A 114,070-nucleotide genomic window follows, 5' to 3' on the forward strand; every position below is an offset into this window, starting at 1 on the left:
GGCACGCCCGACGTCTCCATCGTGGACTGGCGGGCGAAGTGCATCCAGAGGTGATCCTTCGCCTTCTGCTGCAGGTCGGCGCTGTCGTAGCCGGTGGCTCCGAGGCTCGTCGGCGTGTCGAGGGTGGTCATCTCTGTCCTCCTAGGGGGAGCGCCCGCTCAGCGGGTGCCCCAGTTGTAGAACTGCTTCTGCAGCTTCAGGTAGACGAACGTCTCAGTGCTCTGCACCCCCGGGAGGTTGCGGATGCGGGAGTTCAGGAGCGTGATGAGCTCCTCGTCGTTCTCGCACACGACCTCGGCCAGCAGGTCGAAGCTCCCCGCCGTGAGCACGACGTAGTCGAGCTCCGGGATCTCGGCGAGTCGCTCCGCGAGCTCCCGCGTGTCGCCGCCGGCGCGGATGCCGATCATCGCCTGGCGGGTGAAGCCGAGCTGCATCGGATCGGTGACCGCGACGATCTGCATGACCCCCGACTCGGTGAGCCGCTGCACCCGCTGGCGTACCGCCGCCTCCGAGAGGCCGACGGCCTTGCCGATGTCGGCATAGGAACGCCGGCCGTCGGCCTGGAGCTGCTCGATGATCGCCTTCGAGACGTCGTCGAGGTGCACCGGCCGTGGCGAGGCGGAGCGAGCAGCGTTCGTCATGCGTCGATTGTGTCAGTGGCGGATGCCGCGAGCAAGCGATTCCGTCGATTCACACCCGAAACACAACTGATTCCAAATCAATTGCTCGCACTCCGCGACCGAGCGCCACTACCATGGGCGTTCGGCGCCGCCCCTGGCGCCGTGGCGCGAGAGCGTCGTGCGGACGAGTCTGAGGATCGACACCCATGCGCAGTGGAACACTGACCGGCACCCTCCGGAACTTCATCGGCGGCGAGTACGTCGAGGCCCGCGCCGAGGCGGTACTCGACCTCGTCGACCCGGCAACCGAGGAGGTCTACGGCACTTCGCCCGTCTCGACGGCTGCGGACATCGATGCCGCGTACCGTGCGGCATCCGACGCCTTCGAGACCTGGGGCGAGTCGACCCCGGCCGAGCGCCAGCTGGCCCTCTTCCGCATCGCCGACGCGATGGAGGCGCGCGCGGAGGAGTTCGCCGACCTCGAGTCGCAGGACACCGGGAAGCCCAGAGCCACGCTCGTGGCCGACGAGATCCTGCAGTCGGTCGACCAGCTGCGGTTCTTCGCGGGAGCCGCCCGCAATCTCGAGGGCCGCTCCGCCGCCGAGTACCTGGCCGGCCACACCTCGTTCGTGCGCCGCGAGCCGATCGGCGTCATCGGCCAGGTGACGCCGTGGAACTACCCGCTGAACATGGCCGTGTGGAAGGTCGCGCCGGCGATCGCCGCGGGCAACACCGTCGTCCTGAAGCCCTCGGACACGACGCCGCTCTCGACGCTCAAGCTCGCGGAGGTCGCTGCCGAGTTCCTGCCCGCCGGCGTGCTCAACGTCGTGACCGGCGACCGGGCCACGGGCGCGGCACTGCTCGAGCACCCTGCACCGCAGATGGTCGCGATCACCGGCTCCGTGCGAGCGGGCATGGAGGTCGCGAAGGCGGCGGCATCCGACCTCAAGCGCGTGCACCTGGAGCTCGGCGGCAAGGCGCCCGCGATCGTGTTCCCCGACACCGACCTGCAGCGGGCGGCCGCGGGCGTCGTCGTCGCCGCCTACTTCAATGCGGGCCAGGACTGCACCGCCGCCACTCGGGTGATCGTGCACGAGTCGGTGCACGACGAGTTCGTGAACGCCCTCGTCGTGGAGACGAGGGCGAGCGCCCGCACCGGTGGCCCTCGAGAGGAGGGCGTCCTCTACGGACCGCTCAACAACCGGAGCCAGCTCGCCCACGTGTCGGGATTCATCGATCGCCTGCCGAGCCACGCCGAGATCGCCGTCGGCGGGCGCCGTCAGGGCGACCGCGGGTACTTCTGGGAGGCCACCGTGGTCACCGGGCTGCACCAGGACGACGAAGCCGTGCAGCGTGAGATCTTCGGCCCGGTGCTCACCGTGCAGTCGTTCCGCGACGACGCCGAGGCGCTGTCGATGGCCAACGGCGTCGAGTACGCGCTCGCGGCATCCGTGTGGACGAGCGACCACGGACGTGCGATGCGGTTCGCCAAGCACCTCGACTTCGGCTGCGTCTGGATCAACACGCACATCCCGTTCGTCTCGGACATGCCGCACGGCGGATTCAAGCACTCGGGCTACGGCAAGGACCTCTCGAACTACGGATTCGAGGACTACACGCGCATCAAGCACGTGATGAGCCACCTCGGCTGACGAGTGCGGCCGGCGGTGCCAGACTGGTCGGCATGGTCGCGGGATCCGTCATGAGCGCCGCGGCGCCCGGCGCGCCCGCCTGGGACGTGGTGATCGGCGACCGCTTCATCGCCGCGATCGCGGCGCCCGCGCCCGACGCCTGCACATCGGCGCTCGCGGCAGCCGCCGGCGACGAGGGGGTGAGCGTCGAGTCCCTCGTGGGACGGGTCCCGCTCGGCGGCGCCGATGCCGTCGATTCCTTCGCGATCGTGTGGTGGCCGGGCCCCGACACGTCCGAGGTCACGGCGGTGGTGCGCGGCGACGCCGTGGTCGACCTGACGTCGCCCGGCGGCACCCGGCGGTTCGACGCACGCGGCATCCGACCGTGGCACCTCGCCGAGTTCGGCGCCGTGATCTCGCTGCGAGTGACGGGCGCGGGTACCCCGCTCGATCGCCTCGGCGAGGCCGTCGACCACCTGGTGCACGCTCGTGCGAGCCTGCGCGTGTCGGCGCTCGAGTGGTCCGCGGTCGCGCCGCAACCGAGACGGCCGGATGCCTCCGTCGCCGATGCCGACACGATCCTCGTGCCGCGCGGCCGCATGGGCGGACCCCCACCGCCGAGCGCCGCGACGGCACCGGTCGTCATCGCGCCTCCGCCCGTTCCCGGCGACGATGCCGCAGTCGACCTGGTCCGCGCGCCGCGACGGGCGTCCGAGCGGCGAGAGGCCGGCCGACCGGGTCCCCGCCGGGGCCGGCCGTCGACGCCCGCGCCCGACCGGGAGCTCGCCGGACGCACGCCGCACGTGATCGGGGCCGCGCTGCGCGGGCTCGCGGCATCCGCCGACGTCGAAGCGCCGCCGCACCCGCCCGCCGCCCGGGGCGGCTCCACGACCGTCCCCGCGCCGACCGGATCCCAGGCGACCGCGCGACCCGACGTCCCCTCGTTCCGCATCGGCGACGGTGCGCCGCATCCGGTCACGGGCCCGGTGCTCATCGGGCGGCGCCCGCTCGCACCGCGCATCCCGGACCCGGCCGGTGGCGTCCCCGAGCTCGTCGCGGTCGCCTCGCCGCGCGCGGTCGTGTCGGGCACCCACCTCGAGCTGCGCGTGGAGGGGACCCGTCTCGTCGCGACCGACCTGAGGTCCACGAACGGCACCATCGTGCGCAGTGCGTCGGGCTCGCGGCGCATGCGCGCGGGCGAGTCGATCGTGGTGGCCCCGGGCACCAGTCTCGACCTCGGAGACGATACGATCATCGAGATCCTCCCCGCCCCGCAGCACCCCTCGAACCCCCCACTCGAGACCCCCGAAAGACAGCAGGCAGCCCCGTGACCCAGATCGGCAACGGCATCGCCCGGCATCGCGTCACGCTGCCGGACGGCTCCGAGATCACGATCGCGTGGGCTGCGCTGACCGACACCGGCCTGCGCCGCGAGGTCAATGAGGACAGCTTCGTCGCGCAGGCGCCGATCTTCGCCGTCGCCGACGGCATGGGCGGCCATGCCGCCGGCGACTTCGCGAGCGCCGCCGTCGTCACCCGCCTCGCCGAGCACGGCGGCAAGCCGATGATGGGAACGCCCGAGATCGACGCGGCCCTCCGGCTCGCCGTCCAGGACATGGGTCGGGGCGCCGGCGTCACCGACGAGGGGAGCGGCACCACCGTCACCGGCGCCGCGCTCGGCGCGATCTCCGACGAACCCGCGTGGATCGTGTTCAACATCGGCGATTCCAGGGTGTACCGGCTCGTCGGCGGGGTGCTCGAGCAGCTCACCGTCGACCACTCGATCGTGCAGGAGCTCGTCGACGCAGGGCAGATCACGCGCGAGGAGGCCGACACCCACCCGCACTCCAACGTGATCACGCGCGCGGTCGGATTCCACGAGGCGCCGATCCCCGATTACCGGGCGATCGCGGTCGAATCCGGCATGCGCCTGCTCATCTGCTCCGACGGCCTCACCAAGGAGCTCACGTCGTACGGGATCCGGCACTTCCTCGTCGCGAACCCCAAGCCCGACGCGGCCGCCAGGCAGCTCGTGGAGGCGGCGCTCGGCAACGGCGGACGCGACAACATCACGGTCGTCGTCGTCGACGTGCTGAAGGTCGTGCGTCCCGCCCATGTCAGCGGTCGCCGGAGCGCGGACAGCGACATCGACTGACGGACGCCACGGGGGTGCGGGTCCGCTCTGCGCACAGCGCTTCGCGGCGGCATCCGCGGCCAATCTACAATGGTGGGCACCGGCCGCCGCCGGGCTACCGAGCGGCACCGGGGACCCGAGCGCTGGGAGGAACGTGACGAGGCGTCTGCCGTCCACCCCGCCGAACCTGCCCGGGTTCGCGTTCATCCGCGTGCTCGGCTCTGGCGGGTTCGCCGACGTGTTCCTGTACGAGCAGAACATGCCGCGTCGCCTCGTCGCGGTGAAGGTCCTCCTCGCCGAGGTCGTGAACGACGAGCTGCGGCAGATGTTCCAGGCGGAGGCCAACCTCATGGCCCAGCTCTCGTCGCACCCGTCGATCCTCACCGTGTACCAGGCGAGCGTCGCGGCCGACGGCCGGCCGTACCTCGTGATGGAGTACTGCTCCTCGTCGCTCGGCCAGCGCTATCGCGCCGTGCAACTGCCCCTCGGAGAGGTGCTCTCGATCGGCGTGCGCATCGCGAGCGCCGTCGAGACCGCGCACCGGCAGGGCGTGCTGCACCGCGACATCAAGCCGTCGAACATCCTCACCACCGCGTACGGACATCCCGTGCTCTCCGACTTCGGCATCGCCGCGACGCTCGGCGAGGCGGAGACGAGCGAGGCGGTGGGCCTGTCGATCCCGTGGTCGGCTCCCGAAGTGCTGCACGATGAGGTCTCCGGCACCGTGGCGAGCGAGGTGTGGTCGCTCGGGGCCACCGTGTACTCGCTGATCGCCGGGCGCAGTCCCTTCGAGGTCCCCGGGGGCGACAACGCCTCGGTGACCCTCATGTCGCGTATCGAGAAGGCGAAGCCAGCGCCCACCGGGCGCGTCGACGTGCCGCTGAGCCTCGAGCGGGTGCTCGCACGTGCCATGTCCAAGCGCCCGCAGGACCGCCAGTCCAGCGCGCTCGAGTTCATCCGCGACCTGCAGTCGGTCGAGGAGGAGCTCGGCCTGCCGCAGACGCCACTCGAGGTGGCCATGGACGACTGGGCGCTCGCCACCGCGGTCGACCTCGACGAGCGCACCCGCGTGAGCGGCCAGCACGGGCTGGCCGACCCCCGCGGCGGCCGTCGCCGCGCACGCGGCACGTCTGCGCGGAGCGCGGGCTCGGCGGTCGGGGCGGACTCGCGGTCGCACGAGGGCACCTCCGGACGCGTCCGCACGGCGCCGCCGACCACGAGGCGGCTCGTGTGGGGCATCTCGGTCGCGGCGGCCCTCATCGTCGCCCTCGTCAGCGCCGGCGTGGTCGCGGTCGTGCAGGGCGCCCAGTCCATCCCCGTGGTGGCGAACGTGCAGGGCAGCGCCGACGGCATCGCGGTGACGTTCACCTGGGACGACCCGGGCATCGGGAGCGGCGACGCGTACATCGTCACCGTCGACGGCGAGCCCTCGCCGATGCAGCGCGCGGCCCGCTTCGACGTGAGCGCGGAGGACGGCGACCGCGTGTGCGCGACCGTCACCGTGACGCGTGACGGGAAGTCCGGCGCGCCGAGCGCGGAGCGCTGCGTCGACGTCGCGGCGGGGGTGGGCTGATGCGACTCCCGAAGCTCTCCGGCCACCGGTCGGCGCTCGCGACCGCGGGCGCGGTCACGGCCGTCGTCGCGGTGGTCGCGGGCGTGGCCGTGGCGTCCGGCGGGTACGCGGCGCAGCGCGTCGACCTCGGCGATGCGGCGGTGTGGGTCGTCAGCGACCGCCTGCAGGCCGTGGGGCGGGCGAACACCGCGGTCCTCGAGTTGAACTCGGTCGTCGAGACCGGCGGCTCGAGCTCCGAGGTCGTGCAACAGGGCTCGACCGTGCTCGTGCTCGACCACGACCGCGCGAGCGTCGGCATCGTCGATGCGACCACGTCGACGGTCACCGACACGGTGGCCGTGCCGCCGGAGGGCACGTCGCTCGAGCTCGCCGGGGAACGCGTCGTGGTCGCCGCCGGCGGCGACGTGTGGTCCGTGCCGATCAGCGAGTTCGCCGAGTTCGACAGCGACGCTGAGCCCGTGCTCACCTTCGGGTCTGGCGCGGTGACCTCCGTCGACCCGGCGGGCGTGCTCTTCGCCTACACGCCGTCGACAGGAGAGGTGAGGCGGGTCGACGCGGCCGACGAGGAGACCGTGGCCGCCAGGTGGCAGCTGGCACCCGCCGACGGCGACCCCGAGGTGCAGATCACCTCGGTCGACGAGCACTGGGCCGTGCTCGACGCGACCGCCCGCACGCTCCGGCTCGACGGGCACGAGGTCGACCTCTCCGGCGTGCTGGAGCCCACCGACGACCCGGTGCTGCAGGCGCCGTCGCTGACCGGTGAGTCCGTCGCGATCGCGTACCGTCGGGGCCTGCTCACCGTCGGCCTCGACGGCGGCGAGCCACGCGTCGTCGTCGACGACGTCTCCGGCGCCCCAGCGCCGCCTCAGGTGCACGACGGATGCCTCCACGCCGCATGGGCGCGAGGCGAGGCGTGGCGCTCGTGCCCCGGCGAGGGCGAACGGCGGGCCGAGCTCGACGACGCGACGGGAGCCGGCGACTTCGCATTCGTCTCGAACGGCGAGGCGCTCGTGGTCAACGACCGCCGCAGCGGCAAGGCGTGGGCTGCATCGGACGACTACGGGCTCATCGACAACTGGGACGAGTTGCTCGCGAACGAGCGCGACGAGGAGACGATCGAGCAGAACGATCCCGATACGCCGCCCACGATCGAGAAGAGCCAGGTGCCGCCCGTGGCGGCCGACGACGACTTCGGCGCGCGGCCCGGCCGGACCACCCTCCTGCCCGTGCTGCTCAACGACTACGACGCGAACGGCGACGTCCTCGTCGTCGACGCGGTCGACGGCGAGCTGCCGCCCGGCGCGCGCCTCGACCTCGTGTCGGACAACCAGCAGTTGCAACTCACGCTCGACGACGCGGCATCCGGGTCCGTCTCGTTCGGGTACGTCGTGGGCGACGGCCGCGGCGCGGCGGCGCAGGCGCGGGTCACCGTGACGGTCCGCGACCCAGACGAGAACGGCGCCCCCGTGCAGCAGCGCGAGAGCCGGGCCTCCGTCGAGAGCGGGGGCCGGGTGACGACGCCCGTGCTCGGCGACTGGGTCGACCCCGACGGGGATCCGTTCTTCCTGCGGTCCGCGTCGGTGGATGCCCCCGACGCCCTGTCCTCGACCGCTGAGGGCATCGTCGTGTTCGACGAGGCGGGCGGCGAGGGGTCGACCCGCACGGCGTCGCTCATCGTCTCCGACGGCCGCGACGAGGCGGCGGGGGCACTCACCATCGCGGTACGGGCGCCCGGCGACGTGCCGCTCGTCGCGGAGCCGTTCGTGGCGCTCGCGACCGCGGGCGAGGAGATCCGGATCGACCCGTTGCGGCACGTGCGCGGCGGGACAGGGCAGATCCGGCTGAGCGCGGTGCCGGCCAAGCCCGACGTGCAGCTCACGCCCGACTTCGACGGCGGCAGCTTCCGGTTCAGCAGCGCCGCCGTGCGCACCCACTACCTGGAGTACTCGGTCACCGACGGCACCCAGACCGCGACCGGCCTCGTGCGCGTCGACGTGTCCGAGCCGCCCGACCGCGACACGACGCCGATCACGGTGCCGCACACGGCGTTCCTCCACGTGCAGCAGCCCGTCGACGTCGACGTGCTTGCGACCGACATCGATCCGACCGGCGGCGTGCTCATCGTGACGGGCCTCACCGATTCCGCAGAGGACGAAGGCGTGCGCGTCGAGATCATCGACCACCGCATCCTCCGGGTCACGCTCACCCGGCCGCTCGCGACCGGGTCGACGACGTTCGGCTACCGCGTGAGCAACGGGCTGGCCGAGGCGGACGGCGAGGTGACGGTCGTCGAGGTGCCCGATCCCGAGCGCACCCAGCCGCCCGTCGCGGCACCCGACACGATCTCGGCCCGGACGGGCGACGTCGTCGACATCGCCGTGCTCGAGAACGACGAGCACCCCGACGCGCTGCCGCTCACGCTCGCCGCGGAACTGGTCGAGAAGCCAGCGGCGGGCCTGCTGTTCGCCGCGGGCGACCGGCTCCGCTACTTCGCGCCCGACGAGCCGGGCGAGTTCGAGGCGATGTACCGGGTCGACGCACCCGACGGACAGTTCGCCACGGCGAGCGTGCGCATCTCGGTGCGCGCGGCGGACCCCGAGACCAACTCGGCGCCCGTGCCGCGCGCGATCACCGCGCGGGTGATCGCCGGGGAGACCGTGCGCATCCCCATCCCGCTCGGAGGCGCCGACCCCGACGGCGACTCCGTGCAGCTGCTCGGCCAGGAGTCGAACCCCGACCGGGGCGCCGTGACGGCACGCGGCGGCGACTGGCTGGACTACCAGGCGGGGGAGTACTCCGCGGGCACCGACTCGTTCCAGTACTCGGTCGTCGACGCGCTCGGCGCCCGGGCGACGGGCACCATCCGTGTCGGCATCGCGCCCCGCCTCGACGGCGCACGGGCCCCCATCGCGGTCGAGGACGTCGTCACCGTGCGGCCGGGCCGCACCATCTCGGTCCGCGTGCTCGAGAACGACTCCGACCCCGACGGCGGCGCGCTCCTGCTGCGCTCGATCGAACCGACCGTCCCGGGCGCGACCGCGACCATCGAGGGCGACACCGTCCAGGTCGACGTGCCCGACGCCGAGGGGAGGTACGGCTTCATCTACACGGTCGAGAACGAGCACCTGGGCGTCGCGTCGAGCTTCCTCACCGTCGAGGCGCGGAACGACGCCCCGCTCGCCCGGCCCGAGGCATCCGACACCGTGCTGAGCCTCAGCGACATCCTCGACGAGGAGTCCATCGACGTCGAGGTCCTGCACAACGTGTTCCTGGCCGACGGGAACGCCGCCGACCTCATCGTCGGCCTCGTCGACGGCTACGATCGAGGCGCCCAGGTGCGACGCGACGGCAGCATCCGGGTGACGGTGGAGGACCGGCGTCGCATCATCCCGTTCTCGGTGAGCCACCCCGAGGATCCGACGGTGACGTCGTACGCCTTCATCTGGGTCCCCGGCCGCGACGACGCGCTCCCGCAGCTGCGGCGCGACGCCCCCGAGGTGCGCGTGCAGAGCGGCGAGGAGGCCGTGCTCGAGCTCGAGGACTACGTGATCGCGGCATCCGGGCGGCCGGTCAGGATCACGGATGCCGCGAGCGTGCGTGCGTCGCACAGCGACGGCACCGACCTCGTGGTCGACGAGGACACCCTGCGATTCCGGAGCGAGCCTGGATACTTCGGCCCCGCGTCCCTTTCGTTCACGGTGACCGACGGCGAGTCCGCCGCGGACCCCTCCGGGCGCACCGGAACGATCGTCGTCCCGATCCAGGTGGAACCCACCGAGGACCAGCCGCCCGCGTTCACCGGCGGGGTGATCGACTTCGAGCCCGGCCAGTCGAAGACCGTCGACCTCAAGAAGCTCACCAACTACCCCTATCCCGAGGCCCTCGACGAGCTCGCCTTCCGGGTCCTGCAGCCCGAGCCCGAGGGCTTCGAGCTCTCGCTCGACGGGCAGGACCTCACCATCAGGGCCGCGGAGACGACCCCCACCGGCAGCCTCCAGGCCGTGACGGTCGCCGTTGCGGATGACGCGGGCGACGGTCGTGCGGGCCGCATCGAGCTGCGCGTGGTGCCGTCGACGCGCCCCCTCGCGCAGCCCGCCGCAGATTCGGCGGTGGCAGCGCGGGGCCGCACCACCACGATCGACGTGCTCGCGAACGACCGGGCGACGAACCCGTTCCCCGGCACGCCGCTGCGTGTGGTGGGTGTGCGCGGACTCGACGACAGCCTTCCCGACGGCGTGACGATCGAGCCGAGCGACGACCGGTCGACGCTCACGGTCGACGTCGCCCAGAACGCGGCACCAGTGAACACGACCCTGCAGTACCAGGTCGCCGACGCCACCGACGACCCGAGCCGCTACGCGTGGGGGACCGTCACGATCTCGGTGCAGGACCGCCCCGACCCGGTGACGGGCGCGCAGGTGACCGCGTTCGGCGACGGCACGCTCGACGTGGCGTTCGGCGCGGGCGGGTTCAACAACTCGCCGATCACCGGGTACGAGATCGCCCTCGTCGACCCCAGCGGCGGCGAGGTCCTCGAGACGTCCACGTGCGCCGCGACCACGTGCACGGTGCGCACGCCGGGCAACGGGCAGTCGAACGCCGTGCTCGTGCGGGTGCAGGCGCGCAACGCCATCGGCCTTTCCGACCCCGTCCAGGCGCCGGGTCCGATCTGGTCCGACGTCATCCCGCCGCCCCCGCAGGGACTGCGCGCCATGCCCCTCGACGGACGCCTGCGCATCGAATGGGCGCCCGTCAGCGCCGGGGCGGGCAGCCCGGTCGAGTCCTACGTCGTCACGGTCGCGGGTGTCTCGAGCGAGGTCGACGCGTCGGGAGCGTGCACCGCGACCGTGTGCTCCACCGAGTCCCAGGGCATCGCCAACGGCACCCAGGTGCCGTTCACCGTCAGCGCGCGCAACCAGGCGTACCCGGCCCTGGCGGTCTGGACCGAGGCCGGCGGCACGGGCACGCCGTTCGGTCCGCCCGTGGCGGGCGGGATCACCGTCACGGGCGACGCCGCCGCCGGCACGGTCACGGTGTCATGGGAGCCGTTCAACGGCAACGGCGACGCCATCGGCGGCTACTTCGTGCAGCGCCTCGCCGACGGCCATGGCGACGTGCCGACGGGGCCGCAGGCCTGTTCCGTGACGAGCCCGGCGCCCGGCAACGTCATCGCCCCGGCGAGCGGCGGCACGGTCGCCGAGGTCGTACAGGTCGGTCCGGATGCCGCGAGCGTCCAGTTCAGCGGCACGGTGACCGAGTCGACGCGCTACTCCTTCGTGGTGTGGGGCTTCAACCGGGCGGCCTGCGTCAACACGGAGGTGGCCGGGACGGTGGTGCGCCCCGCCCCCGGCTCCATCAGCGGCGTGCAGAGCAGCATGGCCTGGATGAACGAGGAGACGTGGGACCGCTACATCGACCGGGTCGATGGGGGCAGCTCCCGGCTGCAGATCGTCGCCGTCGACGGCAACGGTGCGCAGATCGGAGCGCCGGTGGAGTTCAAGGGCACCGGATGGCTCCGCTCGCTGCTGAACCGTCCGTTCGGCGAGGCGGCGAGGTTCCAGGTCCGCTCGTGCTCCGTCTGGGGCAGTTGCGGGCCGTGGTCGGCGATCCTGCCGTCCGATCCACGCCCGTCGCTCACGTTCGCGCTGCCGAGCCGCACGTGGGGCGAGGCGTCGAAGACCTGGGCATGGACGGCGGCACCCGCGAACTCCGGCCTGCCCGCGACCTTCCGGTGCGGAGTCGACGGCGACGCCGACGGCCGAGCCGCGCAGTCGGCGACGACGTGCCAGGTGCCGGAGGCGAAGCCGGGCGAGCGGGTCTGGTTGGATGTTGAGGTCGCGGGCGTGGTCGCCCGCTACTGGAATCGATGAGCGAGGAGCAACGATGACGATGACCCCCGAGGAGGCGACGCGGTTCTCCGCGAACCTCGACCGACTCGTCGGCGCGGTCGAGGAGGTGCTGCTCGGCAAGAACCGGGTGGTGCGCCTCGCCTTCACGGCGTTCCTCAGCGAAGGCCACCTCCTCCTCGACGACGTGCCCGGCACCGGCAAGACCTCGCTCGCCCGGGCGATGGCGCAGTCGGTCGCCGGCACCAGCAATCGCGTGCAGTTCACGCCCGACCTCCTGCCGGGCGACATCACGGGCGTTACGGTGTACGACCAGCGCAGCGGCGCGTTCGAGTTCCACCCCGGTCCGGTGTTCGCGAACATCGTGCTCGCCGACGAGATCAACCGGGCGAGCCCGAAGACGCAGTCGGCGCTCCTCGAGGTCATGGAGGAGGGGCAGGTCACCGTCGACGGGCAGACCCACCCGGTGGGGCATCCGTTCATGGTCATCGCCACGCAGAACCCGGTGGAACAGGCCGGCACCTACCGGCTGCCCGAGGCGCAGCTCGACCGGTTCCTCATGCGCTCGTCGATCGGCTACCCCGACCACGCCTCCACGATCCGGATCCTCGAGGGCGCCGACCAGCGCGCACACGACCACCGCATCGATGCGCAGCTCGACGCCGACGAGATCATCGAGATGGCCGCGCTCGCGCGCACGGTCTACGTCGACCCCACGATCCACGACTACGTCTCCCGTCTCGTCGACGCCACCCGCACCGCCCGTGAGGTGCGGCTCGGCGTGAGCGTTCGGGGCGCGCTCGCCCTCATCCGTGCGGCGAAGACCCACGCAGCGGGTCGCGGCAGGCACTACGTGGTGCCCGACGACGTCAAGGCCCTCGCCGAGCCCGTGCTCGCGCACCGCCTCATCCTCGACCCCGAAGCCGAGTTCGACGGCGTCACCGCGTCGAACATGATCGCGCAGGTGCTCATCGAGACGCCGCCGCCGTCCAGCAGGCAGGCCGTGTGACGTTCACCCAGACCCGGACGTCGATCCCCGAGGAGGCCAAGAGGGAGGGGCTGCTCGCGGTCGTCATCGGACGCGCCGTGCGCGGCGTGCTCGCGGCCGCGGGGGTCGTCGCCGAGTGGGCGCGCGCGGTGCAGGGCGTCGTCACGCCCCTGGGCTGGGCGGTCGTCGCGGGTTCGGTCGTCGCGCTCGCCGTCGGCTACGCGTTCGGCTGGATCGAGTTCATCGCCATCGGGTGGGGGCTCGCCCTGCTCGTGGCCGCGGCATCCGCATGGCTCGTCGGCCGGGGCGCCTCGACGATCGAGCTCGTGCTGCCGACGCCGCGGGTGGTCGTCGGGGAGCATGCCGAGGCACGCCTCATCGCCGCGAATCCCGGACGGCGTCGATTCGGCGGCGTCCAGCTCGAGGTGCCGGTGGGTGGGAAGGTGATCGAACGCGTGCTGCCCGGGCTGCCGCGCGGGGGTGCGTTCGACGAGCAGTTCCGCATCCCGACCGAGCGGCGCGGCGTGATCCCCATCGGCCCGGCGCGCACCGTTCGGGCCGACCCGATCGGGCTCATGCGCCGTGAGATCGTGTGGTCGCAGACCGTGGAGCTGCATGTGCACCCGCGAACCGTCGCGATCGCCGCGCTCAGCACAGGGTTCATCCGCGACCTCGAGGGGTCGCCGACGCGCGACCTCACCGCGAGCGACATCGCGTTCCACGCCCTGCGCGAGTACGTGCCGGGGGATGACCGCCGGTTCATCCACTGGAAGAGCTCGGCGAAGACCGGCACGTTCATGGTGCGCCAGTTCGAGGAGACCCGCCGCAGCCGGCTCATGGTGCTGCTCGACCTCGAGCCCGGCGCGTACGCCGACGATGCCGAGTTCGAGCTCGCCGTGAGCGCCGCGGCATCCGTCGGCGCGCGTGCCATCCGCGACGCCCGCACCGTGTCGTTCGTCGTCTCAGGGCGGGGACGGAGCGGACAGGCCCGGGGGAGCGGCATGCGCGAGCTGCCGACGGTGTCGCGCGACCGCCTGCTCGACGCGCTCTGCGTGGTCGAACGCGACGACCGGGCGGTGCTGCTGCCGGATGTCGGACGTGCGGCCGCCGAGGGACTGCCGGGCGTGTCGCTGGCATTCCTCGTGACCGGGACGGCGCGCGGCGTGGGGCCGCTCAGGGCGGCGGCCTCCCGGCTGCCGGTCGGCATCGAGGCCGTCGCCGTGCAGTGCGCGCCCGGGGGCGAGGCGTCCGCGCGCACCGTCGCGGGCCTCACGGTGTTCGGCATCGGCTACCTCGAGGACCTCCGTGCCATGCTCGCCAGATCGGCGTCGGTCGCATGAGCCCCGCACGTCGGGCTGCAGGGGCCGAGCGGTTCTGGTCCACCGCGATCAGCCTGGTGCTCGTCGCCGCAATGCTCGCCGCGGCCATGATCCCGTGGTGGCCGATCTACGAGAGCGAGGCGTTCATCGTCGCGGCGTCGGTCGCGATCGTCGCGGGATCGGCGATCGGCTTCGCCGGGGCGCGCTTCCACTGGCCGGCGTGGGCCGTCGTGATCGCCGTGTTCGGCGCGTACGTCGTGCTCGGCGTTCCCGCGGCCGTGCCCGGGAGCGCCCTCGCAGGCGTCATCGCCACCCCCCAGGGCCTCGTCGACCTCGTCGCGGGCGCCGCCCTGTCGTGGAAGCAACTCGTGACGATCGCCGTGCCGGTCGGCTCGTACCAGGCGCTCCTCGTGCCGCCGTTCCTGCTCGCGCTCGTCGCGTCCACGTGCGCGGTGACGATCGCGCTCCGCAGCCGCCGGCCCGCCGCGGCGGTCATCCCGCCCGCCCTCCTGCTGCTCGCCGGCATCGCGCTCGGCGTCGTGCACGCCGCGCTCGCGATGGAGACCGGCCTGGCGTTCCTCATCACGTCGGTCGCCTGGCTGGTGCGGGTCGCGATCGCGCACCGCCGAGCGATCACGACCGGGCGACCGGTCGAGGCCGCGCTCGCCGACGCGCGCCGGGTGCTCGGTGCGTCGGCGATCGTCGCGGTGGCCCTGGTGGGCGCCACCGCGGCATCCTTCGCCCTGCCCGTGCCGCCGCGAAGCGTCGTGCGGGCGGAGCTTCAGCCGCCGTTCGAGCCCCGGGCGCACGAGAGCCCACTCGCGGGCTTCCGCAGCGCGTTCGAGCGCGACGCGGCCGACGTTCCGATGCTCGAGGTGCGCGGGCTGCCGGCCGGGGCGGGCATCCGGCTCGCCACCCTCGACACCTACGACGGCATCGTGTACTCGGTCGGCGGCACCGACGGCACCGCCGAGTCGGGGCGGTTCACCAGGGTGCCGTACCGACTCGACCAGTCGGACGCGGTCGGCGAGCACACGCGCCTCGACGTGGTCGTGCTCGGCTACTCCGACGTCTGGGTGCCGGGCATCGGGCAGCTCGAGCGCATCACCTTCGGCGGCGAACGTGCCGAGCTGCTCGCCGACGGGTTCTTCTACAACGACGTGACCGGCACCGGCGCCGTGCAGGTCGGCCTCGAATCCGGCGACCGCTACACGGCGGAGTCGGTCACCCCGACGGCGCTCGCCCGCATCGACGAGCTGCGCCCCGGCACGAGCGTGCTCCCGGCGACGCCGGAACTGCCCGACGAGCTCGCCCGGCTCCTCGACCAGTGGGCGCCGGCGTCGGACGAACCCGGCGAGCGGCTGCAGGCCCTCATCGCCGGCTTCCAGCGCGAGGGGTACGTGAGCCACGGCCTCGACGAAGACGAGGCGCCGAGCCGGTCCGGCCACGCGATCGACCGGCTCGTCGAACTGGCCACCGAGCGGCCCATGGTCGGCGACGGCGAGCAGTACGCGGTCGCCGCCGCGCTCATGGCGCGACGGATCGGCTTCCCGGCACGCGTCGTGGTCGGCTACCTCTCAGATCCCGAGGACGACGCGGAGGACGGCGACACCACGGTGTTCGTCAGCAGCGAGCAGCAGGCGTGGATCGAGGTGCAGACGGCGGACGGCGCGTGGCGCTCGATCGACCCCAACCCCGAGCCGCGTGAGATCCCCGAGCGCGAGCCCGACCAGCCGACCGTCGTGTCACGCCCGCAGTCGGCACTGCCTCCCCCCGCCGAACGGACGCCGGTCGACGACCTCGACCCCGATCCCGACCTCGCGTTCGACCAGCGCGACGAGCCCGAGCCGTGGGTGGCGGCCCTGCTCGGTGCGCTGGGCGTCGCGGGGTTCGTGGTGCTCGGCCTCGCCCTGCTCGTCAGCCCGTTCCTCGCGATCATCGTGGCGAAGCTGCGACGGCGCCGCCTCCGGCGCCGTGCCCCCACGTCCGTCGAGCGCATCGAGGGCGGCTGGCAGGAGTTCGCCGACACGGCGGCCGACTACGGGTACCCGATCCGCCCGAACGCCACGCGGGCGGAGCAGGCTGCGACCGTCGGCGGGCTCGCCCCGCTCGTGCTCGCTTCCGTCGTCGACCGGGCGGTGTTCGCGCCGGACGGACCCGGCGACGGCGACGACCTGCGGGTGTGGGACACGGTCGACGAGCTGCAGGAGCGGCTCGGCGCCCCGCGCACCCTCTCGCTCACCTCACTCGGCGGGTACGCTGTGACGCGGAGAGGAGCCAAGCCGTGACGTGTCGGATCTGCGGTGCGGAGCTTCCCGAGGGGGCGATGTTCTGCGGCGACTGCGGCAGCTCCACCAGTGCGACCCCCGAGTCCCGCCGCCGCCCGGATCCGAGACCCGGCGACACGACGGCGATCGAACGGCCGGCCCGTCGCCACAGCGGGGTCATCAGCATCCCCGTCCACGGGTTCCGTGCCGAGCCCGCCCTGACGGACGGCATCGCCGCGCCCGGCGATCCGCTCGGCGGGACGATCGGCGCGGCCACCGCGCCCGCCGCCGCGCCGCGCTTCGTGCTCGCGTTCAGCACCGGCGAGACGCGCACCGTGTTCGGCACGGGCCTCATCGGACGCAAGCCGCTCCCGCAGCCGGGAGAGGTGTTCGACCACCTCGTCCAGATCGCCGATCGCACACTCTCGGTCTCGAAGACGCACCTCGAGTTCGGCGAGCACGATGGAATGCTCTGGATCGCCGACCGGTTCTCGGGGAACGGCACGATCGTGCGCCGACCCGACGACGGGGCGCTTCGCTGCGAGCCCGGGCGCCGGTACCTCGTTCCGCGGGGCAGCCGCGTGGAACTCGCCGAGCAGTCCTTCTCCGTCGCCTGACGCACGACGTTCGGCACACCGGCCGACGCTCCCGTCCTCCCCAGCCGAGCGGATGCCGCAGCCATCCCAGCGGGGCCGGACGGCGCCGGTCGGCGGCGCCGCCGGTGATCGGATGGCCGGGTGGACCGACCCGCGACCGACCATGCAGCCCAGGGCGTCGTGCCCCTCGTCCTGCCGCCGCACCCGCCAGAGCCGGCCCCGCCGGGATTCCCGTGGCTCGCCACCGTCGCCCCGGTCGCCGGAGCCGTCGTCCTCGTGGTGGTCACCGGCTCCGTGTTCTCCCTCGCCTTCGCTGCGCTGGGGCCCCTCGTCGCCGTCGCCTCGATGCTCGACGCCCGGCGCCAGGCGAGGCGCGGGCGCCGGCGGGATGCCGCCGCGCGGGCGGAGCAGCTCGGGCTCCTGCGCGCGTCCGTCGCCTCGCTGCACGAGGCCGAACGCGCGGCGGCCTGGCGGCGCGCGCTTCCGGCGCGGGGCCTCGTCGACGACCGGCGTCCCTTCGACTGGCGCGACGGCGGCCCGGGGAGCCTCGTGCTGGGGCGAGGCGATGTCGCGAGCGCCGTGCGAGTGGACGGCACCCCGGTCGATGCCCACGACCGCGACCTGCTCGAGTCCGCCGCTCGGCTCGAAGATGCCCCGGTGCTCGCACGTGTCGGCGGCGGCATCGGCGTCGTCGGCGCCGCGCCGCTCGTCGGTGCGGTGGCACGCGCGCTGCTCGTGCAGGTCGCATCCCGTTGCCGTCCAGGCGACGTCGGCATCGTCGTGCCCGATGGCGCCGCATGGTCATGGGCCGCCTCGTTGCCGCACCGTGGTGGCGAGACGCTGCTGCGCATCGTCGACGGATGCGACGGGCGTGCCGGCCTGCCCGGCGATGGCGCCGGCTCCGGTGCCGCGACGATCGCCCTGGCCGGCACGGTCGAGGAGTTGCCGCCGGGACTCGAGACGGTCGTGGTGGTCGAGGGTCCGCGCCGCGCAGTCGTGGAGCGACGGGGCGACGGGTCGGAACGTCGCGCGATCGTGCCCGAGCTCCTGAGCACGGCGGAGGCCTCGTCGTGGGCCGGCCGCGTACGGGCGGCCGCGGCGCGAGAGGGCGTCGACGCGGTGCCCGGCCTGCCCGGCCGCCTGCCGTTCCATGCCATCCCGCAACCCGCGACGCAACGGGACTCGAGGGCGACGCTCCGGGCCGCCGTGGGTGCGATCGCGGGCGGGCCGCTCGAGCTCGACCTTGCCGCGCGGGGCCCGCACGCGATCGTCGCGGGAACGACCGGCAGCGGCAAGAGCGAGTTCCTGCTCGCCTGGCTCACGGCGCTCGCGCACGGCTATCCGCCCGAACGTGTGGCCTTCCTCCTCGTCGACTTCAAGGGCGGCGCGGCGTTCGAGCCGATCCGCGACCTGCCGCACGTCACCGGCATCGTGACCGACCTCGACGACGCGGAGGCGGAGCGCGCCGTGCTGAGCCTGCGCGCGGAGCTCCGCCACCGGGAGTCGATCCTCCGCGCGGAGCAGGCGCGCGACCTCGTCGAGCTCGCGGCGCACGTGGAGCTCCCGCGCCTCGTCATCGTGGTCGACGAGTTCCAGGCGATGATCGAGCGCTTCCCCGACCTCGGTGCGGTCGTCGCCGATATCGCGGCGCGCGGGCGTTCGCTCGGCGTGCACCTCGTCCTCGCCTCGCAGCGCCCGAACGGCGTCGTCCGCGAGCAGGTCTCCGCGAACTGCTCCATCCGCGTGTCGCTCCGCGTGATGGAGCGGGCCGACAGCCTCGCCGTCGTGGGCACCGAGGCCGCGGCGGCCATCCACCCCGACACGCCGGGTCGCGGCGTCGTCGACCCCGGCGACGGATACCCCGTGCCGTTCCAGTCGGCGCTCGTCGATGCCGCCGCGCTGGAACGCCTCCAGCGGTCGACCGCAGCGCTCCCGCGAGCCCGTCGCCCGTGGGTCGGTCCGCTGCCCGACCGCGTCACGACGGTGGCGATCGACGAGGTGGCGAAGGCGGCGCCACCACCCCGTGGAGCCCTCGTCGTCGGGCTGGTCGACGACCCCGAGCGGCAACGGCACGATGTCGCAACCTGGTCGCCCGAGGTCGACGGGCACCTGCTCATCGTCGGCGCGCCCGGCAGCGGACGCACCACCGCTCTCGCAGCGGTGGCTCGCGCCGCGTCCCGCACCCACCAGGTGCGCCGGATCGATGGCCGGCCTGGTGCGCAGTGGGACGCCCTGCAGGAGGCCGTCGCCGGGATGCGACGAGGCGACGGGCCCACTCTCGTGATCGTCGACGACGTCGACGTCAGATTCCGCGACTGGCCCGACGATCACCGACAGGCGGCGTACCGGATGGTCGAGACCGTGCTGCGCGAGGGGCGGGCGCGCGGCGTCGCGCTCGCCGCCGCGGCAGGGTCGGCTCATCGCACCGGGCCGGGGTTCCGCGAGCTCTTCGGCTCCACCGCGCTGCTGCGGCATCCGAACCGGTCCGACCTCGTGCACGCCGGAGGGGTGGGCTCGCTCTGGCGGGCGGACGATCCGCCGGGATCGGGGCAGTGGCACGGGCGCCGCATCCAGTTCGCCGACGCGCCGCCGTGGCGGGCGGAGCCGGTCGCGCCCGCGTCCACCCTGCAGCTCGATGGAAATCGGGCCTGGGCGATCGTCTCATCGTCGCCACGATCGGATGCCGCGACGCTCCGCGCGCTCGGCCACGAGCCGATGCTCCTCGAGCCGGGCGACGCGGCGATCCGCGCGGCGCTGGCCGCACCAACCGAGGGAGCTGGTTGTCCACGCCTCGTCGTCGGCGACGCCGATGCGTGGATGGCGAACTGGGCGCTCATCGGGCTCATGCGGGAGGAGGCGTCGGTCGTCGTGCACGGAGGCCACCGCGAGTACCGGGTCTTCGCGCCGGGGCCGGCACTCCCGCCGCTGCTCGACGACCCGGTCCGCCAGTGCTGGGTGACCGGCCCTGGCGCCGAACCGCTGAGATCGACGTGGCCTCTCCACGTGGACAACTGAAACCGTCGGCTCGCGACGTGATCTGGCACTGAATCCGCACCCGATGTTGCCGGAAATTAACGATTTGGACATGATCGCGTGAATGTCGACCCGCAGTGTGGCAGGATCGACCCACCCCCAGCACGCGCCTGCAACACGAATGGAGTTCCCGTGACCGCTCGGCCCCTTCCCCAGGACCCGATGATCCGTTCCCTGATCGCGCACGCGCGGCAGGCGCAGCTGAATCGTCGCACGCTGCTCGCCGGCGCCGGTGCTGGCGTCTCCGCCCTCGCGCTCGCCGCCTGCTCCACCGGCGGCGGAGGTCAGACCAAGCCCACGCCCGCCGACGACAAGTCCTCCTCCGATAAGACGCTCAACTGGGCGAACTGGGCGGCGTACATCGACGAGGACGAGGACGGCAACTACCCCACGCTCGTCGCGTTCACCGAGGAGACCGGCATCGATGTCACCTACGACGTCGCGGTCGACGACAACAACACCTACTACGGCAAGGTGAAGGACCAGCTGGCCCTCGGTCAGGACATCGGCGCCGACACGGTCTGTCTCACCGACTGGATGGTCGACCGCTGGATCCGGTTCGGGTACACCCAGGAGCTGAACCACGACAACATCCCGAACCTCGCGAACCTCACGCCCGCGCTCCAGGACCCCGACTTCGACCCCGGCCGCAAGTTCTCGGTCCCGTGGCAGGGCGGCTTCGCCGGGATCGCGTGGAACAAGGACGCGATCCCCGGCGGCCTCGCCTCCGTCGAGGACCTCTGGAACTCGGAGCTCAAGGGTCGCGTGGGCGTGCTCTCCGAGATGCGCGACACGATCGGGCTCATCATGCTGCAGAACGGCGTCGACATCTCGGGGGAGTGGGGCGACGCCGAGTTCGAAGAGGCGAACGAGCTCCTCCGCGAGCAGGTCGAGTCGGGCCAGGTCCGCAACATCAAGGGCCAGTCGTACCTCGAGGACCTGAAGAACGAGGACACGCTGGCGGCGATCGTCTGGTCGGGCGACATCACGGTCATCAACGCGGAGGCCGGCGACCATTGGGAATTCGCCATCCCGACCGCGGGCGGCACGCTGTGGAACGACAACTTCCTCGTGCCGGTCGGCTCTCCGCGCAAGACCAACGCCGAGACGCTGATCAACTACTACTACGAGCCCGAAGTGGCGGCCGAGGTCGCGGCGTGGGTGAACTACATCACGCCCGTCGTGGGTGCGAAGGAGGCAGCCGTGGCCATCGACCCCGAGCTCGCCGAGAACCAGCTCATCTTCCCGAACGAGGAGACGCTCTCGCAGGCCCACATCTTCCGCTCGCTGACCCCGGCGGAGGAGCAGAAGTACCAGGCCGCGTTCCAGACCATCCTGCTCGGTTCCTGACCACGAGACAGGGAACACGCACAACCATGGCAGTACGCGAATTCGCCGAGCGGGGCGCAGACCTCGAGCTCGTCGGCATCCAGAAGCGGTTCCCCGGATTCACCGCGATCGAGGAACTCGACCTCGTGATCCCCGCGGGCTCGTTCTTCGCCCTCCTCGGTCCCTCGGGCTGCGGCAAGACGACCACCCTGCGTCTCGTGGCAGGCCTCGAGGAGCCGACCCGCGGTCGGATCCTCATCGGCGGCAAGGACGTGACCGACACGAAGTCGCACGAGCGGCCGGTGAACACGGTGTTCCAGAGCTACGCGCTGTTCCCGCACATGACGGTCATCGAGAACGTCGCGTTCGGCCTGAAGCGCCGCCGCATCTCTGACGCCGTCGCAAAGGCGCACGAGGCCCTCCGGCTCGTCGAGCTCGACCACCTCGCCCAGCGCAGGCCCCAGCAGCTCTCCGGAGGCCAGCAGCAGCGGGTCGCGCTCGCCCGCGCCATCGTGAACCGCCCGGCGCTCCTCCTCCTCGACGAACCGCTCGGTGCGCTCGACCTGAAGCTGCGCCGGCAGATGCAGCTCGAGCTGAAGACCATCCAGGAGGAGGTCGGCCTGACCTTCCTGCACGTGACCCACGACCAGGAGGAGGCCATGACCATGGCCGACACGGTCGCCGTCATGAACAAGGGCGCGATCGAGCAGATGGGCGCGCCCGCCGAGCTGTACGAGCTGCCCCGCACGGTCTTCGTCGCGAACTTCCTCGGACAGTCCAACCTGTTCACGGGACAGGTCGTCGGCACCACGAGCACCGCGATCACCGTCGAGGCCGCGGACGCCCGCATCGTCGTGCCCACCGCGCGCGCGCAGCGCCACCAGGGCGAGGTCGCGGTGGGCGTGCGGCCCGAGAAGGTCGTGCTCCACACCGAGGAGCCCGCGGCGACTGCCGACCGCAACGTCCTGGGGCCGGGCCGCGTCATCGACGTCTCCTTCTCGGGCGTGAGCACCCAGTACCTGGTCGACCTCGGCGCGCTCGGCACGGTGGTCGTCTTCGCGCAGAACGTCGGATCCGGACCGGTCGCAGGCCTCGGTGCCGAGGTCTGGGTGAGCTGGGAGGTCGCACACGGGTTCGGCCTCGACGACGTGCCCGTCGAAGCCGGTCGATTCCCCGCCGACGACTCGACCACGTCCATCGCGGCACAGCGACGCGAGGGGCTCGTCTCGGAGCTCGAGGAGCACTGACGATGGCCTTCGCAGCGTTCGCGACGGCGGAGGCCCAGCCGCAGGTACAGAAGCGGAAGAGCCGCATCGCGCTCTTCCTCCTCCTCCCGGGCATCCTCTACCTCGTCCTCTTCTTCCTCACGCCGCTCATCTCGCTGGTGCTGACCTCCCTGCAGACGCCGGCCGAGTTCGGCGACATCGGCCAGTACGACTACGCGTTCAACTGGCAGAACTACGTCACGGTCGTGCAGCAATACCTGCCGCACATCCTGCGCTCGTTCGGCTACGCACTCGCGGCCACCGTGCTCGCGCTCCTGTTCAGCTACCCGCTCGCCTACTTCATCGGCGTGAAGGCCCGACGGTGGCCGCTCCTGCAGAGCCTCATGCTCGTGCTCGTGATCGCCCCCTTCTTCATCAGCTTCCTGCTCCGCACCCTTGCCTGGAAGCAGCTCCTCTCCGACGAGTCGTTCATCATCACGTCGCTGAAGGCGCTCTCGCTCATGGCTCCCGACGCACACTTCACGGGCACGCCGGCCGCGGTGATCTTCGGCCTCACGTACAACTTCATCCCGTTCATGACCCTCCCGCTCTACACGACGCTCGAGCGGCTCGACACCCGCTACCTCGAGGCGGGGAGCGATCTCTATGCGAACGCGTTCACCGTGTTCCGCAAGATCACAATCCCACTGTCGATGCCCGGCATCGTGGCAGGCACGCTGCTCACCTTCATCCCCGCCGCGGGTGACTACGTGAACGCGAGCCGCGACTTCCTCGGCGGGCCCGACACCCAGATGATGGGCAACGTGATCGAGGCGAACTTCCTCGTGCTGCTGAACTACCCGGCGGCCGCGGCGCTCTCGATCATCCTCATGGCGGCGATCCTCGTGCTCGTCAGCATCTACGTGAAGCGTTCCGGAACGGAGGACCTGCTGTGAGCGGCGAAGTCCAGGCTGCAGCCGTCCTCGGCGGGTTCGCGGAGAGCGAGACGCAGGAGGGAGGCGGGCCGCGCGGACTGCCGCGGCGGCGCCGGGTCGGCCTCGGCGACTGGCTCCTGCCCGTCTACACGGTCCTCGCGTTCGTGTTCCTGCTGATCCCGATCGTCTACACGTTCGTGTTCTCGTTCAACGACTCCATCAAGTCGAACATCTCGTGGCGCGGGTTCACGCTCGACAAGTGGCTGAACGTCTGCAACGTCGAGGGCGGCGCGGTGTGCCAGGCGTTCACGAACAGCATCGTCATCGGCCTCGTCGCGACGGTCATCGCCACGACGCTCGGCACCCTGATCGCGATCGCGCTCGTACGGTATCGCTTCAGAGCGCGCTCGGCGATCAGCCTCCTGCTGTTCCTCCCCATGGCGACGCCCGAGGTCGTGCTGGGCGCCGGCCTCGCCGCGCAGTTCCTGGCGGTCGGCGTGCCGAAGGACATGACGACGATCATCCTGGCGCACACCATGTTCTGCATCAGTTTCGTCGTCGTGACGGTGAAGGCGCGCGTCGCGAGCCTCGACCCCGCCCTCGAGGAGGCGGGCCGCGACCTCTACGGCTCGCCGTCCCAGGTGTTCTGGCGGATCACGTTCCCGCTGCTCACCCCGGGCATCCTCGCCGCGGCCCTGTTGTCGTTCTCCCTGAGCTTCGACGACTTCATCATCACGAACTTCAACTCCGGATCGGTTTCGACGTTCCCGAAGTACATCTACATCTCGGCCTCGCGCGGCATCCCGGCCGAGGCGAACGTCATCGCGTCCGCGGTGTTCCTCTTCGCGCTCGTGCTCGTGATCGGCACGCAGGTGTCCCGCGCGGCGCGCGCGAAACGGCTCGCGAAGCTCGGCTGACCCGAACCGAGCGAAGCGACGGATGCCGCAGTGGAGTTCCCGCCGCGGCATCCGTCGTCGAAGCGTTCGGCCCCACGCGTCAGGCGGTCGCGCGGATCGCGCCGACGCGGCGCTCGCCGCCCATGACCCACAGGTCGAGCTCGGCCTGCACCGCGTCGACCGCGTCGTGCCCCACGGCACCGGCATCCGCGAGCAGCCGCAGCGCGATGATCGATGAGGCGCGGGAGGACCCGTCGAGCACCTTCAGCGCCGTCGTGGTGCCGTTGGGCGCGGTCATCACCATGACGCCCTCGGCGCCGATCTTCGCGAAGACCCCGAGTCGGTCGATGGCGACCGTGTCGGGCTGGCCGGGGCCGCCGACGGCCCACGCGTGCTCGCGCGCTGCCTCGGTGAGCGCGGCGGCCTCGCGGTACAGCGCGAACGGCGACGACGGCGCCGCCGTGGTGATCTTCTGGATGCCGCGCGCGAGCGCGTGCAGGCTGATGGCATGCACGGGCGCGCCGCAGCCGTCGACGCCCGTGGCCGCCGGCCGCTCGCCAGTGAAGCGGTCGAGCACGTCGAGGATGCGCTTCTGCAGCGGATGCTCGGGGTCGAGGTAGCCGTCGAGCGGCCACTCGTTGGCGACGCACGCGAGGAGCATCGCGGCGTGCTTGCCCGAGCAGTTCATGTAGAGCCGCTCCCGCGGCCCGCCGCTTCGGATCAGCTCGTCGCGCGCGACCTGGTCGCTCGGCGACGCGGGCGGGCAGCCGAGTGCGGATGCGGGCAGCGCCCGGCGTGCGAGGAGCCCCTTCACGAGTGCGACGTGCGCTGCGGTGCCGGAGTGGCTCGCCATGGCGATGGCCGCGTCCTCGCCGCGGAGGGAGACGCCCGACGTCATCACGGCGACCGCCTGGAACGGCTTCAGGCACGACCGCGGGAAGATCGGGGTCTGCATGTCGCCGAGGGCGCGCAGCACCTCGCCATCGGGCGAGAGCACGACGGCGGAGCCGGCGTGCCGGGACTCGACGAACCCACTTCGCTCGACCACGGCGAGTTCGACGGCGTCGGTGACGGAGAATGTGCCGGTCACCGTGTCACCCGAGCGACGCGAAACCGTCGTCGAGCACGTGGAGCCCGTCTTCGATCAGCTCGTCGCTGACCGCGAGGCTCGGCAGGAACCGGAGCACGTTGCCCCAGGTGCCGGCGCTGAGGAACAGCACGCCGTGCTGCGCCGCGTAGGCGACGAGGGCGGAGACCGCCTCGGCGTTCGGCACCTTCGTGGTGTCGCCGGTGCCGGGCTGCACGAGCTCGATGGCGACCATCGCGCCCTTGCCGCGGATCTCGCCGATGATGTCGTAGCGCTGCATGAGGCGCTCGAGGCCGGCCTTCAGGGTGGCTTCGATGCGCTGGGCCTCGGCGAGCAGGTGGTGCTGCTCGATCGACTCGAAGACCGCGATCGCAGCGGCGCATGCCACGGGGTTGCCGCCGAAGGTGCCGCCGAGGCCGCCGGGCTGCGAGGCGTCCATGATCTCGGCGCGCCCGGTGACCGCCGCGAGCGGGAGTCCGCCCGCGATGCCCTTGGCGGAGAGCACCAGGTCGGGCTCCCAGTCGAAGTGCTCGCTCGCGTAGTAGCGGCCGGTGCGGGCCATGCCGCTCTGGATCTCGTCGGCGATCATGACGACGCCGTGCTCGGTGCACCACGTCTGCAGGATCGGCAGGTAGCGGTCCGCCGGCACCATGAAGCCGCCCTCGCCCTGGATCGGCTCGACGACGAGGCATGCGAGGTCGCTCGCCCCGACGACCTTCTCGAGATACGCGATCGTGCGCGCTGCGGCATCCTCTCCCGACAGCCCGTCGCGGTAGGGGTAGGAGCTCGGCGCGTGGTACACGTCGCCCGCGAACGGCCCGTAGCCGGTGGCATAGGGGTGCGCCTTGTAGTTCATGGCCATGGTGAGGTTGGTGCGGCCGTGGTACGCGTGGTCGAGCACGGCGACGGCACGACGGCCGGTGTGCTTGCGCGCGATCTTCACGCCGTTCTCGACGGCCTCGGCACCCGAGTTGACGAGCACGGTCTTCTTCTGCCACGCCCCGGGGGTGTGCTCGGCGAGGAGCTCGGCGACCCGCACGTACTCCTCGTAGGGGGTGATGGTGAACAGCGTGTGGATGACATCCTGCAGCTGGCTCGCGGCCGCGGCGACCACGCGCTCCTCGGTGTGGCCGACCGTGGTGACGCCGATGCCGGCGCCGAAGTCGATGAAGCGGTTGCCGTCGACGTCGACGAGGATCGCGCCGTTGGCACGCTCGATGTACACGGGCAGCGCGGAGGAGACGCCGGCGGAGACGACCTTCGAGCGTCGCGCGTGCAGTTCCTCCGACTTCGGACCGGGGATGGCGGTCACGACCTGACGCTCCTGGGGCACGGAGTACACCGGTGCGGTCGCGGTCTCTGCGGGAATCTGGGTGTCAGTCATGGTGCCTCCCACCCTATCGCCGTCGACCGTGACGGCCGTGGCCGCGAGGGTGCAGAATCGGATGACGTGCGTGCGCCGACGGATGACGCGAAACCCGACGGCCGACGCGAACACACCCAGGCAGGAGGCCAGGCATGCTCGGCGAACACCAGTACGCGGTCGAGGTGGAGTGGCAGGGCGACAACGGCGAGGGCACGTCGGGTTACCGCGCGTACGGCCGACAGCATGTCGTTCGCGCGGCCGGGAAGCTGCACGAGATCGCCGGGTCGAGCGATCGGGTCTTCCACGGCGACCGTGAGCGCTGGAACCCCGAGGAGTTGCTGCTCGCGGCCCTCAGCGAGTGCCACATGCTCTCGTACCTGCACGTCGCCACCCGCCACGGCGTCATCGTGCGCGGGTACACGGATGCCGCGACCGGCACGATGATCGAGGACGGCCGCGGCGGCGGCGCGTTCAGCGAGGCGGTGCTGCGTCCCCGGGTGGTCGTGGCGGATGCCTCCATGCTTCCGCTCGCGGACGAGATCCACGCCGAAGCGGCGGAGAAGTGCTTCATCGCGGCATCCGTCCGGTTCCCGGTGCACCACGAGCCGACGGCGATCGTCGCCGAATGACGACTCACCCCAGGGCGGCCGCAGGGATGGTCGGCTGCACCGGACACGGGTGGCCGCCCACGAGCCGCGAGCACGGCGGGAAGAAGCCTGGCAGGCGCTCCGCCTCGGGGTCGCCGAACCAGCGGTGCCAGATCCGCCAGAAGTTCAGGTTGCCGAACGCCGAGCATCCGTCGCCGGTGTCGGGATCCGCGAGCGTGACGGCGCTCGGCTGGTACGGGGTGTAGTTGTAGAGGTTCGCGGTGGCCTGGTTGCGGATCTCGACAGGGGATGCCCCGCATGCGGCATCCGGGTGATAGCCGACGTTCACGACGCCGATGCGGTACTGGCGGTCGGGCTCCTCGGTGTACTGCCGGAACTGCCATGCCGCGTTGTACACCTGGTTGAAGAAGCCGAAGTACTTCGCGTCGCAGTCGGCCGTGTCGGGGCATCCGTAGCCGGTGGCCCGCTCGTAGCCCGACACGCTCGGCCGCGAGAGCAGCGACTGCTCCTTCTGCAGCAGCACGAGGAGCGTGCGCGGGCTCACCCCGCAGGCGACGGCGGCCTTCGCGATGATGCGGCTCGCGCGCTCGCGGATGCCGCCGCGGTACTCTTCGCAATGGCCGCCCCCGACGGCGGGCTGCGTGGTCGTGGTCTGGGTGTAGTCGGCGAGGCACTTCACACCCGCATCGGCTCGGCACGACACCGACTCGAGGAACGCCTGGATCTGGTCCTCATCCATCGCGCGGCTGTCGTAGAAGGCGTCGTCGCTCACGATGTGACCCGGGTCGAACTCGGTCGCGGGCGGCTCGGGCAGGGTCGCGCGGACCGACGTCGATGCGGCCGGCGCGGCGTCGCCGGGAGCCGACGTGCACGCCGCGAACGCCACCACGACGAGTGCCGCCGCGGCACAGCGGGCGGCGACCTCAGCGATGCTCATCGTGCCGACGATACCGGGCCGGTGCGACGATCGGCTGGGAATCCCGTCAGACGCGTTCGCGCGGCGCGACACGGTCAGCGAGCTTCGCGAGGGTGCCTGACGGTGGCGTCTCGTTGTAGCGACCCGCGAGCTCCTGCCCCGAGAGGTCGTGGATCGCGGCCATGATCTCGTCGGTGGCGGCACGTCGCGCCCGTCCCGACGAGGCGGCGCCGTGGTGGGCGAGGTCGAGCGGTGCGCCGAATCGCACACTGACCGGACGGATGCGGGGGAGCTTCGCGCCGATGGGCTGGATCTCCTGCGTGCCGACGAGGCCGACGGGCACGACGGTCGCGCCGGTCTCGAGCGCCAGCCAGGCCACCCCGGTGCGGCCGCGGTAGAGGCGACCGTCGAGCGACCGCGTGCCCTCGGGGTACAGGGCGAACGCAGCGCCCGACTCGAGGATGCGCCGCCCCTGGTCGAGGGCCTCCTGCGCCTGCGCGCCAGCGCCGCGCTCCACGCTCACGGCGCCGATCGCGGTGAAGAACGTGCGTGAGACCCAGCCGGAGAATCCCCTGCCGGTGAAGTAGTGCGACTTCGCGAGGAACTGCACCGGGCGCGGCGAGGCGAGCGGGATCACGATGCTGTCGACGAACGAGAGGTGATTGCTCGCGAGGATCACCGGTCCGCGCTTGGGCACGGATTCGGCGCCGGTGATCGTGGGTCGGTAGACCAGGCGCACCAGGGGGCGCAGGATCCCGCGCACGATCCGGTAGAGCGGCCCCTGCCGCACGGTCGTCGCCGGCACGGCGTCAGCCTCGATCTCACTCACCCTCCGACCCTAGGCGGGGCGGCATGCCGACGCCGGAATATGGGCCGCGGCGTCGGGCGCCGATACCGCCCAGGGAGGACGGGGCGCAACGGGGGTGGAATGCGGGAGGATGGTGGGCATGGATGTCCCGGGCGACGGCGAGCTCATCGAGCTGGAGGAGGCGGGCGCGCGCGTGCTCGTGCTCTGCGGCAGCCGCCGCCTGCCGGCTGCCGACGCCGTGCTCAGGGGGCTCATCGCCGACGTGTCGGGAGTGCCGGCCGACGATGTCGAGCTCGTGCACGCGTGCGGCGTGTGCGGGGCGCGGCACGGCCGCGTCATCGTGCCGTACCCGCTCACCGCGTCGGGCGCGTCGTGGTACGCCGACGTCGCCGTCTCAGGCGACGCGATCGTCGCGGCGGCGGCCACGCGGCATCCGCTCGGGGTCGGCATGGAGGTGGCGACGCTCGACGGAGGAGCCGTGATCGACGAGGCGGCGTTCCACTCGTCGGAGCTCGCCGCCCTGGCGGAGCTCGACGCCTCGCGCCGTGCGCTCGTGCGGGCCACGCTCTGGGCGCGCAAGACCGCGCTGCTGCGCGCGGTCGGCCACACCGACTTCATGGAGCCGTCGCGGCTCGCGCTCTCCATCCCCGGCCAGGACGGCGGTACCGGGCGCATCGTCCGGAGCGTCCCCGAGTTCGGCTCGGGGTGGCGGCAGGTGGCCTTCCACGACGTCCCTGTGCCTGGCAACCGCGCGGCATCCGTCGCCGTCATCGCCTGAGCAACCGTGGGTTGAGGAGGGCGCTCCGCGCCCGTCTCGAAACCCGCGCGCCGCCCGTACAGTGGGATGGTGCGCAGCGTCATCATCCTCGGCTCATCCGGTTCGATCGGCACCCAGGCGCTCGAAGTGATCCGCGCGAACCCGCGGCGCTTCGAAGTGGTGGGGCTCGCGGTCGGCTCGAACCGCGCCCTCCTCGAGCAGCAGGCCGCGGAGTTCGGCGTCGAGCACACCGCGGTGGGCATCGAGGAGGCCGTGCAGCTCGTGCGCGACGTCGACGCCGACGTCGTGCTGAACGGCATCACCGGATCCGTCGGCCTTGCGCCGACGCTCGCTGCCCTCGAGCGCGGCACCACGCTCGCCCTCGCGAACAAGGAGTCCCTCATCGTCGGCGGCCGCCTCGTGACCCGGCTCGCCGCGCCCGGCCAGATCGTCCCCGTCGACTCCGAGCACTCCGCCATCGCGCAGGCGCTGCGGGCGGGCACCGACGAAGAGGTGCGCCGGCTCGTGCTCACCGCGTCGGGCGGTCCCTTCCGCGGCCGCACGCGAGCGGAGCTGGTGGGCGTCACCCCCGCCGAGGCGCTCGCGCACCCCACCTGGGACATGGGCCTCGTCGTCACGACGAACTCCGCGACCCTCGTGAACAAGGGCCTGGAGGTGATCGAGGCGCACCTGCTCTTCGACGTCGAGTACGACCGCATCGAGGTGGTCGTGCATCCCCAGTCGATCGTGCACTCGATGGTGGAGTTCATCGACGGTTCGACGATCGCGCAGGCGTCGCCGCCCGACATGCGCCTGCCGATCTCGCTCGGACTCGACTGGCCCGACCGCGTCGGCGGCGTCGGGCGGCCCCTCGACTGGAGCACCGCGACGGAGTGGACCTTCGAGCCGCTCGACGGCACGGCATTCCCGGCCGTCGCGCTCGCGAAGGAGGTCGGCCGGGCGGGCGGCGAGTACCCCGCCGTCTTCAACGCGGCGAACGAGGAGGCGGTGGCCGCGTTCCACGCCGGCCGCATCGGGTTCCTCGACATCGTCGACACCGTGCGCGCGGTCGTGGAGTCGCATGAGCCGTCGTCCGGGGCGCTCACGGTCGCGTCCCTCGGCGCCGCGGAGCGCGCCGCCCGGCGCGCGGCGAACGAGCGCATCGGCCGCGTCGGGCGCTGAGGGGATGCCGCGGCGCGCCGCCCGCGGCATCCGGTTCTCACAGCCGAACGACAGCGGGCGCCAAGGCCCCGGCAGTACGCTCGACGGGTGGATTCCGTGCTCCCCTTCGTGATCGGCGTCGTCATCATCGTGCTCGGCCTCGCCCTGTCGATCGGCCTGCACGAGATCGGGCACCTCGTGCCCGCGAAGCTCTTCGGCGTCAAGGTGACCCAGTACATGATCGGCTTCGGGCCGACGATCTGGTCCAAGCGGAAGGGCGAGACCGAGTACGGCGTGAAGGCCATTCCGCTCGGCGGCTACATCTCGATGATCGGCATGTTCCCGCCCGCGAAGGGCGAGCAGGCGAAGGCCGACTCGACCGGGTTCTTCCGTGGGCTCGTACAGGATGCGCGCGCCTCGAGCACGGAGTCGATCACCCACGGCGATGAGGATCGCGCGTTCTACCGGCTGCCGGTGTGGAAGCGCATCGTCGTGATGTTCGGCGGCCCGTTCATGAACCTCGTGCTCGCGGTCGTGCTGTTCGGGGTGCTGCTCATGGGCTTCGGCGTCGCGCAGCCGTCGACGACCGTCGGCTCGGTCTCGGCGTGCGCCCTGCCTGCGACCAGTGAGCGGCAGACCTGCGAGCCGGGCGATCCGGCCGCGCCGGGCGCCGCGGCCGGCATCGAGCCCGGCGACCGGATCGTGTCGGTCGCCGGCCGGCCGATCGACACGTGGAACGAGTCGACCGCGATCATCCGCGACCACCCCGACGACGAGATCGAGCTGGTGGTGATCCGCGACGGCGAGGAGGTGACCCTCGTGGTCACCCCGATGCTGAGCGAACGCTATGCGACCGACGAGAACGGACAGGTCGTCACGGATGCCGCGGGCGAGCCGGCCACGGTGCAGGCGGGATTCGTGGGCATCAGTCCCGCATCGGAGACGGTGCAGCAGCCCGTCACGGCGGTGCTTCCGGCAGTCGGCGAGAACATCGCCGGGGTAGCCGGGATCATCGTGAACCTGCCGCATCGCATCGTCGACGTGGCGAACGCGGCGTTCGGGCCCGAGGAGCGCGACCCCAACGGGCCGATCTCCGTCGTGGGTGTGGGCCGCGTGGCCGGCGAGATCGCGAGCCTCGACGAGATCCCACTCGCCTCGAAGGCCGCCGGGCTCATCGGCATCCTCGCCTCGCTCAACATCGCGCTCTTCGTCTTCAACCTCATCCCGCTGCTCCCGCTCGACGGCGGGCACATCGCAGGCGCGCTCTGGGAGGCGATCCGGCGCGGGTTCGCGAAGCTCTTCCGCCGGCCCGATCCCGGTCCCGTCGACCTCGCCAAGCTCATGCCGCTCACGCTCGGCGTCGTCGTGGTGCTCGGCGCCATGAGCGCGTTGCTCATCTACGCCGACATCGTGAAACCGGTGACCCTGTTCTGAGGTGCGCCCGTTACTCCCGCGGGAGTAGGCGATGAGCCTCCGCCGGGGCGATCCGGCGCGGCGGCCTCGGCGCTACCATCGGGGGATGCCCGTCACCCAGTGGGACGGACGGCCCCACTGGGACGCACGGTGGGACGGACGACCCGAGCGCTTCCGCCCGCCGCCGGGCGTCGTGCTGCTCGCCCCCGTGATCATCAGCCTCCTCGTGCAGGTGCCGGCCGCGATCGGCATCGCCGTCTGGATGCGCGTCGGCTGGGCAGACGGGCTCGCCCAGGTCGCGCTCGCTGCGATCGGGCCGTTGGCGCTGCTCGCCTCACGGAGATACCCCGGCCCCACCGTCGCATTCGTCTCGGCCGCCGCGCTCGCCGACCTGCTGCTCACGCCCGATGTCGGCCCGCCCTACGTGGCGCTGGCCTTCGCGATCGTGCTCGCCGTCGCGCGCGGCGCCATGCTGTGGGCGGTCGTCTCCATCGTGGTCGCCTGGGTGGCGGGGATCGTGCTCGGCGCCGTGGTCGGCCTCGACTGGCATCCGTTCCGCATCGCGCTCACGACCGTGCTCCTCGCCGCCTGCTTCGGCATCGGCGCGTTCGTGCGGGTACGCCGTGAGCGGGCCGCCGAATTCCGGGCCGAGGCCGTGCGGCGTCGGCAGACCGCCGAGCAGCGTGAGCGGGTGCGCATCGCGCGCGAGCTGCACGACGTGATCGGCCACGCGCTCTCGCAGATCAACGTGCAGGCGAGCGTGGGCCTGCACCTCATGGATCGCGACCCCGAGCAGGCGCGCACGGCGCTCGGCAGCATCAAGGAGACCTCGAAGTCCGCACTCGAGGAGGTGCGGAGCGTGCTCGGCGTCATCCGGAACGAGGGCGACGCGCCGCTCGCGCCCCAGGCCGAGCTCGCCGAGCTGCCGCGGCTCGTCGCGGGCGTGCGCTCGCCCGGGTTCGACGCGGAGCTCGTCGATCGCCTCGACGGTGAGGTGCCCGGCCGGGCCGTGCAGTTCGCGGCATACCGCATCGCGCAGGAGGCGCTCACGAATGTCGTGCGGCATGCGGGTGCCTCGCGCGCCATCGTGGTGGTCGAACGGCTCGGCGACGACGAACTCCTGCTCACGGTCGACGACGACGGCACGGGCGTACACGGCTCGCCGGAGGGCAGCGGCATCCTCGGCATGCGGGAGCGGGCGGCCCTGCTCGGCGGGTCCGTCGAGGTCGGCCCGTCGCCACGCGGCGGCACGCGCGTGACGGCTCGGCTCCCGTGGGGAGCGACGCCGTGATCCGGGTCGCGCTCGCCGACGACCAGGTGCTGGTGCGCGCCGGGTTCCGCGCCCTGCTCGAGGCGGAGGACGACATCGCGATCGCGGGGGAGGCGTCGACCGGCGAGGAACTGCTCGCGCTCGTGCGCCGCGAGCCGGTCGACGTGGTGCTCATGGACATCCGGATGCCGGGCGGCGACGGCCTATGGGCCACCGAGCAGATCGCGGCCGACCCGGCGCTCGCCGCCGTGCGCGTCGTCATCGTCACCACGTTCGAGCTCGACGAGTACGTCGCCCGTGCCGTACGGGCGGGCGCGAGCGGCTTCCTCGTCAAGGACACGGAGCCGGTCGACCTCATCCGGGCCGTGCGCGTCGTCGCGAGCGGCGAGGCGCTGCTCTCCCCGGGCGTCACGAAGCGCCTGCTCGAACGCATGGCGGTCGGGCTGCGCGATGCGCCCGACGAGGAGCACCTCGCCGCCCTCACCGATCGCGAGCGCGAGGTGCTCCGCCTCGTCGGGCAGGGGCTCACGAACGACGAGATCGCCGAACGCCTCGTGCTCTCCCCGCTCACCGCGAAGACGCACGTGTCGCGCATCATGGCGAAGCTGCACGCACGCGACCGGGTGCACCTCGTGGTGGTCGCCTACGAGTCGGGCCTCGTCGCACCCGGCTGGCAGGAGTAGCGGCGGCATCCGCCCTGCTCCCTGGGGAGCAGGGCAAGTGACTCCGCCAGGCGGATTCGCCGGCGGGCCCGCCCGGGGAGCATGGTTGCGACGGCCCATCCCGGGGCCGCACGATCAAGGGAACACACCATGCTCGCCACCCTCGCGACCACCGCGGTGGTCACCCACGCCGGCCCCTGGGCGGCCGGGTTCGGATGGGTCTTCTTCCTCCTCATTCCGCTCTTCTGGTTCCTCGTCATCGGGTTGATCATCTTCCTGGTCACCCGCGGGCGCCGTCGCGCCTGGGCGAACGGCGGCCACGAGGGCTACGGCCCCCCGTGGATGCGCGGCGCCACCGCCGAGTCCACGCTCGCCGAGCGCTTCGCCAAGGGCGACATCGACGAGACCGAGTACCGCGCACGCCTCGAGGTGCTGCGCGCGAACCGGCCGAACGCGTAGCGCTCGGTCGACGCGAGGGGCGGACGCTGCGGCATCCGCCCCTTCGTCGTGTCACGGATGCCGCGGCATCCGCCCACCCGGCACTGCCGCCGAGACGATGCTGCGGCCACGCTGCCCAGTCTGAGGACGTCGAAACGGCCCGGATGCATGGTCGTACCTTGCAAACGCGACGTTTCGATCGATGTGCGGTGATGGCGGCATGTCGCTGCGTCGGTCGTGGGGGTCGAGAGGGCGCGGATGCATGGTCGCACCCCGCAATCGCGACGTCTCGATGGGGGCGCGGTGCGGGACGACTCGCGCTGGCTGCCGCGGCATGCGGATGCTGCGGCATCCGCCCCCCTCGTCGTGTCTCGGATGCCGCGGCGTCCGCCCCTTCGTCGTGTCACGGATGCCGCGGCATCCGCCGTTCAGTGCGCGAGCGCCCGCTCGAGTGCCGCCGCCTGGTGGCGGTGGCCGACGGTCTCGTAGCCGACCACGACGACGAACGGCGATGCCGCGATGATCAGGATGCCGACGCCGAAGCTCGCCCCGGCCGCCACGGCGACCACGGCCAGCACGAGCACCAGGATGCTGCCGATGAACAGCCAGATGTGGAACGGGTCGAACTGCCGCAGCAGCAGGGAATAGATGGTGAAGAGCGCCACCATGAAGACCCCGACCGGGATGACGACCGTGAGGAGGGCCTGCACGATGCCGATGTGGGCGAGGCCCTCGATCTCATAGGCGGCGACGTGCAGGCCGGCCCCTGTTCCCGCGAGTGCCAGGAAGATGAAATAGTGCCCGTATCCCCAGACGAAGCCGCGCTCCCGGTACCGTTGCAGCACTTTCCCCGACGGCATCGTGAAGTACACCCACCACAGTCCGAATGCGAGCGCCGTGCCGCCGAACGCGATCGCGACCGTCTCGACGGACCAGTCCTGCTTCTCGATCACGGCCGAGATCGCGAGGATGGTGCCGAGCACGATCTCGCCGAGCGTGATGATGACGAGCAGGCCGTAACGCTCGGCGATGTGATGGGGGTGCCATGGGGTTCCCCCCTCCCGCCCGTGCTCGGCGACGTACGGGCCGACGAGTTCGAGGGCGACGAGGAGGAGCGAGAACGCCAATGTCGTGGGGAGCGGCAGGTTGACGAAGATGAGCACCACCCACCCGGCCTGCAGGACGGACACGAACACGACGTACGTGAGCGCGGTCCGCCTGTGGGCGGGGTCGTGCCTTGCGGCGCGCAGCCAGAGCGCGATCGTCGCGACGCGCATGACGACGTAGCCGGCAACCACGACGCCGTTGTCGATATGCTCGCCGCCGTCGAGCGAGGTGAAGAGTGCCGGCAGGCCGAGCGCGAGCACGAGGACGCCGAGCATCTCCACCATCGTCGCGACACGGAAGAAGATGTCGTCGTTGTCGTAGGCAGACGCGAGCCACGAGCAGTTGATCCACGCCCACCAGATCGTGAAGACCGCGAACGCGAACCCGCCGATCGCGGGGCCCCAGTGCCCGAGCTCGAGCAGGTGGGCGGTCTGCACGCCGGCCTGGCTGAACGCGACGACGAAGGTCAGGTCGAACAACAGCTCGAGCGGCGTCGCGGCGCGGTGCGCCTCGTCGGGGTCGCGGCCGACCATGCGGCGCAGGCGGTGGTCGAGTGGCGGGCGGGCGGATGCCGCAGCGTGCGCGTCGGAGGTCTCGCTCTCGCTCATCGTGCACCCCTCTCAGGGCGCCCGGCGTCGCCCGTCGCATCATGCTGCCACAGGCGCCACGGGCGCGCATCGCCGAGGAGCGGGGCCGTCGCCGTGACGGCCCCGCTCAGCTCAGGCGCGCGCTCAGCGCGAGAGCAGGAGCGCCTCGCCCTGCCCACCGCCGCCGCAGAGCGCGACCGCGGCGCGGCCGCTCCCGCGACGTGCGAGCTCGAGGGCCGCATGCAGCGCGAGTCGTGCACCCGACGCACCGATGGGGTGGCCGACCGCGATCGCGCCGCCGTGGATGTTGACGATGTCGGCTCCGATGCCGAGCTCGCGCATCGACTGCAGCGACACCGCCGCGAAGGCCTCGTTGATCTCGACGAGGTCGAGGTCGGCGGCCTCACCGCCCTCCTTCGCGAGCGCCGCGGCGATCGCGTTGGCGGGCTGCGAGTGCAGCGAGTTGTCGGGGCCCGCGACCTGCCCGGCCGCACCCACCAGAGCGAGCCAGGGGAGCCCGCGCGACTCGGCCCATTCGCGGCTCGCGACCACGACCGCCGCGGCACCGTCGGAGAGCGGCGAAGAGTTGCCGGCGGTGATCGCCCCGCCCTCGGTGAACGCCGGGCGCAGCTTCGCGAGCACGTCCGCGGTGGAGTCGGGGCGCACGCCCTCGTCGGCGGCGACGATGACCGGGTCGCCCTTGCGCTGCGGCACCTCGACGGGCACGATCTCATCGTCGAACACGCCGGCGGCCTGGCCGGCGCCCGCGCGGCGGTGCGACTCGGAGGCGATCTCGTCCTGCTCCTGGCGCGTGAGGCCGTAGCGCGCGTTGAACCGCTCGGTCGACGCGCCCATGGAGTCGTGGTCGAATGCGTCGGTGAGGCCGTCGTAGGCGGCGTGGTCGAGCATCTCGACGCTGCCGTACGCCCAGCCCTTGCGGGAGCCGGGCACCATCAGCGGCGCCTTGGTCATCGACTCCTGGCCGCCGGCCACGACGACGGATGCCTCGCCGAGGCGGATCAGGCGCGCCGCATCCGTGATGGCGGCGAGGCCCGACAGGCACACCTTGTTGATCGTGGTCGCCGGGATGCGCCACGGGATGCCCGCGGCGACCGCGGACTGCTTCGCGGGGTTCTGGCCGGCGCCTGCCTGCAGCACCTGGCCCATGATCACGGCGTCGACGTCGTCGGGGGAGACCCCGGCCTTCTCGAGCGCCCCGCGAATGGCCGCGGTGCCGAGTTGTACCGCCGTCTGGCCCGCGAGGTTGCCGTTGATGCGGGTGAACGGGGTGCGTGCCCCCGCGATGATGACGACGTCGGGGATGCTCATCGGTGTTCGGACTCCTTCGTCTTTGGTGGGGGATCACCCCATTGGCAGTCTACGTCCGCAAAAGGGACGCGACGGCCGCGGACGCCCCTCGTCGGCTCTGCGAATTCGCACACGCGCCCTGCGAATCTCGCCATTGTCGGTGCGGAACAGCGCAGGCGAGACTCGCTGGGGAGCCCCGGCGTCGACCTCGACAACGGGTCCGCACAACGACGTGGAGGGACGACGGATGACGGGACTGGACGGCGGGCGCGTACTCGTGACCGGTGGCGCGAGCGGCATCGGCCTCGCGTGCGCGGAGGCGTTCGCGTCACGCGGCGCGCACGTGACGATCGCGGATGTGGACGCCGACGCCGCCGATGCAGCGGCCGAGCGCCTCGGGGGCGAGGCATGGACGGTCGATCTCGACGACACGGCCTCCCTCGCGGGGCTCGCACTCGACGTCGACGTGCTCGTGAACAACGCCGGCCTGCAGCACGTACGCCCGATCGAGGAGTTCGAGCCCGACCGCTTCTCGCACCTCATTCGCGTGATGCTGGAGGCGCCGTTCCTGCTGATCCGCGCCGCCCTGCCCGGGATGTACGCTCGCGGGTTCGGGCGGGTCATCAACGTCTCGAGCGTGCACGGCCTTCGCGCGTCGCCCTACAAGGCGGCGTACGTCGCGGCGAAGCACGGGCTCGAGGGCCTGTCGAAGGTCACCGCGCTCGAGGGCGGCGCCCACGGCGTCACCTCCAACTGCATCAATCCCGGCTACGTGCGCACGCCCCTCGTCGAGCGCCAGATCACCGACCAGGCGCAGCTGCACGGCATCCCCGAATCCGAGGTGCTGCCGCGGATCCTGCTGTCCGAGTCCGCAGTGAAGCGCCTCGTCGAGCCGTCGGAGGTCGCCGGCCTGGCGGTGTGGCTGGCGGGCGAGGAGGCGCGTATGGTGACCGGGGCGAGCTACACCATCGACGGCGGATGGAGCGCGCGATGACCAGACGCACGACGACCCCGCGCCAGATAGCGTGGTCCCTGTGATCCGCGACCGCATCGAGGCGGCGGAAACACAGGAAGGTGCATCGTGACACTCGACAAAGTCGTCGGGTCCGCCCAAGAGGCGGTCGCCGACATCCCCTCAGGGGCCAGTCTCGCCGTGGGCGGGTTCGGGCTCTGCGGCATCCCGATGGTGCTGATCCAAGCGCTCCACGACGCGGGCGTCGACCGCCTCTCGGTCGTCTCGAACAACTGCGGCGTCGACGACTGGGGGCTCGGCGTGCTCCTCGCCGACCAGCGCATCGAGAAGATGACGTCGTCGTACGTCGGCGAGAACAAGGAGTTCGAGCGGCAGTACCTCTCGGGCGAGCTCGAACTGGAGCTCACGCCGCAGGGCACGCTCGCCGAGAAGCTCCGCGCCGGCGGCAGCGGCATCGCCGCATTCTTCACCCAGACGGGGGTGGGCACCCAGGTCGCGGAGGGCGGCCTGCCGCGGCGGTACCACCCCGACGGGTCGATCGCGATCGCGAGCCCGCCGAAGCCCGTGCAGACGTTCGAGTTCCAGGGCGAGCCCCGCGAGTTCGTGCTCGAGGAGGCGATCACCACCGACTTCGCCCTCGTCCACGCGCTGAAGGGCGACCGCTTCGGCAACCTCGTGTTCGACAAGTCGGCGCGCAACTTCTCGCCGCTCGCCGCGATGGCCGGGCGCGTCTGCGTCGCCCAGGTCGAGGAGCTCGTCGAGGTCGGCGAGCTCGACCCCGATGCCGTGCACCTGCCCGGGATCTACGTCGACCGCATCATCGTGGTCGGCACCGACATCGAGAAGCGCATCGAGCGCCGCACCGTGCGAGAGGGGAACTGACATGGCGCTCACGAGATTCGAGATGGCCGCCCGCGCCGCCCGCGAGCTCGGCGACGGCTCCTACGTGAACCTCGGCATCGGGCTTCCGACGCTCGTGCCGAACTACGTGCCCGAGGGCGTCACGATTCTGCTGCAGTCGGAGAACGGCATCCTCGGTGTCGGCCCGTACCCGACGGATGATGAGGTCGATCCCGACCTCATCAATGCGGGCAAGGAGACCGTGACTGTCCTGCCAGGGGCGGCGTACTTCGACTCGGCCACGAGCTTCGGCATGATCCGCGGCGGCAAGATCGACGCCGCCATCCTGGGCGCCATGCAGGTGTCGGCGGCGGGCGACCTGGCCAACTGGATGATCCCCGGCAAGATGGTGAAGGGCCCCGGCGGCGCGATGGACCTCGTGCACGGCGCGAAACACCGCATCGTGCTCATGGAGCACGTCGCGAAGGACGGCTCGCCGAAGATCGTGAAGGAGTGTTCGCTGCCCCTCACGGGGAAGGGCGTGGTCGACCGCATCATCACCGACCTCGCGGTCATCGACGTCACGCCCGAGGGCCTCCGGCTCATCGAGCTCGCCCCTGGCGTCACCGTCGACGAGGTCGTCGCTGCCACCGAACCGCCGCTTGACACGAGCGCCGTCGCCTGAGGAGGCGCTTCATCGTCGACACCATCCCGACGATGCAGAAGCGTTGATCGGGCGGATCGGTGCTCCGATGTCGGTTCACGAGGACGGCTGCGCCTGACCGCCTCCCAGGCGACGGCGCAACATGCCGTGGGTAACGCAGGCCGCGAGGCATCCGCTCGGTGAAGGCCCCGTCCACATGGGCGGTCGTAGACTGGCACCGTGCCTGCAGTGAATCTCGGAATGCCCAAAGTCCCTGAGGTCCTGGCCCCGCGACGCAAGTCCCGCCAGATCAAGGTGGGCAAGGTCCTCGTCGGCGGTGATGCGCCGGTGAGCGTGCAGTCGATGACCACCACGCCGACGCCCAACATCAACGCGACCCTGCAGCAGATCGCCGAGCTCACCGCGTCGGGCTGCGAGATCGTGCGCGTGGCCGTGCCGAGCCGCGACGACGCGGAGGCGCTCCCGATCATCGCGAAGAAGAGCCAGATCCCGGTCATCGCCGACATCCACTTCCAGCCGAACTACGTGTACGCCGCGATCGACGCCGGATGCGCCGCGGTGCGCGTGAACCCGGGCAACATCCGCAAGTTCGACGACCAGGTCGGCGAGATCGCGCGGCGCGCGAAGGAGGCCGACGTCTCCATCCGCATCGGCGTGAACGCCGGATCGCTCGACCCGCGCCTCCTGCAGAAGTACGGCAAGGCCACCCCCGAGGCACTCGTCGAGAGCGCCGTGTGGGAGGCGAGCCTGTTCGAGGAGCACGACTTCCACGACTTCAAGATCTCCGTGAAGCACAACGACCCGATCGTCATGGTGAAGGCCTATCGCCTGCTCGCCGAGCGCGGCGACTGGCCCCTGCACCTCGGCGTGACCGAGGCGGGCCCGAGCTTCCAGGGCACCATCAAGAGCGCGACGGCGTTCGGCATCCTCCTCTCCGAGGGCATCGGCGACACCATCCGCGTCTCGCTCTCGGCCCCGCCCGTCGAGGAGGTCAAGGTGGGCCTCCAGATCCTGCAGTCGCTGAACCTCCGCGAGCGCAGGCTCGAGATCGTGTCCTGCCCGTCGTGCGGACGCGCCCAGGTCGACGTCTACAAGCTCGCGAACGACGTCACCGACGGGCTCGAGGGCATGACCGTGCCGCTGCGCGTCGCCGTGATGGGCTGCGTCGTCAACGGCCCCGGCGAGGCGCGCGAGGCCGACCTCGGCGTGGCATCCGGCAACGGCAAGGGCCAGATCTTCGTGAAGGGCGAGGTCATCAAGACCGTGCCCGAGTCCGAGATCGTCGAGACCCTCATCGCCGAGGCGAACCGCATCGCCGACGAGATGGGCGCGGATGCCCCGGTCGGCTCGCCGCAGGTGCTCACGCCGTAGTGGGCGCACACCGTCCCGAGTAGGGTGAGCGCAGCGGATGCAATCGCGGCATCCGCGCGCGAGAGGGGGTCCGCGATGAGCGGAGACGGGACCCAGTTCGAGTACCCCGACGAGGCCGGCTACCCCGACGGGATGGGCACGCTTCACGAGGGCACGGAGGATGCCGCGACGGCGACCGAGGAGGACCTCGGGGAGTTCGCAATGGAGGACGAGGAGGACGTCGAAGGCGTCTGAATCCCATCGCGCGGCCGGTGCGCGCCGATCCCGACCGCACGCCGAATCCACGCGGCGGGCCACTGGCGTACGTGCATGACCCCAATCGCAACCGCCCGTGGAATGATGCCGGCGGCCCTCGTCGTCGGCCCGCTGCTTGCTGCGCCGGCAGCATGAGACGCCCGTACGTCGAGGACTCGAGAGCTCGGTCGTGCCGCCTGATTCGTGCCGTCATCCGGCAGAGCGGAACCGCAGGCTCCCCGAAGCGATGTCGGCGTGTTCGAGCACGACCGGCATCCGCTCGCCGGCGCGTGCGCCGGGAGCGGGGCACACCACCGTCACGGCCGGCTCGGCGAGCTGGATCGTCGCGTTGCCGTTGCGCACCGCGAGCACGGTGGCGTTGAACCGTTCTCCGATCCTCCCGGAGAGCACCGCGGCTTCGACCCGCGCGATCGACGCGGCGTCGAGCTGCGCCGCGCGGCGAGACGACGCGCCCATCAGCGAGGGAAGCTCGTGCAGCGTGGCACGCGCCCAGTGCGGCACCTCCCGCCCGGCGTTGATCGCCTCGCTGACGACGAGGCCCCACCGGTCGACGAGTCGGCGCAGCGGCGCGGTGACGTGCGCGTACGGCGCGGCGAGTGCGGACTGCACGGGATCGGCGGGCGCCGCGCCATCCATGGCCTCGTAGCCCGCTCCGCGGAACAGTCCGCTCGCGGCCTGCATGATCGCAAGGCAGGCGGGGTCCTCGCGGTCGAGGCCGCGCAAGTACTCGCCGTACCCGATCGACTCGTGCCATGGGCGTCCGAGCGCGACGGTCTGAGTGCGGAACGCGTCGATCTCGTCGACGCCGGGCTTCGGCATGGTGCGCAAGATCCCGACGCGTGCTTCGAGCATCAACTGCGCGGCCGACATGCCCGTCATGAGGGAGAGTTGCGCGTTCCACTCCTCCACCGGCAGCGGACGCCGTTGCTCGAGCGCGTATCCGCCGTCGGGCGTGCGCACGATCTCCTCGTCGGGTGCGCTGAGGCTCGCGCCGCCGCGAGCGCGCTCCTGCTCGATCCGCAGGAGACCGACCTCGCGCAACAGGCCGAGCGAGGCGTACCCATCGCCGGCGTCGATGCGGGCCTGCGCCGCTTCGTAGCTGAGGCGCGCACGTGAACGCACGAGCGCACGCTCCAGGCGAGTGCGTTCGACCGCGCCGGAGTCGTCGACGTCGAACGACCACACGTAGGCGCTGCGATCGACGCCGGGCAGGAGCGAGGCGCGATCCTCGCTGAGCACGAGCGGATGCAGCGGCACCCGCCCGTCGGCCGCGTAGAGCGTCTGCCCGCGCTCGCGGGCCTCGAAGTCGACGGCGCCGCCGGGGCGGACGAAGCCTGGGACGTCCGCGATCGCGTAGTGCACCACGTAGCCGCCCGCGCGACGCGCCAGGTGCAGCGCCTGGTCGAGGTCCTGCGAGCCTGCCGGGTCGATCGTGACGAAGTCGATGCCCCGCAGGTCGGTCGTCGGCGGTGGCGTCGCCACGCGCGCGGACTCGGCTTCTGCGAGCACCCCTGACGAGAAGTCGACCGGCAGTGCGAGTGTGTCGCGGATTGCTGCGAGCGCCGCGGCGAGCTCGCCCTGGGCCGCCGACGGCGCGACATGGGCTCGGCGAGCGGGCATGCGCCCAGCCTATGGGCGCGCGACCGCGGTCAGGGGTGGACGATGAGCCACGTCGCCACGGCGGGCCGGCTCGAGGCGTTGCGGATGCGGTGCGGTCGCGAGCACGGGTAGCTGACGGAGTCGCCCGGAGCGAGCACCACGACCTCATCGTCGAACTCGATCGTCAGCTCGCCGGACACGACGTTGCCGATCTCGTACCCCACGTGGCGGAACAGGTCGGTCTCGCCGATGGCGGCACTGCCCGGCGGATAGACGGACTCGAAGAAGTCGAGCCCTGCCGTGCTGCGCGGCGAGAGCCTGCGGAAGGTGACGCCGTTCGCGAGCATCACCGGCGGCGACTGCGCCGCGCGAGTCAGTGCGAATCCGGTGAACTCGGAGCCGGACGCCTCGTCTCGAGCGATCGCGTCGGATCCGTTCGATCCGAACACCTCGGCCAGCGGCACGCCGAGCGCGTCGGTGATCGCGATGAGTCGCGAGACCGACGGCTGCATGACGTCGCGTTCGATCTGGGACACCGCGCTCGCCGAGATGCCGAGCGCCTTCGCGAGGCTCCGGGCGGACATGCCGCGCTCCTCCCGCAGGGTCCGGAGCCGCGCACCGAGACTCCGCGGGAGCGCGGCATCCGCGTCGCCGGAGTGTTCGACGACTGAAGTCATGGATTGATCCTACCGACGGGTGTTTCGCGCCGGGGCCGTACGCATGTGAAGCCCACGCTGCACACAACTTCACGAGGCTGTTACACGGGTGAAACTTCGTCCCAAGCGTGAATCTATAGCTTTACTTCATTCATCCACGATCCTGGAAGGCATCCACTCATGACTGAACAGCTCGAGGGTACCGCTGCAACACCGGTGGCGGCTGCACCATCCACGGGGCCATACGACCTCGTCGAAGCAGCCGGCATGCCGGTCGGCTCAGGTCTCGTGAAGCCCGAGTACGACCACCGGCTCGCAAACGAGGACCTCGCGCCCCTCAGGAAACAGACGTGGACCTCGTACAACATCTTCGCGTTCTGGATGTCGGACGTGCACAGCGTCGGCGGCTACCTGACCGCGGGCAGCCTGTTCGCGCTCGGCATCGCGAGCTGGCAGGTGCTCGTCGCGCTGCTCGTCGGCATCACCATCGTGCAGGTCTTCACGAACCTCGTCGCGAAGCCGAGCCAGAAGACCGGCGTTCCGTTTCCCGTGATCAACCGAGCGATCTTCGGGGTCAAGGGTGCGAACATCCCGGCTATCATCCGGGGTCTCATCGCGATCGCGTGGTACGGCGTGCAGACCTTCCTCGCGGCCGAGTCGCTGAACATCATCTTCCTGAAGTTCATCCCCGGCAGCGAAGCGCTCCTCGAGACGAGCTTCCTCGGGTTGTCGACCCTCGGTTGGATCTCGTACGCGATCCTCTGGGTCGCGCAGGCGGCGCTCTTCTGGAACGGCATGGAGACGATCCGCCGGTTCATCGACTGGGCGGGCCCCGCGGTCTACGTCGTGATGATCCTGCTCGCGATCTACCTCGTGTCGCAGGCCGGCTGGGAGAACATCAGCCTCGACCTGTCGGCGGGCGAGCCGCTCGACTTCTGGGCCTCGATCCCGGTGATGTTCACCGCGATCGCGATCGTCGTGTCGTACTTCTCGGGCCCGATGCTCAACTTCGGCGACTTCGCGCGCTACGGCAAGTCGTTCAAGGCGGTCAGGAAGGGCAACCTCCTCGGCCTTCCGGTGAACTTCCTCTTCTTCTCCCTGCTCACGGTCATCACCGCGTCGGCGACCGTGCCCGTCTTCGGGGAGCTCATCACCGACCCGATCCACACGGTCGAGCGTATCGACACCCCGTTCGCGATCCTCCTCGGTGGCCTCACCTTCGTCACCGCCACGGTCGGCATCAACATCGTCGCGAACTTCATCTCGCCGGCATTCGACTTCTCGAATGTCGCGCCGCATAAGATCTCGTGGCGCATGGGTGGCATGATCGCGGCGGTCGGTTCCGTCATCCTGCTGCCGTGGAACTGGTACAACAACGCCGACGCGATCCACTACACGCTCGGCGTGCTGGGGGCGCTCATCGGCCCGCTGTTCGGCATCCTCATCGCGGGCTACTACGTCTCGGCCCGCCAGCGCGTGCTCGTCGACGACATGTTCACCATGTCGGAGCGGGGCAAGTACTGGTACACGAAGGGCTACAACAGGAATGCCGTCTCCGCGATCCTCGCAGCCGGCATCCCGACGGTCCTCATCGGCGTGCTGCCGAAGCTCATCGCCGACCTCGGCGGCTTCGACATCTCCTGGATCGGCAACTTCACCTGGTTCATCGGCTGCGGGCTCGGCTACGCGCTGTTCCTGACCTTCGAGCGCGCCAACCCGCAGGTCTCGAGCCTCCAGGGCCTGTCGGAGGGTGTCTCCGACGGCACGGTCGAGGTCGCCGGGGGATCGGTCGACGTCGCCGCAGTGACGGTCGCGAAGTAACGAGGCGCCACCCCGATGAGAATCTCCCTCATCAATCCCAACACCTCCCGGGCGATGACCGACAAGATCGGCCTCACCGCCCGGGAGGTCGCGGGCCTCGACGTCACGATCGATGCGGTGTGCCCCGAGTTCGGGCTAGCCGCCATCGAGAGCCACTCCGACGAGGCGCAGGCCGCGCTCGCGGTGCTCCGCGAGGTGGAGCGCGGTGAGGCGGCGGGTGTGGACGGCTTCGTCATCGCCTGCTTCGGCGACCCCGGACTCGATGCGGCTCGCGAGGTCGCGACGGGGCCCGTCGTCGGCATCGCCCAGGCGGCGATGCACGTCGCGACACTCGCCGGACGCAGCTTCAGCGTCGTCACGACCCTCTCGCGCACGCTCGGCCGCGCGCAGGACCTCGTGCGCCGCTACGGCTTCGCCGAGGCCTGCGTCTCGATGTATGCGACCGGCATTCCCGTGCTCGACCTGGAAGCGGCGTCGGCGGAGTCGTTCGAGGCCATCGCCGGGACGTGCGAACGAGCGGTGCGCGCGGATGCCGCGGACTCGATCGTGCTCGGGTGCGCAGGGATGACCGACCTCTGCGAAGCGCTGTCGGAGCGAGTGGGCGTTCCCGTGATCGACGGCGTCGCGGCATCCGTGGGGCTCGTCAGCGGAATGCTCCGCATGGGCGTCGGCACCAGCAAGCGGGACGAGTACGCCGACCCGAGGGTCGACGTCCGGGCGGCGTGAGGCCGGGCCGGGACCGCTTCGGACACCTCATCGAGGGGGAGGGGCGTTTGACATGCCGGTCATAACGATATATCGTTGATGCATCACGGAAGTTCCGTGAAGACTCTTTCGGGAGCCGGACGAAAGGATGTCTGCGCTCATGCGACGCGAACACCAGAACCCATTCACCCCCTCCGGGATGCACCCGCACGAGGGTCGGTATCACCACGACGGCCGCGGCTTCCGCGGCGGACCTTGGGGCGGCGGCTGGGCCGGTCCGGGCATGCCCGGATTCGGCGCCTTCGGCGGGCCCGCGGGTCGACGCCGCGCCAAGGGCGATGTGCGGGCGGCGATCCTCTCGCTCCTCGCCGACGGCCCCCTGAACGGCTACGGCATCATGAAGGCCATCGCCGCGAAGACCGACGACGCCTGGCGGCCGAGCCCGGGCTCGGTCTACCCCACGCTCCAACAGCTCGTCGACGAGGAGCTCATCGCTCCGAAGGGCGAGGGGCGTCGTACCGAGTACGAGCTGACCGACGCGGGCCGCGGGTACGTGGCGGAGCACGCCGAGGAGACCGAACAGGCCTGGTCGGACGTGCCGCGTCCGAGCGAGTCCGCCGTCGCACTGTTCGAGAGCGTCGGCAAGCTCATGGGCGTCGTCGGGCAGTTCCGGTACGCCGCGACCGATGCCCAGCGCGCCGCGGCGGCCGAGAAGATCGACGAGGCGCGCCGCGCACTCCACCTCATCCTCGCCGACTGATCCAAGCGTCCGCCGGGTCGCCCGAGCGCGATCCGGCGGACCCGGTCGGCCGCAGGCTGCGCCACGAGCGTGCTCGGCGCACGCCATAGAATCGTCGGGTGCCCACACGCCTCTCCAACTACTTCCTCCGCACGCTGCGCGAAGACCCCGCCGACGCCGAGGTGGCGAGCCACCGGCTGCTGGTGCGTGCGGGCTACATCCGCCGCCAGGCGCCCGGCGTGTTCGCGTGGCTGCCGATCGGCCTGCGGGTGAAGGAGCGGATCGAGCGCATCATCCGCGAGGAGATGACGGCGGCCGGGGCGCACGAGGTGCACTTCCCGGCGCTGCTGCCGCGCGAGCCCTATGAGATCACCAACCGCTGGACCGAGTACGGCGACGGCCTCTTCCGCCTGCACGACCGCAAGGGCGCGGACTACCTGCTCGCACCGACCCACGAGGAGGTCTTCACGCTCCTCGTGAAGGACCTCTACTCCTCGTACAAGGATCTGCCCCTGTCGATCTACCAGATCCAGGACAAGTACCGCGATGAGGCGCGCCCTCGCGCCGGCCTCCTCCGCGGTCGCGAGTTCACCATGAAGGACGCCTACTCCTTCGACTACACGGACGCCGGTCTCGACGCGAGCTACCAGGCGCAGCGCGACGCCTACGAGCGCATCTTCGCGCGCCTCGGCCTCGAGTACGTCATCGTCAAGGCGGATGCCGGGGCGATGGGCGGTTCGAAGAGCGAGGAGTTCCTGCACCCGAGCCCGGTCGGGGAGGACACGTTCGTGCGCTCGGCGGGCGGGTACGCGGCGAACGTCGAGGCCTACACGACCATCGCGCCCGCGCCCATCCCGTTCGACGGCCTCCCCGAGCCCGCGATCCTCGACTCGCCGAACACCCCGACGATCGCCACGCTCGTCGACCTCGCGAACGCCGAGTACCCCAGGCCCGACGGCCGGGATTGGACCGCGGCCGACACGCTGAAGAACGTCGTGCTCGCGCTCACCCACCTCGACGGCACGCGCGAGGTGATCGTGATCGGCATCCCGGGCGACCGGGAGATCGAGCCCAAGCGCGTCGGGGTTGTGTTCGCGCCGGCCGACGTCGAGGCCGCCACCGACGCGGACTTCGCGAAGCACGCCGGGCTCGTGAAGGGCTACATCGGCCCGTGGTCGCCCGAGGGACCAGTGCTCGGCGAGGAGTCGGCCACCGGCATCCGCTACTACGTCGACCCCCGCGTGGTCGACGGCACCGAGTGGATCACGGGTGCGAACCTCGACGAGAAGCACGTGTTCGGCCTCGTCGCCGGCCGCGACTTCACGGCCGACGGCGTCGTGGAGGCCGCCGACGTGCGCGAGGGCGACCCCGCACCCGACGGCTCGGGACCGGTCCACCTCGCACGGGGCGTCGAGATCGGGCACGTGTTCCAGCTCGGCCGCAAATACGCCGACGCGCTCGGGCTCAAGGTCCTCGACGAGAACGGCAAGCTCGCCACCGTCACGATGGGTTCGTACGGCATCGGCGTCACCCGCATCCTCGCGATCATCGCCGAGGGGCACCACGACGACAAGGGCCTCGTCTGGCCCGCTTCGGTCGCTCCCTTCGACGTGCACGTGCTCGCCACCGGCAAGGACGAGGCCGTGTTCGACGCCGCCGAGACGGTCAGCGCGGCGCTGGAGGCCGCCGGTTACGACGTGCTCTACGACGACCGACCCAAGCTCTCGCCGGGCGTGAAGTTCGCCGATGCGGAGCTCATCGGCGTGCCGAAGATCGTGATCGCCGGTCGCGGCGTCGCGGAGGGCGTCGTCGAGGTGTGGGACCGCGCCTCGGGCGACCGCGTCACCGTGCCGATCGACGGGGTCGTCGCCGCGCTCGCCTGATCCCGTCGAACGGATGCCACGGTCCCGGTCGCGCCCCGGGAGAACCCACCGTTCGTCACGCGTTCACCACGCGTTCACGTCTCATCATGTGGTGCTTCGGTTTCGCCGAGCACTGTGCGGAGTGGAATCCCGACCATGAGCGTGAGGACAGATCCGTGACGATCACCGATATCCAGTTGCTTCCGATGGCCGACCACGTGCGAGGCAAGCGCTCGCCCGTGACGTGCCACTACAAGTGTGCGAACGCCTGCCTCGGCCCGGAGTGCAACACGTCCTCGAACCCCGCATTCCGTGAGATCGCCTCCGCCGCGCTGTCGCGGCGGGCCCTGCTCGGGCTGGGTGCGGCAGGCGCCGTCGGCATCGCACTCGCGGCCGCGACGCCGAGCGGCTCGGCCTTCGCCGTGCCCGGTGGCGGAGCGTCCGCCGGTGAGGGCGGCCTGCCGTTCGACGCCATCTCCCCGGTGCCGAGGCTGGTCGACGACTTCAACGTGCCCGAGGGCTACACGTGGGCGCCGATCATCCGCTGGGGCGACCCGCTCTTCTCGAGCGTGTCGGCCCTCGACTTCGAGAACCAGACGCCCGAGGCCCAGGCCGGCCAGTTCGGCTACAACAGCGACTACCTCGACATCATCGCCGACCAGAGCGGCCGCACGGGCATCCTGGTGAACAACCACGAGTACGTCAACCCGGGCATCATGTTCCCGCCGTCGAGCGACGACGCCGAGCTCGACCGGCGAGCTGCGGTCTACAAGGCCGCCCACGGCTTCTCGGTCGTGGAGCTGCGCCGCGGCAAGACCGGCCAGCCCTGGCGCTACCTCGTCGACGGTCGCCGCAACCGCCGCATCACCGCCGACACCGTGTTCGAGCTCACCGGTCCCGCCGCCGGCAGCGACCTCGTGAAGACCGCGGCGGACGGCGAGGGCCGCTGGGTCAAGGGCACGCTCGGAAACTGCTCCGGCGGCACCACGCCGTGGGGCACCGTGCTCTCCGGCGAGGAGAACTTCGACGGCTACTTCGCCTGGGCCGCCGACACCGCGGGCCAGAAGCGCTACCGCGCCACGGCGACCACCAAGTCCACCTACACGTTCGAGCGCATCGACCCGCGCTTCGACGCGCACGACGCCGGCTTCGTGAACGAGCCCAACCGCTTCGGCTGGATCATCGAGATCGACCCGGAGGACCCGACTTCGACACCGCGCAAGCACACCGCGATGGGCCGCTTCAAGCACGAGGGCGCCAACGTCATCATCGCCGAAGACGGCCACGTGGTCGCGTACATGGGCGACGACCAGACCAACGACTACCTGTACAAGTTCGTGTCCAAGGGCACGTTCGACCCGGGCACCACACCCGTCGCGCGCCGCAACAACCTCGGGCTGCTGAGCGAAGGCGACCTCTACGTCGCGAAGTTCACGGGCAACTCGCCCGCCGCCGAGATCACCGGCACCGGCGCCCTCCCGTCCGACGGCCTCTTCGACGGGACCGGCCAGTGGATCCCGCTCACGCAGGACGGCGAAAGCGTCATCCCCGGCATGACGACGGAGGAGGTGCTGGTCTTCGCGCGCCTCGCGGCCGACACCGTCGGTGCGACGAAGATGGACCGTCCCGAGGACGTGCAGCCGAACCCCAAGACAGGCAAGGTCTACGTCGCGCTCACCAACAACTCGGCGCGCACCCTCGCGACGGTCGACGAGGCGAACCCGGTCACGGGCAACCGCAACGGACACATCATCGAGCTCACCGAGACCGCCGGCCAGCCAGGCACCACGTTCGGCTGGAGCATCCTGCTCCTGTGCGGCGACCCGGCCGTCGACCAGAACACGTACTTCGCCGGATTCCCGAAGGAGCTCGTGTCGCCGATCTCCTGCCCCGACAACGTGGCGTTCGACTCCGAGGGCAACCTCTGGATCTCGACCGACGGTGCGCCCAGCAAGATCGGCTTCAACGACGGCCTCTTCAAGGTGCCGCTCGAGGGGCCCGATCGCGGTCGTGTGCAGCAGTTCCTCTCCGTGCCGCGCGAAGCCGAGACCTGCGGACCCGTCATCCACGACGAGGAGGGCATGGTCTTCGTCGCCGTGCAGCACCCGGGCGAGGAGGGCTCGGTCGCCGTACCGAACTCCTACTTCCCCGACTACGTTCCGACGCACCGCCCTGACACGGGTCTCGTGGCCGCGCCGCGGCCGTCGGTCGTTCAGATCTGGCGCGCCTGATCGACGCGAGCGGGTGACGGATGCCGCGGGGCATCCGTCACCCGCTTTCCGATGCCTGGGCTCGGATGACGGTGCCCAGCGACATCCGGTACGGTAGAGAGTCGCCCGCTCCGAGGGGAAGCGGCATGAGAGCTGAATAGAGGAGGCCGTCGATGGACATCGACCTCAGCGTGCTTCGCATGATGGAGCGCGAGAAGGAGATCCCGTTCGACGAACTGGTCGAGATCATCGAGCAGGCGATCCTGATGGCCTACCTGAAGCACACCAACCCCGGCCAGCACGGTCACGCCAACCCGGCGGGGGCACGTGCGCACCTTGACCGCAAGACCGGCCACGTCTCGGTCTACGTGCCCCAGTACGACGAGGAGGGCAACGTCATCGGCGAGGCCGAGGACAGCCCCAGCGACTTCGGACGCATCGCCGCGTTCGCCGCGAAGCAGGTCATCAACCAGCGCCTGCGCGACCTCGCCGACGATGCCGTGCTCGGCGAGTTCCGAGGGCGCGAGGGCGACATCGTCGCCGGGATCATCCAGCAGGGACCGAATCCCCGCATGGTGCACATCGACCTCGGCACCGTCGAGGCGATCCTCCCGCCCGAGGAGCAGGTGCCCGGCGAGGACTACCCCCACGGCCAGCGCATCCGCGTCTACGTGACGAGTGTCGCCAAGGGCCAGAAGGGCCCGTCGATCACGGTCTCCCGCACCCATCCGGCGCTCGTGCGCAAGCTCTTCGCGCTCGAGGTGCCCGAAATCGCCTCGGGCGTCGTCGAGATCGTCTCGCTCGCGCGCGAAGCCGGCCACCGCACCAAGATCGCGGTTCGCGCCAACCAGCCGGGCGTCAACGCCAAGGGTGCGTGCATCGGCGAGCTCGGGCAACGTGTCCGCGCCGTCACCGCCGAGCTCGGTGCCGAGAAGATCGACATCGTGGACTGGTCCGACGACCTCGCCACGTTCGTCGCGAGCGCGCTCTCGCCGGCCAAGGTCACGAGCGCCTACGTCATCGACGAGTCCACGCGCGCCGTGCGCGCCCTCGTGCCCGACTACCAGCTGTCGCTCGCCATCGGCAAGGAGGGCCAGAACGCCCGCCTCGCGGCGAAACTGACGGGCGCGAAGATCGACATCCAACCCGACTCCATCCTGGAGGCCGGCTGAAGGTCGAGCCTCGCGAACGGCGGAGCAGGAGCGCTCGCGACGCATGGCGTCGCGAAGCGTGCGCGGTAGGGCTCGGGCGGGAGGTGTAGGATGGAACCCGTCAGAACGTGCATCGGATGCCGTTCGCGTGCCCCGCGATCCTCACTTCTGAGGGTCGTTTCCCAGAATTCCCACATCGTGGCCGATGCCTCGGCCGTGCTTCCGGGGAGGGGTGCGTGGCTGCATCCGACGCTCGAGTGCTACCGGCTCGCCGTGCGGCGACGCGCCTTCGGACGCGCACTCCGCATCCGCGGCGAGGTGGACACCAGCAATGTAGAGAACAGGCTGAACGGCTAATGGACAACTCATGAGCGGCTCGAAATGAGACCCGTCCGTCATTGATGGTCCCCCTGTTTCGGGGCGGACCCGGAACAGGAGAGAAGTGGCTGCGAAACCACGCGTACACGAGATCGCATCAGAACTCGGTGTCGACAGCAAGATCGCCCTTGAGAAGCTCAAGGAGATGGGCGAGTACGTCAAGGGACCCTCGTCCAGCATCGAACCCCCGGTCGCGCGCCGGCTGAAGGCCGCGCTCGAGGCTGCGGGCCCCTCCGCCAAGGCGGCGCCCGCGAAGGCGGCACCCGCCAGCGCGGTGAAGCCCGGACCCAAGCCCCCTGCGCCCAAGCCCGTGACGGCTCCGGCTGCGCCCGCCGCGCCCGCAGCTCCGGCCGCGGACGCACCGATGACGGTCGCCGAGCGCCAGGCGCAGGCCGAGGAGAAGGCCGCCCACGCGGCCGCCGACAAGACCACCGACGCACCCGCGGCGCCCGCCGCGTCGGACGTCGCGAAGCCCGCCGCAGGCCCGAAGCCCGGCGCAGCGATCCCTCGCCCCGCGCCGCGCCCCGCGTCGCGCCCGGGCAACAACCCGTTCTCGAGCTCGCAGGGCATGGGACAGCGTCCCGCCCAGCCGCGCCCGGGCAACAACCCGTTCTCGAGCTCGCAGGGCATGGGCCAGCGACCGACCCCGGGCAACATCCCGCGTCCGCAGGCGCCGCGCCCCGGTGCGCCGCGTCCCGGCGCACCTCGCCCCGGCGGCGCGCGTCCCGGCGGCGCCGGCGGCGGCTTCCAGCGCCCTGGTGGCGCGGGTGCCGGTGCAGGCGCGCGTCCCGGCGGCGCCGGCGGCGGTTTCCAGCGCCCCGGTGGCGCGCCCGGCGGCGGCTTCGGCGCCCCGCGTCCCGCGGGCGGCGGCGGTCGGGGCCGTGGTCCCGGCGGCGGCACGGCCGGTGCCTTCGGTCGTGGCGGCGGCAAGAGCAAGGCTCGTAAGTCGAAGCGCACGAAGCGGCAGGAATTCGAGATGCGGGAGGCCCCGTCGCTCGGCGGCGTGAGCGTTCCCCGCGGCGACGGCAACACCGTCATCCGCCTGCGTCGCGGCGCGTCCATCTCGGACTTCGCCGACAAGATCGATGCGAACCCCGGTTCGCTCGTCACGGTGCTCTTCCACCTCGGTGAGATGGCCACCGCGACGGAGTCGCTCGACGAGGCCACTTTCGAGGTGCTCGGCGCCGAGCTCGGCTACAAGATCCAGGTCGTCTCTCCCGAAGACGAGGACCGCGAGCTCCTCGAGGGCTTCGACATCGACCTCGACCAGGAGCTCGAGGACGAGACCGACGAGGACCTCGAACAGCGTCCCCCGGTGGTCACCGTCATGGGTCACGTCGACCACGGTAAGACCCGGCTCCTCGACGCGATCCGCAACGCGAACGTCGTGGCGGGCGAGGCCGGTGGCATCACCCAGCACATCGGTGCGTACCAGGTGCACACTGAGCACGAGGCCATCGACCGGGCCATCACCTTCATCGACACCCCGGGTCACGAGGCGTTCACGGCCATGCGTGCCCGTGGTGCGCAGGTGACCGACATCGCGATCCTCGTGGTGGCGGCCGACGACGGCATCATGCCGCAGACGATCGAGGCGCTGAACCACGCCCAGTCGGCCAACGTGCCGATCGTGGTCGCCGTGAACAAGATCGACAAGCCCGACGCCAACCCGGCGAAGGTGCGCCAGCAGCTCACCGAGTTCGGCCTGGTGGCCGAGGAGTACGGCGGCGACGTCATGTTCGTCGACGTCTCGGCGCGCGAGAACATCGGCATCCAGGAGCTGCTCGACGCGGTGCTCCTCACCGCCGACGCCGGTCTCGACCTGCGTGCGAACCCCAACAAGGACGCTCGCGGTGTCGCCATCGAGGCGAAGCTCGACAAGGGGCGCGGCGCCGTGGCGACCGTGCTCATCCAGTCGGGCACGCTGAAGGTCGGCGACGCGATCGTCGCGGGCACGGCCTACGGCCGCGTGCGCGCCATGGCCGACGAGAACGGCGAGCCGGTGGACGCCGCGACCCCGTCGCGTCCGGTGCAGGTGCAGGGCCTCTCGAGCGTGCCGCGCGCGGGCGACACCTTCCTCGTGACCGAGGAGGACCGCACGGCCCGGCAGATCGCCGAGAAGCGCGAGGCCGCCGAGCGCAACGCGCAGCTCGCGAAGGCCCGCAAGCGCATCTCGCTCGAGGACTTCACCCGAGCGCTCGAAGAGGGCAAGGTCGAGGCGCTCAACCTCATCATCAAGGGCGACGTGTCGGGTGCCGTGGAGGCGCTCGAGGAGTCGCTCATGAAGATCGAGGTCGACGAGAGCGTGCAGCTGCGCATCCTCCACCGGGGTGTGGGTGCCGTCACCGAGAGCGACATCGACCTGGCGACGATCGACAACGCGATCGTCATCGGGTTCAACGTCCGCCCCGACGTCAAGGCGCGCGAGCGCGCCGCCCGCGAGGGTGTCGACGTGCGCTTCTACAACGTCATCTACAACGCGATCGACGACATCGAGAACTCGTTGAAGGGCATGCTCAAGCCCGAGTTCGAAGAGGTGCAGTCGGGTGTCGCCGAGATCCGCGAGGTGTTCCGCTCCTCGAAGTTCGGCAACATCGCCGGTGTCATCGTGCGATCGGGAACGATCACGCGCAACGCCAAGGCACGCGTCATCCGCGATGGCGTCGTCGTCGGCGACAACCTCGCGATCGAGTCGCTGCGCCGGTTCAAGGACGACGTCACCGAGGTCCGCACGGACTTCGAGGCGGGTATCGGCCTCGGCAGGTACAACGACATCCAGGTCGGCGACGAGATCGAGACGATCGAGATGCGCGAGAAGCCTCGCGTCTAGTTCGTGGTGACGGGGTCCCCGGTTCTTCCTTCCGAGTGAAGAGCGGGGACCCCTACCCCGATTCACTCGGAAGGAAGAACCGGGAACCCCTCGACCATTCGGATGCCGCAGCTCGCGCATCTCGATCGTGGGGTGGGAAGGGTAGAGGAAATGGCGGATCCGGCACGGGCCAGGAAGCTGGCCGATCGCATCAAGGAGATCGTGGCGCGCAGAATCGACAAGGGACTGCGCGACCCCCGGCTCGGCTTCGTGACCATCACCGACGTGCGCGTCACGGGCGACCTGCAGCACGCGAGCGTCTTCTACACGGTGTACGGGAGCGAGGAGGAGCGACGTGACTCGGCGATCGCCCTCAAGGCCGCGACAGGGATGCTGCGGAGCGAGGTCGGCCGCAACATCACCGCGCGCCTCACCCCGACCCTGGAGTTCATCCACGACGCGATCCCCGAGAACGCCGAGCACATCGAGGCGCTCCTCCGCGAGGCGCGCACGCGCGATGTGGAGACGAGCGTGCTCGCCTCGACGGCCGAATACGCCGGCGAAGCCGACCCCTACGTCAAGCCGCGCGAGCTCGAGGACGACGCCGACTGGGACGAGCTCGACGACGAGGCATCCGACCTCGCCGATGACACCGAGGCGGGCGGATCCCGCTAGCCTCGCGTTCGCTCGTCCTCCGTTGTGCTCACGTCCTCCGCTGTGCTCGACCGCGTCGCGTGCGACCGGCCGAGCAGCTGGTCCTCCACGGCGCGGATACGCGCACGCAGCGCCTCGATGAAGGCGAGCACCGTCGGCTGGCGCAGCGCCTCGGGCCGGCACACCAGCCAATACGGCAGGTGCTCGTCGATCTCGTCGGCCAACAGGCGCACCAGGTCGTCGTGCCGGTCGGCGAGGAATGCCGGCAGCAGTCCGTACCCGGCGCCGGCCCTCGTGGCGTCCACGTGCACGTACACGTTCGTGCTCGATACCGCGTCGACCATGTCGCGCGTCGGGCGGCGCGCATCGTCGAGCGCATCGACCTGCAGCATCGACTCGATGAAGTAGACGAGCGGTGCCCCGGCGAGCTCGCCGGTCGACGTCGGCGTCCCGTTGCGGTCGAGGAACTCTCGGCTCGCGTAGAGGCCGAGCGCGTAGTCGGCGAGGTGGATCGCCTCGGCCCGATGCACGTGCGGACGCCCCACGACGACCTCGAGGTCGACGCCCACGCGCTGCTGGGCCGCGCGCCTCGTCGCCGCGACGATCTCGAGCGACACGTCGGGGTGGGCGCGGCGCACCGCGACGATCGCGGGCGACGCGATGAACCCGCTGAAGCCGTCCGTCGCGCTCAGCCGCACGACGCCGGAGAGCCGGGGCGCGTCAGGGGCGAGGCTGCCGAGCGCGCGCTCCACGCCCTCCGCCGCCGAGATCGCGTGCTCGCCGAGCGGCGTGAGCACCCAGCCGGCCGCGCCGCGCGCGAGCACCCGGCCGCCGAGCGCATCCTCGAGCGCGCCGATCCGACGGGCGATCGTCGTGTGGTTCAGTCCGAGCTCCGCGGCGGCCGCCGTGTAGCGGCCCGCTCGCGCCACGGCCAGCAGCACGAGGAGGTCGTCGGGGCTGGGACGGCGCCCGGGCAACGGCGTCACGGACATCCCTGCATACTCGCACATCCGTCCCGCGTCGCCGAGCCCCGACCGGTCGTCCGGTCACGCGTCGGGCAGGCCGAGTGCCGCGTCGTCACCCGCGATCGCGAGCCCGTCGGCCACGAGCCCGGCGATCGCACGGTCGAGCTGGGCGGCGTCCGGCCACGAACCCGCGAGTTCCCGGCGCGCGACCGGGCGGTGCGCGGCCCGCAACTCCCGCATCACGAACCCGCGCGCCTGCCGGTCCGAGCCCTCGAATCGCGCCTGCACGCGCATGCGCGGACCGTCGTACGGCGGGTACCCCGCCTGCCGCCATGCGCAAGCCGGTGCGATGGGGCACGCGTCGCAGCGGGGCGTGCGCGCCGTGCACACGGTCGCGCCGAGCTCCATGGCGGCCGCGTTGAAGACGCGCGCCGCGGCATCGGACTCGGGCAGCAGGGCCGCCATGTCGGCCAGGTCGCGAGCCGTCGATGGCGGTGCCGGGTGGGCCTGCCCGAGCACCGCGCGGGCGATTACGCGCCTGGTGTTCGTGTCGACCACCGGATGCCGCCGGCCGAAGGCGAACGCCGCGACCGCTCGTGCCGTGTACTGGCCGACGCCGCGCAGGGCGAGCAGGTCGTCGAGGTCCGCGGGCACCTCGCCGCCGTGGCGCTCGACGATCTCGACCGCCGCGCGGTGCAGCCAGAGCGCCCTGCGAGGGTAGCCGAGCCGATCCCAGGCCCGCACCGCCTCGGCCGGCGGCTCCGCGGCGAGCGACGCAGGCGTCGGCCAGCGATCCAGCCATGCCTCCCAGCGCGGCACGACCCGTGCGACCTGGGTCTGCTGCAGCATGAACTCGCTCACGAGCACCGCCCACGGCGACACATCGGCCGCACGCCAGGGCAGCGGCCGCGCGGCGTCCTCGAACCACGCGTTCAGCGCGTCCGCGAGAGCGGGGGCGGGCTGGCGCGGCATCCCCTCAGCCTATGCCGGGCAGGATGCCGCGGAGCTAGGCTCCCTTCATGGAGCTCGTCACCACGCCCCGCGTCACCTTCCTCCGCGCGCTCGCCGACGAGATCCTGCAGCACTACGGCCGCGGCCGCATGATCGTCGCGATCGACGGCCCGGTGCGCAGCGGCAAGACGCGGTTCGCCGACGATCTCGCCGCCGTGCTGCGCGAGCGCGGCCATCGCGTGTTCCGCGCCAGCATGGAGCGGTTCCATCGCTCGCGCGCGGCGCAGGACGCGTTCGGCGAGGACACGCCCGCCCGCTACTACTGGTACGGCTTCGACGAGTCGGCGCTGCGGCGCGTGCTCGTGGAGCCGTTCCGCATGGGCGGCTCGACGGCGTTCGTGACCGCGGTGTTCGATCCGGCGCGCGACGCATGGATCGAACCGAAGTGGGTCACCGGCCCCGCGGATGCGATCCTCGTACTCGACGGGCGCTTCGTCCTGCGCGAGCGGCTCGCCGACCGCTGGGACTTCCGGATCGCACTCGACGGGGAACCCGAGGATTCGGCCGACGTGATCGCCTACGCCGAGGGAGACCCGCGGCTCGTCGCCTCCGCCGTCGTCGACGACCACGATCCCGAGCACCCTCGACGCAGGTTCTTCGACAGCTGCTGACCCGCAGGCCGGCCCCGACCCCTCGGCGCTCAGGCGGGCAGGTCGGCGAGCACGCGCCCCTCGGGAAGGGCGGCGCCGGAGGCTTCGACCTCGTGCACGAGCGCGGTGAGCGCCGCGTTCACCGGCGCGGTCATCCCTGCTGCAGCAGCCTCTCGCACCACCACGCCGTTCAGGTGGTCGACCTCGGTCGGCTGCCCGCGGCGGACGCTCTGCTGCGTGGAGCCGAGGTTCGGCACCGGGCCCATGCGCACGCGCATGAGCCAGGGCAGCAGCTGGCCGATGGCCAGGGGCATCCGCGCGAAGAGTCTCAGGCGCCGGTCGCCGAGGCCCTGGAGCGACCCGAAGCGCACCCCTCTCGCGGTGCCGACGCGCACCGTCTCGCGCATCGACGCCGTGACCACGCGGCGGAGCCGGCGGTCGTCGATGACCTCCTGCACGCTGCGGCCGACGATCGCGGGGATCGCGTTCAGCATGTTGACGACGAGCTTCGTCCATTGCGCGCCGCGGAACCCGTCGACCGCGACGACCGGCACCGCCTCCGACAGGATCGCGGCGATCCGGCGGCTCTCGTCGTCGGCACGGCCGTCGCCCCGGCCGAGGTAACTCGTGGCCGTCGTGGTGACCCGCACGACGCCGGGCTCCGTGTAGTTCGCGGCGATCATCGAGAGCACGCCCATGCACGACGAGCGGGAGAGCAGCCGGGCCGCGGTGTCGACGCCGTCGAGTCCGTTCTGCACGACGACGACCGTGACGCCATCGATGACGGAGGCGTTCTGCGTGATCGCGTTCGCAGCGTCCTGCGCCTTCGTGCACACGAGCACGAGGTCGGGCCGTTCCGTGAGCACCTCGCTCGCGGCGACCTGCGCCTGCACGTCGCCGAAGCCGCCGGTGAGGCGGATGCCGCCCGAGCGGATCGCCTCGAGACCGGCGCCCCGCGCGGTCACCTCCACGTCGTGTCCCTCACGCGCGAGCAGCGCGGCGAAGGTGCCGCCGAGCGCGCCCGCGCCGATGATGCCGATCCTCACCCTCCCAGCGTAGGGGCGGAGCGCGCACGACCCGTCCGCGGAGCCGGAGCCGGCAGCGCGCGTCCCGGCTGTTAGCCTGTACGGCGTGAACAGCGGCATCCTCCTCGTCGACAAGCCGCAGGGAGTCACCAGCCACGACGTGGTCTCGCGAATGCGCCGTCTCGCCGGCACCCGCAGGATCGGGCACGCGGGCACGCTCGACCCGATGGCCACCGGCCTCCTCATCCTGGGCGTGAACCACGCCACGCGCCTGCTGCACTACCTCGTCGGGCTCGACAAGGAGTACTTCGCGACCATCCGGCTCGGGTGGGACACCACGACCGACGATGCCGAGGGCGAACCGCTGCCAGCGGCATCAGCCGAGCGGCTCGCCGCGGCCGACGATGCGGGGATCCTGGCGGCGATGCTCCGCTGGACCGGCGTGATCGAGCAGGTGCCGAGCGCCGTGAGCGCCGTGAAGGTCGCGGGCAAGCGCGCCTACCAGCGCGTGCGCGAGGGCGAGGCTGTTGAGCTCGCTGCCCGCACCGTGACGGTGTCGGCGTTCGAACTCCTCGCCGTGCGGCGCGGCGACGGCTTCGTCGACGCGGACGTGCGCGTCGAGTGCTCCTCGGGCACGTACGTGCGCGCGCTCGCGCGCGACGTCGGGGCGGACCTGGGCACGGGCGGACACCTCACGGCGCTGCGCCGCACGCGCATCGGCGCGTTCCGGATCGACGAGGCGGCCGCGCTCGATGGGTTCGACGTGCCGACCTCGATGATGAGCCCCGCGGATGCCGCACGCCGGGCGCTGCCCGTCGTCTCGGTCACCGACGGCCAGGCCGTCGACCTCGGCCACGGCAAGCGCATCGACGTGGCTTCGACCAAGGGCGCGACGGACGCCGGCGCGGGCGCGATCGCGGCGATCGGGCCCGGCGACCGGCTCGTCGCCATCGTGGAGCGGCGGGGCCCGTCGCTGAAGGTGGTCACGGGGTTCCCCGTCGAGGAGGCCGGCGCATGATCGAGTGGTTCACGTGGGTGCAGGTCGCCGTCGCCGTCGTGGCGGGCGTGCTCTGCCTCGCACTCGGCTTCGCCGGACGTGTGCCGAGCGACCTCACGAACGGCGCGCTCGCACTCGTGGAACTGCTGCTCGTCGTGCAGCTCGTCGTCGCGATCGCCGCGCCCGCGTTCGGCAACGAGCCGACCGGCAGCGTGCTCGAGTTCTACACCTACCTCGTCGGCGCCCTGCTCATCCCGCCCGCCGCCGTCTTCTGGGCGCTCCTCGAGCGCAACCGTTGGAGCACGGTCGTGCTCGGGGTCGCCGCGCTCGCGGTCGCGGTGATGGTGTACCGCATGCTGCAGATCTGGACCGTGCAGCAGGCCTAGCCGCGTCTGAGAGAATCGAAGCAACATGACTGACGTGCGGGGCGCCCGGCCCGAGACCGATCGCGGGCGGCGGATGAGCGGCATCGGGCGCGTGCTCGTGGCCGTCTACGGCGTGCTCGCGCTCGCCGCGGTGGGACGCTCGTTCGTGCAGATCGCCACGAAGTTCGACGAGGCGCCGCTCGCGTACAGCCTGTCGGCGCTGGCGGCGGTCGTGTACGTGGTCGCGACGATCGCCCTCGTGCGTGCGGGCCGCGGCTGGTACCGCATCGCCTGGGCGACGATCGCGTTCGAGTTCACGGGCGTGCTCGTCGTCGGCACGCTGAGCATCGCGTTCCCCGAGCTGTTCCCGCACGACACCGTGTGGTCGTGGTTCGGCCGCGGCTACCTGTTCATCCCGCTGGTGCTGCCGGTGCTCGGCATGTGGTGGCTCGCGAAGCATCCGCCCGTCCATGCCGACGTCGACGCGAGCCGAGCGGATGCCGCCGGCGACCAGCGGCCCGCGAGCGGGGCGGACGCTGCGTGAAGACGTTCAAGGGCCTCGACGCGGTGCCCGCTGGCTTCGGTCCGAGCGCGGTCACCATCGGCAAGTTCGACGGCGTGCACCGCGGGCACCGTGCCGTGATCGACCGCATCCGCTCGATCGCCGCCTCCGACGGCCTGCGCGCCGTGGTCGTGACGTTCGACCGCAACCCGCTCGCGCTGCTCGCGCCCGACAAGTGCCCCGACTCGCTCGTGAGCGTGCGCCAGAAGCTCGAACTGCTCGCCACCACGGGTGTCGACGCGACCCTGCTCCTGCCGTTCGACCGCGCGCTCGCCTCGGTGCCGGCCACGGAGTTCGTCGAGCGAGTGCTGGTGGACACGCTCGACGCCAGGACCGTGCTCGTCGGCAGCGACTTCCGGTACGGCGCGCGTGGTGCGGGCGACGTCGCCCTCCTCGAGGACCTCGGCGCGACGTTCGGGTTCACCGTCGAGGTGGTCGACGACGTGCGCCCCGAGGGCGAGCGCCGCGTGTCGTCGACCTGGATCCGGGAGCTCCTCGCCGAGGGCGACGTGCGGCACGCCACCCGGCTGCTCGGCCACACGCCCACCGTCTCGGGCATCGTCGTGCACGGCGCCAAGCGCGGCCGCGAGCTCGGTTACCCCACGGCGAACCTCACTCCCGAGTCCGAGGGCCTGATCCCCGCCGACGGCGTGTACGCGGGGTGGCTGACCGACGCGGGCACGAGGTACCCGGCGGCCATCTCCGTCGGCAACAACCCGACCTTCGAGGGCGTGCCGAAGAAGCAGGTCGAGGCGTACGTGCTCGACCGCGAACTCGACCTGTACGACCACGTGGTCGACGTCGAGTTCGTCGAGCGGCTGCGCGGCATGGTCGCATTCACGAACATCCCCGACCTCATCGAGACGATGCGCGGCGACGTCGATCGCGCACGCGACATCCTCTCCGACTGAGCTCAGGCGCCGGGGTCGTCGAGCTCGCCGCCGCGCGCCTGACGCGGCGCACAGTTCCCGATGCCCGCGAGGAACCTGATGAGCTCGTCGGCCGTGCCGACCAGCGCGGGCCCGTGCCCGATCGTCCACGCGGCATCCGTGGCGTGCAGGCTGTGCCCCGAGATAACCGCCTTGATGGGCGTCGGGGCTGCTGCGGCCCGGCGGAGGGCGACCGCTCCCGAGGCGAGCGGCGGCACCGCGATCGGCCGCCCGAGGGCGTCGCCGATGCGCACGGCCGCGACGACCGCGTCGTCGAGTTCCACGAGGCGGGTCGGCTGCGGCCGGTCGCCGATGGTCACGGCTCGCGCATCGAGCGCCGCCGCGGCATCCGCCGGACCGTCGATGGGGGAGACGGGGTCGGCGGCGCGGCCGTTCATGCCGAGCACCTGCTGGGCCGCCTCGAGCGCGCGTCGCGCGGGTGGACGGTCGAAGCCCGCGATGAGCTGGGTGACCGCATCGGCGACGATCGCGGCGTCGCCATCGGCCTGCGCGTGCCACCCCCGGTCACCGGCGGCTCGGAGTGCGACTGCGATCGAGCGCAGCACCGTTGCCGTCGGCTCGCGACGGTCGCTCGTCACGCCTCGCTCGTCGATGCGCGAGCGCTGGCTGAGCGGCAGGTAGCGGGCGAAGTCGGCCACGTCACCAGCCTAGACTCGGACGGATGACGCCGACCCAGCCCCGACCGCTCTGGGCAGGACGAACCCTCGCACTGGTCGGCATCGTGCTGGTGGCGTTCAACCTGCGCACGGCCGTCGCGTCGCTGTCGCCGATCCTCGCCCAGCTGGAGGGCGACATCGCCCTCGCTCCCGCGGTCGTGGGGCTGCTCGGCATGCTGCCGCCGCTCTGCTACGCGATCTTCGGCATCGTGACTCCGCTGGTCGCCAAGCGGTTCGACCTCGAACCCACCCTGATCGTGGCGCTCGTCGCCCTCTCGGTCGGGCTTCTCGGCCGCGGACTCGCGGGCGACGCGGTCTGGCTCGTCGCGGCGTCGACGCTCACGTTCGCTGCGATCGGGGTCGGCAACGTGCTGCTGCCGCCGCTCGTGAAGCGCTACTTCCCCGACCGCATCGGGCTCCTCACCTCGATCTACGTGACGGCCCTCTCCGTGAGCACGTTCGTGCCTCCCCTCATCGCGGTGCCGGTGGCGGATGCCGTGGGCTGGCGCGTCTCGCTGGGGGAGTGGGCCCTCGTGGCGGCCCTCGCGCTCGTGCCGTGGATCGTGCTCGTGCTGCACCCCCGCCGGCACGAGGCGGCGGACCTGCCCGAGGAGGCGGAGCCGGGACTCCTCAGGTACGCGCTCCGCTCGCCGCTCGCGTGGGCGCTCACGGGGATCTTCGCCGTCGCCGGCTTCAACGCCTATGCGCTGTTCGCGTGGCTGCCGTCGATCCTCCACGACATCGCCGGCACGCCGCCCGCCGAGGCCGGCGCGCTGCTGTCGCTCTACGCCGCGACGGGCCTGCCCGCCGGCCTGATCGTGCCCATCGTCGCGGCGCGCTACGGCAGGGTGCGGCTGCTCGTCGCCGTGGCCATCGGGTCGTTCACAGCCGGGTACCTGGGGCTCCTCCTCGTCCCCACCGTCGCGACCTGGCTCTGGGTGGCGCTCGCGGGGCTCGGCCCGCTCTTCTTCCCGCTCGCGCTCGTGCTCATCAACCTGCGCAGTCGCACGCACGCCGGTGCGGTCGCACTCTCGGGCTTCGTGCAGTCCGCCGGCTACCTCATCGTCGCGGTCGGCCCGCTCGCGGTCGGGCTGCTGCATCAGGCGACCGGCGGATGGGGCTGGCCGCTCGTGTTCCTCCTGGTCGCCTCGACGGTCCCGGCGGCCATCGCCGGCGCCGTGGTGGCTCGCCCGCGGTACTTCGAGGACGAGCGCGCCTCCTGACAATCCCGCAGCGGCGCGCGGCATCCGTCGCCGTCGTGCTCATATGAGCAGGATCACCCGCGAGTGTTGCCGATGAGCAGCACCCTGCCTACGCTGGATGGCGAGGCGGAAGGACGCGTGTGGACGAGATCGACGAACTCCTCTCGATCCGGGCAGCCGAGCTCTACTACGAGGAGAACAAGACCCAGGACGAGATCGGGCAGGCGCTCCGACTCACCCGCTGGAAGGTCGGCCGTCTCCTCGCGCAGGCCAAGCAGCGCGGCTTCATCCGCATCGAGATCCTGCACCCGCGAGCCCGCCGGCTGCCGATCGAGCGCCGGCTCCGCGAGGAGCGCGGGCTCACCGACGCGATCGTCGTCTCGACCGCCGGCGTCCACACGCCCGAGGAGCTGCAGGAGCGCACCGCCCAGGCGGCAGCCGACTACCTCACCGCGCTCCGGCCCGTGCCGCGCACGCTCGGGGTGAGCTGGGGCCGCACGCTGTTCGAGATCTCCCAGCACCTCCGCAGCGGGTGGGCCACCGGCGTGAACGTCGTGCAGATCAACGGCGGCGTCAGCCTCAACCGACGCCCCGGCACGGCCGCGGCCACGGCCGTGGGCATCGCCCAGAAGGGCGGCGGCAGCGCCACCCTGCTGCCGAGCCCCGCCATCCTCGAACGCCTCGCGACGAAGGAGGCGATCGAGTCCGACCGCGTCGTGGCCGGCGTCATCGAGCTCGCCCGGTCGGCCGACGCCTACCTGTTCAGTGCCGGCGCAGCCGACCACAACTCCGTGCACGTCGAGAGCGGCTACCTGTCGGTGTCCGACGTCGACGTACTCGTGCAGAAGGGAGCCGTCGGCGACGTCGTCGGCCGCTACATCGACTCCGACGGCAACATCGTCGACCCCGCCCTCGACGCCCGCACGGTCGGCCTCACGCTCGACGAGCTGCGCGCCTCCCCGCTCGCGATCGCCGTCGTCGCGGGGCAGGCCAAGCACGCCGTGGCCGACGCCGTCGTGCGCTCGGGCCTCTGCTCGGTCCTCGTCACCGACGAGGCCACCGCCCTCCACCTCCTCGACGGCTAGCTCCGCCTCTCGCGGGCGCCGCTGCACGACCGACACGAAAGCCAGGTTCACCACCATGTCAGGCACCTCCCTCGTCACCGCCCGGGAGCGCGCGCTCGCCGTGCTCGGCGGCGAACCCGACGACGCGACGCTCGGGCGCTACCTGCACGGCTTCGCCGGCGTCGACGCCGTCGGCCTCGAGCAGCGCGCCGCGGGTCTCGGTACCCGCTCGATCAAGACGAGCTCCAAGAAGCGGGCGCTCGACCTGATCATCTCGCTCATCGACCTCACGACCCTCGAGGGCGCCGACACGCCCGGCAAGGTGCGCTCACTCGTCGCGAAGGCCGTGAACCCCGATCCCTCGGATGCCACGACCCCGCGCGTCGCCGCGGTCTGCGTCTACGGCGACTTGGTGCCCTACGCGATCGAGGCGCTCGGAGGGGCGCACGGCGACCCTGATGACGGGCTGATCTCGGTGGCCGCCGTGGCGACCGCGTTCCCGAGCGGCCGCTCGTCGCTCGAGATCAAGCTCGCCGACACGGCCGAGGCCGTCGCCGCCGGCGCCGACGAGATCGACATGGTCATCGACCGCAGCGCGTTCCTCGCAGGTCGCTACGGCCTCGTGTTCGACCAGATCGCGGCCGTCAAGGAGGCGTGCCGCCGCCCCGACGGCACGAGTGCGAGCCTCAAGGTCATCCTCGAGACGGGCGAGCTCGTGACCTACGACAACATGCGACGCGCGTCGTGGCTGTCGATCCTCGCGGGCGGCGACTTCATCAAGACCTCCACGGGCAAGGTGCAGCCGGCGGCCACGCTGCCGGTCACGCTCCTCATGCTCGAGGTCGTGCGCGACTGGCACCTGATGACCGGCCAGCGCATCGGCGTGAAGCCCGCCGGCGGCATCCGTGCCTCGAAGGACGCGATCAAGTACCTGGTGACGGTCGCCGAGACCGCGGGCGAAGAGTGGCTGCAGCCGCACCTCTTCCGCTTCGGGGCGTCGAGCCTCCTGAACGACGTGCTGCTGCAGCGCCAGAAGATGACGACCGGTCACTACTCCGGCGCCGACTACGTGACGATCGACTGAGACGAGAGCACCGAACCATGAGCTTCCTCGAGTACGCACCCGCACCCGAGTCGCGGGCGATCCTGTCGCTTCGCGACCGCTACGGCCTCTTCATCGGCGGCGAGTTCGTCGACGGCCGCGGCACACCCTTCCAGACCATCTCGCCGTCCAGCGAGGAGCGGATCGCCGAGATCGCCAACGCGAACGAGGCGGATGTCGCCGACGCCGTCGCCGCGGCCCGGCGCGCCTACGACCGCACGTGGTCGCGCATGAGCGGCCGCGACCGTGGCAAGTACCTCTTCCGCATCGCCCGGCTCGTGCAGGAGCGCACGCGCGAGCTCGCCGTGGCCGAGTCGCTCGACAACGGCAAGCCCATCAAGGAGTCGCGTGACGTCGACGTGCCGCTCGTCGCGGCGTGGTTCTTCTACTACGCCGGCTGGGCCGACAAGCTCGACCACGCCGGCCTCGGCGCGAATCCCCGCTCGCTCGGCGTCGCCGCCCAGGTGATCCCGTGGAACTTCCCGCTGCTCATGCTGGCGTGGAAGATCGCCCCGGCGCTCGCCGCGGGAAACACCGTGGTGCTGAAGCCCGCGGAGACCACGCCGCTCACGGCGCTCATCTTCGCCGAGATCATCCAGCAGGCCGACCTGCCGCCGGGCGTCGTGAACATCATCACGGGCGCGGGCGACACCGGAGCGGCGCTCGTCGCTGCCGAGGGCGTCGACAAGGTCGCGTTCACAGGGTCGACCGCGGTCGGCCGTGCCATCGCGAAGCAGATCGCGGGCAGCGACAAGAGGGCGACGCTCGAGCTCGGCGGCAAGGCCGCGAACATCGTCTTCGACGACGCGCCCATCGACCAGGCCATCGAGGGCATCGTCAACGGCATCTTCTTCAACCAGGGTCACGTGTGCTGCGCGGGCAGCCGCCTGCTCGTGCAGGAGAACATCCACGATGAGGTGGTCGAGCGGCTGAAGCAGCGCCTCTCCACACTCCGCCTCGGCGACCCGCTCGACAAGAACACCGACATCGGGGCGATCAACTCCAAGGAGCAGCTCGAGCGCATCCGCGAACTGTCCGACATCGGCGTCGCCGAAGGGGCTGATCGCTGGAGCGTGCCGTGCGAGATCCCCGAGAACGGGTTCTGGTACGCGCCGACGATCTTCACGAACGTGCAGACGTCGTACCGCATCGCCCGCGAGGAGATCTTCGGGCCGGTGCTCTCGGTGCTGACCTTCCGCACCCCGGCCGAGGCCATCGCGAAGGCGAACAACACGCCGTACGGCCTGTCGGCGGGCATCTGGACCGACAAGGGCAGCCGCATCCTCGCGGTCGCCGACCAGCTGCGGGCCGGCGTGATCTGGGCGAACACGTTCAACCGATTCGACCCGTCGAGCCCGTTCGGCGGCTACAAGGAGTCCGGCTATGGCCGCGAGGGCGGCCGTCACGGCCTCGCGGCGTACCTGTCGCCCGCGCCGATCGGCCAGGCCGCGATCACCGCTGGTCGAGGAGGCGCGCAGCGCCGTCTCGAGACCTCGGGTACGGCACCGGCAGATCTCGAGACGACCGCGAAGCGGTCTCCTCGATCAGCACGCTCCGCGACGAAGGGATCAAAGCGATGAGCCGCCTCGCCGTGCCGAAGACGTACAAGCTCTACATCGGCGGCGCCTTCCCGCGCAGCGAGTCCGGGCGCACCTACGAGGTGCTGAAGGCCGACGGCGGGTTCCTCGCCAACGCCGCGAAGGCCTCGCGGAAGGACGCCCGCGATGCGGTCGTCGCCGCGCGTGGCGCGGTCGGGGGCTGGGGCGGCGCCACCCCGTACAACCGCGGCCAGGTGCTCTATCGCATCGCCGAGCTCCTCGAGGGGCGGCGGGCGCAGTTCGTCGCCGAGATCGAGGAGGCCGAGGGCGTGTCGCGCGCCGTGGCGTCGGCGCAGGTCGACGAGTCGATCGACCGCTGGGTCTGGTACGCCGGCTGGGCCGACAAGTTCGCGCAGGTCGCGGGCAATGCGAACCCGGTGGCGGGGCCGTACTTCAACATCTCGGTGCCCGAGCCCACCGGTGTCGTCGCGATCATCGCGCCGCAGGACACGTCGCTCCTCGGCTTCGTGTCGGCGGTCGCGCCGGCCCTCGTCGCCGGCAACTCCGTGGTCGTGGTCGCGAGCGAGCGGTTCCCGCTCTCGGCGATCAGCCTCGCCGAGGTGCTCGCGACCAGCGACGTGCCGAAGGGCGTCGTCAACGTGCTGACGGGCTCGCCCGCCGAGATCGCGCCCTGGCTCGCGAGCCACTCCGACGTCAACGCGATCGACCTCGTCGGTGCGGGCGACCTGGACTGGATCTCGCTCGAGATCGCCGCGGCCGACACGCTGAAGCGCGTGCTCCGGCCCGAGTCCGGCCCGGATGCCGCGGCGCCGGCGCTCGGGCGCATCAGCGCGTTCACCGAGACCAAGACGGTCTGGCACACGAAGAGCCTGCGGTAGCGATGAGCGGCCGGGGCGGGGCATCCGACGAGCGGGGACGACTGGTCGCCGACCCGTTCGACTACCGCGTCACGAAGAAGGGCGGGGTCATCGTCTCCCGCGGTGGCCGGGTCGTCTTGACCGTGGGCGGCGGCAATGCCGCGCGGCTCATCGTCGCCCTGCAGCGTGCCGACGATTCACAGGCGCAGCACCTGCTGGCACGCGCGACCGGCGACTACCGTCGAGGCAACGAACGGGGCTGACCACGGTGCACGGGTGCGGGCCCAGCGTGTGGAGGTAACGAAACGGTAACGATGTTGCTAGAGTGACCTGCACCGTCGCGCAACGGCGCGCGATCGGTGGAAAGGCCCGACGCCCGTGACCCGAACGCCCGATGCGATCGACCCGAGGATCGCACCGCCCGCCCGTCCCACGCGCCTCCCGGCGCGTTCCGCACTCGATCGCCTGTCTCATCCGCCTCGACGCGCCGTGCGCATCGCCTGCGCCCTGGTCTGCACCCTCGCCATCGCCGCGCTGCTGCTCGTCGCGACCACGCCCACGACGGCCTCGGCAGTCGACGTGTTCGGCGCACTCCGGGTGCCCGGCGAGGCCGCACTCATCGTCGGACACCGCGGCGACCGCGCGGAGGCACCCGAGAACACCATGCCCTCGCTCGAGCTCGCCATGGACGACCTCTCCTTCGTCGAGACCGACGTGCAGCTGAGCCGCGACGGCGTGCCGGTGCTGTTCCACGACAGCACGCTCGAGCGCGTGACGGGCGACCGGCGGTCGGTCGGCGACCTCGACCTCGACGAACTCCGCCGCCTCGACGTCGGCGGATGGTACGGCCGCGACCATGTGGGGGAGCGGATGCCGACCCTCGACGAGTTCCTCGCAGCCCTCGCTCTCCGGGAGTCGGCGCGCGCACTCGTGGAGCTGAAGGCGGACTGGACCGTCGAGGAGGTGCGCACGGTCGTCGACCTCGTCGAGCGGCACCAGCTGCGCGGCCGGGTCGTGCTTCAGAGCTTCAGCCTGGAGACCCTGTTCGCGGTGCAGCGCGTGTCGCCGACGACGCCGCGCATCATGCTCATCCGGGAGCTGCCGGCCGATCCCGTGCCGCTCGCCGAGCGGCTCGGCGTGGTCGGCTTCGGCACGACGGCGGCATCCGTCTCGGCGGCGCCGGGGGCACTCGAGGCGCTGCACGAGGCCGGGGTCGCCGTGCTCTGCTACACGCTGAACTCCCACGAACGCTGGCAGGAGGTGAGCGCGCTGGGCGTCGACGGCATCATCACCGACCAGCCGAGCGAGCTCGACGAGTGGCTCGCAGTGACGGCGCCCGGCACCTGACCTCGCGTCACGGGCACGCGCGCCGCACCCGCGCGGTCAGTCCACGTCGAAGCCGAGCCGATCGGCGGCGGCGCGGAACTCTTCGTGCATCCGCTCCGAGAACAGCACGAAGCGCACGAGCCCGGGCGCGGCATCCGACCCTGCGGCGGTTTCGAGCGCGACCATGGCGGCGTCGTCGGCCGGCCAGCCGTACACGCCGGCAGAGATCGCGGGGAAGGCGAGGGATGCCGCGCCGAGCCGCGCGGCGACCGCGAGCGAGTTGCGGTACGCGGCGCGCAGCAACTCGCGCCGCGCGTCGGCCTCGGCCCCCGGCCCCGGCCACACGGGGCCCACCGCGTGGATCACCCAGCGCGCGGCGAGCCGGCCCGCGCCGGTCGCGACGGCCTCGCCCGTCGGCAGGCCGGCGCGGAACGTGGTCGCCCTGAGTGTTCGGCACTCCTCGAGGATCTCGGGTCCGCCGGCTCGGTGGATGGCGCCGTCGACGCCGCCGCCGCCGAGCAGGCTCGAGTTGGCGGCGTTCACGATGGCGTCGACGCGTTCGGCGGTGATGTCGCCGATGGCGAGTTCGATGCGGGTCACGATGGCGCCTCCCCTCCCTGGGACGGCCTCGTCTCAGGCCGCGCGGCCGGGCGACAGCGCTTCGGCGATCGCGCGGATCTCGCCCGGCCCCGTGCGGCAGCAGCCGCCGATGACGGCGGCGCCCGCCGTGCGCCACGCCCGAACGAGCGCGGAGGGGAAGACCGGCGTCCCGTGCCAGGTGCGGGACGCCCCGTCCCAGGTCTCCCCGCTGTTCGGGTAGGCGACGATCGGCTTGCCGGTCACCCCACGGGCGACTGCGATCGCGCCCGCCACCTCGGCCGGCGCGCAGCAGTTCACTCCCACCGCGACCACCTCGTCGCTCGAGGCGGCGACGGCGAACGCCTCGGCGAGTGGCTCACCACTGCGCATGCGGCCGCCGTCCGGCGTGACGGTGATCCAGGCGGGAACGCCCGTGCCGTCGAGCTCGGCGACGATCGCCTCGACCTCCGCGAGCGTCGCCACGGTCTCGGCGGCGAGCAGGTCCGCGCCGGCGTCGGCGAGCACGCGCAGGCGCTCACGGTGCCAGGTGCGCAACTCGGCGACGCCGAGGCCGAGGTCGCGGTACTCGGAGCCGTCGCCGATCATGGCGCCGTATGGGCCGATCGACGCGGCGATCCATCCGCGGCCCGCCTCGTCGCGGGCGCGACGAGCGAGGTCGACGCTTCGGATGAGCAGTTCCGTCGTGGCCCTCCGGTCGAGGCCCGCGCGGTCGCACCCCTCGTAGGTGACCTGGTAGGAGGCGGTGATGGCGATGTCGGCGCCGGCGGCGAAGTAGTCGCGATGCGCCGCGAGCACGAGATCCGGTCGGTCGGCGAGCACGCGGGCGCTCCACAGGTCGGAGGCGACGTCGGCGCCGAGGTCCTCGAGGCGCGTGCCGAGGCCGCCGTCGAGCACGAGGGGCCCGTCGGCGAGGGCATCGAGCAGCGAGGGCCGCGGCATCCGCTGGGTCATCCCCGATTGTTGGAGAGTTCGAAGATGCGCACGAGCTCTGCGACGGCCGCCTCGCGCTGCTCGCCGCCCGTCTCGTACATCTCGCTCACGTGAGTGCGCAGGTGGTTCTCGACGAGCAGCTTGTTGAGCGAGCCGAGTGACTTCTGCACGGCGAGCGACAGCGTGATGATGTCGACGCAGTAGTCCTCGTTCTCGATCATCTTCTCGATGCCGCGCAGCTGGCCCTCGATGACCTTGGTGCGGTGCAGGGCGCGCTTCTTGATGTCATCGATCACGAGATCAGGATACCTTGTGCGCACCAGATACCCCTCTGGGTATCCCGGGGGTGTCCCCGACGAACGCCGGGGCGCTAGCGTTGGGGCATGATCCGTCGCTCGGCCCGGGCTGCAGCCGTCGCGCTCGTCGCCGTCGCACTCGTTGCGGGCCCCGCCGCCGCCGCGGTAGCCGCTCAGCCCCGCGAGTCGGCGCCATCCTCGGCCTCGAGTGCGCGAGGGCCCGGCGATGTGTCGGCGCTGCCCGCCGGGGTCGAGGACTTCACCTTCGCGTCGTTCGACGCGGTGTACGAGCTCGCCCGCGACGATGCGAAGCGGTCGGTGCTCGCGACCACCGAGACGCTCGTCGCGGTGTTCCCCGAGTTCGACCAGAACCGCGGCATCCGTCGCGCGATCCCGCTCGACTACCAGGGGCATCCCACCGACATCCGCGTGGAGTCGGTGACGGATGCCTCGGGCGCGCCCCGGGGGTACGAGGTCGCCGAGGACGAGAACGGCGAGTTCCTCCTCATCACGGTGCGCGCCGACGACTTCGTGCACGGCGAGCAGACGTACGTGATCCGCTACACGCAGCACAACGTGACCCTCGAGCCCGACGACGCCGCGATCGACGAGTTCTACTGGGACGTCAACGGCACGGGCTGGGCCCAGCCGTTCGGCCGCGTGCGCGCCGAGCTGCGGATGTCGGCGGACGTCGCGGAGGGCTTCACCGGGGACACCGCCTGCTATCGCGGCTGGACGGGCTCGCCGACCCCCTGCGAATCGCTCGCGGTCACGGATACCTCGCCTCCGGTGGTGCTCGCCGAGGCATCCGTGATCGGCCCCTACGAGAACCTCACGATCGCGGTCGCGTTCGCGCCCGGCACATTCGAGCCGCGCGACGAGTCGTTCCTCTCCTCACCTGCGGCGATCGCGGGCGCCGTGGCGGCCGCCCTCGCCGTGCTCGCCCTGGTCTCGGCGATCGTGCTCCGCGTCGTGCGCTGGCGCAACCACCCCGGCCGCGGCATCATCGTCGCGCAGTACGAGCCGCCCGACGACGTCAGCGCCATGGCCGCCGCCGATCTCGTGGGACATCCGGAGAAGGGCGTGACGGCGACCATCCTCGACCGTGCCGTCGAGGGGGAGCTGCGCGTGGTGGAGACCGGGCGCAGGAAGTATGCCGTCGAGTTCGTCGGCGGCGAGGCGGGCGACGGCGACGCGCGCTCGGTCGTATTGGCGCTCTTCCACGGCAATCCCGTCCCGGGCGCGCGGCGGGAATTGAAGTCCAGGGACGTCGTGCTCGGCCGGCGGCTGCTCGCGCTACGGCAGTCCTCCGCCAAACGGGTCGTGCAGCGGGGGCTCCGCCGGCGGCCCGACCTCGGCATCCGCGTGCTCCTCGCCGTCGGCGCGATCGGGGCCGCGACGCTCAGCGTCGTGTTCGGAGCCATCGCGCTCGACGACCGACGCGGCGGGCCATGGCCGTTCGTGCTCTTCGCCGCCGCGATCTTCGCTGCAATCGTCACGGTGTTCGTCGTCGCCGGCGTGCGGCCGCTCACCGAGCGGGGGCGCGAGGCTCGCGACCACCTCGAGGGGCTGCGCCTCTACATCCGGCTCGCCGAGGCCGATCGGCTCCGCGTGCTGCAGAGCCCGAGCGGCGCGATGCGGGTGGACCGGCCTGCCGCGGCATCCGTCGCCGGGGTCGCGCAGGCGACCGGCACGACGCCTTCGGGAACGGATGCCTCGACCACGACCGCCACGCTCGACCCCGCCGTGGTGCTGAAGCTCAACGAGCGCCTCCTGCCGTACGCGGTGCTGTTCGGGCTCGAGCGGGAGTGGAGCCGCGAGCTCGCGGCGCTCTACGAGGCCCGCGGCGAGTCCCCGAGCTGGTACTCCGGACGCGACGGCTTCAACGTCGGCGCGTTCTCGGTGGCGGTGTCGTCGTTCTCGTCGGCATCGAGCTCGTCGTGGTCGGGATCGAGCTCGAGCTCGTCGTCGAGCGGCTCGGGCGGCGGCGGCTCGTCGGGCGGCGGCGGGGGCGGCGGCGGAGGCGGAGGAGTCTGACCGGCGGCAGGCCGGCCCGGTATCGCCGGCCGGTGTCGGCCGGCCGGTGACAGGTCGCGGGGTCAGTCCTCTTCGTCGACGGATCGCTCGTCGCGGAGGTCGACGCGGCGTTCCTCGTCGATGCCCGACACCTCGTCGCCGAGGCTGTCATCGAGCGGGCGGTGGTCGTCGTCGGCGGCGAGTTCGTCTTCGTCGAACTCGGTGTCCTGCGCGACCGTGAATTCGTCGTCTTCGTCGGGCGAGATGGCGCCCGCCCCCGCGAGATCATCCATGGCTGAAGCATAGGCCGACTCGGTCGAGCCCGCATGGGCGAATCCCGGCCCGCGTGCGGTCGGCACCGTATGCTCCGAGCATGCCGGAATGGATCGGTGCGACCCTCGCTGGCCTGCTCGCCGGAGGTGCGCTCCTCGCGGGCGCGATCATCGCGCTGCTCGGGCAGGTGCCGACCCGGGTGGTCGCCGCGATCATGGCACTCGGATCGGGCACGCTCATCTCCGCGCTCGCATTCGACCTCGTGCTCGAGGCGCAGCGCGAGGGCGGCATCGTGCCCACGGTCCTCGGATTCGCCGTCGGCGCGATCGTCTACGTGGCCGCCAACCAGCTCCTGGACCGGTTCGACCAGCGCCACCCGCGAGGCACGAGCGAGTATCCCGGCACCGGCGCGGGCATCGCCCTCGGCGCACTGCTCGACGGCATCCCCGAGTCCGCGGTGCTCGGCCTCAGCATGGTGGGCGGCGGCGGGGTCAGCATGCCGGTGCTCATCGCGATCGTCATCTCGAACGTGCCCGAGGGCCTCTCGAGCACCGCAGAACTGAGGCGCAGCGGTCGCTCGTCCGGCTTCGTCATCTCGCTCTGGGTCGGCATCGCCCTCGCGTGCGCCCTCGCCTCGCTGCTCGGCTACGTGCTGCTCGACACGGCGAGCGGCGAGGTCACCGCATTCATCACGGCGATCGCGGCCGGTGCGATCCTCGCAATGATCTGCGACACCATGATCCCCGAGGCGTTCCGCTCCGCGCACGCGCTCACCGGTCTCCTCGTGACCGCAGGTTTCCTACTGGGTTACACCGTCCACGTGCTCGGCTGAGTCGCGTCGCGCGTCGTGCGTCGCCGAGCGGGCGCGGCTCCGGCTAGAATGGCAGGGCGCCCGACGAATCCGTTCTTCGGCCGACCGCGTGAGCCCGGCTCGTGCGCTGCTCGGTTCGGGATTCGGCGTACCGCATGCGGCGGCTTTCGAGCCGTCCCGAGCGGTCCCGACCACCGCCACCGGTGACGAGGGGGCGAGCCGGGGACGGCACATGAACGGGAGGACCATGGCCCAGACGAGGCAGCGCCAGCGAACGCGTTCGCGCGACGACGACGCACCCATCATCCCGATCCTCGCGCGCAAGGTGCGCGAGGTCGAGACGAAGGCGCAGAAGGGCAAGCTCGGCCCGACCAACCGCACGAAGTTCCAGGTCATCGCGCTGCTCATGCGCGAGGAGCGTGCCCGGGTCAAGTCCGACCCCGACGTCACCGACGCCGCCCGTGCCGAGCTCCTCAAGCGCCTCGACGGCATCGCGCAGATCCTCGCGAAGACCGCGGCCCGCGACACGAGCCTCATCGCCCTCCTCGAGTCGGATGCCTCGATCTCCACGGTCGCGCAACGATTCCGTCGCGACTGGCTCCTCGAGTCCGGGGCCGAGCTCAGCCCCGACGAGCTCATCATCACGCGTGAGCCCGAGGCCCGGCCCGAGCTCGGCGAGAACCAGGTCATCCCGGCCTCCGTCCGGTCGCGGCAGCTCGCGAACCCGTTCCTCGCCCCCGACTTCTCCAAGCCCTCCGCGCCCGTGGTGCCGGTGCGCCGCCTCGCGAACTGGGAGCTGCTCGGGCCGCTCTTCAAGTCGTTCGAGATCGGCTCGGGCGGCCATGCCGCGAGCATGGAGCTGCCCGAGGCGCCGAAGGTCGACCGGCTCTCGCCACGCGGCCTCGAGCTGATGAAGCACCAGATCCGGTTCATCGAGGCGGCTCGCGAGGGACACCGCACCTTCCTCCTCGCCGACGAGCCGGGGCTCGGCAAGACCGCGCAGTCGGTGCTCGCGGCATCCGTCGCCGACGCCTACCCGCTGCTCGCGGTCGTGCCGAACGTCGTGAAGATGAACTGGGCGCGGGAGGTCGAGCGGTGGACACCGCACCGGCGCGCCACCGTCATCCACGGCGACGGCGACAGCCTCGACGCGTTCGCCGACGTCGTCGTCGTGAACTACGACGTGCTCGACCGGCATATGGCGTGGCTGTCGACGCTGGGCTTCCGCGGCATGGTCGTCGACGAGGCGCACTTCATCAAGAACCTGCAGTCGCTGCGCTCGCGCAACGTGCTCGCACTCGCCGACCGCATCCGTCGTGCCGCGCCCGGCGGTGACCCGCTCCTGCTCGCGCTCACCGGTACGCCGCTCATCAACGACGTCGACGACTTCCGTGCAATCTGGCAGTTCCTCGGCTGGATCCAGGGCGACAGGCCGTCGCCGCTGCTCCTCGGCAGGCTCGAGGAGGCAGGGCTCACGCCGGCCGACCACGGCTTCTACTCCGAGGCGCGCCGCACCGTGATCGACCTCGGCATCGTGCGCCGTCGCAAGGTCGACGTGGCCGCCGACCTGCCCGACAAGCGGATCGCCGACCTCCCCGTGGAGCTCGACGATGAACTCGGCCGCTCGGTGCGCGCCGCGGAGCGCGAGCTCGGCAACCGGCTCGTCGGCCGGTTCCGCGCGCTCGTCGAGGCGCGGAACCTGCGGATCGGCGACCTCGAAGAGGACCAGCGCGACCAGTTCATCCGCGCCGTCGCGCACGCCGAGCTGGAGGAGTCGAAGTCGGCGAAGTCGGGCGAGAACGTCTTCACGATGGTGCGACGCATCGGCCAGGCGAAGGCCGGGCTCGCGGCCGACTACGCTGCGCAGCTCGCCCGCTCGGTGGGCAAGGTGGTGTTCTTCGCCAAGCACATCGACGTCATGGACCAGGCCGAGGCCGCGCTCGCCGCGCGCGACCTCCGCACGGTGTCGCTGCGCGGCGACCAGACGGCGCTGCAGCGGCAGGCGGCCATCGACGCGTTCAACAAGGACCCCGAGGTGGCGGTCGCCGTCTGCTCGCTCACCGCGGCGGGCGTCGGGGTGAACCTGCAGGCCGCGTCGAACGTCGTGCTCGCCGAGCTCAGCTGGACGGCCGCCGAGCAGACCCAGGCCATCGATCGTGTGCACCGCATCGGCCAGGACGAGCCCGTCACCGCTTGGCGCATCATCGCGGCGCACACGATCGACGCACGCATCGCCGAGCTCATCGACTCGAAGCAGGGCCTCGCGGCTCGCGCACTCGACGGCAGCGACGTCGAGCCGGGCTCGGCGGACTCGGTGCAGCTCGACGCCCTGCAGCACCTGCTGCGGGCGGCGCTCGACGGCGCCCTCTAGTCCGGCCGGCGGGCGGGCACGGTCGGGGAACGCTATAGACTGCCGCAGTCGATACGCCCCGACGTCGCGGCCTCCGGCAACAACCATGTTCGCGTCGAGCACCTTGGAGTCGTGCACACCATGAAGATCGGGATCCTCACGAGCGGGGGCGACTGCCCGGGCCTGAACGCCGTCATCCGCGGCTCGGTCCTGCAGGGCGTCATCACGTACGACGCGGAGTTCATCGGCTTCCGCTGGGGATGGAAGGGCGTCGTGGAGGGCGACTTCATGCCGATCACCCGTCACGACGTGCGCGGCCTGTCGAAGCAGGGCGGCACGATCCTCGGCTCGAGCCGCACCAACCCGTTCGAGGGGGAGGGCGGCGGGCCCGAGAACATCCAGCGCATGCTCGACGCGAACGGCATCGACGCGATCATCGCGATCGGCGGCGAGGGCACCCTCACGGCCGCCCGCCGCCTCACCGACGCCGGCCTCCATATCGTGGGGGTGCCGAAGACCATCGACAACGACCTCGCGGCCACCGACTACTCGTTCGGCTTCGACACGGCCGTCGAGATCGCCACCGAGGCGATCGACCGCCTCCGCACCACGGCCGAGTCGCACGGACGCTGCATCGTCGTCGAGGTCATGGGTCGCCACGTCGGCTGGATCGCGCTGCACTCCGGCATGGCGGGCGGCGCGCACGCCATCCTCATCCCAGAGCAGCCGCAATCGATCGACCAGATCTGCGAGTGGGTCGAATCCGTCCGCGAGCGCGGCCGCGCCCCGCTCGTCGTGGTCGCCGAGGGCTTCCACCTCGACGAGATGGAGGAGGCGCACTCGCACAAGGGCCTCGACGCGTTCAACCGACCCCGTCTCGGCGGCATCGCCGAGCGCCTCGCCCCGATCATCGAGGAGCGCACCGGCATCGAGTCGCGCGACACGGTGCTCGGCCACATCCAGCGCGGCGGTGCGCCTTCGGCGTACGACCGGGTGCTCGCGACGCGGCTCGGCATGCACGCCGTCGACGCCGTGTACGAGCACGCGTGGGGCTCGATGGTGACGCTCCGCGGCACCGACATCAAGACCGTCTCGATCGCCGAGGCGGTCGGCAGCCTCAACCGCGTGCCCCAGTCCCGCTACGACGAGGCGAAGATCCTCTTCGGCTGACGGATGCCACTGGTCCAGGTCTGCGTCTGCTACCTCCTGCGCGAGCAGGAGGGGCGCACCGAGGTGCTCCTCGGACGCAAGAAGGAGGGGCTCGGCAAGGGCAACTTCGTGGGGCTCGGCGGCAAGCTCGAGCCGGGGGAGTCGGCGGTCGACGCCGCGGTGCGCGAGGTCTTCGAGGAGGCGGGCGTCGTGGTCGCGGCATCCGACCTCGAGCCTCGCGGCCGCCTCACCTATCACTTCCCGCACCGCAAGACCTGGAGCCAGGAGTCGAGCGTCTTCGTGTGCCGCACATGGCAGGGTCTACCGGTCGGGTCCGACGAGCTCGACCCCGAGTGGTTCGCGCTCGACGCGGTGCCGTTCGACGAGATGTGGGACGACGCGCGCCGCTGGCTTCCCGGAGTGCTGTCGGGCGGTCGCGTGCGTCGCACCTTCGTGTTCGGCGAGGACCTCGCGACCGTGGTGGCTGAGCCCGAATCGGTCGCGTAGGATCGTCGGGGCGCGCAGCGCTCGCCGCTACCGCAACCAACGTCCCCTGAACATTCGGTGAATCACCACCACCGATCCAGAGAAAGACGCCGGTGGATCTCACCCTCATCGTCGTGCTGGTCATCGCGCTGGCGCTCTTCTTCGACTTCACGAACGGCTTCCACGACACGGCGAACGCCATGGCGACGCCGATCGCCACCGGCGCGCTCCGCCCGAAGGTCGCCGTCGGCATCGCCGCGATCCTGAACCTCGTGGGCGCCTTCCTGTCGACCGAGGTCGCGAGGACCATCTCGGGCGGCATCATCAAGGAGGGCGACGGCGGCGTGCTGATCACGCCCCAGCTCATCTTCGCCGGGTTGATCGGCGCGATCGTGTGGAACATGATCACGTGGCTGCTCGGGCTCCCCTCGTCGTCGAGCCACGCGCTGTTCGGCGGGCTCATCGGCGCCGCCCTCGTCGGCTTCGGCGTGCAGGCCGTCGACTTCAGCGTGGTGCTCTCGAAGGTCGTGCTGCCGGCCATCCTCGCACCGCTGACCGCCGGGCTCATCGCGTACACGGCCACGAAGCTCGCCTACGCCATCACCCGCCGCCACGACGGCAAGCCCGACGGCCGCGACGGGTTCCGGCACGGGCAGATCTTCTCGAGCTCGCTGGTCGCCCTCGCGCACGGCACCAACGACGCCCAGAAGACCATGGGCATCATCACCCTCACCCTCATCTCGGTCGGGCTCCAGCCCGTCGGCAGCGGCCCCGAGTTCTGGGTCATCGTGCTCTGCGCCGTCGCGATCGCCCTCGGCACGTACATGGGCGGCTGGCGCATCATCAAGACCCTCGGCACCGGCCTCACCGACGTGAAGCCCGCGCAGGGCTTCGCCGCCGAGACGTCCACGGCCGCCACGATCCTCGCCTCGACCAACCTCGGCTTCGCCCTGTCGACCACCCAGGTCGCGTCGGGCTCCGTCATCGGCTCGGGCATGGGCCGCCGCGGTTCGACGGTGCGCTGGCGCACCGCAGGCCGCATCGGCGTCGGCTGGCTGTTGACGCTGCCGGCGGCCGGCATCGTCGGCGCGCTCGCGGCGCTCGTCGCCTCGCTCGGGCCCGCCGGCATCATCATCGACATGATCATCGGCGTGGTCGTCATCTCGGGCATCTTCCTGTGGTCGCGTCGCAGCGAGGTGACACCGTCGAACGTGGTCAGCGAGGTCGCCGACTCGGGCAGCGCCGTGAACATCGAGCAGAACCCGACGCCCATCAAGAAGGGGGCGCCGTGATCGACTGGCTCGCATTCCTCCTGGTGCTCGGGTCGGCCCTGCTCGCCACGGTGATCGTGGTGATCACGTACTCGCTCGGCATCCGCCTGCTCACGGTCTCAGGGCGCACGCCGATCGTGACGCCGGCCGAGTTCACCGACGCCATCGCGGTCGTCACCCCCGCCGAGGCAAAGGCCGCCGTGAAGCGGGCAGCCAAGGCCGCGAAGAAGAGCCCTCTCACCGACGGCCAGAAGCGTGTTGCGCTCTTCGGCGCCCGCGCCTGCTTCGCGCTGAGCGGCCTGGCGGCGCTGGTGGGCATCTACCTGATCGTCCCGGTCCTGCACGGGCTCGTCTGACGCGGCGTGGGCGGCCCACCCTGCGATCGGGGGGATAGCCCCATGTCGCGGGCTCGGCGGCATCCGTAGCGTGGAAGCACACCCACGAACAGGAGATCACCATCATGACCACCGCCACGCCCACCCCGTCGCAGCAGGCGCCGTTCGGCGAGCCGAACCCCTACGCGACCACCGCACCCGCGGCGGAGACGCGCGGATTCAGCATCTCGAGCCTCGTGCTCGGCCTCGTGTCGATCGTCGCGAGCTACACCTTCTTCGTGCCGATCGTCGGCCTCGTGCTCGGCGTCCTGGCGCTGAAGCGCGAGCCCGCGTCGCGCACGATGGCGATCTGGGGCATCGTGCTGAACGCGGTGATGCTCGCCGGGGCGGTGCTCGTGAGCCTCGGGGCCTTCGCCTTCGGCCTCGCGATGCTGCCCTTCGCGTTCCTCTGATCCTCGAGCCCGAACGGGCCGCGCCCCCGGCTTCGGGGCGCGGCCCGTTCGCCGTTCCCGTGTCGAGCGGATGCCGCGAGCCGGACGCGCTGCGTTCAGGCGTAGAAGCCGCGCAGCAGCGCCTCGGTCCCCCCGATGTGCTCGGCCATCGCCGCCGCGGCGTCGTCGGGGCTTCCGCGCAGGATCGCGTCGACGATGGCGCGGTGCTGCTCGTTCGAGTGGGCGATGTTCGGAGCGAGCAGCGGGATGCCGTCGAGGAGTTCGTTCACGCGCATGCGCACGTCCGCCACGAGCGGGATGACACTCGGAGTGCCGAGCACCTCGGCGATGAGCAGGTGCAGCCGCGAGTCCGCCATGCGGTACTGCTCGCCCGGCGCCGTGCGGCACTCCTCGTAGGCCTGCCAGAGGCGCTCCCGATCGCCCGCGGTGAGCTCGCTCTCGGCCGCCCGCCGCGCGACGCCGACCTCGATCACGGCGCGGAGTGCGAGCGTGTCCTCGAGCGCGGCGCCCGGGCCATGCGGGTCGCGGCCGGTGCCCGCCGTGACGGGTGAGGCCGTCGGCAGCTCATCCGAGACGAACGTGCCGCCGTACCGGCCGCGCCTGGCGACCACCCACCCCGCCTCTGCGAGCGACGCGATCGCCTCCCGGAGCGTGTCGCGGCTCACCTCGAGCATGCCTGCCAGCTCGCGCTCGGGGGGCAGCTGTTCGCCGGGGCCGATGAGCCCGAGCCGAATGGACTGGAGGAGGCGCTGCACGGTCTCCTCGAAGGCATTCGCCGGACGTGCGGGCGTGAGCAGGAGCCCGGCGCTCAGTACCTCTGCCACGGGCTCCGGAGCGGCGGCCTCGGCGGCGGCGTCGTCGCGAGCAGCCTCCGCAGCGGCATCCGCTCGGTCCTCGCGCTCCGCCATGTCCATGCCTTCGAGCCTAGAACGGCGTGACGTAGGCGGAGCTGATGCCGCCGTCGACGAGGAACGTGGACCCCGTGATGAACGACGCGTCGTCGCTCGCGAGGAACGCGACGGCCGCCGCGAGCTCCTCGGGCTCGGCGAACCGCCCCACGGGGATGTGCACGAGCCGCCGCTGCGCACGCCCGGGATCATTCGCGAACAGCTCCTGCAGCAGCGGCGTGTTCACCGGGCCCGGGCAGAGGGCGTTCACGCGGATGCCCTGGCGGGCGAACTGCACGCCGAGCTCACGGCTCATCGCGAGCACGCCACCCTTCGAGGCGGTGTAGGAGATCTGCGACGTCGCCGAGCCCAGCACCGCGACGAACGACGCCGTGTTGATGATCGAGCCGCGGCCCTGCGCCACCATGTGGCGGAGCGCTGCTCGCGAGCACAGGTACACCGACTTCAGGTTGACGTCCTGCACCTTCTGCCAGGCCGGCAGCTCGGTGGTCTCGATGGAGTCGTCGTCGGGTGGCGAGATGCCCGCGTTGTTGAACGCGATGTCCACGGAGCCGTAGGCGTCTGCGGCCGCGTCGAAGAGGTGGTCGACCTGGCGTTGGTCGGTCACATCGACCGGCACGTACAGACCGTCGACGAGGGTGGCGGCCGCATCGCCGGCATTCACGTCGAGGTCGCCGATCACGACCCTGGCTCCCTCGGCGGCGAGTCGCTTCGCCGTGGCGAGCCCGATGCCGGATGCCCCGCCGGTGATGACGGCGACGCGTCCGGCGAGGCGCTGGGTGAGGTCGATGCGGGGGAGGTCGGTCATGGTGCTCCTGTCGTGGGTTCGGGTCTCGATACGCGCGGCGCTAGTCGACCACCGGGGCGGGGTCGACGGCGAGGAAGACGTTCTTGGTCTCGGTGAAGGCGATCGGCGCGTCGGGGCCGAGCTCGCGCCCGAGGCCCGACTGCTTGAACCCGCCGAACGGCGTCGCATAGCGTACCGACGAGTGCGAGTTCACGCTGAGGTTGCCCGACTCCACGGCACGGGCCACCCGGATGCCGCGACTGAGGTCGCGCGTCCAGATGGAGCCCGACAGGCCGTACTCGCTCGCGTTCGCGAACTGGATCGCGTCGGCCTCGTCGTCGAACGGGAACACCGACACCACCGGGCCGAAGATCTCCTCCCGCGCGGCGCGCGAGTCGCGGGCGGGCGTCAGCACCGTCGGGGCGAACCAGTAGCCGGGGCCGCCGGGCGCGCTGCCGCGGAACGCGAGGTCCGTGTCGTCGGGCACGAACGAACGCACCCGGTCGAGGTGTGCGCGTGCCACGAGCGGACCCATCTCGGTCGCCTCCTCGGCGGGGTCGCCGACGCTCACGCCCTGCACAGCAGGCTCCAGGAGCTCCATGAACCGCTCGTAGACGCTGCGCTCCACGAGGATGCGACTGCGCGCGCAGCAGTCCTGCCCGGCGTTCTCGAACACGCCGTACGGCGCAGTGGCTGCGGCCTTCTCGAGGTCGGCGTCGGCGAACACGATGTTCGCGCTCTTGCCGCCGAGTTCCAGCGTCACGCGCTTCACCTGCGCCGCGCAGCCCGCCATGATGTGCTTGCCGACCTCGGTCGAGCCCGTGAACACGACCTTGCGCACGGTCTCGTGCGTGACGAACCGCTCGCCGACGACGGATCCCTTGCCGGGCAGGACCTGGAAGAGCCCCTCGGGCAGCCCGGACTCCAGGCCGAGCTCGGCGAGGCGCATGCTCGTCAGCGGCGTCCACTCGGCGGGCTTCAGCACGACCGCGTTGCCCGCGGCGAGGGCGGGGGCGAAGCCCCATGACGCGATCGTCATGGGGAAGTTCCACGGCGTGATCACGCCCACCACGCCGAGCGGCTCCTGGAATGTCACGTCGAGCCCGCCCGCCACCGGGATCTGGCGGCCGAACAGCCGTTCGGGAGCGGCCGAGAAGTACTCGAGCACGTCGCGCACGTGCCTCGCCTCCCACCGGGCCTGCGAGATCGGATGCCCCGAGTTGCGCACCTCGGTGGCGGCGAGCTCCTCGACGGCGCCGTCGACGGCCTCCGCGAAGCGCCGCAGCATCCGGCCCCGGTCGACTGGGGCGAGCGCCGCCCAGTCGCGCTGCGCCGCCGCCGCGCGGGCGATGGCGGCATCCGCCTCCTCGATCGAACTCGACGTGACGGTGGCGACGACCTGCTCGTCAGCGGGGTTCACGATCGTGTGGCTCACGAACGGCTCCTTCCCATGCGGTGGGTGCGGGCGGCCTCGACGAGCCCGGCGAACAGCCGGCGGTCGGCTGCGTTCTCCTCGGGATGCCACTGCACGCCGATCCCGAACGGCACCGAGTCGAGCTCGACGGCCTCGATGACGCCGTCCTCGCTGCGCGCGGTCACCGTGAGGCCTTCGGCGACCCGGTCGAGGGCCTGGTGGTGGTAGAAGTGCACGGACAGTGCGTCGGTGTCGGGCCCGAGTACGGCGGCCAGCCGAGAGCCGGTCTCGACCGCCACGTCCCCTTCGCCGAACACGGCGGGGGAGGGCTGGTACCGCTCGCTGCCGACGACGTCGGGCAGGTGCTGGTGCAGCGTGCCGCCGAGCGCGACGTTCAGCACCTGCGCACCGCGGCAGATGCCGAGGAACGGCAGTTCGATCGCGATGGCCTCGGCGAGCAGCGCGTCCTCCCACGCGTCGCGGTCGGAGCGCGGTGCGCCCGTGCGAGGGTGCGGGACCTGCCCGTAGCGGGCGGGGTCCACGTCGGCGCCGCCCGCGATGATGAGCCCGTCGAGGGAGGCGACGACCGAGCGTGCGATCTCGCGGGTGACCGGCTGCGGCGGCAGCAGCACGGCGATGCCGCCGGCATCCGTCACGGCGTCGAGGTAGACCTTCGGCAGGAACGACGCCGGCACGTCCCAGACTCCCGTCTGCGCCTGCTCGAGATAGGTGGTGACGCCGATCAACGGCGCGGATGCCGCCGGCACAGGCACCGGGGCATCCGCGTCGTCCCCCATCCCCCCGGTCCAGCCGCTCGTCGTCACAGCGTCGTCGGAGAACTCAGAGCCGTTCGAAGCCACGCACCCGCTCCCAGTCCGTCACTGCCGCGTCGTAGGCCGCGAGCTCGACGCGCGTGTTGTTCAGGTAGTGCTCGACGACCTCGTCGCCGAAGGCCTCGCGGGCGATCGTCGACCCGGCGAACAGGTCGGCGGATTCGCGGAGCGTGGCCGGCACGCGCGCGACGTCGCTCTCGTAGGCGTTGCCGATGAACACGTCCGCGGGTTCGAGCTGCTCGTCGATGCCGTGCAGGCCGGCGGCGATCAGTGCGGCGACGGCGAGGTACTGGTTGACGTCGCCTCCCGGCACCCGGTTCTCGACGCGCATGCCGTGGCCGCGGCCGACGACCCGGAGGGCGCACGTGCGGTTGTCGAGTCCCCATGCGATCGCGGTCGGGGCGAAGCTCCCGGCGACGTAGCGCTTGTACGAGTTCACGTTCGGCGCCGAGAAGAGCGTGAGCTCGCGCATGGCCGAGAGCTGCCCCGCGAGGAAGTGCCGGAACAGCTTCGACATGCCGTTCGGGGCATCCGGGTCGCTGAAGACGGCCTCGCCGCCTTGGCCGCGGAGGCTGATGTGGATGTGGCAGCTGTTGCCCTCCCGCTCGTCGAACTTCGCCATGAAGGTGAGCGACTTGCCGTGCTTGTCGGCGATCTCCTTCGCGCCGTTCTTGTAGATCGAGTGGTTGTCGCAGGTGCCGAGCGCATCCGTGTAGCGGAATGCGATCTCCTGCTGCCCGAGGTTGCACTCGCCCTTCACGCCCTCGCAGTACATCCCGGCGCCGTCCATCGAGTTGCGGATGTCCCGCAGCAGCGGCTCCATGCGCGTCGACGCGAGCAGCGCGTAGTCGATGTTGTAGTCGCTCGCGGGCGTGAGGTCGTGGTACCCCTTGCGCCAGGCGTCGCGGTAGGAGTCGTCGAAGACGATGAACTCGAGCTCGGTGCCGACGAACGCGGTCAGGCCGCGCTCGGCGAGCCGCTCAAGCTGGCGCTGCAGGATGCGACGGGGCGACGGCTCGACAGGCGTGCCGTCGAGCCACTGCAGGTCGGCGGTGACGAGCGCCGTCGCCTCGAGCCATGGGGCCATGCGGAGCGTCGTGAAGTCGGGAATCATAGCCATGTCGCCGTAGCCGCGCTCCCAGCTCGACATGGCGTAGCCGTCGACGGTGTTCATCTCGACATCGACCGCGAGCAGGTAGTTGCAGCACTCCGCGCCGTGCTGTGCGACGTCGTCGAGGAACAGGCGCGCCGACACGCGCTTGCCGACCAGGCGTCCCTGCATGTCGGTGAAGGCCACGATGACGGTGTCGACATGGCCGTCGGCGACGGCGCTGCGGAGCTGGTCGAGCGAGAGGTATCCGGTCGGTGCCGACATCCGGCTCCTCCTCGAGAACGTTGAATGGTCTGCGGTGGCGACCATTACATCACAGCCGGCGGGCCTTCGACAGTGGATTCGCCGCGTGATTGAGCGGGTGCCGAACGAATACCCCGGAAAAAGGTCTGTACGAGCCACCATTGCGCACTCTATAGTCGGGGCCAACGCATCGCATCCCCCCGCGCCCGCCCGAATCGGCCCGCGCGACGAGAGCAAGGGAACCACTATGTCGAAGGACACACTCAAGGTCTCGGGCGTGACGTACACGACCGCCGAGGACGGCTACTTCGAGAAACGACGCCTGAAGCGCTCGGCGGGAGTCTGGGGCCTCTGGGGCCTCGCCGTCGCCGCCGTCATCTCCGGAGACTTCTCGGGCTGGAACTTCGGTATCGACTTCGCCGGGTTCGGCGGCATGCTCATCGCCTTCGCGATCCTCGTGGCGATGTACTACGGCCTCATCTTCTCGATCGGGGAGATGTCGTCGGCGATGCCGCACACGGGAGGTGCCTACTCCTTCTCGCGCGCCGCGATGGGCCCATGGGGCGGATTCATCACCGGGCTCGCCGAGACGATCGAGTACGTCGCGACCACCGCCGTGATCGTGTACTTCTCGGCCGCGTATGCGGACAGCATCACGAGCGAGTTGCTCGGCTTCTCGATGCCGGCATGGATCTGGTGGGTCATCCTCTACGTCGCGTTCATCGCGCTGAACGCGGCCGGTGCCAACATCTCGTTCAAGTTCGCCATCGTCGTCTCGATCATCTCGATCGGCATCATCGTCGTGTTCTCGGCCATGGCGATCTTCTCGGGCGCATTCTCGTGGGACGCGCTGTGGGACATCGCACCCGACGCCGGGCAGACCGCGTTCCTTCCGCACGGCGTCCTGCCGATCCTGTTCGCCCTGCCGTTCGCGATGTGGTTCTTCCTCGGAATCGAGGAGCTCCCACTCGCTGCCGAGGAATCGCACGACCCCGTTCGCGACATCCCGAAGGCCGGGCTCATCGCCCGGGCGACGCTGATCATCACGGGTCTGCTCGTGCTCTTCCTGAACACCGGCGTGATCGGCGCAGAGGCTACCGGAACCGCCGGGGAACCGCTGCTCGACGGGTTCAGGGCCATCGTCGGCGACGGGATGGCAGCCGTGCTCTCGCTGTTCGCGCTGATCGGCCTGCTCGCGTCGTTGCAGGGCATCATGTTCGCCTACGGGCGCAACATGTACTCGCTGTCGCGGGCGGGCTACTACCCGAAGTTCCTCTCCCTCACTGGCAAGCGCCAAACCCCGTGGGTCGCACTCGTCGCCGGCGCGGTCATCGGGTTCGTCGCGCTCATCGTCGTCGACGCGCTCGGCGGCTCGACCGGCGTCGCCGGGGCGATCGTGCTCAACATCGCGGTGTGGGGTGCGGTGCTCGCCTACATCCTGCAGATGGTTGCGTTCGTCGTCCTCCGTCGCAAGTTCCCCGACGCCAAGCGGCCCTTCCGCAGCCCGTGGGGAGTGCCGGGCGCGGTGATCGCCGGCGTCATCGCCGCGCTCATCTTCTTCGGGACGCTGATCAATCCCACGTTCCTGCCGGCCATCATCGCGATCCTCGTCGTCTATGTCATCATGCTGATCGCCTTCGGCGTCTGGGGCCGGCACCGGCTGATCCTCTCGCCCGAGGAGGAGTACGCGGTCTCGGGCGGCCTGCACGGCGACCCGCAGGTCGAGGGCTACGGCGGGGAGGTCGAGACCGAGCTGCTCGCGGCCGACGGCGTCGACGAGCCCGCTCAGGTGCCGGCGGACGTCGTCGACGAGCCCGACAAGGTCTGAGGCGGCCGAGGTCCGGATCGACCGGATCTGGCCGACTGGAATGGGGCGGCGGGGCGTGGGGGCGCCCCGCCGCCCTCACGCGTGCGCCCGACGGCGGTAGGCTCGAAGGCGAGAAGAGGCGCGGCGACCCCGCGCGGACCACCCCGCGCGGCGATCCCGCGCGAACACGAGGCAATGGAGCCCCACAGTGTCGATGACCCGACCCGAACACCTGCCCGACCGCCTGACCAAGGAGGAGGAGCACGTGACGCACCCCGTCGACGTTCCGCCCGCCACCCGGACCGAGACCGATTCGCTCGGCAATGTCGAGGTGCCGGCCGACGCCTACTGGGGCGTGCACACCATGCGCGCGCTCGAGAACTTCCCGATCTCGAAGCGCCCGATCTCGGTCTACCCCGACCTCATTCGAGCCCTCGCTTCCGTGAAGCAGGCGGCCGCCCGCGCCAATCGCGAGCTCGGCGTGCTCAGCGCGCAGAAGGCCGCCTGGATCGACGAGGCGTGCCAGCGGATCATCGACGGCGAGTTCCACGACCAGTTCGTCGTCGGCGTCATCCAGGGCGGCGCCGGCACCTCGACCAACATGAACGCGAACGAGGTCATCACCAACGTCGCGCTCGAGATCGCCGGCTACCCCAAGGGCCGCTACGACATCCTGCACCCCATCGACGACGTCAACCGCAGCCAGTCGACGAACGACACGTACCCCACCGCGGTGAAGATCTCGCTCCTCTTCTTGCTGAGGACGCTCCTCGTCGAGCTCGAGCTGCTACGAAAGTCGTTCCTGCGCAAGGCGGACGAGTTCCACGACATCCTGAAGGTCGGGCGCACCCAGCTGCAGGACGCCGTGCCGATGACGCTCGGCCAGGAGTTCCACGGCTTCGCCACGACGCTCGGCGAGGACCACGCGCGCCTCACCGAGACCGTCTGGCTGCTCTCCGAGATCAACCTCGGCGCCACCGCGATCGGCACCGGCATCACGGCCGACCCCGGCTACGCGGCCGCCGCCGTGCGCCACCTCAACGAGATCAGCGCGCTCAGTCTCGAGACGGCGCCCGACCTCATCGAGTCCACGAGCGACGCCGGCGCGTTCATGTCGTTCTCGGGTTCGCTGAAGCGCAGCGCCATCAAGCTCTCGAAGATCTGCAACGACCTGCGCCTGCTCTCCTCGGGCCCGCAGGCCGGTCTCGGCGAGATCAACCTCCCGCCCCGTCAGGCGGGTTCGAGCATCATGCCCGGCAAGGTGAACCCGGTCATCCCCGAGGCGGTGAGCCAGGTGGCCTACGCCATCGCCGGCACGGATGTCACGGTGACCATGGCGGCCGAGGCGGGCCAGCTGCAGCTCAACGCCTTCGAACCCGTCATCGCCCACTCGCTGCTGCAGTCGATCACTTGGATGCGCCAGGCGTGCTGGACGCTGCGGGTCAACTGCGTCGACGGCATCACCGCGAACGTCGACCGGCTCGACGCGATGGTGGCCTCCAGCGTCGGCGTGATCACCGCGCTGATCCCGTTCATCGGGTACACGGCAGCGGCTTCGCTCGCGAAGCAGGCGCTCGCCACCGGGCGGCCCGTCGCCGACCTCGTGGTCGAGGCCGGGCTCATGACGCGTGAGGACGTCGAGCGACAGCTCGCTCCGTCGCGGCTCTCGGGCATGCATCCGATCACGACGGTCATCCCGGTCATCGACCTGCAGGGCGAGCCGCACGAGTGAGCGAGGCCGGGGGCCTCGGCTCCCGCCCGCGCGACGGTCGCGGCGTCCTAGACGATGCGGCAGTGCGTGGTGAGCGAGCCGATGCCCTCGATCGACACGGTGACGGTGGATCCGTCGCGCAGGAACACCTGCGGGTTGCGCGAGTAGCCGGCGCCACCGGGGCTGCCCGTCGAGATGAGGGTGCCCGGCGGGATCGTGGCGGAGCGCGAGAGGTAGGAGATGATCTCGGCGACGCCGCGCACCATCTCGTTCGTCGACGCGTCCTGCAGGATCCGGCCGTCGAGGTTGGTGGTGAGCCAGAGATCCTGCGGGTCGGCGATCTCGTCGGCGGTGACGACGACGGGCCCGGTGGGCGTGAAGCCGTCGAAGGACTTGCAGCGCGACCACTGGGCCTCGCTGAACTGCAGGTCGCGGGCGGTGATGTCGTTCACGACCGTGTAGCCCCACACGTAGTCGAGGGCGTCCCGCACGTGCACCCCCCGCGCCGGCCGGCCGATGATCACGCCGAGCTCGGCCTCGTAGTCGACCTGTGTCGTGAGGTCCTCTGGCCAGGCGGTGGTGCCGCCGTGCCCGGCGAGCGAGTTCGGCCAGAGGGAGAAGATCGTCATGGCCGTCTCGGAGCGGAGCTTCAGCTCCGAGGCGTGGGCGGCGTAGTTCGCGCCGATGGCGATGACCTGCGCAGGTCGCAGGATCGCTGAGGAGTGGCGGAGCTCGGACACCGGGACCAGCTCAGCGCCTGCCGCGAGGGCCTCGTCGACCATCGAGCGCACCTCGGCGAGCCCGTCGGGGCCGCGCTCGATGAGGTCCTGGAGGTCGCAGGGCGCCGAGGCCATCACGTCGTCGAGGAAGAGCGCAGCCTCGGCCACCACCACTGCGAGCCGAGGGGTCGTCTGGCCTTCGACTCTGAGGTGGGCGAATCTCACCCGTCTAGGCTATCGGGCACGTCGCGCGCACTGCTGTGCATGTCGTACAACGAACGACGGCGCGAACCCCGCCATGTCGACAACGGGGCGAGGGAAGCCGCCGTCATCGCCGATGCGGTGGGGTCAGGTCGTCGCGGGGCGCAGCCTGAGCTCCTGCATGCCCCCATCGACCGCGAGCGCGATCCCGGTCGTCGACGCGGCGGCGGGGCTGGCGAGGTAGGCGACGGCGTCGGCCACCTCGTCGGCGGAGACGAGGCGTCCGTGCGGCTGGCGCGCCTCGAGCGCGGCGCGCTCCGCGGCGGGGTCGGGCGCCGAGTCGAGGAGGCGTCCGACCCACGGCGTGTCCGCGGTGCCGGGGTTCACCGCGTTCACCCGGATGCCCTCGCGCAGGTGGTCGGCCGCCATCGCCCTGGTGAGGGCGGCCACGGCGCCCTTGCTCGCGCTGTAGAGCGCCCGCTCCGGCAGTCCCGCGGTGGCGGCGATCGACGAGGTGTTCACGATCGCCGCGGCGGGGGAGCGGCGCAGGTGCGGCAGCGCGGCGCGGCTGACCCGGGCCATGCCGACGACGTTGACGTCGAGCACCCGATGCCATTCGTCGTCGGCATTCGCCTCCACCGTCCCCTGGGCGCCGATGCCCGCGTTGTTGACGAGGATGTCGATGCGACCGAACTCGGCGGCCACGCGATCGACGCCGGCGCGGACGCTCGTGTCGTCGGCGACGTCGACGGCGACGGCGAGATCGGCCTCGGGCGCGGCATCCGGTTGCAGGTCGAAGACGGCGACCCGGGCGCCGTCGTGCCGCAGCCGTCGCGCGATCGCGGCGCCGATGCCGGATGCCCCTCCGGTGACGATCGCGACGAGGCCGGTGAAGTCGTGGTTCATGATGGTCGGTGGTCCTTTCGATCAGCCGGAGACGATGCGCTGGCGCTGGCGGCCGAGGCCATCGATCTCGAGCTCGACGACGTCGCCCGGCGCGAGGTAGGGGAAGCGTCCGGAGAGCGCGACGCCCTCGGGAGTGCCGGTGAGCACGAGGTCGCCGGGCTCGAGCACGAGCACCTGGCTGAGCTCGTGGACGATGCGGTCGATGCCGAAGATGAGGTCGGCGGTGCGCGAATCCTGGCGGGGCTCGCCGTTCACGAAGCTCCTGAGGCGCACGTCGTCGGCGTCGACCTCGTCTGCCGTGACGAGCCAGGGTCCCATCGGGCAGAAGCCAGGTGCGCTCTTGCCCTTCGACCACTGCCCGCCCGATGAGGCGAGCTGCCAGTCGCGCTCGGAGAGGTCGTTGGCCGTGACGTACCCCGCGATGTGCCGGCGGGCGTCGGCTCGGGAGTCGAGGTAGCTCGCACGGCTGCCGATCACGACGCCGAGCTCCACCTCCCAGTCGGTCTTCGTGCTGCCGCGGGGGATGGCGACGTCGTCGAACGGGCCGACGACCGTGTTCGGGGACTTCATGAACATGACGAGGTGCTCAGGCGGCGCCGAGCCGGACTCCGCGGCGTGCGCGGCGTAGTTCATGCCGATGCAGTAGATCGCGGAGGGACGCGCGATCGGTGCGCCGACTCGCAGCGACGCGGCATCCGCGAGCTCGCTGAGGGTGCCCGAGGCGAGTGCGGCGCGCGCGCGACCCATGCCGCCCGAGGCGAGGAACCCGCCATCGATGTCGTTCGCGACCGATCGCAGGTCGAGGGCGCGATCGCCGTCGAGCACGACGGGGATCTCGGCTCCGATCGGGCCGAGCCGGGCCATTCTCATGCTGGTCCTCTCCATTGAGTGGGGCTGAACATCTGAACTCTCAGGCGACTCAGCGCGGGATTCTCCCCGATTCTTGCACAAGATCCGAGAGTTGACAGCGGAGACATCCGATGTTTATGCTCGGGTTCGCCACGAAAGGACGCCATGAGCACGATCGTCAGTGTTAACACCAGGGACATCCGCTTCCCGACCTCGCTCCAGCTCGACGGATCGGATGCGATGAACCCCGACCCCGACTACTCGGCGGCCTACCTCGCGATCCGCACGGACGCGGGCGACGGGCTCGAGGGCCACGCGTTCGTCTTCACCATCGGGCGTGGCAACGAGGTGCAGGTCGCCGCGCTCGAGGCCCTTCGCGGGCACCTGATCGGCCGGGACGTGGAGGAGCTCCTCGGTGACATGGGCGCCGCGTCGCTGCGCCTGACGCACGATTCCCAGCTGCGCTGGCTCGGGCCCGAGAAGGGCGTCATGCACATGGCGATCGGCGCCGTCGTCAACGCGCTCTGGGACCTCCGCGCGAAGCGCGCCGGCCGACCGCTCTGGCAGCACCTGGCCGGCCTCAGCCCCGAGGAGCTCGTATCGCTCGTCGACTTCCGCTACCTCACCGACGCGATCACGCCTTCGGAGGCCCTGGGGATCCTGCGCGCTGCCGAGCCCGGTCGTGCGGAGCGCACCGCACGACTTCTCGAGGTCGGGTACCCCGCCTACACGACCACGCCCGGCTGGCTCGGCTACTCGGACGAGAAGCTCGAGCGGCTCTGCCGCGAGGCGGTCGCCGACGGCTTCCCGCAGATCAAGCTCAAGGTCGGCGCGAGCCTCGAGGACGACATCCGACGGCTCGGCATCGCACGGCGCGCCGTGGGTCCCGACTTCCCGGTCGCGATCGACGCCAACCAGCGCTGGGACGTCGCCGACGCGATCGAGTGGGTGAACGCGCTCGCCGAGTTCGCGCCCGCGTGGATCGAGGAGCCGACGAGCCCCGACGACGTCCTCGGGCACGCCGCCATCGCCAGGGGGATCGAACCCGTGCGCGTCGCGACGGGCGAGCACGTGCAGAACCGCATCGTCTTCAAACAGTTGCTCCAGGCCGGCGGCATGGACGTCATGCAGATCGACGCCACGCGCGTCGGGGGCGTCAACGAGAACATCGCCAACCTGCTCCTCGCGGCGAAGTTCGGCGTGCTGGTCTGCCCGCATGCCGGCGGCGTCGGCCTGTGCGAGGCCGTGCAGCACCTCTCCATGTTCGACTACGTCGCCGTGTCGGGCACGATGGACGGACGCATGATCGAGTACGTCGACCACCTGCACGAGCACTTCGTGACCCCCACGATCGTCGCGCGCGGTCGGTACCTGACCCCGACGGCGCCCGGGGCCGGCACCGAGATGCTCGCGGACTCCATCGACGCGTACACGTGGCGCGGCGCCCACGCGGAGGCACCGGCATGACCACGGCCACGAGCGCCGAGCGACTCGGACCCGTCGGCTTCGGCGAGCGCGACGCCATCCTCCGCCGCACCGCTGATCGCGTCTATCTCGATCCAAAGGTCCGATCCTTGGTGGCAAGATGACCACCGACGCCGGAAATTCACCCGAAACACCCCGTCAAACATCGGATGAGTAGTACACTTCATCCCGTCCATCTCAAGGAAGAGAGGCCCACGTGCTGAGCGGAATCCACCCGATCCTCGCCGGCGACCTGCTCGCCGAGCTCGATCGGCTCGGGCACGGTGACGAGCTCGTCGTCGCCGACGCGAACTTCCCGGCGCACCACGTCGCCGCCGGCGAGGCATCCGTCGTCGAGGCACCGGGGCTCTCGTCGCCCGCGGTCGTGGCGGTGATCCGCACCGTCGTCCCGCTGGACCGGTACGAGGGCGAGTCCGTGCTGCTCATGGCCGCGGAAGGCGGCGAGCGCCTGCCGGTGCAGCACGAACTCGTCGAGGCCGCGAGCGCGCCCGCCGACCGCGTCGCGGAGCTGGAGCGGTTCGCGTTCTACGAGCGGGCGGCAGCGGCCGGACTGGTCGTGCGCACGGGCGAGCTGCGGCCATACGGGAACGTCGTGCTTCGCAAGGGCGTCGTCAACGAGTACCACCCCTCTGGAGCGGCGGGATGAGCGCGGCGGCCGCCCCGCTCCTCGAGCTCGAGGGCGTGAGCAAGGGGTTCCCGGGCGTGCAGGCGCTCGACGACGTGCGCCTCGACCTCCGCCATGGCGAGGTGCTGGCCCTCGTGGGCGAGAACGGCGCCGGCAAGTCGACCCTCATGAAGCTGCTCGCCGGCATCTACACACCCGATTCGGGCATGTTCCGCATGAACGGGCACGAGCTGGTGCTCGACGGGCCCCGGCACGCCCAGGAGCAGGGCATCAGCATCATCCACCAGGAGTTCAACCTGATGCCCGACCTCACGGTCGCGCAGAACATCTTCATCGGGCGCGAGGAGCGTGGCGCCGGCATCTTCCTCGACGATCGCGCGCTCAACCGCCGGGCGCGTGAGCTCTTCGACCGGCTGGGCCTCGCGCTCGATCCCGCGGAGCCGGTCGAACGGCTCACCGTGGCCCGCCAGCAGATGGTCGAGATCGCGAAGGCCCTCTCGTTCGACGCGAAGGTGCTCATCATGGACGAGCCGACCGCCGCGCTGAACGACGCGGAGGTCGACGTGCTGTTCGAGCTCATCGGGCGGTTCCGGTCGCCCGAGACCGGCGTCATCTACATCTCGCACCGCATGGAGGAGCTCTCGCGCATCTCCGACCGCATCACCGTGCTGCGCGACGGTCGCTACATCGCCACGCTCGACACGGACGCCGCCGAACAGCGCGAGGTCATCTCGCTGATGGTCGGCCGAGAGCTCCACGGCGAGGAGCGGCCGGCGCCGGCGCGGGCCGACGCCGAACCGATCCTCTCGGTGCGCGGGCTCTCGACGAAGCGGCTGCTCAGGGACGTCAGCTTCGAGGTGCATGCAGGCGAGATCCTGGGCTTCGCCGGGCTCATGGGGGCCGGCCGCACCGAGGTCGCCCGCGCGGTCGTCGGCGCCGATCGCCGCGAGTCCGGCGTCATCACCGTGCGCGGGCGCGAGGTGCAGATCCAGAGCCCCGCGGATGCCGCGCGCCTCGGCATCGGCTACCTCTCCGAGGACCGCAAGCAGCTGGGCGTCCTCCTCGAGCGGAGCGTGCGCGAGAACATCGTGCTCGCGTCGCTGCGCGACTACCTCGGCGCCCTCGGCTTCGTCAGGGACCGCCGTATCGAGGCCACCGGACGCGAGTACGTGGGCAAGCTCCGCATCAAGACGCCGTCGACCGCCCAGCTCGTGCGCAACCTCTCGGGCGGCAACCAGCAGAAGGTCGTGATCGCCAAGTGGCTCGCGAAGGACTGCGACGTGCTCATCTTCGACGAGCCGACCCGCGGCATCGACGTCGGGGCGAAGGAGGAGATCTACGCACTGCTTCGGGAGCTCGCCGACCACGGCAAGGCGATCATCATGATCTCCTCGGAGCTGCCCGAGGTGCTCCGCCTCGCGAACCGGATCGCCGTGATGGCGGAGGGGCGGCTCACCGCCGTGCTCGACAACGCCGATGCCACCCAGGAGAACGTCATGGACTACGCCACCCGCTTCAGTGCCGAAGGGACGATCGCACAATGAGCCCCACCACCACGCGCCCCCCGACCCACGAGACACCGTCGACCTCGGCCCAGGCCGCGATCGAGGCCGGCAGGCCGCGGTTCGCCCGCCTGCGCGGTTCGCTCCAGCAGTTCCTCGCCGCCGCGAGCCTGATCGTGATCGTGGCGTTCTTCTCCTTCACGAGCTCGCACTTCTTCACCGCGAACAACCTCGTCTCGATCCTGACGGCAGCCACGGTCACCGGCATCCTCGCCCTCGGGACGACATTCGTGATCATCACCGGCGGCATCGACCTGTCGATCGGCACCGGGATGGTGCTCTGCGGGGTGATGACGGGTGTCTTCCTCACGTACTGGGGCTGGCCGCTCTGGGCCGGCGTCGCCGCGACCATCCTGTTCGGCGGCCTCATCGGGCTCGTGAACGGCGTGAACGTCTCGGTGCTCGGCATCCCGCCGTTCATCGCGACGCTCGGCATGATGCTCATCGCCGCGGGCCTCTCGCTCGTGATCTCGGGCACGAAGCCCATCTACTTCAACGAGACCCCCGAGTTCCAGCAGATCATGAACCTGTCGATCATCCCGGGCCTGCGCTTCCCGCTCGGCGTCGCGATCTTCATCGTCATGATCGTCGTGGCCGCCGTCCTCCTGTCGAAGACGATCGTCGGCCGCTACGCGTTCTCGATCGGGTCGAACGAGGCCGCGACCGCCCTGTCGGGCATCAACGTGCGGCGCTGGAAGATCGTCATCTACACGATGGCCGGCCTGTTCGTGGGCCTCGCCGGGGTGCTCTCGGCGTCGCGTCTCTCCTCGGCGCAGCCGACGGGGGGCCTAGGGCTCGAGCTCGAGGCCATCGCGGCCGTCGTCATCGGCGGCACGTCGCTGCAGGGCGGCAAGGGCTCGATCGTCGGCACCGTCATCGGCGCCCTCATCATGGCCGTGCTCACGAACGGCCTTCGCATCATCTCGGTCCCGCAGGAATGGCAGTCGGTCGCGGTCGGCATCGTCATCCTGGTCGCCGTCTACCTGGACATGCTCCGACGTCGACGGGCCTGAGGCATCGGGGCGCGCCCCGGAGCATCCGCAACACCTCACCGAAAATCACCCACCACAGCAACACAGACACAAGGGAGTGACCATGTTCAAGAAGCGCACGATCGGGGCCGTCATCGGCCTCGCAGCCGCAGCACTCGTGCTCGCGGGTTGCGCGAGCGACGGCGGAGGCTCGGCCGACGGAGGCGGCGACAAGCCCTACGTCGCGCTCGTCTCGAAGGGCTTCCAGCACCAGTTCTGGCAGGCCGTGAAGAGCGGCGCCGAGCAGGCGGCCGAGGAGTTCGACGTCGAGATCACCTTCGAGGGCCCCGACACCGAGGCGGATGTCGACCAGCAGATCCAGATGCTCCAGACCGCCTTGGACAAGAGCCCCGCGGCCGTCGGATTCGCCGCGCTCGACAGCCAGGCGGCGGGTCCGCTGCTGCAGCAGGCGAAGGACTCCGGCATCCCGGTGGTCGCCTTCGACTCGGGCGTCGACAGCGACATCCCGGTCACCACCGCGGCCACGGACAACCTCGCCGCGGCCGCGGAGGCCGCCAAGCACCTCGCCGAGGCGGTCGGCCACGCCGGCAAGGTCGCCCTGGTGGTGCACGATCAGACCTCCCTCACGGGGCAGCAGCGTCGTGACGGCTTCGTCGAGTACATGGAGGAGAACGAGCCCGACATCGAGATCGTCGACATCCAGTACGGCGGCGGCGACCAGGCCAAGTCCGCCGACCTGGCGAAGGCGATCATCGCCGCCAACCCCGACCTGAAGGGCATCTACGGCGCGAACGAGGGCTCGGCGATCGGCGTCGTCCAGGCGGTCAAGGAACTCGGCATCGACCCGGCGCAGCTCGTGGTGGTCGGCTTCGACTCCGGCAGTGCGCAGATGGACGCGATCCGCGACGGGCTCATGCTCGGCGCGATCACGCAGAACCCGGTCGGCATCGGCTACGAGACCGTGAAGGCGGCCGTCGAGGCGATCGACGGGAAGGATCTGCCCGAGACGATCGACACCGGCTTCTACTGGTACGACGCGTCGAACATCGACGACGAGGAGATCCAGGCCGTGCTCTACGAGTAGGACCCCCAGGGTGGGCGGGGCGTCGGCGTTGCCGGCGCCCCGTTCGCGTGCCGCCGGCTGGTCGCGGGCGGTCCGATCAGAGCGCCGATCGGAGCCACTGCTCCACGCCGGACACGTGCACGACGGTGAGCGCGGACGCCAGGTCGGCATCGCCGGCCGCGATCGCATCGAGGATGGCATGGTGCTCCTGGAGCGTGCGATCCACCGCGTTCTCCTGCGTGATGCCGCGCCAGATCCGAGCGCGTACGGTGTGGCTCGAGAGCGAGTCGATGAGGCTCGCGAGGTAGGTGTTGCCCGTCGCCTCGGCGATGCCGCGGTGGAACTCGAGGTCGTGCTCCACGAGGCTCTCGACGTCGGCCGCGTGGTCGACGCTCTCCACGATGTCGCGCAGGTGCGCGAGGTCGTCCGCTGCGGCGTTCCGGGCGGCGAGGGCGGATGCCGCGGGCTCGAGGATGCGGCGTACGGCGAAGATCTCGAGCACCGACTGGTCGTCGTGCAGGTCGACGACGAACGACATGGCCTCGAGCAGCAGACGCGGCTCGAGGCTCGTGACGTAGGTGCCGTCGCCGCGACGCACGTCGAGCACGCGGATGACCTCGAGTGCCTTCACCGCCTCGCGCAGCGACGAACGGCTGAGGCCGAGGCGCTCGCTGAGCTCCTTCTCGGGGGGAAGCCGATCGCCGGGCGCGAGGTCGCCCTCGAGGATCATCTCCTTGATGCGCAGGATCGCTTCGTCGGTGACCGCCATGCCCGCATCGTAGCGCGTGGCGGGGCAGACATCGGATCTCTACACCGCGGCGCGCCACAGGTGCATCGACGCGTAGCTGCGCCACGGCGCCCACCGTGCGCCCTCGGCTCGGAGCGCCGACTCCTCGGCGGGCAGTCCGAGCGCGGCGGCGCCGTTGCGAAGGGCGAGATCGCTCGTGAGGAGCACGTCGGGCGCCCGCGTGACGCGCATGGCCACGTAGCCCGCCGTCCACGGCCCGATGCCGGGCACGGCGAGGAGGTCGTACGCGAGGTCCTCGCGCTCGCGCTCCGCGGCCACCACGAGGTCGCCCGAGTCCAGGCGGCGTGCGACGTCGACGATCGTGCGGATGCGCGCGGCGGGCCCGCGCAGCACCCGAGCCCCCTCCGCCGCGATGGCTCCGGCAGTGGGGAACAGCACGGTGGGCCCGTCGTCTCCGCCCGTGCGCTCGCCGAGCTCCGCGGCGAGACGGGCGAGCGCGGTACGTGCCGACTTCACCGACACCTGCTGGCCCACGAGCGCGCGGACGATGAGCTCGTGGGGGTCGAGGCATCCCGGCACCCTGATGCCGGGCACCGCCGTGACGGATGCCGCGAGGCGCGGGTCGGAGGCCAGGGCGGCGTCGATCGCCACGGCGTCGGCGTCGAGGTCGAACAGCCGGCGCACGCGTGCGACGAGCGGGGGAAGGTCGGCGAGGGTCGCGAGCCACGCCTCGACGTCGATCGACGGCGCGTCGGCGTCGCCGCCGGCGTCGAACCGCACCACGGCAGGGCCGCCCGGCAGGCGCAGCGAACGGCGGTAGTGCAGCGGCCCCGCCTCCTCGACGCCGTCGAGGGCGCGTGCGCCGAGCCACGCGAACACGCCCGCGGCGTCGAACGGCGCACGCGCGGGCAGTCGGAGGCGCACGAGGCCGGCGTGCGGGTCGGCCGCCGTGGGGACAGATACGCCGTCGGCGCCGGCGTGCTCGACGCTCCGGCCCCGGCCGCTGTCGGCGGGCCACGGGCGGCCGCGCTCCCGCAGGCGTGCCGCCGCACGCAGCTCGAGCGGGCTGCGCTCGTACACGGCCCGGATCGTGTCGTTGAACTGGCGGATGCTGCCGAAACCTGACGCGAAGGCCACGTCGGCCGCGGGCAGCGACGTCGACGTGAGCAGCGCGCGTGCGGTCTGCGCGCGGTGCGCCCGCGACAGCGCGAGCGGCCCGGCGCCGAGCTCGGCGGTGAGCACCCGGGTGAGATGGCGCGGCGTGTAGCCGAGCCGCGCGGCGAGGCCCGGGACGCCGTCGCGCTCGACCACGCCGTCGGCGATGAGGCGCATGGCGCGCGCGGCGAGGTCGTCGCGCAGGTCCCACTCGGGGGAGCCTGGCACCGCATCGGGCAGGCACCGCTTGCACGCCCGCAGACCCGCCTCGTGGGCCGCGGCGGCCGTGAGGTAGAAGCTGACGTTCGACGGCTTGGGCGCGACGGCCGGGCAGCTCGGCCTGCAGTAGATGCCCGTGGAGTGCACGCCGGTGATGAACTGGCCGTCGAAGCGCGCGTCGCGCGCCTGCATCGCCCGGTAGCGCTCGGCGAAGACGGGGTCGGCGAGCGGGTCGGCGGGCCGGGTCGGCGTGGCAGTCGTCGGGGTCATGCGACCAGCCTCGCACGACCCGCCGACGTCGACCAGCGGAAATCGGACATGGCCGCGTCGCTAGGGTGGAGGGATGCCGACCGACGTGCTCGCCAGCCTCCACGACGCCCTCGGGGCATCCGTCACAACCGATCCCGCCGTACTCGACGCCACACGCGAGGACCGCTCGGGCTGGAGGAGCGCGACCCGCCCGCTCGCGGTCGTGCATGCGGCATCCGTCGACGACGTGCAGGCCGTGATGCGCATCGCCCACGCCGCCGGCACCCCCGTCGTGCCACGCGGAGCGGGCACGGGCCTCGCCGGCGGCGCCATCGCGAGCCCGGGCGCGATCGTGCTCGACGTCTCGCGCATGAACCGGATCCTCGAGCTCTCCGAGGCCGACGAGCTCGCGGTCGTCGAGCCGGGCGTGCTCAATGGCGACCTGAACGACGCCCTCGCCCCGCTCGGCCTGTGGTTCGCGCCCGACCCCGCGAGCCGCGCGATCTCGTCGATCGGCGGAAACATCGCCACGAACGCCGGGGGCCTCCTCTGCGCGAAGTACGGCGTGACCCGCGAGGCGGTACTTGGCCTCGCCGTGGTGCTCGCCGACGGCCGCCTGCTGCGCACCGGCCACCGCACCGTGAAGGGCGTGACGGGCTACGACCTGACCGCGCTCCTGACCGGCTCGGAGGGCACGCTCGGCGTCATCGTCGAGGCCACGGTGCGGCTGCGTCCGCTGACGCCGGGCGAGGTCGTCACCGTCGCCGCGGCGTTCCCCGACGTCGAGGCGGCCGCCGCGGCATCCGCTGCGGTCACCGCCGCCCGCATCCGGCCCGCCGTGCTCGAGCTGATCGACGCCGCCGGCCTCGCCCGGGTCGCTGCCCACCTCGGCCACGAGGCGCTCGCCGGCACGCCGCTCGAGACGATCTCGGCGGGGGAGGCGTTCCTCATCGCGCAGAGCGACGCCTACGGCGCCGCCACCGAGGCAGAGCGCATCGCCGACGCGTTCGCCACGGCCGGCGGCAGGGTCACGGTGTCGACGGATGCCGCGACGGGCGAACGCCTGCTCGACATCCGCCGTGCCATGCACCCCGCCCTCGCGGCATCCGGCCAGGTGCTCATCGAGGACGTCGCGGTGCCCCGGTCGCGGTTGCCGGAGATGTTCCGCGCGATCGAGGCGATCGGGGCGCGCCACGGCATCGAGATCCCGACGATCGCGCACGCGGGCGACGGCAACCTGCACCCGAACTTCGTGTTCGCGGGCGACGACGTGCCGGCCGACGTCTGGGCGGCCGCCGACGAGATGTTCCGCACCGCGGTCGCCCTGGGCGGCACGCTCACTGGCGAGCACGGCGTGGGGATCCTGAAGCGCCGCTGGCTCGCCGAGGAGCTCGGGGCCGACTCGTTCGAGCTCCAGCGGGGCATCAAGGCGCTGTTCGACCCGACGGGCATCCTCAACCCCGGCGTCATGTTCGAGTCGCCCGCCCGCTGAGGCATCCGCTCGATATGCTGCGCGGGTGACCACCGCGCCGCAGCCCGCCCGCAACCCGTCGCCCGCGCCGCCGCTGTGGACGACGCCGCCGAAGGGCCGCGGCGGCGGAACGGCGTTCTCGGTCGCGGGCATCGTCGTGGCCGGCCTCGTCGGCCTCCTGGTCGTCGCCTACCTCGCCGCCGGGCTGGGCGTGTCGACGCTCGCGATCGGCTCGGTGCTCGCGCTCGTGCCGCTCGCCGTGGTGCTCCTGGCCGTACGGTGGGTCGACCGGTGGGAGCCCGAGCCCCGATGGGCGCTGTGGTTCGCATTCCTGTGGGGCGCGGCCGTGTCGGTCGCGATCGCGCTCGTCGTCGACCTCGGGGTGCAACTCACGATCGCCTTCGCGGAACCCGGCGGCACCCCCGACGAGGCGCTGCAGGCGGTGGTGCAGGCGCCGCTCGTCGAGGAGGCGGCGAAGGGGATCGGCGTGCTGCTCGTCTTCGCGTTCTCCCGCTCGCACTTCGACGGCCCGGTCGACGGACTCGTCTACGCGGCCACGGTGGCGGCGGGCTTTGCGTTCACCGAGAACATCCTCTACTTCGGCGCCGCGCTCGCCGAGGGAGGGGCGAGCGAACTCGGCGCCACGTTCGTCGTGCGCGGCATCTTCTCGCCGTTCGCGCACGTGCTCTTCACGGCGTGCACCGGCCTCGCCATCGGCATCGGCGCGCGACGCGGCAGCGGGGCGAGCGTGATCGGCTGGTTCCTCTTCGGGCTGGCGGGTGCGGTGCTGCTGCATGCGCTCTGGAACGGCTCGCTCGCGTTCGCCTCCGATGCGATCGGGCTCTACTTCACGGTGCAGGTGCCGATCTTCCTCGGCGCGGTGCTGCTCACGGTGTTCCTCAGGCGTCAGGAGGTGCGGATCACCCGCGCGCGGCTCGCCGAGTACGGCGCCGCCGGTTGGTTCAGCCCCTCCGAGGTCGAGATGCTCGCGACCCCGGCCGGCCGGCGGCAGGCGCGTGCGTGGGCACGTGCGCAGACACCGCCGCGCACCGCCCTGATGCGCAAGCTCATCACGGATGCCACGCACCTGGCGTTCACGCGGCACCGAACGCTCTCGGGGCGCGAAGGACGTCGCGGGGCCGTCGACGAGCAGACGCTGCTCGAGGCCGTCGCGGCCGACCGGGTGGCCCTCCTTCGCTGAGCCCAGTGTGCGGTCCTGGATCCGCTCGGCTCACGGCGGGCACGGATAGGATGGCGGCATCCGGAATCGACGGCGATCGGAGACGGCATGCCCGTGCCGCGGCATCCGCAGGACCTCGACCTGCACGACCTGCGCGACCGCCTTCTGCGCGCCCAGGAGGCCGCGATCGCCACGGGCACGGTGCCGCCCGTGCTGCGCCCGGTGGTTCGCGAGTCGTGGGAGCGGGCGATCCGCGGCGCGATCGACCCCGATCACGCCCTGCCGCGCCTCGAGCTCGACGAGGACGCTTTCCGCGAGTACCGCGCTTCGCATGCGCTGGCGCCCGTGATGCCGGTCATCCGTCGGCTCCTCGTCGACGGGGCGGATGACGCGGGGCTCGTCGTCGCGGTCGGCGACGCCCACGGGCGCCTGCTCTGGGTGGAGGGCGACGCAGGCCTGCGCCGCCGAGCAGAGGACATGCTCTTCGTCGCCGGCGCCGACTGGTCGGAGGCGAGCATCGGCACGAGCGCGCCCGGCACCGCCCTCGAGCTCGACCGCGCCGTGCAGATCCGCGGGGCGGAGCACTTCAACCGCATCGTGCACCCGTGGAGCTGCACGGCCGCTCCCGTGCACGACCCCGCCACCGGCGCCCTGCTCGGCGTCATCGACATCACCGGCACCGACCACGCCGTGGCCCTGCACACGCTGTCGCTCGTCTCGGCCACCGTGGCCGCGGTCGAGGCGGAGCTGCGCATCGCGAGCCTGGAGTCCACGGTGCGGACGACGCTCCGGCGATCGCGGATGGTGGCCGTCCCGGCCGCGCGTCCGGCCCGGACGCCGCTCACCGTGCTCGGCGAGCGGCGACCTCGGCTCGGCACGCACGAGCTCAGCCCGCGCCATGCGGAGATCCTGACGCTCCTCGCCTGGCATCGAGGCGGGCTCGGCGCCGAGCGGCTGGCGGCGCTCGTCTACGAGGGCGCTGCGTCGCCCGTGACCCTCCGGGCCGAGGTCGTGCGGCTCCGCCGGGTGCTCGAGGCGGCGGGGGAACCGCCGCTCGAGTCGCGCCCGTACCGGCTCGGACGCGAGGTCGAGCTCGACGCGGCATCCGTCGCGAAGCTCCTCGGCCAGGGCGCGCTGCGCCGCGCCGCCGAGCGGTACGCAGGGCCGGTGCTGCCGTCGTCGTCGGCCCCCGGCATCGTGGAGCTCCGAGAGGAGCTCGCCGCGCGGCTGCGTGAGTCGATGCTCTCGGATGCCTCGCCCGAGCTGCTCGCCGCGTACGTCGAGCGCGATGAGTGCCGGTACGACGCGGAGGTGTGGCGGGCGCTCCTCGAGATCCTGCCGCCGCGATCCCCACGTCGCGCCTCGGTCGTGGCGCACCTGGAGCGCATCGAGGCTGCGCTGCGCTGAGTGGGGTCGGATGCCGCGGCATCCGCTCGTTGCAACCGCATCGCAACCCCGGGGCAACCGGGCCGCAACGCCCGCGCGCATATCGTGACGTCGACCCTCGCAGGACACCCTCGCGGGGCACTGGACAACGACGTCATGAGGAGACACGATGACCGTGTACGCCGCGCCCGGCACCGCCGGCGCACTGATCGAGTTCGCACCCCGCTACGAGAACTTCATCGGGGGCGAGTGGGTGAAGCCCGTGAAGGGCGCCTACTTCGAGAACATCTCGCCCGTGAACGGCAAGCCGTTCACCGAGGTCGCCCGCGGCACCGCGGAGGACATCGAGCTCGCGCTCGACGCCGCGCACCGCGCCGCGCCCGCGTGGGGACGCACGAGCGCCGCCGAGCGCGCCGCCGTGCTGCACCGCATCGCCGACCGCATCGATGCCAACCGCGACGTGCTCGCCGTGGCGGAGACCTGGGACAACGGAAAGTCGATCAGGGAGCCGCTGAACGCCGACCTGCCGCTCGCGAGCGACCACTTCCGCTACTTCGCGAGCCTCATCCGCGCACAGGAGGGCAGCTTCACCCAGCTCGACAATGACACCGTCGCGTACCACTTCCACGAGCCGCTCGGCGTGGTCGGGCAGATCATCCCGTGGAACTTCCCCCTGCTCATGGCGGTCTGGAAGCTCGCGCCGGCCCTCGCCGCGGGCAACTGCGTCGTGCTGAAGCCCGCCGAGCAGACGCCGACGTCGATCCTCGTGCTCATCGGCCTCATCGCCGACCTGCTGCCCGCGGGCGTCGTGAACGTGGTGAACGGGTTCGGCGTCGAGGCCGGGAAGCCGCTCGCCTCGTCGAACCGCATCCGCAAGATCGCGTTCACCGGCGAGACGACGACGGGCCGCCTCATCCTGCAGTACGCGTCGAACAACATCATCCCGTCGACCGTGGAGCTCGGCGGCAAGAGCCCGAACATCGTGTTCGAATCGGTCGCCGACCGGCGCGACTCGTTCTACGACAAGGCGCTCGAGGGCTTCAGCCTGTTCGCGTTCAACCAGGGCGAGGTGTGCACGTGCCCGAGCCGGTCGCTCATCCAGCGCTCGATCTACGACACGTTCCTCGACGACGCGATCGAGCGCACGAAGCAGGCGAAGCAGGGCAACCCGCTCGACACCGAGACGCAGGTCGGTGCGCAGGCGTCGAACGACCAGCTCGAGAAGATCCTGAGCTACATCGACATCGGCAAGCAGGAGGGCGCGAAGCTGCTGCTCGGCGGGGAGCGCGTCGACCTCGGCGGCGACCTCAGCGGCGGGTACTACGTGGCGCCCACGATCTTCGAGGGCGAGAACCGCATGCGGCTGTTCCAGGAGGAGATCTTCGGACCGGTGGTCGCCGTCACGAGCTTCCGCGACTACGACGACGCGATCTCGATCGCGAACGACACGCTCTACGGGCTCGGCGCCGGCGTATGGAGCCGCAACGGCAACGAGGCGTACCGCGCCGGCCGCGACATCCAGGCGGGCCGCGTCTGGGTGAACAACTACCACGCGTACCCTGCTGGTGCGGCGTTCGGCGGCTACAAGTCGTCGGGCATCGGCCGCGAGAACAACAAGCTCGCCCTCGACCACTACCAGCAGACGAAGAACCTCCTCGTCAGCTACAACGAGAACCCGCTCGGGTTCTTCTGATCCGATGTCCGTCGACGAACTGGCGCGCCGCATCGTCGGCACGATCACGATCGCGGGGGAGGCCTCGCCGCGGGTCGAGCTCGCGCCCGCGGCGGCCGCCCTCCTCGATCGGCTGTGGCGGCGCCATGGGCCGCTCATGTTCCACCAGTCGGGCGGATGCTGCGACGGCAGCGCCCCGATGTGCTACCCGGCGGGCGAGTTCGTGACGAGCGCCGCCGACGTGCTGCTCGGCGAGCTCGACCTCGGGCCCGGCCCCGACGGCGAGTCGCGCGTCGCGCCGTTCTGGATGTCCTCGGAGCAGTTCGCCTACTGGCGGCACACCTACCTGGTCGTGGACGTCGTGCCCGGCCGGGGGAGCGGATTCTCGGTGGAGGCGCCGGAGGGGGTGCGCTTTCTGATCCGCTCACGGCTCATGGAGGGATGACCAGCGGGTCGGCGCCGTTCGGGTGGCGCCGGCCCTGCCATACCTGCACCACGGGGCGGTGCGCCGCCTGCCCGTTTCCCCATCGGGGGCCATGCCCCCGCACAAGGAAACTCGCCGCCCTGTGGTGTGGCACTGCCGACATCTCTACCAGGCGACGAGTTCTCGGATTCCAGATTGCGTGATGTTCGCAGTCAGCGCAAGAGGGGAGTGGACGGTTGTCCACGCGCGCCGACTCCGTTTGGATGGAACGCATGACTGACACCAACAGCAAGCCCGAGGTCGACGCCCCCGAGGGTCCGGCCCCCGTCGAGCTCGTCATCGAGGATCTCGTCGTGGGTGACGGCGCGGAAGCCACGGCCGGCTCGACCGTCGACGTCCACTACCTCGGTGTCGAGTACGAGACCGGCGAGGAGTTCGACTCGTCATGGAGCCGTGGCCAGTCGATCAACTTCCCGCTGCAGGCGCTCATCGCCGGTTGGCAGGAGGGCATCCCCGGCATGAAGGTCGGCGGGCGCCGCGAGCTCACGGTCCCGCCCCAGAAGGCCTACGGCCCGGCGGGCGGCGGCCATCAGCTCTCCGGCAAGACCCTCATCTTCGTGATCGACCTGCTCGGCGTGAGCTGAGCCCCGCAGCATCCGACTCCGAAGGCCGGCCGGCGTGATCCCGCCGGCCTTCGGCATGCCTGGCGCTGGTGGGGGGTCGGATGCCGCGGCGCGTCATCCGCCCCTCGTGGGACGGCGACGCGCCCCCGGGGCGTGACGACCATCGAGAGGCACGACGACGTGACTGCATCCCAGCCCGACGCGGGCGACCGACGAGGCATCCCCCTGGCCTTCGCGCCGTACGTCGCGCTGTTGCTGCTGCATCTGGCGATGCTCGCCGCCCACCTCGGCGCGCAGGGGCTCATCGCCCTCGGCGTCGTTCGGGACAACCGCACGGCGGTCAGTCCTGCGGCTTCCGCGGCGACCGCGTCGATCCCGGCGTAGGCGGCCGCCGCCCGTCATCGGATGCCCCGGCGCGGGGCCTCGCCCGCTCGGGCTCAGTGGTCTCCTGCACGCGGTCGACGAGCTCTCGCCACGGCCCGACGAGCTGTCGCTCGGCGAGGGTGGCCTCGTGCGGCGCGCAGCGGATGCGGTAGACGAACCGGTCGGGCTCCGGCGGCGCAGGCGGCGGCTGGCTCCAGGGGATCTCCGCGATCAGGATGTACCAGTCGTCGGCGTCTGGCTGTTCGTCGACGCGCACCTCCCACGTGAGCCGAAGGCCCGCCAGGCCGCCGCTCCGCGACACGATGACGTCCATGCCGCGATGGTACTCCCGCGCCCCCCGGCCCGCAGCGGCGGGGGGCCGCAGGTCAGGACGTCGGCGGCACCTCGATCCCGACGGCCGCCCAGCCGCCGGCGACCGCCCGCGCTTCTCGGGAGGTGCGCCCGTACCGCTCCCGGGCCGCTCGCACGGTCTCGGCCGCGAACGTGTGGAAGTCCGTGTCGGGACGCAGCCGCCCCGAGGTGAGCACGTCGTACCAGACGCGGCCGACCGTCTCCCACGCGAAGCCGCCGAGCTCGAGCGCGGCGAGCGCGAACGCCCGGTTGGGGATGCCCGAGTTCAGGTGCACGCCCCCGTTGTCCTCGTCGGTCTCGATGTAGCGGTCGAAGTGGTCGGGCTGCGGGTCCTTCCCGAGGAGGTCGTCGTCGTAGGCGGTGCCGGGCTCCTTCATCGAGCGGATGGCGCGACCCTCGACGGCGTCGGTGAACACGCCCTCGCCGATGAGCCAGGTGGCCGACGCGGCATCCTGCCCCATCGAGTACTGCTCGACCAGGGCGCCGAACACGTCGGACACGTGCTCGTTCAGCGCGCCGGACTGCCCCTGGTAACGCAGGCGCGCCGTGCGCTCGGTCACACCGTGCGCGAGTTCGTGCCCGATCACGCTGAGCGAGCCGGCGAACCCGCTGAACACCTCGCCGTCGCCGTCGCCGAACACCATGCGCTCGCCGTCCCAGAAGGCGTTGTCGTAGCGATCGCCGTAGTGCACGGTGGCCTCGAGCGGCATGCCGGCACCGTCAATCGAGTCGCGTGCGAACACGCGGGCGAACAGCTCGAACGTGTCGCCGAGCCCGACGTAGGCCTGATCGACCGCGAGGTCGCCAGACGGCGGTTGGCCCTCGCGGCGCACGAGCCGGCCGGGCAGCTTGTCGTCGTGCTCGGCGTCGGAGATGCGCCGGTCGGGCTGTGGAGCCGTACCGGGTGCGGCGGCGGGGCGCTCGTCGCGCGCGGGGTGCTCGGGGGCGATGAACGACGGCAGCTCGCCGGCGGCGCGCCATTCGCGCATCGGAGCGTCGCGCAGCAGCGACCGGCGCGCGGCGTCGGCTGCGGCGTCGAAGCGGGGGTCGTCGGCGGTCGCGATGCGCGCGAGCAGGTACGGCGGCACGATCGCCGCGTGCGGCGACGGATGGGGGTAGGGCCGGGGCATCCGCGTCATGCACCGATCGTGGCACGTCTGGCCGACAGCGGCGCGCCCACGCGCCGCTGTCACGCGGCGACTTGCCACCCGCATCCGCGCTTGCGATGCTGGGAGCGTGTCCACCGCCGCGCTCACCGCCCATCCAGCGGTCCGCACCCACCCGATCGGGCTCGTGCCGGCCGTGCTCGTGTGCGGTGCGGCGGTGCTGCTGTTCGGCGTCATGCTGCCGCTCGCGGGCTACGCACTGCTCGTCGCCGGTCTCGTGGCGGCCTGGCTCACGGACCGTTCCGGCCGCACGAGTCGTCTCCTGCCCGACCTCTCGCTGATCGCGCTGGGCCAGGCCATCATCTCGACGATCTCGGTCGCGGCCGACATCGGCTACGGGAACATGCTCCTCATGGGCACCGTGCTCTCGCTCGCGGTGGCGGTGCCCTACGTCATCTCGCGCTTCGTGTTCGGCGAACGCGTCATCCGCTTCCCGTGGCGCGCGGGTCATCGCTGGACGCGCGTGCAGTGGGGATACCTGCTGCTCGTGGCGTTCACGGGGTGGCTGATCCTGCCGTTCTACTTCATCACGTCGGGCGTCTACACGAACTGGCCGACGGTGACCGAGCCCGACGAGATCGCGCGCCTCTTCGTCGGCGTGAACGCCGTGGGCATCTGGGACGAGCTGTTCTTCGTCTGCACGGTGTTCGCGCTGCTGCGCCGGCACTTCCCGGTGTGGCAGGCGAACCTGCTGCAGTCGATCGTGTTCGTCTCGTTCCTCTGGGAGCTCGGCTACCAGAGCTGGGGGCCCTTGCTCACCGTCCCGTTCGCGCTCCTGCAGGGCTACACGTTCACGCTCACGAAGTCGCTCGCGTACGTGATCACGGTGCACCTGCTGTTCGACCTCGTGGTGTTCCTCGTGATCGTGTACGCGCACACGGGCGTGCCGCCGATCTTCCTGCTTGCGCCGTGAGGCCGGGGCACCTGTTCTTCGCGCAGATCAGGGTTCGTGACGCGTGATCGTGAACGAGCCGTCCGCGTTCCACTCGACGGTGAGCACATTCGCGTCCGAGGCGGTTCCCATGACGCCGTCGCCGTCGGGGTCGGTGTGCCCGCCCAGGTCGCGGGGGATGAGGGCGTGCATCGTCATTCCTCGGTGGAGCACTCGTTCCACGGAGCTGCAGTTCCACTCGATCCCGTTGGACTCGAGGATGACGATGAGGCACGCGATCTCGTCGTGCGAGATCGCCGCGTAGACCGTCGCGCCGGGAGCCGGCCCGTCGGGCCCGATGACCCGCGCGACACCGGAACGCTCGAAGGTCGCGTTCAGCCATCCGGGGAGGCTGCCATCGCCCCGACGGGGGTCGCGGAAGTAGTCGAGCGCGGCCGCGGCGGGAAGCGTCGCATCGGCGTCGGCCGCCGGCGTCGGCGTGATCGTGACCTCGAAGCCACCCCGTCGCTCCACCGCGGCGCTGATCCCGAACCAGGCGGCGAGCAGGCCGACGCCGACGGCGAAGCCGATGGCACCGGCTGCGAGCGGCGACATCCGTCGTCGTGGCGTCGTCGTGGCTGCGGGACGCTGTTCGGATGCGTCCGCCGACCCACTCGCCTGATCGTCGGCGCCGTCCGTCACCGGGGCCGGCCTACCCCGCTCGAATTCGAGGAGTCGCCACTCGCTCGTCGTGAGTTCGAGGACTCGACCGGTCTCGTCGTCGAATCGCGCGATGCGCGGCTCGTCCGCCCCGGAGCGCGAGTAGATCCGCGCTTCGAGCTCGGCTCGCGCGTCGGAGTCGGCGTCGGCGTCCCCGTCGGCGTCGATGTCACCGTCGTTCCCGGCCATGGCCCCCCGATCCGAGTGGAGGCTACACCTGGTCGGTACGGTGGGAGAAGTCCCCGATCCGAGGGGCTGCCGCTCCTACTTCAGCTGACCGCGGATCTCCCCGGGCTGGTTCATCGACGTGTGCACGTTGACGTAGTACGCGCTCGGGTCCTCCTCGATGGCATCGAGCACCGCCTGGTCGGCCGGCACGCACGTGTCGACTTCGAAGCTCGTGTCGTTCACGACGACGAGCGGCACGACGACGATTCCCGGCACGTTCCGGGGTGCGACGTGGATGTGCGCGGCGACCGCGGGCGTCGTCAGCCCCGTCACCTCGAGCGTGAAGCAGAGCTCGCCCTCACCGATCTCGTAGGAGAAGAAGCCGTGCGCCCCGCCGTCAGTCGGCGCGGGCACCTCCTGCCCGGTGGTCAGCGGGATGGCGGGTGCCGCTTGGGCCGCTCCGGCGCCGGTGAGGGTGAGTGCCGCCGCTGCGGCGAGCGCGAGGGCGGTGGTTCTCGTTCGGTGGGTCATCAACATGGTGAATGCTCACTTCCTCGGGTCAGTCGGCACGCTACGCCGCAGCGCCGGAGCCCACAAGGTGCATGTCCCCGGTCCCGTCAGTGCTCGACGGATGCCCCGTGGTCGGCCAGCCACCCGAGCAGCACCGTGGCGTGGTTCACCTGCTCGTCGCGCGCGCCGAACAGCAGGGTGACCCGCTCGTGCGCCCGACCGGCTGCGAGGAGCGCCTCTGCGGCGGGGTTCTCATCGAGCTCGTCGCGATACCGTGCCGCGAATTCGTAGAACCGCTCGCGATGGTGGTGCCACTCGGTGCGCAGCGAGGGGGAGGGCGCAGCGTCCTTCGCCCACTCGTCGAGCCCCGCGCGCTCCTTGGAGATCCCGCGCGGCCAGAGCCGGTCGACGAGCACCCGGTAGCCGTCGGATGCCGCGGGCGGCTCGTACACGCGCTTGATCGCGAACCCCATGGCGCCAGTCTGCCGCGGTGTGAGGCCGTTGTCACCCGACGCGATGACTACGAAAACGTAGTCATCCTCGTTGATTACCTTTTCGTAGTCGTGTACTATGACTACGAAATCGTAATCAGGAGGCGACCATGGCGCTTCGCGGACAGGTGCGAAATGCCGCGACGCTCGGGCTGATGCTGCAGCAGGGGCGGCTCGCCCGCGGCATGAGCCAACGCGAGCTCGCAGCGGAACTCGGCTTGACGCAGCGGTGGGTGTCCGAGATGGAGGCGGGCAAGCCGGGCAAGCTCACCGACCGCCTCTTCGCGATGCTCCGGGCGACCGGCGTGCGGCTCTACGCCGAGATCGACGATGCGGCCACAACCGGCGACCATGGTAGAGACGCCGGTGATGCCGGGGCCGACCATGCGTGAGCTCGCCGTCGAACTCTACGGCCAGCTCGTCGGCCACCTCCTGGGTGACGACTGGCGCCGGTTCGAGTTCCGTGCCGCCGCCGACGCGTTCGAGCGGTTCGAACTCGGCAGCACCGTGCTCTCGGAGGCGATCCCGCTCGTGCCGACCGCGAATCGTGCGCACTCGGCGCGACGGCGCAACTTCTTCGCCGAGCTCCTCCCCGAGGGTGACCTGCTGACTGATCTCGCCACCCAGGCCCGCCTTCCCGAGTACGACGTGCCGGGACTCCTCGCGCGATTCGGGCGGGATGTCGCGGGTGCACTCCAGATCTACGATCCGGCACAGCCCGGCGAGCCGCGCGAGCCGCGATCGATGCCCGTGACCGAACGGGAGATCGCGCGGATGCTCCGCGATCCGATCGGCCAGCCGCTCGGCAACCTCGCCCCGGCGGGGAAGACCTCCCTCAACGGCGTGCAGCCCAAGGCGGTGCTCGCCCAGGTGGACGGTGAGTGGCACCGCGTGCTCGACGGCTACCCGTCGACGCACATCCTCAAGCCCCGCCCCGACCGGTACCCCACGATGATCTTCGACGAGGAGTACGGCCTCAGGATCGGTCGGCGGTTGGGGCTGCTCGACTACGGCGTCACCGTCACCGAGTTCGCCGGGCTCGACACGCTCGTGATCGAGCGCTACGACCGAGCGGAGGACTCGCCGACCGGTCGCGTGCACCAGGAGGACTTCTGCCAGGCCCTCGCCATCCCGCGTACGCAGAAGTACCAGGAGCAGGGCGGCGCGGCGTCGCTGGCGCGGGTGCAGCGGCTGCTCGCGACGACCGCCGACGCGGCATCCGTCGCTCGCCTGGCCCGGCTCATGATGCTTGCGGTCGCACTCGGCGATGTCGACCTGCACCTGAAGAACCTTGCCCTGTTGCATCCGTATCGCAGCGC

General features: G+C 71.3%; 105 protein-coding genes (2 of these 105 only partly in view). 72 read left to right on the forward strand and 33 right to left on the reverse strand.

The window, feature by feature from the left end:
• Both ASG80_RS10965 and ASG80_RS10970 read right to left on the reverse strand, forming a co-directional pair.
• Nucleotides 1-131, reverse strand: partial view of an aspartate aminotransferase family protein gene (locus tag ASG80_RS10965; protein WP_056730475.1) — the start only. The gene continues 1,285 nt to the left of window position 1, outside the view; the window shows 131 of its 1,416 coding nt (coding positions 1-131); the start codon lies at nucleotides 129-131; its stop codon lies beyond the left edge, outside the window.
• Between the two features lie 27 nt (nucleotides 132-158).
• Nucleotides 159-641, reverse strand: coding sequence for an Lrp/AsnC family transcriptional regulator (locus tag ASG80_RS10970; RefSeq protein ID WP_056730477.1), 483 nt, complete (start codon nucleotides 639-641; stop codon nucleotides 159-161).
• A gap of 185 nt (nucleotides 642-826) precedes the next feature.
• Between ASG80_RS10970 and ASG80_RS10975 the strand changes: the two genes are divergently transcribed.
• From ASG80_RS10975 to ASG80_RS11040, 14 genes are all read left to right on the forward strand, one after another.
• The gene (locus tag ASG80_RS10975) at nucleotides 827-2,272 is read left to right on the forward strand and encodes a gamma-aminobutyraldehyde dehydrogenase (protein WP_056730479.1); all 1,446 of its coding nucleotides are present in this window, start codon (nucleotides 827-829) and stop codon (nucleotides 2,270-2,272) included.
• A gap of 32 nt (nucleotides 2,273-2,304) precedes the next feature.
• The gene (locus tag ASG80_RS10980; RefSeq protein ID WP_056730481.1) at nucleotides 2,305-3,582 is read left to right on the forward strand and encodes an FHA domain-containing protein; all 1,278 of its coding nucleotides are present in this window, start codon (nucleotides 2,305-2,307) and stop codon (nucleotides 3,580-3,582) included.
• Entirely contained in the window at nucleotides 3,579-4,406 is an 828-nt protein-coding gene (locus ASG80_RS10985) for a PP2C family serine/threonine-protein phosphatase (RefSeq protein WP_056730483.1), read from the forward strand. Before ASG80_RS10980 ends, ASG80_RS10985 begins: the two co-directional genes overlap by 4 nt.
• A 133-nt stretch (nucleotides 4,407-4,539) precedes the next feature.
• Nucleotides 4,540-5,958, forward strand: a complete 1,419-nt coding sequence (locus ASG80_RS10990) for a serine/threonine-protein kinase (protein WP_056730485.1) — start codon at nucleotides 4,540-4,542, stop codon at nucleotides 5,956-5,958.
• Complete coding sequence (locus tag ASG80_RS10995) at nucleotides 5,958-11,828, forward strand: Ig-like domain-containing protein (protein ID WP_056730487.1); 5,871 nt, start codon at nucleotides 5,958-5,960, stop codon at nucleotides 11,826-11,828. Before ASG80_RS10990 ends, ASG80_RS10995 begins: the two co-directional genes overlap by 1 nt.
• Nucleotides 11,829-11,841: 13 nt before the next feature.
• Nucleotides 11,842-12,813, forward strand: coding sequence for a MoxR family ATPase (locus ASG80_RS11000; RefSeq protein WP_056730489.1), 972 nt, complete (start codon nucleotides 11,842-11,844; stop codon nucleotides 12,811-12,813).
• Entirely contained in the window at nucleotides 12,810-14,132 is a 1,323-nt protein-coding gene (locus ASG80_RS11005; protein ID WP_056730491.1) for a DUF58 domain-containing protein, read from the forward strand. The genes ASG80_RS11000 and ASG80_RS11005 overlap by 4 nt, the downstream gene beginning before the upstream one ends.
• On the forward strand, nucleotides 14,129-16,399 hold the full coding sequence (locus ASG80_RS11010) for a transglutaminase domain-containing protein (protein WP_056730494.1): 2,271 nt from the start codon (nucleotides 14,129-14,131) through the stop codon (nucleotides 16,397-16,399). The genes ASG80_RS11005 and ASG80_RS11010 overlap by 4 nt, the downstream gene beginning before the upstream one ends.
• Nucleotides 16,396-16,995 (forward strand): zinc-ribbon domain-containing protein, encoded by a 600-nt coding sequence (locus ASG80_RS11015; protein WP_156401782.1) that lies wholly within the window; start codon nucleotides 16,396-16,398, stop codon nucleotides 16,993-16,995. The genes ASG80_RS11010 and ASG80_RS11015 overlap by 4 nt, the downstream gene beginning before the upstream one ends.
• Before the next feature lie 120 nt (nucleotides 16,996-17,115).
• The gene (locus ASG80_RS11020) at nucleotides 17,116-19,989 is read left to right on the forward strand and encodes an FtsK/SpoIIIE domain-containing protein (RefSeq protein ID WP_056730498.1); all 2,874 of its coding nucleotides are present in this window, start codon (nucleotides 17,116-17,118) and stop codon (nucleotides 19,987-19,989) included.
• A 150-nt stretch (nucleotides 19,990-20,139) separates the two neighbouring features.
• The gene (locus tag ASG80_RS11025; RefSeq protein ID WP_235508276.1) at nucleotides 20,140-21,357 is read left to right on the forward strand and encodes a PotD/PotF family extracellular solute-binding protein; all 1,218 of its coding nucleotides are present in this window, start codon (nucleotides 20,140-20,142) and stop codon (nucleotides 21,355-21,357) included.
• 26 nt (nucleotides 21,358-21,383) lie between these two features.
• Nucleotides 21,384-22,583, forward strand: a complete 1,200-nt coding sequence (locus ASG80_RS11030) for an ABC transporter ATP-binding protein (protein ID WP_056730502.1) — start codon at nucleotides 21,384-21,386, stop codon at nucleotides 22,581-22,583.
• Nucleotides 22,584-22,585: 2 nt separating this feature from the next.
• Complete coding sequence (locus ASG80_RS11035; protein WP_056730504.1) at nucleotides 22,586-23,497, forward strand: ABC transporter permease; 912 nt, start codon at nucleotides 22,586-22,588, stop codon at nucleotides 23,495-23,497.
• Between the two features lie 77 nt (nucleotides 23,498-23,574).
• Entirely contained in the window at nucleotides 23,575-24,393 is an 819-nt protein-coding gene (locus tag ASG80_RS11040; RefSeq protein WP_056730948.1) for an ABC transporter permease, read from the forward strand.
• A 79-nt stretch (nucleotides 24,394-24,472) separates the two neighbouring features.
• Here the strand turns inward: ASG80_RS11040 and ASG80_RS11045 are convergent, their stop codons facing one another.
• Entirely contained in the window at nucleotides 24,473-25,462 is a 990-nt protein-coding gene (locus ASG80_RS11045; RefSeq protein WP_056730506.1) for an asparaginase, read from the reverse strand.
• 4 nt (nucleotides 25,463-25,466) lie between these two features.
• The gene (gene gabT / locus ASG80_RS11050; RefSeq protein ID WP_056730951.1) at nucleotides 25,467-26,843 is read right to left on the reverse strand and encodes a 4-aminobutyrate--2-oxoglutarate transaminase; all 1,377 of its coding nucleotides are present in this window, start codon (nucleotides 26,841-26,843) and stop codon (nucleotides 25,467-25,469) included.
• A 134-nt stretch (nucleotides 26,844-26,977) separates the two neighbouring features.
• Here gabT and ASG80_RS11055 point away from each other — a divergent pair, with 134 nt between their 5' ends.
• On the forward strand, nucleotides 26,978-27,454 hold the full coding sequence (locus ASG80_RS11055; RefSeq protein ID WP_056730508.1) for an OsmC family protein: 477 nt from the start codon (nucleotides 26,978-26,980) through the stop codon (nucleotides 27,452-27,454).
• Between the two features lie 4 nt (nucleotides 27,455-27,458).
• Here the strand turns inward: ASG80_RS11055 and ASG80_RS11060 are convergent, their stop codons facing one another.
• A complete protein-coding gene (locus ASG80_RS11060; RefSeq protein ID WP_056730510.1) occupies nucleotides 27,459-28,370 on the reverse strand; it encodes a hypothetical protein in 912 nt (303 codons plus the stop codon).
• A 46-nt stretch (nucleotides 28,371-28,416) separates the two neighbouring features.
• Nucleotides 28,417-29,178 (reverse strand): 1-acyl-sn-glycerol-3-phosphate acyltransferase, encoded by a 762-nt coding sequence (locus ASG80_RS11065; RefSeq protein WP_056730512.1) that lies wholly within the window; start codon nucleotides 29,176-29,178, stop codon nucleotides 28,417-28,419.
• A 118-nt stretch (nucleotides 29,179-29,296) separates the two neighbouring features.
• Here ASG80_RS11065 and ASG80_RS11070 point away from each other — a divergent pair, with 118 nt between their 5' ends.
• From ASG80_RS11070 to ASG80_RS11095, 6 genes are all read left to right on the forward strand, one after another.
• The gene (locus ASG80_RS11070) at nucleotides 29,297-29,935 is read left to right on the forward strand and encodes a 4'-phosphopantetheinyl transferase superfamily protein (protein ID WP_056730515.1); all 639 of its coding nucleotides are present in this window, start codon (nucleotides 29,297-29,299) and stop codon (nucleotides 29,933-29,935) included.
• Nucleotides 29,936-30,004: 69 nt separating this feature from the next.
• Nucleotides 30,005-31,096 (forward strand): 1-deoxy-D-xylulose-5-phosphate reductoisomerase, encoded by a 1,092-nt coding sequence (gene dxr, locus ASG80_RS11075; RefSeq protein ID WP_056730953.1) that lies wholly within the window; start codon nucleotides 30,005-30,007, stop codon nucleotides 31,094-31,096.
• An 87-nt stretch (nucleotides 31,097-31,183) separates the two neighbouring features.
• Nucleotides 31,184-32,509, forward strand: coding sequence for an RIP metalloprotease (locus tag ASG80_RS11080; RefSeq protein WP_235508277.1), 1,326 nt, complete (start codon nucleotides 31,184-31,186; stop codon nucleotides 32,507-32,509).
• An 85-nt stretch (nucleotides 32,510-32,594) separates the two neighbouring features.
• The gene (locus ASG80_RS11085; protein WP_056730517.1) at nucleotides 32,595-33,779 is read left to right on the forward strand and encodes a sensor histidine kinase; all 1,185 of its coding nucleotides are present in this window, start codon (nucleotides 32,595-32,597) and stop codon (nucleotides 33,777-33,779) included.
• Nucleotides 33,776-34,441: a response regulator transcription factor gene (locus tag ASG80_RS11090; protein WP_056730957.1), complete on the forward strand. Its 666-nt coding sequence runs from the start codon at nucleotides 33,776-33,778 to the stop codon at nucleotides 34,439-34,441. Before ASG80_RS11085 ends, ASG80_RS11090 begins: the two co-directional genes overlap by 4 nt.
• Nucleotides 34,442-34,570: 129 nt before the next feature.
• Nucleotides 34,571-34,879, forward strand: a complete 309-nt coding sequence (locus ASG80_RS11095; protein ID WP_056730518.1) for an SHOCT domain-containing protein — start codon at nucleotides 34,571-34,573, stop codon at nucleotides 34,877-34,879.
• 407 nt (nucleotides 34,880-35,286) lie between these two features.
• On the opposite strand, the gene ASG80_RS11100 is transcribed toward ASG80_RS11095, so the two are convergent.
• On the reverse strand, nucleotides 35,287-36,573 hold the full coding sequence (locus tag ASG80_RS11100; RefSeq protein ID WP_056730520.1) for a low temperature requirement protein A: 1,287 nt from the start codon (nucleotides 36,571-36,573) through the stop codon (nucleotides 35,287-35,289).
• Between the two features lie 123 nt (nucleotides 36,574-36,696).
• A complete protein-coding gene (locus tag ASG80_RS11105) occupies nucleotides 36,697-37,881 on the reverse strand; it encodes an acetyl-CoA C-acetyltransferase (protein WP_056730522.1) in 1,185 nt (394 codons plus the stop codon).
• Nucleotides 37,882-38,107: 226 nt separating this feature from the next.
• Between ASG80_RS11105 and ASG80_RS11110 the strand changes: the two genes are divergently transcribed.
• The 5 genes from ASG80_RS11110 to ASG80_RS23565 all read left to right on the forward strand — a co-directional run bounded on the left by ASG80_RS11110 (nucleotide 38,108) and on the right by ASG80_RS23565 (nucleotide 41,942).
• Nucleotides 38,108-38,854 (forward strand): 3-hydroxybutyrate dehydrogenase, encoded by a 747-nt coding sequence (locus ASG80_RS11110; protein ID WP_056730524.1) that lies wholly within the window; start codon nucleotides 38,108-38,110, stop codon nucleotides 38,852-38,854.
• 87 nt (nucleotides 38,855-38,941) lie between these two features.
• On the forward strand, nucleotides 38,942-39,715 hold the full coding sequence (locus tag ASG80_RS11115; RefSeq protein WP_056730526.1) for a CoA transferase subunit A: 774 nt from the start codon (nucleotides 38,942-38,944) through the stop codon (nucleotides 39,713-39,715).
• Nucleotide 39,716: 1 nt separating this feature from the next.
• Nucleotides 39,717-40,358: a CoA transferase subunit B gene (locus ASG80_RS11120; protein ID WP_200952545.1), complete on the forward strand. Its 642-nt coding sequence runs from the start codon at nucleotides 39,717-39,719 to the stop codon at nucleotides 40,356-40,358.
• A 219-nt stretch (nucleotides 40,359-40,577) separates the two neighbouring features.
• Complete coding sequence (ispG, locus tag ASG80_RS11125) at nucleotides 40,578-41,708, forward strand: flavodoxin-dependent (E)-4-hydroxy-3-methylbut-2-enyl-diphosphate synthase (protein ID WP_056730528.1); 1,131 nt, start codon at nucleotides 40,578-40,580, stop codon at nucleotides 41,706-41,708.
• Between the two features lie 75 nt (nucleotides 41,709-41,783).
• Entirely contained in the window at nucleotides 41,784-41,942 is a 159-nt protein-coding gene (locus ASG80_RS23565) for a hypothetical protein (protein WP_156401784.1), read from the forward strand.
• A 210-nt stretch (nucleotides 41,943-42,152) separates the two neighbouring features.
• Here ASG80_RS23565 and ASG80_RS11130 read toward each other — a convergent pair whose 3' ends face one another.
• The gene (locus tag ASG80_RS11130) at nucleotides 42,153-43,583 is read right to left on the reverse strand and encodes an RNB domain-containing ribonuclease (RefSeq protein WP_056730531.1); all 1,431 of its coding nucleotides are present in this window, start codon (nucleotides 43,581-43,583) and stop codon (nucleotides 42,153-42,155) included.
• A gap of 29 nt (nucleotides 43,584-43,612) precedes the next feature.
• Nucleotides 43,613-44,239: a helix-turn-helix domain-containing protein gene (locus ASG80_RS11135; RefSeq protein ID WP_056730533.1), complete on the reverse strand. Its 627-nt coding sequence runs from the start codon at nucleotides 44,237-44,239 to the stop codon at nucleotides 43,613-43,615.
• A gap of 159 nt (nucleotides 44,240-44,398) precedes the next feature.
• Here ASG80_RS11135 and ASG80_RS11140 point away from each other — a divergent pair, with 159 nt between their 5' ends.
• The 9 genes from ASG80_RS11140 (at nucleotide 44,399) to rbfA (ending at nucleotide 56,568) form a co-directional block, all read left to right on the forward strand.
• Nucleotides 44,399-46,039 carry an NCS1 family nucleobase:cation symporter-1 gene (locus ASG80_RS11140; protein ID WP_056730535.1) on the forward strand — a complete coding sequence of 547 codons (1,641 nt, stop codon included), beginning with the start codon at nucleotides 44,399-44,401 and terminating at the stop codon, nucleotides 46,037-46,039.
• A gap of 15 nt (nucleotides 46,040-46,054) precedes the next feature.
• Nucleotides 46,055-46,765 (forward strand): aspartate/glutamate racemase family protein, encoded by a 711-nt coding sequence (locus tag ASG80_RS11145; RefSeq protein WP_056730537.1) that lies wholly within the window; start codon nucleotides 46,055-46,057, stop codon nucleotides 46,763-46,765.
• A gap of 139 nt (nucleotides 46,766-46,904) precedes the next feature.
• Nucleotides 46,905-47,504 (forward strand): PadR family transcriptional regulator, encoded by a 600-nt coding sequence (locus tag ASG80_RS11150; RefSeq protein WP_056730539.1) that lies wholly within the window; start codon nucleotides 46,905-46,907, stop codon nucleotides 47,502-47,504.
• Between the two features lie 98 nt (nucleotides 47,505-47,602).
• Complete coding sequence (locus tag ASG80_RS11155; protein WP_056730541.1) at nucleotides 47,603-49,366, forward strand: proline--tRNA ligase; 1,764 nt, start codon at nucleotides 47,603-47,605, stop codon at nucleotides 49,364-49,366.
• A gap of 185 nt (nucleotides 49,367-49,551) precedes the next feature.
• Complete coding sequence (locus tag ASG80_RS11160) at nucleotides 49,552-51,576, forward strand: PhoX family phosphatase (protein WP_056730960.1); 2,025 nt, start codon at nucleotides 49,552-49,554, stop codon at nucleotides 51,574-51,576.
• 152 nt (nucleotides 51,577-51,728) lie between these two features.
• Nucleotides 51,729-52,727 carry a transcription termination factor NusA gene (gene nusA / locus ASG80_RS11165; protein WP_056730543.1) on the forward strand — a complete coding sequence of 333 codons (999 nt, stop codon included), beginning with the start codon at nucleotides 51,729-51,731 and terminating at the stop codon, nucleotides 52,725-52,727.
• Nucleotides 52,728-52,817: 90 nt separating this feature from the next.
• The gene (locus ASG80_RS11170) at nucleotides 52,818-53,063 is read left to right on the forward strand and encodes a YlxR family protein (RefSeq protein ID WP_056730545.1); all 246 of its coding nucleotides are present in this window, start codon (nucleotides 52,818-52,820) and stop codon (nucleotides 53,061-53,063) included.
• A gap of 85 nt (nucleotides 53,064-53,148) precedes the next feature.
• Entirely contained in the window at nucleotides 53,149-55,914 is a 2,766-nt protein-coding gene (infB, locus tag ASG80_RS11175) for a translation initiation factor IF-2 (protein WP_056730547.1), read from the forward strand.
• A gap of 150 nt (nucleotides 55,915-56,064) precedes the next feature.
• The gene (rbfA, locus tag ASG80_RS11180; RefSeq protein ID WP_056730549.1) at nucleotides 56,065-56,568 is read left to right on the forward strand and encodes a 30S ribosome-binding factor RbfA; all 504 of its coding nucleotides are present in this window, start codon (nucleotides 56,065-56,067) and stop codon (nucleotides 56,566-56,568) included.
• On the opposite strand, the gene ASG80_RS11185 is transcribed toward rbfA, so the two are convergent.
• Together ASG80_RS11185 and ASG80_RS11190 are read right to left on the reverse strand one after the other, a co-directional pair.
• Nucleotides 56,565-57,539, reverse strand: coding sequence for a LysR family transcriptional regulator (locus tag ASG80_RS11185; RefSeq protein WP_056730551.1), 975 nt, complete (start codon nucleotides 57,537-57,539; stop codon nucleotides 56,565-56,567). The genes rbfA and ASG80_RS11185 overlap by 4 nt on opposite strands.
• Before the next feature lie 54 nt (nucleotides 57,540-57,593).
• On the reverse strand, nucleotides 57,594-58,484 hold the full coding sequence (locus tag ASG80_RS11190) for an A/G-specific adenine glycosylase (protein ID WP_056730554.1): 891 nt from the start codon (nucleotides 58,482-58,484) through the stop codon (nucleotides 57,594-57,596).
• Between the two features lie 47 nt (nucleotides 58,485-58,531).
• Between ASG80_RS11190 and ASG80_RS11195 the strand changes: the two genes are divergently transcribed.
• The gene (locus tag ASG80_RS11195) at nucleotides 58,532-59,134 is read left to right on the forward strand and encodes a hypothetical protein (protein WP_056730556.1); all 603 of its coding nucleotides are present in this window, start codon (nucleotides 58,532-58,534) and stop codon (nucleotides 59,132-59,134) included.
• Between the two features lie 29 nt (nucleotides 59,135-59,163).
• Here the strand turns inward: ASG80_RS11195 and ASG80_RS11200 are convergent, their stop codons facing one another.
• The gene (locus ASG80_RS11200; RefSeq protein WP_056730558.1) at nucleotides 59,164-60,159 is read right to left on the reverse strand and encodes a ketopantoate reductase family protein; all 996 of its coding nucleotides are present in this window, start codon (nucleotides 60,157-60,159) and stop codon (nucleotides 59,164-59,166) included.
• An 85-nt stretch (nucleotides 60,160-60,244) separates the two neighbouring features.
• Here ASG80_RS11200 and truB point away from each other — a divergent pair, with 85 nt between their 5' ends.
• Genes truB through ASG80_RS11220 form a run of 4 tightly spaced genes read left to right on the forward strand, consistent with a single transcriptional unit; the run spans nucleotide 60,245 to nucleotide 62,973 of the window.
• Entirely contained in the window at nucleotides 60,245-61,156 is a 912-nt protein-coding gene (gene truB / locus ASG80_RS11205; RefSeq protein WP_056730560.1) for a tRNA pseudouridine(55) synthase TruB, read from the forward strand.
• The gene (locus ASG80_RS11210) at nucleotides 61,153-61,521 is read left to right on the forward strand and encodes a hypothetical protein (protein WP_056730562.1); all 369 of its coding nucleotides are present in this window, start codon (nucleotides 61,153-61,155) and stop codon (nucleotides 61,519-61,521) included. Before truB ends, ASG80_RS11210 begins: the two co-directional genes overlap by 4 nt.
• Nucleotides 61,522-61,546: 25 nt before the next feature.
• Nucleotides 61,547-62,044 (forward strand): hypothetical protein, encoded by a 498-nt coding sequence (locus ASG80_RS11215; RefSeq protein ID WP_056730564.1) that lies wholly within the window; start codon nucleotides 61,547-61,549, stop codon nucleotides 62,042-62,044.
• Complete coding sequence (locus tag ASG80_RS11220) at nucleotides 62,041-62,973, forward strand: bifunctional riboflavin kinase/FAD synthetase (RefSeq protein ID WP_056730566.1); 933 nt, start codon at nucleotides 62,041-62,043, stop codon at nucleotides 62,971-62,973. Before ASG80_RS11215 ends, ASG80_RS11220 begins: the two co-directional genes overlap by 4 nt.
• Before the next feature lie 2 nt (nucleotides 62,974-62,975).
• Here the strand turns inward: ASG80_RS11220 and ASG80_RS11225 are convergent, their stop codons facing one another.
• Nucleotides 62,976-63,650 (reverse strand): hypothetical protein, encoded by a 675-nt coding sequence (locus ASG80_RS11225; protein ID WP_056730568.1) that lies wholly within the window; start codon nucleotides 63,648-63,650, stop codon nucleotides 62,976-62,978.
• A 23-nt stretch (nucleotides 63,651-63,673) separates the two neighbouring features.
• On the opposite strand from ASG80_RS11225, the gene ASG80_RS11230 reads away from it, so the two are divergent.
• The 7 genes from ASG80_RS11230 (at nucleotide 63,674) to ASG80_RS11260 (ending at nucleotide 70,799) form a co-directional block, all read left to right on the forward strand.
• Nucleotides 63,674-64,891, forward strand: coding sequence for an MFS transporter (locus ASG80_RS11230; protein ID WP_056730570.1), 1,218 nt, complete (start codon nucleotides 63,674-63,676; stop codon nucleotides 64,889-64,891).
• A gap of 119 nt (nucleotides 64,892-65,010) precedes the next feature.
• On the forward strand, nucleotides 65,011-65,955 hold the full coding sequence (locus tag ASG80_RS11235) for a sugar-binding transcriptional regulator (protein WP_056730573.1): 945 nt from the start codon (nucleotides 65,011-65,013) through the stop codon (nucleotides 65,953-65,955).
• A gap of 55 nt (nucleotides 65,956-66,010) precedes the next feature.
• Complete coding sequence (gene deoC / locus ASG80_RS11240; RefSeq protein ID WP_056730575.1) at nucleotides 66,011-67,018, forward strand: deoxyribose-phosphate aldolase; 1,008 nt, start codon at nucleotides 66,011-66,013, stop codon at nucleotides 67,016-67,018.
• A 17-nt stretch (nucleotides 67,019-67,035) separates the two neighbouring features.
• Nucleotides 67,036-68,616 carry an aldehyde dehydrogenase family protein gene (locus ASG80_RS11245; RefSeq protein ID WP_082590152.1) on the forward strand — a complete coding sequence of 527 codons (1,581 nt, stop codon included), beginning with the start codon at nucleotides 67,036-67,038 and terminating at the stop codon, nucleotides 68,614-68,616.
• Nucleotides 68,613-69,473: an aldehyde dehydrogenase gene (locus tag ASG80_RS11250; RefSeq protein WP_056730577.1), complete on the forward strand. Its 861-nt coding sequence runs from the start codon at nucleotides 68,613-68,615 to the stop codon at nucleotides 69,471-69,473. Before ASG80_RS11245 ends, ASG80_RS11250 begins: the two co-directional genes overlap by 4 nt.
• A 2-nt stretch (nucleotides 69,474-69,475) precedes the next feature.
• The gene (locus ASG80_RS11255) at nucleotides 69,476-69,715 is read left to right on the forward strand and encodes a hypothetical protein (protein WP_056730579.1); all 240 of its coding nucleotides are present in this window, start codon (nucleotides 69,476-69,478) and stop codon (nucleotides 69,713-69,715) included.
• A gap of 115 nt (nucleotides 69,716-69,830) precedes the next feature.
• Nucleotides 69,831-70,799, forward strand: coding sequence for a glycerophosphodiester phosphodiesterase family protein (locus ASG80_RS11260; protein WP_056730582.1), 969 nt, complete (start codon nucleotides 69,831-69,833; stop codon nucleotides 70,797-70,799).
• A 36-nt stretch (nucleotides 70,800-70,835) separates the two neighbouring features.
• Here the strand turns inward: ASG80_RS11260 and ASG80_RS11265 are convergent, their stop codons facing one another.
• From ASG80_RS11265 to ASG80_RS11275, 3 genes are read right to left on the reverse strand one after another with little or no spacing between them, the layout of a single operon-like run.
• On the reverse strand, nucleotides 70,836-71,378 hold the full coding sequence (locus tag ASG80_RS11265) for an O-acetyl-ADP-ribose deacetylase (RefSeq protein WP_156401789.1): 543 nt from the start codon (nucleotides 71,376-71,378) through the stop codon (nucleotides 70,836-70,838).
• A 33-nt stretch (nucleotides 71,379-71,411) separates the two neighbouring features.
• Nucleotides 71,412-72,329, reverse strand: coding sequence for a homocysteine S-methyltransferase (gene mmuM / locus ASG80_RS11270; RefSeq protein WP_200952546.1), 918 nt, complete (start codon nucleotides 72,327-72,329; stop codon nucleotides 71,412-71,414).
• Nucleotides 72,326-72,604 (reverse strand): metal-sensitive transcriptional regulator, encoded by a 279-nt coding sequence (locus ASG80_RS11275; RefSeq protein WP_056730587.1) that lies wholly within the window; start codon nucleotides 72,602-72,604, stop codon nucleotides 72,326-72,328. Before ASG80_RS11275 ends, mmuM begins: the two co-directional genes overlap by 4 nt.
• Before the next feature lie 87 nt (nucleotides 72,605-72,691).
• On the opposite strand from ASG80_RS11275, the gene ASG80_RS11280 reads away from it, so the two are divergent.
• Nucleotides 72,692-74,641, forward strand: a complete 1,950-nt coding sequence (locus tag ASG80_RS11280; protein WP_056730588.1) for a DUF2207 domain-containing protein — start codon at nucleotides 72,692-72,694, stop codon at nucleotides 74,639-74,641.
• A gap of 62 nt (nucleotides 74,642-74,703) precedes the next feature.
• On the opposite strand, the gene ASG80_RS11285 is transcribed toward ASG80_RS11280, so the two are convergent.
• Entirely contained in the window at nucleotides 74,704-74,913 is a 210-nt protein-coding gene (locus tag ASG80_RS11285) for a hypothetical protein (RefSeq protein ID WP_156401791.1), read from the reverse strand.
• Nucleotides 74,914-74,993: 80 nt separating this feature from the next.
• Between ASG80_RS11285 and ASG80_RS11290 the strand changes: the two genes are divergently transcribed.
• From ASG80_RS11290 to ASG80_RS11320, 7 genes are all read left to right on the forward strand, one after another.
• Nucleotides 74,994-75,725 carry a ZIP family metal transporter gene (locus ASG80_RS11290; protein ID WP_056730964.1) on the forward strand — a complete coding sequence of 244 codons (732 nt, stop codon included), beginning with the start codon at nucleotides 74,994-74,996 and terminating at the stop codon, nucleotides 75,723-75,725.
• 226 nt (nucleotides 75,726-75,951) lie between these two features.
• Nucleotides 75,952-78,075 carry a DEAD/DEAH box helicase gene (locus ASG80_RS11295; protein WP_156401793.1) on the forward strand — a complete coding sequence of 708 codons (2,124 nt, stop codon included), beginning with the start codon at nucleotides 75,952-75,954 and terminating at the stop codon, nucleotides 78,073-78,075.
• 120 nt (nucleotides 78,076-78,195) lie between these two features.
• Complete coding sequence (locus tag ASG80_RS11300; protein ID WP_056730967.1) at nucleotides 78,196-79,224, forward strand: 6-phosphofructokinase; 1,029 nt, start codon at nucleotides 78,196-78,198, stop codon at nucleotides 79,222-79,224.
• 3 nt (nucleotides 79,225-79,227) lie between these two features.
• The gene (locus tag ASG80_RS11305) at nucleotides 79,228-79,710 is read left to right on the forward strand and encodes an 8-oxo-dGTP diphosphatase (protein ID WP_056730595.1); all 483 of its coding nucleotides are present in this window, start codon (nucleotides 79,228-79,230) and stop codon (nucleotides 79,708-79,710) included.
• Nucleotides 79,711-79,802: 92 nt separating this feature from the next.
• Nucleotides 79,803-80,981 (forward strand): inorganic phosphate transporter, encoded by a 1,179-nt coding sequence (locus ASG80_RS11310; RefSeq protein ID WP_056730597.1) that lies wholly within the window; start codon nucleotides 79,803-79,805, stop codon nucleotides 80,979-80,981.
• The gene (locus ASG80_RS11315; RefSeq protein WP_056730599.1) at nucleotides 80,978-81,316 is read left to right on the forward strand and encodes a hypothetical protein; all 339 of its coding nucleotides are present in this window, start codon (nucleotides 80,978-80,980) and stop codon (nucleotides 81,314-81,316) included. The genes ASG80_RS11310 and ASG80_RS11315 overlap by 4 nt, the downstream gene beginning before the upstream one ends.
• A gap of 104 nt (nucleotides 81,317-81,420) precedes the next feature.
• On the forward strand, nucleotides 81,421-81,747 hold the full coding sequence (locus ASG80_RS11320) for a DUF4190 domain-containing protein (protein ID WP_235508278.1): 327 nt from the start codon (nucleotides 81,421-81,423) through the stop codon (nucleotides 81,745-81,747).
• Nucleotides 81,748-81,842: 95 nt separating this feature from the next.
• Here ASG80_RS11320 and ASG80_RS11325 read toward each other — a convergent pair whose 3' ends face one another.
• The 5 genes from ASG80_RS11325 to ASG80_RS11345 are packed head-to-tail and all read right to left on the reverse strand — an operon-like array spanning nucleotide 81,843 to nucleotide 87,064.
• Nucleotides 81,843-82,661: a FadR/GntR family transcriptional regulator gene (locus ASG80_RS11325; RefSeq protein ID WP_235508279.1), complete on the reverse strand. Its 819-nt coding sequence runs from the start codon at nucleotides 82,659-82,661 to the stop codon at nucleotides 81,843-81,845.
• A gap of 10 nt (nucleotides 82,662-82,671) precedes the next feature.
• The gene (locus tag ASG80_RS11330) at nucleotides 82,672-83,463 is read right to left on the reverse strand and encodes a 3-oxoacyl-ACP reductase (RefSeq protein ID WP_056730601.1); all 792 of its coding nucleotides are present in this window, start codon (nucleotides 83,461-83,463) and stop codon (nucleotides 82,672-82,674) included.
• Between the two features lie 40 nt (nucleotides 83,464-83,503).
• On the reverse strand, nucleotides 83,504-84,877 hold the full coding sequence (locus ASG80_RS11335) for an aldehyde dehydrogenase (protein WP_056730603.1): 1,374 nt from the start codon (nucleotides 84,875-84,877) through the stop codon (nucleotides 83,504-83,506).
• The gene (locus tag ASG80_RS11340; protein ID WP_056730604.1) at nucleotides 84,874-85,653 is read right to left on the reverse strand and encodes a gamma-glutamyl-gamma-aminobutyrate hydrolase family protein; all 780 of its coding nucleotides are present in this window, start codon (nucleotides 85,651-85,653) and stop codon (nucleotides 84,874-84,876) included. Before ASG80_RS11340 ends, ASG80_RS11335 begins: the two co-directional genes overlap by 4 nt.
• A gap of 43 nt (nucleotides 85,654-85,696) precedes the next feature.
• On the reverse strand, nucleotides 85,697-87,064 hold the full coding sequence (locus tag ASG80_RS11345; RefSeq protein WP_056730606.1) for a glutamine synthetase family protein: 1,368 nt from the start codon (nucleotides 87,062-87,064) through the stop codon (nucleotides 85,697-85,699).
• A 226-nt stretch (nucleotides 87,065-87,290) separates the two neighbouring features.
• Between ASG80_RS11345 and ASG80_RS11350 the strand changes: the two genes are divergently transcribed.
• Nucleotides 87,291-88,871, forward strand: a complete 1,581-nt coding sequence (locus tag ASG80_RS11350; RefSeq protein ID WP_056730608.1) for an amino acid permease — start codon at nucleotides 87,291-87,293, stop codon at nucleotides 88,869-88,871.
• A gap of 193 nt (nucleotides 88,872-89,064) precedes the next feature.
• Complete coding sequence (locus tag ASG80_RS11355) at nucleotides 89,065-90,582, forward strand: aspartate ammonia-lyase (RefSeq protein ID WP_082590154.1); 1,518 nt, start codon at nucleotides 89,065-89,067, stop codon at nucleotides 90,580-90,582.
• Between the two features lie 47 nt (nucleotides 90,583-90,629).
• Here ASG80_RS11355 and ASG80_RS11360 read toward each other — a convergent pair whose 3' ends face one another.
• The 3 genes from ASG80_RS11360 to ASG80_RS11370 form a co-directional block, all read right to left on the reverse strand.
• Nucleotides 90,630-91,505, reverse strand: a complete 876-nt coding sequence (locus ASG80_RS11360; protein ID WP_056730610.1) for a fumarylacetoacetate hydrolase family protein — start codon at nucleotides 91,503-91,505, stop codon at nucleotides 90,630-90,632.
• A 123-nt stretch (nucleotides 91,506-91,628) separates the two neighbouring features.
• Nucleotides 91,629-92,387, reverse strand: coding sequence for an SDR family NAD(P)-dependent oxidoreductase (locus tag ASG80_RS11365; RefSeq protein ID WP_056730612.1), 759 nt, complete (start codon nucleotides 92,385-92,387; stop codon nucleotides 91,629-91,631).
• A gap of 21 nt (nucleotides 92,388-92,408) precedes the next feature.
• Complete coding sequence (locus ASG80_RS11370; RefSeq protein WP_056730614.1) at nucleotides 92,409-93,257, reverse strand: fumarylacetoacetate hydrolase family protein; 849 nt, start codon at nucleotides 93,255-93,257, stop codon at nucleotides 92,409-92,411.
• A gap of 144 nt (nucleotides 93,258-93,401) precedes the next feature.
• Here ASG80_RS11370 and ASG80_RS11375 point away from each other — a divergent pair, with 144 nt between their 5' ends.
• The 5 genes from ASG80_RS11375 to ASG80_RS11395 all read left to right on the forward strand — a co-directional run bounded on the left by ASG80_RS11375 (nucleotide 93,402) and on the right by ASG80_RS11395 (nucleotide 98,984).
• Nucleotides 93,402-94,703, forward strand: coding sequence for an L-fuconate dehydratase (locus ASG80_RS11375; protein ID WP_056730616.1), 1,302 nt, complete (start codon nucleotides 93,402-93,404; stop codon nucleotides 94,701-94,703).
• Between the two features lie 214 nt (nucleotides 94,704-94,917).
• The gene (locus ASG80_RS11380) at nucleotides 94,918-95,367 is read left to right on the forward strand and encodes an RbsD/FucU family protein (RefSeq protein ID WP_056730618.1); all 450 of its coding nucleotides are present in this window, start codon (nucleotides 94,918-94,920) and stop codon (nucleotides 95,365-95,367) included.
• Nucleotides 95,364-96,890, forward strand: a complete 1,527-nt coding sequence (locus ASG80_RS11385) for a sugar ABC transporter ATP-binding protein (RefSeq protein WP_056730620.1) — start codon at nucleotides 95,364-95,366, stop codon at nucleotides 96,888-96,890. The genes ASG80_RS11380 and ASG80_RS11385 overlap by 4 nt, the downstream gene beginning before the upstream one ends.
• The gene (locus ASG80_RS11390) at nucleotides 96,887-97,921 is read left to right on the forward strand and encodes an ABC transporter permease (RefSeq protein WP_082590156.1); all 1,035 of its coding nucleotides are present in this window, start codon (nucleotides 96,887-96,889) and stop codon (nucleotides 97,919-97,921) included. The genes ASG80_RS11385 and ASG80_RS11390 overlap by 4 nt, the downstream gene beginning before the upstream one ends.
• 82 nt (nucleotides 97,922-98,003) lie before the next feature.
• A complete protein-coding gene (locus ASG80_RS11395; protein WP_056730977.1) occupies nucleotides 98,004-98,984 on the forward strand; it encodes an ABC transporter substrate-binding protein in 981 nt (326 codons plus the stop codon).
• A 76-nt stretch (nucleotides 98,985-99,060) separates the two neighbouring features.
• Here ASG80_RS11395 and ASG80_RS11400 read toward each other — a convergent pair whose 3' ends face one another.
• Both ASG80_RS11400 and ASG80_RS11405 read right to left on the reverse strand, forming a co-directional pair.
• A complete protein-coding gene (locus ASG80_RS11400; protein ID WP_056730623.1) occupies nucleotides 99,061-99,732 on the reverse strand; it encodes a FadR/GntR family transcriptional regulator in 672 nt (223 codons plus the stop codon).
• Nucleotides 99,733-99,771: 39 nt separating this feature from the next.
• On the reverse strand, nucleotides 99,772-101,355 hold the full coding sequence (locus ASG80_RS11405; protein ID WP_056730626.1) for a DNA-3-methyladenine glycosylase 2 family protein: 1,584 nt from the start codon (nucleotides 101,353-101,355) through the stop codon (nucleotides 99,772-99,774).
• A 73-nt stretch (nucleotides 101,356-101,428) separates the two neighbouring features.
• Here ASG80_RS11405 and ASG80_RS11410 point away from each other — a divergent pair, with 73 nt between their 5' ends.
• From ASG80_RS11410 to ASG80_RS11440, 7 genes are all read left to right on the forward strand, one after another.
• Nucleotides 101,429-102,826 (forward strand): FAD-binding oxidoreductase, encoded by a 1,398-nt coding sequence (locus ASG80_RS11410; protein ID WP_056730628.1) that lies wholly within the window; start codon nucleotides 101,429-101,431, stop codon nucleotides 102,824-102,826.
• Between the two features lie 25 nt (nucleotides 102,827-102,851).
• Complete coding sequence (locus tag ASG80_RS11415; RefSeq protein ID WP_082590158.1) at nucleotides 102,852-104,006, forward strand: PrsW family intramembrane metalloprotease; 1,155 nt, start codon at nucleotides 102,852-102,854, stop codon at nucleotides 104,004-104,006.
• Between the two features lie 87 nt (nucleotides 104,007-104,093).
• Entirely contained in the window at nucleotides 104,094-105,392 is a 1,299-nt protein-coding gene (locus tag ASG80_RS11420) for a GAF domain-containing protein (protein ID WP_056730631.1), read from the forward strand.
• A gap of 148 nt (nucleotides 105,393-105,540) precedes the next feature.
• Entirely contained in the window at nucleotides 105,541-107,064 is a 1,524-nt protein-coding gene (locus ASG80_RS11425) for an aldehyde dehydrogenase family protein (RefSeq protein WP_056730633.1), read from the forward strand.
• A gap of 4 nt (nucleotides 107,065-107,068) precedes the next feature.
• Nucleotides 107,069-107,488, forward strand: coding sequence for a DUF779 domain-containing protein (locus ASG80_RS11430; protein ID WP_056730634.1), 420 nt, complete (start codon nucleotides 107,069-107,071; stop codon nucleotides 107,486-107,488).
• 251 nt (nucleotides 107,489-107,739) lie between these two features.
• Nucleotides 107,740-108,111 carry an FKBP-type peptidyl-prolyl cis-trans isomerase gene (locus ASG80_RS11435; protein WP_056730636.1) on the forward strand — a complete coding sequence of 124 codons (372 nt, stop codon included), beginning with the start codon at nucleotides 107,740-107,742 and terminating at the stop codon, nucleotides 108,109-108,111.
• 159 nt (nucleotides 108,112-108,270) lie between these two features.
• A complete protein-coding gene (locus ASG80_RS11440) occupies nucleotides 108,271-108,474 on the forward strand; it encodes a hypothetical protein (protein ID WP_156401795.1) in 204 nt (67 codons plus the stop codon).
• Here ASG80_RS11440 and ASG80_RS11445 read toward each other — a convergent pair.
• Both ASG80_RS11445 and ASG80_RS11450 read right to left on the reverse strand, forming a co-directional pair.
• A complete protein-coding gene (locus ASG80_RS11445) occupies nucleotides 108,431-108,787 on the reverse strand; it encodes a protealysin inhibitor emfourin (RefSeq protein ID WP_056730641.1) in 357 nt (118 codons plus the stop codon). The genes ASG80_RS11440 and ASG80_RS11445 overlap by 44 nt on opposite strands.
• A 52-nt stretch (nucleotides 108,788-108,839) precedes the next feature.
• Complete coding sequence (locus ASG80_RS11450; RefSeq protein WP_082590160.1) at nucleotides 108,840-109,964, reverse strand: M4 family metallopeptidase; 1,125 nt, start codon at nucleotides 109,962-109,964, stop codon at nucleotides 108,840-108,842.
• Nucleotides 109,965-110,061: 97 nt separating this feature from the next.
• On the opposite strand from ASG80_RS11450, the gene ASG80_RS11455 reads away from it, so the two are divergent.
• Complete coding sequence (locus tag ASG80_RS11455; protein WP_056730643.1) at nucleotides 110,062-110,904, forward strand: CPBP family intramembrane glutamic endopeptidase; 843 nt, start codon at nucleotides 110,062-110,064, stop codon at nucleotides 110,902-110,904.
• Between the two features lie 27 nt (nucleotides 110,905-110,931).
• Here ASG80_RS11455 and ASG80_RS11460 read toward each other — a convergent pair whose 3' ends face one another.
• From ASG80_RS11460 to ASG80_RS11470, 3 genes are all read right to left on the reverse strand, one after another.
• Nucleotides 110,932-111,771 carry a hypothetical protein gene (locus ASG80_RS11460; RefSeq protein WP_056730645.1) on the reverse strand — a complete coding sequence of 280 codons (840 nt, stop codon included), beginning with the start codon at nucleotides 111,769-111,771 and terminating at the stop codon, nucleotides 110,932-110,934.
• Nucleotides 111,772-111,846: 75 nt separating this feature from the next.
• Nucleotides 111,847-112,281, reverse strand: coding sequence for a CHRD domain-containing protein (locus tag ASG80_RS11465; protein ID WP_235508280.1), 435 nt, complete (start codon nucleotides 112,279-112,281; stop codon nucleotides 111,847-111,849).
• A gap of 86 nt (nucleotides 112,282-112,367) precedes the next feature.
• A complete protein-coding gene (locus ASG80_RS11470) occupies nucleotides 112,368-112,733 on the reverse strand; it encodes a DUF488 domain-containing protein (RefSeq protein ID WP_056730648.1) in 366 nt (121 codons plus the stop codon).
• 128 nt (nucleotides 112,734-112,861) lie between these two features.
• Here ASG80_RS11470 and ASG80_RS11475 point away from each other — a divergent pair, with 128 nt between their 5' ends.
• Together ASG80_RS11475 and ASG80_RS11480 are read left to right on the forward strand one after the other, a co-directional pair.
• Nucleotides 112,862-113,143, forward strand: coding sequence for a helix-turn-helix transcriptional regulator (locus tag ASG80_RS11475; protein WP_056730649.1), 282 nt, complete (start codon nucleotides 112,862-112,864; stop codon nucleotides 113,141-113,143).
• Nucleotides 113,121-114,070: the 5' portion of a HipA domain-containing protein gene (locus ASG80_RS11480; protein WP_235508281.1), read on the forward strand. It continues 310 nt past the right edge of the window; only the first 950 of its 1,260 coding nucleotides appear in the window; the start codon lies at nucleotides 113,121-113,123; its stop codon lies off the right edge, out of view. The genes ASG80_RS11475 and ASG80_RS11480 overlap by 23 nt, the downstream gene beginning before the upstream one ends.

The organism is Agromyces sp. Soil535, assembly GCF_001428255.1.
Classification (GTDB): domain Bacteria; phylum Actinomycetota; class Actinomycetes; order Actinomycetales; family Microbacteriaceae; genus Agromyces.

Coding starts and splice junctions, on each gene's coding strand:
- ASG80_RS10970 (WP_056730477.1), bottom strand. CDS start 641: ATGACGAACGCTGCTCGCTCCGCCTCGCCACGGCCGGTGCACCTCGAC.
- ASG80_RS10975 (WP_056730479.1), top strand. CDS start 827: ATGCGCAGTGGAACACTGACCGGCACCCTCCGGAACTTCATCGGCGGC.
- ASG80_RS10980 (WP_056730481.1), top strand. CDS start 2,305: ATGGTCGCGGGATCCGTCATGAGCGCCGCGGCGCCCGGCGCGCCCGCC.
- ASG80_RS10995 (WP_056730487.1), top strand. CDS start 5,958: ATGCGACTCCCGAAGCTCTCCGGCCACCGGTCGGCGCTCGCGACCGCG.
- ASG80_RS11000 (WP_056730489.1), top strand. CDS start 11,842: ATGACGATGACCCCCGAGGAGGCGACGCGGTTCTCCGCGAACCTCGAC.
- ASG80_RS11010 (WP_056730494.1), top strand. CDS start 14,129: ATGAGCCCCGCACGTCGGGCTGCAGGGGCCGAGCGGTTCTGGTCCACC.
- ASG80_RS11030 (WP_056730502.1), top strand. CDS start 21,384: ATGGCAGTACGCGAATTCGCCGAGCGGGGCGCAGACCTCGAGCTCGTC.
- ASG80_RS11035 (WP_056730504.1), top strand. CDS start 22,586: ATGGCCTTCGCAGCGTTCGCGACGGCGGAGGCCCAGCCGCAGGTACAG.
- gabT (WP_056730951.1), bottom strand. CDS start 26,843: ATGACTGACACCCAGATTCCCGCAGAGACCGCGACCGCACCGGTGTAC.
- ASG80_RS11055 (WP_056730508.1), top strand. CDS start 26,978: ATGCTCGGCGAACACCAGTACGCGGTCGAGGTGGAGTGGCAGGGCGAC.
- ASG80_RS11060 (WP_056730510.1), bottom strand. CDS start 28,370: ATGAGCATCGCTGAGGTCGCCGCCCGCTGTGCCGCGGCGGCACTCGTC.
- ASG80_RS11070 (WP_056730515.1), top strand. CDS start 29,297: ATGGATGTCCCGGGCGACGGCGAGCTCATCGAGCTGGAGGAGGCGGGC.
- ASG80_RS11085 (WP_056730517.1), top strand. CDS start 32,595: ATGCCCGTCACCCAGTGGGACGGACGGCCCCACTGGGACGCACGGTGG.
- ASG80_RS11095 (WP_056730518.1), top strand. CDS start 34,571: ATGCTCGCCACCCTCGCGACCACCGCGGTGGTCACCCACGCCGGCCCC.
- ASG80_RS11100 (WP_056730520.1), bottom strand. CDS start 36,573: ATGAGCGAGAGCGAGACCTCCGACGCGCACGCTGCGGCATCCGCCCGC.
- ASG80_RS11105 (WP_056730522.1), bottom strand. CDS start 37,881: ATGAGCATCCCCGACGTCGTCATCATCGCGGGGGCACGCACCCCGTTC.
- ASG80_RS11110 (WP_056730524.1), top strand. CDS start 38,108: ATGACGGGACTGGACGGCGGGCGCGTACTCGTGACCGGTGGCGCGAGC.
- ASG80_RS11120 (WP_200952545.1), top strand. CDS start 39,717: ATGGCGCTCACGAGATTCGAGATGGCCGCCCGCGCCGCCCGCGAGCTC.
- ispG (WP_056730528.1), top strand. CDS start 40,578: ATGCCCAAAGTCCCTGAGGTCCTGGCCCCGCGACGCAAGTCCCGCCAG.
- ASG80_RS23565 (WP_156401784.1), top strand. CDS start 41,784: ATGAGCGGAGACGGGACCCAGTTCGAGTACCCCGACGAGGCCGGCTAC.
- ASG80_RS11130 (WP_056730531.1), bottom strand. CDS start 43,583: ATGCCCGCTCGCCGAGCCCATGTCGCGCCGTCGGCGGCCCAGGGCGAG.
- ASG80_RS11135 (WP_056730533.1), bottom strand. CDS start 44,239: ATGACTTCAGTCGTCGAACACTCCGGCGACGCGGATGCCGCGCTCCCG.
- ASG80_RS11140 (WP_056730535.1), top strand. CDS start 44,399: ATGACTGAACAGCTCGAGGGTACCGCTGCAACACCGGTGGCGGCTGCA.
- ASG80_RS11145 (WP_056730537.1), top strand. CDS start 46,055: ATGAGAATCTCCCTCATCAATCCCAACACCTCCCGGGCGATGACCGAC.
- ASG80_RS11150 (WP_056730539.1), top strand. CDS start 46,905: ATGCGACGCGAACACCAGAACCCATTCACCCCCTCCGGGATGCACCCG.
- ASG80_RS11160 (WP_056730960.1), top strand. CDS start 49,552: ATGGCCGACCACGTGCGAGGCAAGCGCTCGCCCGTGACGTGCCACTAC.
- nusA (WP_056730543.1), top strand. CDS start 51,729: ATGGACATCGACCTCAGCGTGCTTCGCATGATGGAGCGCGAGAAGGAG.
- ASG80_RS11170 (WP_056730545.1), top strand. CDS start 52,818: ATGGAACCCGTCAGAACGTGCATCGGATGCCGTTCGCGTGCCCCGCGA.
- rbfA (WP_056730549.1), top strand. CDS start 56,065: ATGGCGGATCCGGCACGGGCCAGGAAGCTGGCCGATCGCATCAAGGAG.
- ASG80_RS11185 (WP_056730551.1), bottom strand. CDS start 57,539: ATGTCCGTGACGCCGTTGCCCGGGCGCCGTCCCAGCCCCGACGACCTC.
- ASG80_RS11190 (WP_056730554.1), bottom strand. CDS start 58,484: ATGCCGCGCCAGCCCGCCCCCGCTCTCGCGGACGCGCTGAACGCGTGG.
- ASG80_RS11195 (WP_056730556.1), top strand. CDS start 58,532: ATGGAGCTCGTCACCACGCCCCGCGTCACCTTCCTCCGCGCGCTCGCC.
- ASG80_RS11210 (WP_056730562.1), top strand. CDS start 61,153: ATGATCGAGTGGTTCACGTGGGTGCAGGTCGCCGTCGCCGTCGTGGCG.
- ASG80_RS11215 (WP_056730564.1), top strand. CDS start 61,547: ATGACTGACGTGCGGGGCGCCCGGCCCGAGACCGATCGCGGGCGGCGG.
- ASG80_RS11230 (WP_056730570.1), top strand. CDS start 63,674: ATGACGCCGACCCAGCCCCGACCGCTCTGGGCAGGACGAACCCTCGCA.
- deoC (WP_056730575.1), top strand. CDS start 66,011: ATGTCAGGCACCTCCCTCGTCACCGCCCGGGAGCGCGCGCTCGCCGTG.
- ASG80_RS11245 (WP_082590152.1), top strand. CDS start 67,036: ATGAGCTTCCTCGAGTACGCACCCGCACCCGAGTCGCGGGCGATCCTG.
- ASG80_RS11250 (WP_056730577.1), top strand. CDS start 68,613: ATGAGCCGCCTCGCCGTGCCGAAGACGTACAAGCTCTACATCGGCGGC.
- ASG80_RS11255 (WP_056730579.1), top strand. CDS start 69,476: ATGAGCGGCCGGGGCGGGGCATCCGACGAGCGGGGACGACTGGTCGCC.
- mmuM (WP_200952546.1), bottom strand. CDS start 72,329: ATGACCCAGCGGATGCCGCGGCCCTCGCTGCTCGATGCCCTCGCCGAC.
- ASG80_RS11280 (WP_056730588.1), top strand. CDS start 72,692: ATGATCCGTCGCTCGGCCCGGGCTGCAGCCGTCGCGCTCGTCGCCGTC.
- ASG80_RS11285 (WP_156401791.1), bottom strand. CDS start 74,913: ATGGATGATCTCGCGGGGGCGGGCGCCATCTCGCCCGACGAAGACGAC.
- ASG80_RS11290 (WP_056730964.1), top strand. CDS start 74,994: ATGCCGGAATGGATCGGTGCGACCCTCGCTGGCCTGCTCGCCGGAGGT.
- ASG80_RS11295 (WP_156401793.1), top strand. CDS start 75,952: ATGGCCCAGACGAGGCAGCGCCAGCGAACGCGTTCGCGCGACGACGAC.
- ASG80_RS11300 (WP_056730967.1), top strand. CDS start 78,196: ATGAAGATCGGGATCCTCACGAGCGGGGGCGACTGCCCGGGCCTGAAC.
- ASG80_RS11305 (WP_056730595.1), top strand. CDS start 79,228: ATGCCACTGGTCCAGGTCTGCGTCTGCTACCTCCTGCGCGAGCAGGAG.
- ASG80_RS11320 (WP_235508278.1), top strand. CDS start 81,421: ATGACCACCGCCACGCCCACCCCGTCGCAGCAGGCGCCGTTCGGCGAG.
- ASG80_RS11325 (WP_235508279.1), bottom strand. CDS start 82,661: ATGGACATGGCGGAGCGCGAGGACCGAGCGGATGCCGCTGCGGAGGCT.
- ASG80_RS11330 (WP_056730601.1), bottom strand. CDS start 83,463: ATGACCGACCTCCCCCGCATCGACCTCACCCAGCGCCTCGCCGGACGC.
- ASG80_RS11340 (WP_056730604.1), bottom strand. CDS start 85,653: ATGGGGGACGACGCGGATGCCCCGGTGCCTGTGCCGGCGGCATCCGCG.
- ASG80_RS11345 (WP_056730606.1), bottom strand. CDS start 87,064: ATGTCGGCACCGACCGGATACCTCTCGCTCGACCAGCTCCGCAGCGCC.
- ASG80_RS11350 (WP_056730608.1), top strand. CDS start 87,291: ATGTCGAAGGACACACTCAAGGTCTCGGGCGTGACGTACACGACCGCC.
- ASG80_RS11355 (WP_082590154.1), top strand. CDS start 89,065: ATGACCCGACCCGAACACCTGCCCGACCGCCTGACCAAGGAGGAGGAG.
- ASG80_RS11365 (WP_056730612.1), bottom strand. CDS start 92,387: ATGAACCACGACTTCACCGGCCTCGTCGCGATCGTCACCGGAGGGGCA.
- ASG80_RS11370 (WP_056730614.1), bottom strand. CDS start 93,257: ATGAGAATGGCCCGGCTCGGCCCGATCGGAGCCGAGATCCCCGTCGTG.
- ASG80_RS11375 (WP_056730616.1), top strand. CDS start 93,402: ATGAGCACGATCGTCAGTGTTAACACCAGGGACATCCGCTTCCCGACC.
- ASG80_RS11385 (WP_056730620.1), top strand. CDS start 95,364: ATGAGCGCGGCGGCCGCCCCGCTCCTCGAGCTCGAGGGCGTGAGCAAG.
- ASG80_RS11390 (WP_082590156.1), top strand. CDS start 96,887: ATGAGCCCCACCACCACGCGCCCCCCGACCCACGAGACACCGTCGACC.
- ASG80_RS11395 (WP_056730977.1), top strand. CDS start 98,004: ATGTTCAAGAAGCGCACGATCGGGGCCGTCATCGGCCTCGCAGCCGCA.
- ASG80_RS11400 (WP_056730623.1), bottom strand. CDS start 99,732: ATGGCGGTCACCGACGAAGCGATCCTGCGCATCAAGGAGATGATCCTC.
- ASG80_RS11405 (WP_056730626.1), bottom strand. CDS start 101,355: ATGACCCCGACGACTGCCACGCCGACCCGGCCCGCCGACCCGCTCGCC.
- ASG80_RS11410 (WP_056730628.1), top strand. CDS start 101,429: ATGCCGACCGACGTGCTCGCCAGCCTCCACGACGCCCTCGGGGCATCC.
- ASG80_RS11420 (WP_056730631.1), top strand. CDS start 104,094: ATGCCCGTGCCGCGGCATCCGCAGGACCTCGACCTGCACGACCTGCGC.
- ASG80_RS11425 (WP_056730633.1), top strand. CDS start 105,541: ATGACCGTGTACGCCGCGCCCGGCACCGCCGGCGCACTGATCGAGTTC.
- ASG80_RS11430 (WP_056730634.1), top strand. CDS start 107,069: ATGTCCGTCGACGAACTGGCGCGCCGCATCGTCGGCACGATCACGATC.
- ASG80_RS11435 (WP_056730636.1), top strand. CDS start 107,740: ATGACTGACACCAACAGCAAGCCCGAGGTCGACGCCCCCGAGGGTCCG.
- ASG80_RS11445 (WP_056730641.1), bottom strand. CDS start 108,787: ATGGACGTCATCGTGTCGCGGAGCGGCGGCCTGGCGGGCCTTCGGCTC.
- ASG80_RS11450 (WP_082590160.1), bottom strand. CDS start 109,964: ATGACGCGGATGCCCCGGCCCTACCCCCATCCGTCGCCGCACGCGGCG.
- ASG80_RS11460 (WP_056730645.1), bottom strand. CDS start 111,771: ATGGCCGGGAACGACGGTGACATCGACGCCGACGGGGACGCCGACGCC.
- ASG80_RS11465 (WP_235508280.1), bottom strand. CDS start 112,281: ATGACCCACCGAACGAGAACCACCGCCCTCGCGCTCGCCGCAGCGGCG.
- ASG80_RS11470 (WP_056730648.1), bottom strand. CDS start 112,733: ATGGGGTTCGCGATCAAGCGCGTGTACGAGCCGCCCGCGGCATCCGAC.
- ASG80_RS11475 (WP_056730649.1), top strand. CDS start 112,862: ATGGCGCTTCGCGGACAGGTGCGAAATGCCGCGACGCTCGGGCTGATG.